The sequence below is a fragment of the Proteus columbae genome (assembly GCF_002777965.1).
In the GTDB taxonomy this organism is placed as follows: domain Bacteria; phylum Pseudomonadota; class Gammaproteobacteria; order Enterobacterales; family Enterobacteriaceae; genus Proteus; species Proteus columbae.
On the sequence record NZ_NGVR01000023.1, the window covers coordinates 57,672 to 173,014 of the forward strand.

The 115,343-nt window shown below is 38.2% G+C and carries 99 protein-coding genes, 11 tRNA genes, 4 pseudogenes and 1 riboswitch (1 of these 115 only partly in view); of the genes and pseudogenes, 69 read left to right on the forward strand and 45 right to left on the reverse strand.

Features of this window, described 5'->3' with window-relative positions; genetic code table 11:
• Window positions 1-94: 94 nt before the first annotated feature.
• A complete protein-coding gene (ubiF, locus tag CBE70_RS11290) occupies window positions 95-1,282 on the forward strand; it encodes a 3-demethoxyubiquinol 3-hydroxylase (protein ID WP_100159429.1) in 1,188 nt (395 codons plus the stop codon).
• A gap of 54 nt (window positions 1,283-1,336) precedes the next feature.
• On the opposite strand, the gene fghA is transcribed toward ubiF, so the two are convergent.
• The 11 genes from fghA to CBE70_RS11345 form a co-directional block, all read right to left on the reverse strand.
• Window positions 1,337-2,167, reverse strand: coding sequence for an S-formylglutathione hydrolase (gene fghA, locus CBE70_RS11295; protein WP_100159430.1), 831 nt, complete (start codon window positions 2,165-2,167; stop codon window positions 1,337-1,339).
• A 53-nt stretch (window positions 2,168-2,220) separates the two neighbouring features.
• The gene (locus CBE70_RS11300; protein WP_100159431.1) at window positions 2,221-3,333 is read right to left on the reverse strand and encodes an S-(hydroxymethyl)glutathione dehydrogenase/class III alcohol dehydrogenase; all 1,113 of its coding nucleotides are present in this window, start codon (window positions 3,331-3,333) and stop codon (window positions 2,221-2,223) included.
• 19 nt (window positions 3,334-3,352) lie between these two features.
• The gene (locus CBE70_RS11305) at window positions 3,353-3,628 is read right to left on the reverse strand and encodes a metal-sensing transcriptional repressor (protein ID WP_100159432.1); all 276 of its coding nucleotides are present in this window, start codon (window positions 3,626-3,628) and stop codon (window positions 3,353-3,355) included.
• A gap of 267 nt (window positions 3,629-3,895) precedes the next feature.
• A tRNA-Leu gene (locus CBE70_RS11310) sits at window positions 3,896-3,980 on the reverse strand.
• A gap of 50 nt (window positions 3,981-4,030) precedes the next feature.
• Window positions 4,031-4,105 (reverse strand) — tRNA-Gln (locus CBE70_RS11315).
• Window positions 4,106-4,110: 5 nt separating this feature from the next.
• A tRNA-Met gene (locus CBE70_RS11320) sits at window positions 4,111-4,187 on the reverse strand.
• A gap of 32 nt (window positions 4,188-4,219) precedes the next feature.
• A tRNA-Gln gene (locus CBE70_RS11325) sits at window positions 4,220-4,294 on the reverse strand.
• 41 nt (window positions 4,295-4,335) lie between these two features.
• A tRNA-Gln gene (locus CBE70_RS11330) sits at window positions 4,336-4,410 on the reverse strand.
• Window positions 4,411-4,451: 41 nt separating this feature from the next.
• Window positions 4,452-4,526, reverse strand: a tRNA-Gln gene (locus CBE70_RS11335).
• 27 nt (window positions 4,527-4,553) lie between these two features.
• A tRNA-Leu gene (locus tag CBE70_RS11340) sits at window positions 4,554-4,638 on the reverse strand.
• 7 nt (window positions 4,639-4,645) lie between these two features.
• Window positions 4,646-4,722 (reverse strand) — tRNA-Met (locus tag CBE70_RS11345).
• 194 nt (window positions 4,723-4,916) lie between these two features.
• Between CBE70_RS11345 and CBE70_RS18375 the strand changes: the two genes are divergently transcribed.
• Entirely contained in the window at window positions 4,917-5,057 is a 141-nt protein-coding gene (locus CBE70_RS18375; protein WP_198585717.1) for a hypothetical protein, read from the forward strand.
• A gap of 75 nt (window positions 5,058-5,132) precedes the next feature.
• Here CBE70_RS18375 and nagC read toward each other — a convergent pair whose 3' ends face one another.
• The 3 genes from nagC to nagB form a co-directional block, all read right to left on the reverse strand.
• Window positions 5,133-6,365 (reverse strand): DNA-binding transcriptional regulator NagC, encoded by a 1,233-nt coding sequence (nagC, locus tag CBE70_RS11350; protein WP_088493435.1) that lies wholly within the window; start codon window positions 6,363-6,365, stop codon window positions 5,133-5,135.
• Window positions 6,366-6,378: 13 nt separating this feature from the next.
• Window positions 6,379-7,539: an N-acetylglucosamine-6-phosphate deacetylase gene (nagA, locus tag CBE70_RS11355; protein WP_100159433.1), complete on the reverse strand. Its 1,161-nt coding sequence runs from the start codon at window positions 7,537-7,539 to the stop codon at window positions 6,379-6,381.
• A 124-nt stretch (window positions 7,540-7,663) separates the two neighbouring features.
• The gene (gene nagB / locus CBE70_RS11360; protein ID WP_100159434.1) at window positions 7,664-8,470 is read right to left on the reverse strand and encodes a glucosamine-6-phosphate deaminase; all 807 of its coding nucleotides are present in this window, start codon (window positions 8,468-8,470) and stop codon (window positions 7,664-7,666) included.
• A gap of 355 nt (window positions 8,471-8,825) precedes the next feature.
• Between nagB and nagE the strand changes: the two genes are divergently transcribed.
• The 6 genes and pseudogenes from nagE to CBE70_RS11390 all read left to right on the forward strand — a co-directional run bounded on the left by nagE (window position 8,826) and on the right by CBE70_RS11390 (window position 16,883).
• The gene (gene nagE, locus CBE70_RS11365; RefSeq protein WP_100159435.1) at window positions 8,826-10,868 is read left to right on the forward strand and encodes an N-acetylglucosamine-specific PTS transporter subunit IIBC; all 2,043 of its coding nucleotides are present in this window, start codon (window positions 8,826-8,828) and stop codon (window positions 10,866-10,868) included.
• A 197-nt stretch (window positions 10,869-11,065) separates the two neighbouring features.
• The gene (gene glnS, locus CBE70_RS11370; protein WP_036912065.1) at window positions 11,066-12,733 is read left to right on the forward strand and encodes a glutamine--tRNA ligase; all 1,668 of its coding nucleotides are present in this window, start codon (window positions 11,066-11,068) and stop codon (window positions 12,731-12,733) included.
• A 654-nt stretch (window positions 12,734-13,387) separates the two neighbouring features.
• Entirely contained in the window at window positions 13,388-14,782 is a 1,395-nt protein-coding gene (gene chiP / locus CBE70_RS11375) for a chitoporin ChiP (RefSeq protein ID WP_100159436.1), read from the forward strand.
• Window positions 14,783-15,323: 541 nt separating this feature from the next.
• The gene (locus tag CBE70_RS11380) at window positions 15,324-16,163 is read left to right on the forward strand and encodes a DUF817 domain-containing protein (protein ID WP_100159437.1); all 840 of its coding nucleotides are present in this window, start codon (window positions 15,324-15,326) and stop codon (window positions 16,161-16,163) included.
• Window positions 16,164-16,259: 96 nt separating this feature from the next.
• Window positions 16,260-16,537: pseudogene (locus CBE70_RS18525) on the forward strand (type II toxin-antitoxin system HicA family toxin).
• The gene (locus CBE70_RS11390) at window positions 16,530-16,883 is read left to right on the forward strand and encodes a type II toxin-antitoxin system HicB family antitoxin (protein ID WP_100159438.1); all 354 of its coding nucleotides are present in this window, start codon (window positions 16,530-16,532) and stop codon (window positions 16,881-16,883) included. Before CBE70_RS18525 ends, CBE70_RS11390 begins: the two are co-directional and overlap by 8 nt.
• 80 nt (window positions 16,884-16,963) lie before the next feature.
• On the opposite strand, the gene fur is transcribed toward CBE70_RS11390, so the two are convergent.
• The 4 genes from fur to ybfF form a co-directional block, all read right to left on the reverse strand.
• A complete protein-coding gene (fur, locus tag CBE70_RS11395; RefSeq protein ID WP_023581171.1) occupies window positions 16,964-17,410 on the reverse strand; it encodes a ferric iron uptake transcriptional regulator in 447 nt (148 codons plus the stop codon).
• A 189-nt stretch (window positions 17,411-17,599) separates the two neighbouring features.
• The gene (gene fldA, locus CBE70_RS11400; RefSeq protein ID WP_004244384.1) at window positions 17,600-18,127 is read right to left on the reverse strand and encodes a flavodoxin FldA; all 528 of its coding nucleotides are present in this window, start codon (window positions 18,125-18,127) and stop codon (window positions 17,600-17,602) included.
• A gap of 273 nt (window positions 18,128-18,400) precedes the next feature.
• Window positions 18,401-18,709, reverse strand: coding sequence for a LexA regulated protein (ybfE, locus tag CBE70_RS11405; protein ID WP_036912278.1), 309 nt, complete (start codon window positions 18,707-18,709; stop codon window positions 18,401-18,403).
• Window positions 18,710-18,920: 211 nt separating this feature from the next.
• Window positions 18,921-19,703 carry an esterase gene (ybfF, locus tag CBE70_RS11410; RefSeq protein ID WP_100159439.1) on the reverse strand — a complete coding sequence of 261 codons (783 nt, stop codon included), beginning with the start codon at window positions 19,701-19,703 and terminating at the stop codon, window positions 18,921-18,923.
• 460 nt (window positions 19,704-20,163) lie between these two features.
• Here ybfF and seqA point away from each other — a divergent pair, with 460 nt between their 5' ends.
• From seqA to CBE70_RS11445, 7 genes and pseudogenes are all read left to right on the forward strand, one after another.
• A complete protein-coding gene (gene seqA / locus CBE70_RS11415; protein ID WP_023581173.1) occupies window positions 20,164-20,715 on the forward strand; it encodes a replication initiation negative regulator SeqA in 552 nt (183 codons plus the stop codon).
• A gap of 74 nt (window positions 20,716-20,789) precedes the next feature.
• Window positions 20,790-22,430: a phosphoglucomutase (alpha-D-glucose-1,6-bisphosphate-dependent) gene (gene pgm / locus CBE70_RS11420; protein ID WP_100159440.1), complete on the forward strand. Its 1,641-nt coding sequence runs from the start codon at window positions 20,790-20,792 to the stop codon at window positions 22,428-22,430.
• Between the two features lie 270 nt (window positions 22,431-22,700).
• Entirely contained in the window at window positions 22,701-23,183 is a 483-nt protein-coding gene (locus CBE70_RS11425) for a YehS family protein (protein WP_098943871.1), read from the forward strand.
• Between the two features lie 149 nt (window positions 23,184-23,332).
• Window positions 23,333-23,666: pseudogene (locus CBE70_RS11430) on the forward strand (type II toxin-antitoxin system RelE/ParE family toxin).
• 1 nt (window position 23,667) lies between these two features.
• Window positions 23,668-23,952: a NadS family protein gene (gene nadS / locus CBE70_RS11435; RefSeq protein WP_099075905.1), complete on the forward strand. Its 285-nt coding sequence runs from the start codon at window positions 23,668-23,670 to the stop codon at window positions 23,950-23,952.
• Between the two features lie 465 nt (window positions 23,953-24,417).
• On the forward strand, window positions 24,418-24,624 hold the full coding sequence (locus CBE70_RS11440; RefSeq protein ID WP_100159441.1) for a YbfA family protein: 207 nt from the start codon (window positions 24,418-24,420) through the stop codon (window positions 24,622-24,624).
• Window positions 24,625-24,846: 222 nt separating this feature from the next.
• Entirely contained in the window at window positions 24,847-25,590 is a 744-nt protein-coding gene (locus CBE70_RS11445) for a type 2 GTP cyclohydrolase I (protein ID WP_100159442.1), read from the forward strand.
• 79 nt (window positions 25,591-25,669) lie between these two features.
• On the opposite strand, the gene CBE70_RS11450 is transcribed toward CBE70_RS11445, so the two are convergent.
• The 6 genes from CBE70_RS11450 to CBE70_RS11475 all read right to left on the reverse strand — a co-directional run bounded on the left by CBE70_RS11450 (window position 25,670) and on the right by CBE70_RS11475 (window position 37,933).
• Window positions 25,670-27,742, reverse strand: coding sequence for an SWIM zinc finger family protein (locus tag CBE70_RS11450; RefSeq protein ID WP_100159443.1), 2,073 nt, complete (start codon window positions 27,740-27,742; stop codon window positions 25,670-25,672).
• Window positions 27,739-28,893, reverse strand: coding sequence for a VWA domain-containing protein (locus CBE70_RS11455; protein ID WP_100159444.1), 1,155 nt, complete (start codon window positions 28,891-28,893; stop codon window positions 27,739-27,741). Before CBE70_RS11455 ends, CBE70_RS11450 begins: the two co-directional genes overlap by 4 nt.
• Complete coding sequence (locus CBE70_RS11460) at window positions 28,880-31,462, reverse strand: DUF5682 family protein (RefSeq protein ID WP_100159445.1); 2,583 nt, start codon at window positions 31,460-31,462, stop codon at window positions 28,880-28,882. The genes CBE70_RS11455 and CBE70_RS11460 overlap by 14 nt, the downstream gene beginning before the upstream one ends.
• A 99-nt stretch (window positions 31,463-31,561) precedes the next feature.
• Window positions 31,562-32,671, reverse strand: coding sequence for an ATP-binding protein (locus CBE70_RS11465; RefSeq protein ID WP_100159446.1), 1,110 nt, complete (start codon window positions 32,669-32,671; stop codon window positions 31,562-31,564).
• A gap of 25 nt (window positions 32,672-32,696) precedes the next feature.
• On the reverse strand, window positions 32,697-36,425 hold the full coding sequence (locus CBE70_RS11470; RefSeq protein WP_100159447.1) for a DUF4132 domain-containing protein: 3,729 nt from the start codon (window positions 36,423-36,425) through the stop codon (window positions 32,697-32,699).
• Window positions 36,426-36,802: 377 nt separating this feature from the next.
• Window positions 36,803-37,933, reverse strand: a complete 1,131-nt coding sequence (locus CBE70_RS11475; protein ID WP_100159448.1) for a multidrug effflux MFS transporter — start codon at window positions 37,931-37,933, stop codon at window positions 36,803-36,805.
• Between the two features lie 102 nt (window positions 37,934-38,035).
• Between CBE70_RS11475 and CBE70_RS11480 the strand changes: the two genes are divergently transcribed.
• Window positions 38,036-38,797 carry an AraC family transcriptional regulator gene (locus CBE70_RS11480; RefSeq protein ID WP_100159449.1) on the forward strand — a complete coding sequence of 254 codons (762 nt, stop codon included), beginning with the start codon at window positions 38,036-38,038 and terminating at the stop codon, window positions 38,795-38,797.
• A gap of 80 nt (window positions 38,798-38,877) precedes the next feature.
• On the opposite strand, the gene CBE70_RS11485 is transcribed toward CBE70_RS11480, so the two are convergent.
• Window positions 38,878-40,161 (reverse strand): citrate synthase, encoded by a 1,284-nt coding sequence (locus tag CBE70_RS11485; RefSeq protein WP_100159450.1) that lies wholly within the window; start codon window positions 40,159-40,161, stop codon window positions 38,878-38,880.
• A 623-nt stretch (window positions 40,162-40,784) separates the two neighbouring features.
• On the opposite strand from CBE70_RS11485, the gene sdhC reads away from it, so the two are divergent.
• The 12 genes from sdhC (at window position 40,785) to ybgE (ending at window position 55,124) form a co-directional block, all read left to right on the forward strand.
• On the forward strand, window positions 40,785-41,165 hold the full coding sequence (sdhC, locus tag CBE70_RS11490; protein ID WP_129586864.1) for a succinate dehydrogenase cytochrome b556 subunit: 381 nt from the start codon (window positions 40,785-40,787) through the stop codon (window positions 41,163-41,165).
• Window positions 41,159-41,503, forward strand: coding sequence for a succinate dehydrogenase membrane anchor subunit (gene sdhD, locus CBE70_RS11495; RefSeq protein WP_006537664.1), 345 nt, complete (start codon window positions 41,159-41,161; stop codon window positions 41,501-41,503). Before sdhC ends, sdhD begins: the two co-directional genes overlap by 7 nt.
• A complete protein-coding gene (gene sdhA, locus CBE70_RS11500; protein ID WP_023581183.1) occupies window positions 41,503-43,269 on the forward strand; it encodes a succinate dehydrogenase flavoprotein subunit in 1,767 nt (588 codons plus the stop codon). Before sdhD ends, sdhA begins: the two co-directional genes overlap by 1 nt.
• Window positions 43,270-43,303: 34 nt before the next feature.
• The gene (locus tag CBE70_RS11505; protein ID WP_006537662.1) at window positions 43,304-44,020 is read left to right on the forward strand and encodes a succinate dehydrogenase iron-sulfur subunit; all 717 of its coding nucleotides are present in this window, start codon (window positions 43,304-43,306) and stop codon (window positions 44,018-44,020) included.
• Between the two features lie 245 nt (window positions 44,021-44,265).
• Entirely contained in the window at window positions 44,266-47,070 is a 2,805-nt protein-coding gene (gene sucA / locus CBE70_RS11510) for a 2-oxoglutarate dehydrogenase E1 component (RefSeq protein ID WP_100159451.1), read from the forward strand.
• A gap of 13 nt (window positions 47,071-47,083) precedes the next feature.
• On the forward strand, window positions 47,084-48,289 hold the full coding sequence (odhB, locus tag CBE70_RS11515) for a 2-oxoglutarate dehydrogenase complex dihydrolipoyllysine-residue succinyltransferase (protein WP_100159452.1): 1,206 nt from the start codon (window positions 47,084-47,086) through the stop codon (window positions 48,287-48,289).
• A gap of 161 nt (window positions 48,290-48,450) precedes the next feature.
• Complete coding sequence (gene sucC / locus CBE70_RS11520; RefSeq protein ID WP_006537658.1) at window positions 48,451-49,617, forward strand: ADP-forming succinate--CoA ligase subunit beta; 1,167 nt, start codon at window positions 48,451-48,453, stop codon at window positions 49,615-49,617.
• Complete coding sequence (sucD, locus tag CBE70_RS11525) at window positions 49,617-50,486, forward strand: succinate--CoA ligase subunit alpha (protein WP_100159453.1); 870 nt, start codon at window positions 49,617-49,619, stop codon at window positions 50,484-50,486. The genes sucC and sucD overlap by 1 nt, the downstream gene beginning before the upstream one ends.
• A 1,487-nt stretch (window positions 50,487-51,973) precedes the next feature.
• Window positions 51,974-53,542 carry a cytochrome ubiquinol oxidase subunit I gene (gene cydA / locus CBE70_RS11530; protein ID WP_100159454.1) on the forward strand — a complete coding sequence of 523 codons (1,569 nt, stop codon included), beginning with the start codon at window positions 51,974-51,976 and terminating at the stop codon, window positions 53,540-53,542.
• Between the two features lie 14 nt (window positions 53,543-53,556).
• Window positions 53,557-54,714 carry a cytochrome d ubiquinol oxidase subunit II gene (gene cydB / locus CBE70_RS11535; RefSeq protein ID WP_088493410.1) on the forward strand — a complete coding sequence of 386 codons (1,158 nt, stop codon included), beginning with the start codon at window positions 53,557-53,559 and terminating at the stop codon, window positions 54,712-54,714.
• Between the two features lie 12 nt (window positions 54,715-54,726).
• Complete coding sequence (cydX, locus tag CBE70_RS11540; protein WP_069370099.1) at window positions 54,727-54,840, forward strand: cytochrome bd-I oxidase subunit CydX; 114 nt, start codon at window positions 54,727-54,729, stop codon at window positions 54,838-54,840.
• Window positions 54,840-55,124, forward strand: coding sequence for a cyd operon protein YbgE (ybgE, locus tag CBE70_RS11545; RefSeq protein WP_069370100.1), 285 nt, complete (start codon window positions 54,840-54,842; stop codon window positions 55,122-55,124). Before cydX ends, ybgE begins: the two co-directional genes overlap by 1 nt.
• A gap of 91 nt (window positions 55,125-55,215) precedes the next feature.
• Here ybgE and CBE70_RS11550 read toward each other — a convergent pair whose 3' ends face one another.
• Window positions 55,216-56,103 (reverse strand): LysR family transcriptional regulator, encoded by an 888-nt coding sequence (locus CBE70_RS11550; RefSeq protein ID WP_100159455.1) that lies wholly within the window; start codon window positions 56,101-56,103, stop codon window positions 55,216-55,218.
• Window positions 56,104-56,192: 89 nt separating this feature from the next.
• Here CBE70_RS11550 and CBE70_RS11555 point away from each other — a divergent pair, with 89 nt between their 5' ends.
• From CBE70_RS11555 to CBE70_RS11610, 12 genes are all read left to right on the forward strand, one after another.
• Window positions 56,193-57,563, forward strand: a complete 1,371-nt coding sequence (locus tag CBE70_RS11555) for an MFS transporter (RefSeq protein ID WP_100159456.1) — start codon at window positions 56,193-56,195, stop codon at window positions 57,561-57,563.
• Entirely contained in the window at window positions 57,553-57,960 is a 408-nt protein-coding gene (locus CBE70_RS11560) for a hypothetical protein (protein ID WP_100159457.1), read from the forward strand. Before CBE70_RS11555 ends, CBE70_RS11560 begins: the two co-directional genes overlap by 11 nt.
• Before the next feature lie 310 nt (window positions 57,961-58,270).
• A complete protein-coding gene (ybgC, locus tag CBE70_RS11565) occupies window positions 58,271-58,666 on the forward strand; it encodes a tol-pal system-associated acyl-CoA thioesterase (protein WP_006537646.1) in 396 nt (131 codons plus the stop codon).
• On the forward strand, window positions 58,666-59,352 hold the full coding sequence (tolQ, locus tag CBE70_RS11570) for a Tol-Pal system protein TolQ (protein WP_075672726.1): 687 nt from the start codon (window positions 58,666-58,668) through the stop codon (window positions 59,350-59,352). Before ybgC ends, tolQ begins: the two co-directional genes overlap by 1 nt.
• A gap of 22 nt (window positions 59,353-59,374) precedes the next feature.
• Window positions 59,375-59,800 (forward strand): colicin uptake protein TolR, encoded by a 426-nt coding sequence (gene tolR / locus CBE70_RS11575; RefSeq protein ID WP_023581195.1) that lies wholly within the window; start codon window positions 59,375-59,377, stop codon window positions 59,798-59,800.
• A 28-nt stretch (window positions 59,801-59,828) separates the two neighbouring features.
• Window positions 59,829-60,896: a cell envelope integrity protein TolA gene (tolA, locus tag CBE70_RS11580; RefSeq protein WP_100159458.1), complete on the forward strand. Its 1,068-nt coding sequence runs from the start codon at window positions 59,829-59,831 to the stop codon at window positions 60,894-60,896.
• 142 nt (window positions 60,897-61,038) lie between these two features.
• Entirely contained in the window at window positions 61,039-62,334 is a 1,296-nt protein-coding gene (gene tolB, locus CBE70_RS11585; protein ID WP_099075927.1) for a Tol-Pal system beta propeller repeat protein TolB, read from the forward strand.
• 45 nt (window positions 62,335-62,379) lie between these two features.
• Window positions 62,380-62,874 (forward strand): peptidoglycan-associated lipoprotein Pal, encoded by a 495-nt coding sequence (gene pal, locus CBE70_RS11590; protein ID WP_100159459.1) that lies wholly within the window; start codon window positions 62,380-62,382, stop codon window positions 62,872-62,874.
• Window positions 62,875-62,883: 9 nt separating this feature from the next.
• A complete protein-coding gene (gene ybgF / locus CBE70_RS11595) occupies window positions 62,884-63,651 on the forward strand; it encodes a tol-pal system protein YbgF (RefSeq protein WP_100159460.1) in 768 nt (255 codons plus the stop codon).
• Between the two features lie 154 nt (window positions 63,652-63,805).
• Window positions 63,806-63,881: transfer RNA gene (locus CBE70_RS11600), tRNA-Lys, on the forward strand.
• Between the two features lie 31 nt (window positions 63,882-63,912).
• A tRNA-Lys gene (locus tag CBE70_RS11605) sits at window positions 63,913-63,988 on the forward strand.
• A 31-nt stretch (window positions 63,989-64,019) separates the two neighbouring features.
• Window positions 64,020-64,095: transfer RNA gene (locus CBE70_RS11610), tRNA-Lys, on the forward strand.
• Between the two features lie 162 nt (window positions 64,096-64,257).
• Here the strand turns inward: CBE70_RS11610 and CBE70_RS11615 are convergent.
• On the reverse strand, window positions 64,258-65,145 hold the full coding sequence (locus tag CBE70_RS11615; protein ID WP_100159461.1) for an aminoglycoside 6-adenylyltransferase: 888 nt from the start codon (window positions 65,143-65,145) through the stop codon (window positions 64,258-64,260).
• A 253-nt stretch (window positions 65,146-65,398) separates the two neighbouring features.
• Here CBE70_RS11615 and pnuC point away from each other — a divergent pair, with 253 nt between their 5' ends.
• Together pnuC and aroG are read left to right on the forward strand one after the other, a co-directional pair.
• Window positions 65,399-66,127 (forward strand): nicotinamide riboside transporter PnuC, encoded by a 729-nt coding sequence (gene pnuC, locus CBE70_RS11620; RefSeq protein ID WP_100159462.1) that lies wholly within the window; start codon window positions 65,399-65,401, stop codon window positions 66,125-66,127.
• Window positions 66,128-66,370: 243 nt separating this feature from the next.
• Window positions 66,371-67,426 carry a 3-deoxy-7-phosphoheptulonate synthase AroG gene (gene aroG, locus CBE70_RS11625; RefSeq protein WP_100159463.1) on the forward strand — a complete coding sequence of 352 codons (1,056 nt, stop codon included), beginning with the start codon at window positions 66,371-66,373 and terminating at the stop codon, window positions 67,424-67,426.
• 72 nt (window positions 67,427-67,498) lie between these two features.
• On the opposite strand, the gene gpmA is transcribed toward aroG, so the two are convergent.
• Both gpmA and modF read right to left on the reverse strand, forming a co-directional pair.
• Complete coding sequence (gene gpmA, locus CBE70_RS11630) at window positions 67,499-68,251, reverse strand: 2,3-diphosphoglycerate-dependent phosphoglycerate mutase (protein WP_099075932.1); 753 nt, start codon at window positions 68,249-68,251, stop codon at window positions 67,499-67,501.
• A 388-nt stretch (window positions 68,252-68,639) separates the two neighbouring features.
• Window positions 68,640-70,106, reverse strand: coding sequence for a molybdate ABC transporter ATP-binding protein ModF (gene modF, locus CBE70_RS11635; RefSeq protein WP_100159464.1), 1,467 nt, complete (start codon window positions 70,104-70,106; stop codon window positions 68,640-68,642).
• A gap of 181 nt (window positions 70,107-70,287) precedes the next feature.
• On the opposite strand from modF, the gene CBE70_RS11640 reads away from it, so the two are divergent.
• From CBE70_RS11640 to CBE70_RS11665, 8 genes and pseudogenes are all read left to right on the forward strand, one after another.
• Window positions 70,288-71,832, forward strand: a complete 1,545-nt coding sequence (locus CBE70_RS11640; RefSeq protein WP_100159465.1) for a ShlB/FhaC/HecB family hemolysin secretion/activation protein — start codon at window positions 70,288-70,290, stop codon at window positions 71,830-71,832.
• A gap of 15 nt (window positions 71,833-71,847) precedes the next feature.
• Window positions 71,848-77,238, forward strand: a complete 5,391-nt coding sequence (locus CBE70_RS11645; RefSeq protein WP_100159466.1) for a two-partner secretion domain-containing protein — start codon at window positions 71,848-71,850, stop codon at window positions 77,236-77,238.
• Window positions 77,235-77,549 (forward strand): hypothetical protein, encoded by a 315-nt coding sequence (locus CBE70_RS11650; RefSeq protein WP_232797395.1) that lies wholly within the window; start codon window positions 77,235-77,237, stop codon window positions 77,547-77,549. The genes CBE70_RS11645 and CBE70_RS11650 overlap by 4 nt, the downstream gene beginning before the upstream one ends.
• A 39-nt stretch (window positions 77,550-77,588) precedes the next feature.
• Window positions 77,589-77,687, forward strand: a pseudogene (locus tag CBE70_RS18750) (contact-dependent growth inhibition system immunity protein); the annotation flags it as partial.
• Window positions 77,688-77,756: 69 nt separating this feature from the next.
• A complete protein-coding gene (locus CBE70_RS11655; protein WP_100159646.1) occupies window positions 77,757-78,278 on the forward strand; it encodes an SMI1/KNR4 family protein in 522 nt (173 codons plus the stop codon).
• 78 nt (window positions 78,279-78,356) lie between these two features.
• Window positions 78,357-78,455 (forward strand): annotated as a pseudogene (locus CBE70_RS18755) (contact-dependent growth inhibition system immunity protein); the annotation flags it as partial.
• 67 nt (window positions 78,456-78,522) lie between these two features.
• The gene (locus tag CBE70_RS11660; protein WP_100159647.1) at window positions 78,523-79,044 is read left to right on the forward strand and encodes an SMI1/KNR4 family protein; all 522 of its coding nucleotides are present in this window, start codon (window positions 78,523-78,525) and stop codon (window positions 79,042-79,044) included.
• Between the two features lie 294 nt (window positions 79,045-79,338).
• Window positions 79,339-80,751 carry a hypothetical protein gene (locus tag CBE70_RS11665; RefSeq protein WP_100159467.1) on the forward strand — a complete coding sequence of 471 codons (1,413 nt, stop codon included), beginning with the start codon at window positions 79,339-79,341 and terminating at the stop codon, window positions 80,749-80,751.
• A gap of 159 nt (window positions 80,752-80,910) precedes the next feature.
• On the opposite strand, the gene modE is transcribed toward CBE70_RS11665, so the two are convergent.
• Entirely contained in the window at window positions 80,911-81,702 is a 792-nt protein-coding gene (modE, locus tag CBE70_RS11670; RefSeq protein ID WP_100159468.1) for a molybdenum-dependent transcriptional regulator, read from the reverse strand.
• Between the two features lie 159 nt (window positions 81,703-81,861).
• On the opposite strand from modE, the gene CBE70_RS11675 reads away from it, so the two are divergent.
• From CBE70_RS11675 to modC, 4 genes are all read left to right on the forward strand, one after another.
• Complete coding sequence (locus tag CBE70_RS11675) at window positions 81,862-82,005, forward strand: AcrZ family multidrug efflux pump-associated protein (protein WP_100159469.1); 144 nt, start codon at window positions 81,862-81,864, stop codon at window positions 82,003-82,005.
• Between the two features lie 485 nt (window positions 82,006-82,490).
• Entirely contained in the window at window positions 82,491-83,261 is a 771-nt protein-coding gene (gene modA, locus CBE70_RS11680; RefSeq protein ID WP_100159470.1) for a molybdate ABC transporter substrate-binding protein, read from the forward strand.
• A gap of 17 nt (window positions 83,262-83,278) precedes the next feature.
• Window positions 83,279-83,971: a molybdate ABC transporter permease subunit gene (gene modB, locus CBE70_RS11685; RefSeq protein ID WP_036938363.1), complete on the forward strand. Its 693-nt coding sequence runs from the start codon at window positions 83,279-83,281 to the stop codon at window positions 83,969-83,971.
• Window positions 83,965-85,029, forward strand: coding sequence for a molybdenum ABC transporter ATP-binding protein ModC (gene modC / locus CBE70_RS11690; protein WP_100159471.1), 1,065 nt, complete (start codon window positions 83,965-83,967; stop codon window positions 85,027-85,029). Before modB ends, modC begins: the two co-directional genes overlap by 7 nt.
• A 72-nt stretch (window positions 85,030-85,101) precedes the next feature.
• On the opposite strand, the gene CBE70_RS11695 is transcribed toward modC, so the two are convergent.
• The gene (locus tag CBE70_RS11695; RefSeq protein WP_100159472.1) at window positions 85,102-85,923 is read right to left on the reverse strand and encodes a pyridoxal phosphatase; all 822 of its coding nucleotides are present in this window, start codon (window positions 85,921-85,923) and stop codon (window positions 85,102-85,104) included.
• 149 nt (window positions 85,924-86,072) lie between these two features.
• Between CBE70_RS11695 and pgl the strand changes: the two genes are divergently transcribed.
• Window positions 86,073-87,062: a 6-phosphogluconolactonase gene (gene pgl, locus CBE70_RS11700; protein WP_100159473.1), complete on the forward strand. Its 990-nt coding sequence runs from the start codon at window positions 86,073-86,075 to the stop codon at window positions 87,060-87,062.
• A gap of 62 nt (window positions 87,063-87,124) precedes the next feature.
• On the opposite strand, the gene bioA is transcribed toward pgl, so the two are convergent.
• Entirely contained in the window at window positions 87,125-88,399 is a 1,275-nt protein-coding gene (gene bioA, locus CBE70_RS11705; RefSeq protein ID WP_100159474.1) for an adenosylmethionine--8-amino-7-oxononanoate transaminase, read from the reverse strand.
• Window positions 88,400-88,502: 103 nt separating this feature from the next.
• On the opposite strand from bioA, the gene bioB reads away from it, so the two are divergent.
• From bioB to CBE70_RS11735, 6 genes are all read left to right on the forward strand, one after another.
• A complete protein-coding gene (gene bioB / locus CBE70_RS11710; RefSeq protein WP_100159475.1) occupies window positions 88,503-89,540 on the forward strand; it encodes a biotin synthase BioB in 1,038 nt (345 codons plus the stop codon).
• Window positions 89,540-90,703, forward strand: coding sequence for an 8-amino-7-oxononanoate synthase (gene bioF / locus CBE70_RS11715; RefSeq protein ID WP_100159476.1), 1,164 nt, complete (start codon window positions 89,540-89,542; stop codon window positions 90,701-90,703). The genes bioB and bioF overlap by 1 nt, the downstream gene beginning before the upstream one ends.
• The gene (gene bioC / locus CBE70_RS11720) at window positions 90,678-91,442 is read left to right on the forward strand and encodes a malonyl-ACP O-methyltransferase BioC (RefSeq protein WP_100159477.1); all 765 of its coding nucleotides are present in this window, start codon (window positions 90,678-90,680) and stop codon (window positions 91,440-91,442) included. The genes bioF and bioC overlap by 26 nt, the downstream gene beginning before the upstream one ends.
• A complete protein-coding gene (gene bioD, locus CBE70_RS11725) occupies window positions 91,435-92,118 on the forward strand; it encodes a dethiobiotin synthase (RefSeq protein WP_100159478.1) in 684 nt (227 codons plus the stop codon). The genes bioC and bioD overlap by 8 nt, the downstream gene beginning before the upstream one ends.
• A gap of 469 nt (window positions 92,119-92,587) precedes the next feature.
• The gene (uvrB, locus tag CBE70_RS11730) at window positions 92,588-94,597 is read left to right on the forward strand and encodes an excinuclease ABC subunit UvrB (protein ID WP_100159479.1); all 2,010 of its coding nucleotides are present in this window, start codon (window positions 92,588-92,590) and stop codon (window positions 94,595-94,597) included.
• Window positions 94,598-94,786: 189 nt separating this feature from the next.
• On the forward strand, window positions 94,787-95,737 hold the full coding sequence (locus CBE70_RS11735; protein WP_100159480.1) for a DUF1266 domain-containing protein: 951 nt from the start codon (window positions 94,787-94,789) through the stop codon (window positions 95,735-95,737).
• 105 nt (window positions 95,738-95,842) lie between these two features.
• On the opposite strand, the gene yvcK is transcribed toward CBE70_RS11735, so the two are convergent.
• A complete protein-coding gene (yvcK, locus tag CBE70_RS11740; RefSeq protein ID WP_100159481.1) occupies window positions 95,843-96,781 on the reverse strand; it encodes a uridine diphosphate-N-acetylglucosamine-binding protein YvcK in 939 nt (312 codons plus the stop codon).
• A gap of 279 nt (window positions 96,782-97,060) precedes the next feature.
• Window positions 97,061-97,203, forward strand: a riboswitch (molybdenum cofactor riboswitch).
• Here yvcK and moaA point away from each other — a divergent pair.
• From moaA to CBE70_RS11765, 5 genes are all read left to right on the forward strand, one after another.
• A complete protein-coding gene (gene moaA / locus CBE70_RS11745) occupies window positions 97,193-98,173 on the forward strand; it encodes a GTP 3',8-cyclase MoaA (protein ID WP_100159482.1) in 981 nt (326 codons plus the stop codon). (Overlaps the previous riboswitch by 11 nt.)
• Window positions 98,174-98,212: 39 nt before the next feature.
• On the forward strand, window positions 98,213-98,692 hold the full coding sequence (moaC, locus tag CBE70_RS11750; protein ID WP_072062889.1) for a cyclic pyranopterin monophosphate synthase MoaC: 480 nt from the start codon (window positions 98,213-98,215) through the stop codon (window positions 98,690-98,692).
• A complete protein-coding gene (gene moaD, locus CBE70_RS11755) occupies window positions 98,689-98,934 on the forward strand; it encodes a molybdopterin synthase sulfur carrier subunit (RefSeq protein WP_100159483.1) in 246 nt (81 codons plus the stop codon). Before moaC ends, moaD begins: the two co-directional genes overlap by 4 nt.
• A gap of 1 nt (window position 98,935) precedes the next feature.
• Window positions 98,936-99,397, forward strand: a complete 462-nt coding sequence (gene moaE, locus CBE70_RS11760; RefSeq protein WP_098943826.1) for a molybdopterin synthase catalytic subunit MoaE — start codon at window positions 98,936-98,938, stop codon at window positions 99,395-99,397.
• Window positions 99,398-99,591: 194 nt separating this feature from the next.
• Window positions 99,592-100,302, forward strand: coding sequence for a Bax inhibitor-1/YccA family protein (locus CBE70_RS11765; protein ID WP_072070555.1), 711 nt, complete (start codon window positions 99,592-99,594; stop codon window positions 100,300-100,302).
• 139 nt (window positions 100,303-100,441) lie between these two features.
• Here the strand turns inward: CBE70_RS11765 and CBE70_RS11770 are convergent, their stop codons facing one another.
• The 8 genes from CBE70_RS11770 to cecR form a co-directional block, all read right to left on the reverse strand.
• Complete coding sequence (locus CBE70_RS11770) at window positions 100,442-100,882, reverse strand: VOC family protein (protein WP_100159484.1); 441 nt, start codon at window positions 100,880-100,882, stop codon at window positions 100,442-100,444.
• 16 nt (window positions 100,883-100,898) lie between these two features.
• Entirely contained in the window at window positions 100,899-101,534 is a 636-nt protein-coding gene (locus CBE70_RS11775; protein ID WP_100159485.1) for a retron system putative HNH endonuclease, read from the reverse strand.
• A complete protein-coding gene (locus tag CBE70_RS11780; protein WP_100159486.1) occupies window positions 101,509-102,939 on the reverse strand; it encodes an AAA family ATPase in 1,431 nt (476 codons plus the stop codon). The genes CBE70_RS11775 and CBE70_RS11780 overlap by 26 nt, the downstream gene beginning before the upstream one ends.
• A gap of 65 nt (window positions 102,940-103,004) precedes the next feature.
• On the reverse strand, window positions 103,005-104,114 hold the full coding sequence (locus CBE70_RS11785; RefSeq protein ID WP_100159487.1) for an ABC transporter permease: 1,110 nt from the start codon (window positions 104,112-104,114) through the stop codon (window positions 103,005-103,007).
• Between the two features lie 13 nt (window positions 104,115-104,127).
• On the reverse strand, window positions 104,128-105,279 hold the full coding sequence (locus CBE70_RS11790) for an ABC transporter permease (protein ID WP_100159488.1): 1,152 nt from the start codon (window positions 105,277-105,279) through the stop codon (window positions 104,128-104,130).
• Window positions 105,272-107,041 (reverse strand): ATP-binding cassette domain-containing protein, encoded by a 1,770-nt coding sequence (locus tag CBE70_RS11795; protein ID WP_100159489.1) that lies wholly within the window; start codon window positions 107,039-107,041, stop codon window positions 105,272-105,274. The genes CBE70_RS11790 and CBE70_RS11795 overlap by 8 nt, the downstream gene beginning before the upstream one ends.
• Window positions 107,042-107,054: 13 nt before the next feature.
• Window positions 107,055-108,041 (reverse strand): secretion protein HlyD, encoded by a 987-nt coding sequence (gene hlyD, locus CBE70_RS11800; protein WP_100159490.1) that lies wholly within the window; start codon window positions 108,039-108,041, stop codon window positions 107,055-107,057.
• 11 nt (window positions 108,042-108,052) lie between these two features.
• The gene (gene cecR, locus CBE70_RS11805) at window positions 108,053-108,751 is read right to left on the reverse strand and encodes a transcriptional regulator CecR (RefSeq protein ID WP_100159491.1); all 699 of its coding nucleotides are present in this window, start codon (window positions 108,749-108,751) and stop codon (window positions 108,053-108,055) included.
• 373 nt (window positions 108,752-109,124) lie between these two features.
• On the opposite strand from cecR, the gene rhlE reads away from it, so the two are divergent.
• From rhlE to CBE70_RS11820, 3 genes are all read left to right on the forward strand, one after another.
• Window positions 109,125-110,540, forward strand: a complete 1,416-nt coding sequence (gene rhlE / locus CBE70_RS11810; protein WP_100159492.1) for an ATP-dependent RNA helicase RhlE — start codon at window positions 109,125-109,127, stop codon at window positions 110,538-110,540.
• 9 nt (window positions 110,541-110,549) lie between these two features.
• A complete protein-coding gene (dusC, locus tag CBE70_RS11815) occupies window positions 110,550-111,482 on the forward strand; it encodes a tRNA dihydrouridine(16) synthase DusC (protein ID WP_100159493.1) in 933 nt (310 codons plus the stop codon).
• 203 nt (window positions 111,483-111,685) lie between these two features.
• Complete coding sequence (locus CBE70_RS11820) at window positions 111,686-111,934, forward strand: GlsB/YeaQ/YmgE family stress response membrane protein (RefSeq protein WP_100159494.1); 249 nt, start codon at window positions 111,686-111,688, stop codon at window positions 111,932-111,934.
• A 90-nt stretch (window positions 111,935-112,024) separates the two neighbouring features.
• Here the strand turns inward: CBE70_RS11820 and sseA are convergent, their stop codons facing one another.
• The 4 genes from sseA to metC all read right to left on the reverse strand — a co-directional run.
• Window positions 112,025-112,867 carry a 3-mercaptopyruvate sulfurtransferase gene (gene sseA / locus CBE70_RS11825; RefSeq protein WP_100159495.1) on the reverse strand — a complete coding sequence of 281 codons (843 nt, stop codon included), beginning with the start codon at window positions 112,865-112,867 and terminating at the stop codon, window positions 112,025-112,027.
• A gap of 13 nt (window positions 112,868-112,880) precedes the next feature.
• Window positions 112,881-113,066: a hypothetical protein gene (locus CBE70_RS11830; protein ID WP_100159496.1), complete on the reverse strand. Its 186-nt coding sequence runs from the start codon at window positions 113,064-113,066 to the stop codon at window positions 112,881-112,883.
• A 313-nt stretch (window positions 113,067-113,379) separates the two neighbouring features.
• Complete coding sequence (dcuC, locus tag CBE70_RS11835) at window positions 113,380-114,747, reverse strand: C4-dicarboxylate transporter DcuC (RefSeq protein ID WP_100159497.1); 1,368 nt, start codon at window positions 114,745-114,747, stop codon at window positions 113,380-113,382.
• Window positions 114,748-114,783: 36 nt separating this feature from the next.
• On the reverse strand, window positions 114,784-115,343 hold the final stretch of the coding sequence (gene metC / locus CBE70_RS11840; protein WP_100159498.1) for a cystathionine beta-lyase. It continues 616 nt past the right edge of the window; only the last 560 of its 1,176 coding nucleotides appear in the window; its start codon lies beyond the right edge, outside the window — the gene reads right to left on this strand; its stop codon occupies window positions 114,784-114,786.

Sequence of the window (115,343 nt, forward strand, 5' to 3'; positions counted from 1 at the left end):
AAGTCGGCGCTAATTCTCTATGGCGTTTAGTTTAATAGAAATAAACTGAAACAGCGCTTACCTATTATTTAAAGTAATGAGTTATGGCATAACAATGATGAGTAATGTAAAAAACGATTTTGATGCAATCATCGCGGGTGGAGGGATGATTGGCGCTGCTGTTGCAATTGGGCTGGCGCAAGAAGGATTGCGTGTTGCAATGATTGAACGACAGTCTCCAGCACCTTTTGATGCGTCATCTCATCCTGATATCCGTATTTCTGCGATTAGTTGTGCGTCCGTTAGTCTATTAAAACAATTAGGTGCATGGCAACATGTTTTAGCGATGCGTTTTGCGCCTTATCTTACCTTAGAAACATGGGAAGAAGAAAATGCCCATGTGGTTTTTGATGCTAAAAGCTTAGGTTTACCTGAATTAGGCTATATGGTTGAAAACCGAATTTTGCAATTAGCCCTTTGGCAAGAGGCTGAACGTTATAGCAATATCACTTTATTATGTCCAAATAGTCTAAGTAAAATGACTTACTTAGATGATAAATGGAAAGTAACACTTTCTGATGGTAGTGAGGTGACCACTAATTTAGTCGTCGGTGCGGATGGCGCGAATTCTCAAGTCCGCCAATTTGCGGGTATTGGTAGCAATGGTTGGCAATATCGTCAATCTTGTATGCTGATCACCGTGAAAACAGAGTTGCCACCTGAAAAAGGGACATGGCAACGTTTTTACCCTTCAGGGCCTCGTGCTTATTTACCGCTTTTTGATAATTGGGCTTGTTTGGTTTGGTATGACTCACCTGACCGAATTAGAAAACTGCAAAGTATGTCGATGACGCAGTTAGAAAAAGAAATTCAACATGCTTTTCCTGAGCGATTAGGTAAAGCAACACCTATTGCAGCAGGTTCATTCCCATTAACGCGTCAGCATGCAAGTCGTTATGTTGATAAAGGCATTATTCTGTTGGGAGATGCGGCTCATACCATCAATCCTTTAGCGGGACAGGGCGTTAATTTAGGTTACCGTGATGTAGATTGTTTTTTAGACTTAGTGGCTGATGCCAAAAAACATTTTGAGCCTTGGGATTCAATGGCGTTATTGAAGAAATATCAGCGCCGTCGTATGCCTGATAATTTGGTTATGCAAGCAGGCATGGACGTATTTTATCATGCCTTTAGCCACCAATTGCCGGGTTTAAAAGTCGTTAGAAATATCGGTCTTTTAGCAGCTCAACATGCAGGAAAAGCGAAAGAAGCTGCATTACGTTATGCATTAGGTATTAAGTAATTAGAAATGCGATGATCTGAGTTGAAGATCAGCAATAAGATCATCGCATTGTTGTTATGCTTTTAAATGCTTGGCATGAAAAGCAATATGCTCACCAATAAAACTCGCCACAAAATAGTAACTGTGATCGTAGCCTTGATGTAAACCCAAACTATAAGTGAACTGCTTTTCATCACAGACGTTAGCAAATAGCTCAGGTTTTAATTGTTCTTGATAGAAGGGATCATCAAGACCGACATCAACACGCATCGGTAGCGGATTTTTCACTTCATTTAATAATGCAATGGTATCGTATTGTTTCCATAGTGCTGTATCTTCCCCTAAATATGCATTGAAGGCTTTTTTGCCCCAGGGGACTTGTGATGGTGCAACTATCGGTGAAAATGCCGACATACTGCGATAGCGCTCTGAATTTCGCAATCCAATCATTAATGCACCATGACCTCCCATCGAATGCCCACTGATGGCACGTTGATGAGTCACAGGAAAATGCGCTTCTATCAGTGTAGGAAGTTCATCAACAATGTAGTCATACATATTGTAATGAGTATTCCACGGCGATTGTGTCGCATTAAGGTAAAAGCCTGCACCTTGCCCTAAGTCATAAGCACCATCATCGGCCACATTTTCACCGCGAGGGCTGGTATCAGGTACAACTAAAATAATGCCATGTTGTGCCGCAAATTGTTGAGCACCTGATTTAGTAATAAAATTTTGTTCATTGCAGGTTAAGCCTGATAACCAATATAAAACAGGGTATTTTTGCTCTTCTTCCATTGAAGGAAGATAGATGGCAAATTTCATCTCACAATTTAATGTCTTTGATGTATGTTGATAGATTTCTTGCCAACCGCCAAAGCAGGCGTGACGTTCAATCCTTTCCATTTTGACTCCTTTAAAAACAAAGACAAACCTATGAAACATAGGTTTGAGGATGATTAATCGAAATGAATAACGGTTCGGATTGATTTACCTTCGTGCATTAAATCAAAAGCTTCGTTAATTTTTTCTAACGGTAGTTTATGGGTAACAAAAGGCTTAAGTTCGATATTACCTTTCATTGCATCCTCAACCATACCGGGTAATTGGCTACGGCCTTTAACACCACCAAAAGCGGTGCCTTTCCACGAACGACCTGTTACTAGTTGGAATGGACGGGTCGAGATCTCTTGCCCAGCCCCTGCGACACCAATAATAATAGATTGACCCCAGCCACGATGTGCACTTTCTAACGCTGCTCTCATGACATTAACGTTACCAATACATTCAAAAGTATGGTCAACACCCCATTGTGTCATTTCAACAAGGACTTGTTGAATGGGTTTGTCATAGTCATTAGGATTTAAACAATCTGTTGCACCAAATTGACGTGCTAATGCAAATTTTTCAGGATTAGTATCAATCGCAAAAATACGACCTGCTTTGGCTTGTCTTGCACCTTGAAGAACAGCAAGACCAATGCCACCTAAACCAAATACTGCAACAGAGTCACCTTCTTGCACTTTTGCTGTATTGTGAACCGCGCCAATGCCGGTTGTTACGCCACAACCTAATAAGCAAACTTCTTCGTGATTGGCTTCTGGATTGATTTTTGCCAGAGAAACTTCAGCCACCACTGTGTATTCGCTAAAAGTAGAGCATCCCATATAGTGATAAATAGGCTGTCCGTTATAAGAAAAACGTGTTGTTCCATCTGGCATTAAACCTTTACCTTGCGTTGCTCTGACTGCAACACATAAGTTTGTTTTGCCTGATTTACAGAATAGACATTCGCCACATTCGGCTGTGTACAGGGGAATAACGTGATCGCCCGGTTTAACACTGGTGACACCTTCACCAACCTCTACAACCACACCTGCACCTTCATGACCAAGAATAGCAGGGAATACACCTTCAGGATCATCACCAGAGAGTGTAAATGCGTCTGTATGGCAAACGCCAGTGTGGCTAATTTTTATGAGCACTTCACCCGCTTTTGGTGGCATCACATCAACTTCAACGATTTTTAAAGGTTCTCCTGGTCCAAATGCGACCGCAGCACGAGATTTCATTGTGTATCCTTTTTTGTTATTAACGCAGGTAAGTGCGGATAAGGGAAATGGCATCATCAACGGAATTTTTTTGATCTTCAGGAGAAGCGACGGCATCCATAAGACCTTCACGTAAATGACTTTCGAGCACACCGGCCATCAGACCGTTGATAGCACCTCTGATGGCCGCAATTTGTTGTAATACCTGACCGCATTCATTTCCATTTTCAAGTGCAGTTTCTAATGCAAGAAGCTGCCCTTTAATTTTTCTCACGCGAGTTAACGCGGCTTTTTTTTCTGCTGGTGAGTGTGGCATACATAATCCTTATTTATACTATAGGGGAGTATAGTATTTAGAGGGATATATGTACATAGAGATCAATCAATAAAGCGTGGCGTGATGAGAATAAATAAAAAATGATGATGTGGAAAATGTTGATTTTTGAGAGCAGAAGAACAAGAAAAGAAGGGAGGAGAATAATGTTTAGAGAACAGATAGAAAAAAGTTAAGAGACAAAAACAAAAAAGACCCGCTATTGCGAGTCTTATCTGTTGATTTCGTGATAAACACGTTATTAATCAATGGTGCGGGAGGCGAGACTTGAACTCGCACACCTTGCGGCGCCAGAACCTAAATCTGGTGCGTCTACCAATTTCGCCACTCCCGCAACAACTTGGAGAAAAAAAGACTCGCTCAGCGAGTCTCTCTTTCAAAATATGGCTGGGATACCAGGATTCGAACCTGGGAATGCCAGGATCAAAACCTGGTGCCTTACCGCTTGGCGATATCCCAAAAAATGGTGGCTATGACGGGATTCGAACCTGTGACCCCAACATTATGAGTGTTGTGCTCTAACCAGCTGAGCTACATAGCCGTATTGAATCTAGCTTTCTTTCTTTAGAAAGATGGCTGGGGTACCAGGATTCGAACCTGGGAATGCCAGGATCAAAACCTGGTGCCTTACCGCTTGGCGATACCCCATCCGCTAATTCAATTGTCAACGCGCTAATTTATCAGAAATATGGCTGGGATACCAGGATTCGAACCTGGGAATGCCAGGATCAAAACCTGGTGCCTTACCGCTTGGCGATACCCCATCCGCTAATTCAATTGTCAACGCGCTAATTTATCAGAAATATGGCTGGGATACCAGGATTCGAACCTGGGAATGCCAGGATCAAAACCTGGTGCCTTACCGCTTGGCGATATCCCAACTGATAAATTCTTGACGAGGTTAAAATGGTGCGGGAGGCGAGACTTGAACTCGCACACCTTGCGGCGCCAGAACCTAAATCTGGTGCGTCTACCAATTTCGCCACTCCCGCAAAAAGATGGTGGCTATGACGGGATTCGAACCTGTGACCCCAACATTATGAGTGTTGTGCTCTAACCAGCTGAGCTACATAGCCATCTTTTTTTGCATAACCTTCGTCGGCGTTGCGGGGCGCATTATGCGTATTACAGACAAATCCGTCAACTGCTTTTTGCATTAATTTTCGAGAAACGTGTCCGTTTGCTCGATGGTTAATCATTTTGTCGAAAAAAGATCCAAAAAACAACCTTGTTGATGAAAAATATCTCAAAAAATAAGGCGCAATAGTGCGTGAATAAAAAGAAAAAACAAAGCAGTAAGAGAAATGATATTAAGCTAAAAAAGGAAAAGATGAAGAACAATGGGCATAAAAAAAGAAATGAGGTGAAAAATTCACGCTACATTTCTTTTTCTTTGGATATTACTGATTGAATTTTAGACTTATTTCACAATTAAGATCAAAAAAGTATATATTCAACTCGAAAAGTATAATTTATCGACAATAAATTACTTTTCTAATAGCTGTTGGAGCAATTCTCCGTTAAGCATTGCGCGTTTAGTCAAGGCAAAAGCCCCTATGGCAGAACGATGATCAAGCTCTGATGTGACAACTGGAAGCTCTTCTCTGAATTCTTTTAATACTTGCGTATTAATACAACTTTGAATTGAGGGGAGCAAAACTTCAGCTGCTTCAGTTAATTCACCCGCTAAAACCACTTTTTGTGGGTTAAACAGGTTAATAGCGATTGCAATTGCTTTACCTAAGTGTAAACCCACTTGTTTGATGGTTTCGACGGCTAGTGGGTCATTTTTAACCGCAGCACGACAAATATCTTGGATTTGGCACTGTGTTGGCGATAAATATTGGCTTGGGTAGCCTTGCTCTAATTGATAGCGCACTTTGGCTTCGATAGCAGTATTAGATGCAATCGTTTCTAAACAACCAAAATTACCACAATGGCAACGTTCACCTAGAGGATCGATTTGAATATGGCCAATCTCTCCTAAGTTACCACGCTGGTTGAGCAAAATTTTATTATTAATAATAACACCAGCACCTGCACCACGATGTATCCGGACGAGTAGTGAGTCTTCACAATCTCGTGTGGCACCAAAATAGTTTTCAGCGAGTGCAAGGCTTCGAATATCATGCCCAGCATAACATGGCAGACTAAAGCGTTTTTCTAAGCTATTTACCAGAGCCCAATTATCTACTTTCATATGAGGCATATAACGAACAATGCCTTTATTTGGATCAACAAGACCGGGTAAGATCACAGAAATTGAAATAAGCTCACGAATGCGACGTTGGTTTTGTTTAATAAAGTCATCAATTGCATTGATGAGCAGGGCTTCAACTTCATTTTGAGTACTCTGCTCTAAAGGGTAGTGCTGCTCAATGATGACTTTACCGCTCAGATCGTAAAGGGCAACGGTGGCATCATTACGTCCCAATCGCACACTAACTGTATTAAAATTGCGGTGTTCAACAATAATAGAAATTGCGCGACGTCCACCTGTTGATGCCTGTTGATCAACCTCTTTGATTAAGCCTCGTTCAAGCAACTGACGAGTAATTTTAGTCACACTGGCTGGCGCTAGTTGGCTTTGTTCGGCTATTTGGATACGGGAAATTGGCCCGTGTTGATCAATCAGTCGATACACAATCGCACTGTTAAGTTGTTTAACAAGATCGATATTGCCAATTTGCGTTTCAGTGTTGTTATGACTCATCAGCATCTACATCCATTAATTATTCAGTTATTTCGATACCATTGACAAACGTTGTGCAAAGGTTGAAGTCTTTGTCGAAAGAAGCGAGGTTAGCAATTTTACCCGCTTCAATTGTCCCTAATTCTTTTTCCATTCCAATTGCACGAGCAGGATAAAGTGTTGCCATCCGCAACGTTTCATCTAATGGAATGCCTACATGGATCACGCTATTTTTAATTGCATCAATCATGGTCAGTGATGATCCACTTAATGTGCCATCTGCATCGACACAAAGGCCATTGCGATAATATATGGTTTTACCTGCAAAAACGAAGCTATCCATCTCATTTTTACTAGGATCAAGCCCCGCTGGCGCAGTTGCGTCTGTGACTAAAAGTAGTTTTTCACCTTTTAGACGCTTACTGTTACGAATATTTGCCCATGAAACATGTAAACCATCAGCAATGATACCAGCATAAACCTCAGGTGTATCATAAATAGCACCGACAAGCCCCGGGCCTCTGCCTGTAATATAAGGCATTGCATTGTAAAGGTGAGTCGATAATGAGATGCCATTACGGAACCCTTTACGTGCTTCTTCATACGTTGAATTGGAATGACCCGCAGAAACAATAATACCTGCTTTGATTAATTGACGAACATACTTTTCATCAACTATTTCTGGCGCGAGGGTGATTTTAGCGATGACATCAGCATTATCGCACAAATAGCTAATCATCTGAGCACTTGGTTGACGAATAAATTGTGGATCATGAGTCCCTTTTTTAATCACATTGATATAAGGACCTTCTAAATGTAATCCCAACACTTTATTTTCATGTTTCTTCATATAAGCACGAGTTGCTTCAATGCCTATTTTCATCAATTCATCAGAACAGGTAATTAACGTGGGTAAATAGCTCGTGCAACCTAAACGTTCATTTGCTTTTTGCATAATTTCTAACGTTTCAACGGTGACATTTTCAGGCGTGTCATTAAATTGCACACCACCACAGCCATTAACCTGTAAATCGATAAAACCGGGAGAGACAATTGCACCTTTCATATCACGAACAGTGATATTTTTTGGCAGTTGATCCTGTGGGCAAACCTGCTCAATACGGGAGCCGTTAATAATAATGGCGTGGTTTTCTAAACGGTCGTAACCTGTATAAATAACAGCATTTGTTAAGGCAAACATACCTTTGTCTCCTGATAAGGGAAGTCAATCTAAAAATCCGATATCAGCCAGCAAATTCTGGCTGATAAGTAAGAGAGCTTAGCCTTTTCCACTACTTAATCAGTAGGTACTTATTTTACTAAACTTAGTCTTGGTATTTGTGACACTCTTGCGCTTCAATCTGTTGGAAGTAACGCAATGTTTTTACTCGTAATTCCATTGTTGCAGGATCATCACACACTAAAATGGCTTTAGGGTGAAGTTGAACACAGGAAATCGTCCATAAATGGTTAACAGCGCCTTCTGTTGCAGCATGTACGGCTTGCGCTTTATTAAAACCAGTTGCCAAAATCATTAATTCTTCAGCATCTAATAATGTACCTACACCAACTGTCAGTGCATATTTAGGAACATGATTAACATTATTGTCGAAGAAACGTGAATTTGCTAAGCGTGTATCTTCAGTTAGCGTTTTCATACGAGTGCGTGAAGAGAGTGATGACGCAGGTTCATTAAATGCAATGTGACCGTCGTTACCGACACCGCCCATAAACAAATTGATTTTGCCATAAGACTTAATTTTAGCCTCATAACGTTCGCATTCTGCTTGTGGATCTTCTGCATTACCGTTTAATAAATTGATATTTTCATCTTTAATATCAATATGATTAAAGAAGTTTTCATACATAAAAGTACGATAACTTTGTGAATGATCTGATGGAATACCAACATATTCATCCATATTGAACGTTACAACGTGTTGGAAGCTGACTTTTCCTGCACGATGTAATTCAATTAACTCTTTATATGTCGCCAATGGCGTGCCACCAGTCGGTAAACCAAGTACGAAAGGGCGATCTGCAGTTGGATTAAATGCGTTGATCTTTTCAACGATGTAATTTGCAGACCACTTACCAACTTGTTTTGCCGTGGATAGGGGTATTAACCTCATAGTAACCTCATAGAAAAAAGACAAATCTGATAACTCAGTAACGTGTTATTTTATCGTGTGATTATCAGTGGCTCATCTATAACACGAATTTCTTTTCATTTTTAGCTGATGATCGAAATGTCCCGCCAAAAGATATTTTTAATCATAAAATAAGCTTTCTGACTTAGCCAGCATTTCAGCTAAAAAATATACTATAATGGTGACTTAACTCACAAATTATGACTAATTAATTTGCGATACGAAATAAATTTTTTAGACTAAAAATGGAATTAAATAATTAGCTCATCAATTTTCTTATAAAATATGAATGAGTATGAATAAGATCCCAATATAGGGGCTATCCAAGGGGGAGTTTGTGAATATTTTAAGTTATCTGCAGAAGATAGGGCGGGCGCTGATGGTGCCTGTTGCTACACTACCTGCAGCAGCAATTCTGATGGGGATTGGTTACTGGATTGACCCAGTAGGCTGGGGTGGTGATAACGCGCTAGCTGCCTTACTGATTAAATCGGGTTCCGCAATCATTGATAATATGTCAGTCTTGTTTGCTATAGGTGTTGCTTATGGTATGTCAAAAGACAAAGATGGTGCTGCGGCATTAACTGGGTTTGTTGGGTTTTTAGTCGTGACCACGCTTTGTTCGCCGGCTGCTGTTTCCATGATCAAAGGGATCCCGCTAGAAGAAGTGCCTGCCGCATTTGGTAAAATAGAAAACCAATTTGTGGGGATTTTAGTGGGTGTGCTTTCAGCGGAACTTTATAATCGTTTTAGCCAAGTAGAATTGCCTCTCGCGCTTTCTTTCTTTAGTGGCCGACGTTTAGTTCCTATTTTAGCGTCATTCCTCATGATTATCGTTGCCTTTATCTTGATGTATATCTGGCCTGTTATTTATGGCGGATTAGTCAGTTTCGGTGAAAGCATTAAAGATATGGGGGCACTGGGTGCAGGTATTTATGCATTCTTTAACCGTTTATTAATTCCTGTTGGTCTACACCATGCGTTGAACTCTGTATTCTGGTTTGACGTTGCAGGTATTAACGATATTCCTAATTTCCTTGCAGGTCAGAAATCTATCGATGCTGGTTTAGCGACAGTGGGTGTAACAGGTCGTTACCAAGCAGGTTTTTTCCCTGTCATGATGTTCGGTTTACCAGGTGCTGCGCTGGCGATTTATCACTGTGCGCGTAAAGAAAATAAAGCCAAAGTTGCGGGTATTATGGTGGCGGGTGCTTTTGCAGCATTCTTCACAGGTATCACGGAACCGCTTGAATTCTCATTTATGTTTGTTGCACCTGTACTTTATGTTATTCACGCATTCTTAATGGCAATCTCTGTGTATATTGCTGCAAGCATGGAGTGGATTTCAGGGTTCGGCTTTAGTGCGGGCTTAGTGGATATGTTCTTATCCTCACGTAACCCACTTGCTGTTCACTGGTACATGTTGATTGTTCAAGGTATTGTGTTCTTCTTCATTTACTACGGTATTTTCCGTTTCACTATCACTAAATTCAACCTGAAAACACCGGGTCGTGAAGATGAAGTGTCTGGTGATGAAACAGCAGATGGTTATGATGAAGATATCACGACAGCCCCTACAAATAGTAAAGAAAGTATTCAACAAGAAGCACGTCAATATATCGCCGCTATCGGTGGTTCTGATAACTTAACGGGTATTGATGCGTGTATCACTCGTTTACGTTTAAATGTGAAAGATGCCGCTGTGGTTAATGATGCATATGCAAAACGTTTAGGTGCATCAGGTGTTATTCGTTTAAATAAACAAAGTGTTCAAGTGATTGTAGGTACTCGTGCAGAGCTTGTCGCTAACGCAATGCGTGATGTATTGACTCAAGGTCCTGTGCCGGCTTATGAAGCATCTTCTACTTCAACAATTTCTACTGAAAAAGCACCTGTAAAACAAGCCAACACAAATGCAAAAGTATTACTTGAAATGATTGCGCCTTTTGATGGTGAAGTCGTGGCATTGAAAGATGTGCCTGATGAAGCGTTCTCTAGTGGTGTTGTTGGCGATGGTATAGCAATCAAACCAACCTCTAACATCGTGATGGCGCCTGCGACAGGTACTGTTGTTAAGATTTTTGATACAAACCATGCATTTTGTATTGAGACTGACAATGGTGTTGAAATCATCGTGCATATGGGAATTGATACCGTTGCGCTAGGTGGCAAAGGCTTCAAGCGTTTAGTTGAAGAAGGTGCAGACGTTAAAGTTGGCCAACCTATCTTAGAATTAGATCTTGAATATCTAAATGCGAATGCCAAATCAATGATAAGCCCTGTCATTGTTAGCAATATCGATGATTTTGATAAGATTGCTGAACAAGCTGCGGGTATTGTGGTTGGAAATAAAACGGTTATCTACAACGTGTTAAAATAAATTCTATATAGATATTTAATCCTCTATAAAGAGATGGTTAAATAAGACGATAAAACGGGGAGTCTTTCGAACTTCCCGTTTTTTTATCTCTATTTTGATAAATATCTCAGAGGTGTATTTAGCTAAGGTATTTATGAAACCTGCTTATTGGATTATAGTGGGTTAATTATGCGTTTTGCTTTGAGGAAAAAATGACCATGAATGAGGCAGATGCCCGCCCAACGAACTTTATTCGTCAAATTATTGACGAAGATCTGGCTACCGGGAAACATGATAGCGTTCAAACGCGTTTCCCACCTGAACCTAATGGCTATCTTCATATCGGCCATGCGAAATCAATTTGCCTGAATTTTGGTATTGCTAAAGATTATCAGGGAAAATGTAATCTACGTTTTGATGATACCAATCCAGTAAAAGAAGATATTGAGTACATCAACTCAATTCAAAAAGATGTTCAGTGGTTAGGTTTCCAATGGGAAGGTAGCATTCATTACTCCTCAGATTATTTTGATCAACTTTATCAATATGCGATTGAGCTGATTAATAAAGGCTTAGCTTATGTTGATGAGTTAAGTGCTGAAGAAATTCGTGAATACCGCGGTACATTAAAAGAGCCAGGTAAAAACAGCCCTTATCGCTCACGTAGCGTAGAAGAGAACTTAGCACTGTTTGAAAAAATGCGTGCTGGTGGCTTTGAAGAAGGTAAAGCGTGTTTACGTGCGAAAATTGATATGGCATCACCTTTTATTGTAATGCGTGATCCTGTGCTTTATCGTATTAAATTCGCTGAACACCACCAAACTGGAAATAAATGGTGCATCTATCCAATGTATGATTTTACCCATTGTATCTCTGATGCACTGGAAAATATCACTCATTCTTTATGTACTTTAGAATTCCAAGATAACCGCCGTTTATATGATTGGGTGCTGGATAATATCACTATCCCTTGTCATCCTCGTCAATATGAATTCTCACGTCTTAACCTTGAATACACTGTGATGTCAAAACGTAAGCTGAATCAGCTTGTGACAGAAAACATTGTGAATGGTTGGGATGATCCTCGTATGCCAACGATTTCAGGCTTACGTCGTCGTGGTTATACCGCAGAATCTATTCGTGAATTTTGTCTACGTATTGGTGTGACGAAACAAGAAAACAATGTCGAAATGGCAGCGTTGGAATCTTGTATTCGTGATGACTTAAACGAAAATGCACCACGCGCAATGGCGGTTATCGATCCAGTTCGTTTAGTGATTGAAAATATGCCAGAAGGCGAAGAAATTCTTGTTGCACCAAATCACCCGAACAAACCAGAAATGGGGACGCGTGAAGTACCATTTAGCCGTGAGATCTATATTGATCGCGCTGACTTCAAAGAAGAAGCAAATCGTCAATATAAACGTCTGGTGCTAGGTAAAGAAGTACGTTTACGTAATGCTTATGTGATTAAAGCAGAACGTGTCGAAAAAGACGAACAAGGCGAAATTACGACCATTTACTGTACCTATGATGCAGAGACTTTAAATAAAGATCCTGCTGATGGACGTAAAGTAAAAGGTGTTATTCACTGGGTAAGTATTCCACATGCTATTCCTGCTGAAATTCGTCTTTATGATCGTCTATTTAGCGTACCAAACCCAGCAGCAGAAGATGATTTCTTATCAACAATTAACCCTGAGTCATTAGTTATTCGTGAAGGTTTTGTTGAACGCAGCTTAAAAGATGCTGCTATCGAAAAAGCGTATCAATTTGAGCGTGAAGGTTACTTCTGTGCTGATAAGCTTTCAACAGCGGATAAACTTGTGTTTAACCGTACTGTCGGCTTACGTGACACTTGGGCGAAGATTTCTCAGCAAGGTTAATCTGACGTGTTTTGAGTCACATTAGTACTTTAATGAATGAAATGCTCGGTAATTATTTATCGAGCATTTTTTTATCTATTTTACATCTTAGTTCGTATAATTTTTCATCTATTGACATTAAATATTTACTATTCTTAATTTGATTAGTTTCTCATTTTTTCTTTTTAGGTGATAACTTTTCATTTATTTCATTTATTTCATTTATTTCATTTGAAATAGTTTATTCACTATCACTTTATTCTTTTGTTTTTTCATACCATCACGCTAAATAAAACTGTAATAAGAAAAGTGTGATTTACACCATATATTTCACATCGTTAAAAAAGATCATTTATAAATACTGCTTATTATTCCTTTCTGTAAAAACGAAATTTCATATCATTTAAAGATTGTTTTATAAAGTATATTTAAATCAATTAATTACGATTTTTTTTAATCAGTGTGGATAAAAGCAAAAAAATGAAACGATCATTGTGTTATGTGCCCTTGGTCATATTTTGATAAAAATTCTTTTTTTTTGGTTGATAATTCGCGTCGCGAAAAATATGCTGTTTCTAACCTAATTTAGGTTTTTTCCCCACTTGGGGTTTTATATTTGGAAATAGGCATTGTGCTTATTTCTTTTTTAGTCAAAGTCAAAGAGGAAACAATGCTATGGTTATGCAACATGCTAAACCAGGCAGGGTGGCACTTACCGTTATGGGCGCATTGCTTGTAACTGCACTACCTGCAAAAATGTCTCATGCTGAAGGGTTTATTGATGACTCAACCTTAACAGGCGGTCTTTTTTATTGGCAACGTGACCGTGATAGAAAAGAGTTAACACCAAATAGCCCTGATTACGGCAAATACAAAGCTAACTTACACCATTCTACTTTCAACGCTAATCTAGATTTCTCATCAGGTTATCTTGGTGATTTTATTGGTATTGATTTAGCTGCTTTTGGTGCGGCTGAATTGAATAACAGTGGCCCTGCGGCACCTAATGAAATCGGTTTTAGTGATGCTAAAAGTCGCTGGGATGAAAAATGGACTGGCGATCGCAGTGGCATGAGTGTTTATAAAGCGGCTGCGAAATTCAAATTAGGTAATTTCTGGGCTCAAGGCGGGTATATTCAGCCTAAAGGCCAAAGCTTATTGCGTCCACACTGGAGCTTCTTACCGGGAACTTACCGCGGTGCTGAAGCTGGTGCTGTTTTTGACTTCGATAAAAGTGGTGAATTGTCTTTCTCTTATATGTGGACAGACGAATATAAAGCACCATGGTATCGGAATATGTACAACTTCCGTAAAGCTGATCTAGAAACAAACATCAGCTATCTTCATTCTTTTGGCGCCAAATATGATTTTAAAAACAGCCTAGTGTTAGAAGCTGCATTTGGTCAGGCCGATGGTTATATTGATCAGTACTTTGGTAAAGTTTCTTATGATTTCCCAATTGCTGACAATGCATTAAGAACGTCTTACCAATTCTACGGTGCTAAAGATAAAGTTACTGGCGGTGGTGTTAATGACGTTTATGATGGGCTGGCATGGTTACAAGCACTGACTTTTGGTTATACCTACAATGTATTTGACTTCAAAGTAGAAGGAACGTGGGTTAAAGCTGAAGGTAATCAAGGTTATTTCTTACAACGTATGACTCCGGGCTGGGCAACCTCTAATGGTCGTCTTGATGTCTGGTGGGATGGACGTTCTGACTTTAACGCCAATGGCGAAAAAGCACTGTATGCTGGCGTTATGTATGATTTGAAAAACTGGGATCTGTCAGGTTGGGCGGTAGGTACTTCTTATGTTTATGCATGGGATGCTAAGCCAAGTGGTAAAGCCATTTATGATCAAGGTCAGCGTATCAGAGAAAGTGCATGGAATGCGGATATTATGTATACGGTTCAAGAAGGTCGCGCTAAAGGCACCCTCTTTAAGCTTCACTATACCCGTTATGATAATCACTCCGACATCCCAAGTTATGAAGGTGGTTTTGGTAATATTTTCCAAGATGAGAAAGACGTTAAGTTTAACGTGATAATGCCATTTACTATTTTCTAATATCGGCATAAGGATAAAGTGTATTAATTGCACTTTATCCTGAATAAAACTAAAAAGCTAAATACGATTACGAAAGTAAAAATAAGTAGTAGAAAGGTAGGGATGCGTTAATTAAGAAGAACCTTACAAATAAGCCTTGCTAATAAAGTGAAGTTGTCAGTAGTAGTAAGAAGTAGAAGCAAAAGAGTCGAAGTAAAGAGTAGTAAAGAGTCGTTTTACAATCGCAGTATGTAGTAAAAGTAATGAAGTAAAGTCGTCATGTCATGTCGTCTGAGATAAATGTGAGTGGGTTATGTTTATCTCCTGTGCTTCAGTTATTTCGCAGAATTTGCGTAAGGTATTTACCCTAAGTAAAGGCAGTCAGAGTGGGTATCGTAGTGGGGGGTAAATACCTTTATTTTTTCATTCCTTTCTTTTTCGTCCTTTTCATCCTTGTGCGTTTTTTTATTCTATGGCAAATTTCCTGCCATTCATTTTATCTCACCTTATTTATTATTCTGCATTGAAGGCTGTTCGATAATGCGAGTTTTCAGGAAGAAGCATGTTAAAGCGATTGGATGATTTTTTATTAGAACCACCATTGAAGCCCTTTAAAGGTATAAAACGATTTATTGTTGAATTTCTTTTTTTTGGTGTGAAAGAGGCACGTTCTTGTTTATTTGCGGGGTTTTTCTTTTTTATTTTATTTGCAACACCAAGCAAAGGTGTCTTTGGGATACCTCGTTATGATGTACTTCTTATTCTTGCTATCGCTTTTCAATTATGGATGGTGTGGGGAAAGTTAGAAACATGGGATGAATTAAAAGCGATTTGTTTTTTCCACATTGTTGGTTTTGTGATGGAGTTATTTAAAACATCAGCGGCAATTGGTTCATGGAAATATCCTGATTTTGCTTACACGAAATTGTGGGAAGTCCCTTTGTTTACAGGATTTATGTATTCTGCGGTAGGGAGTTATTTAATTCAAGCATGGCGTTTTTTAAAAGTACGAATTGAACACTATCCGCCTTATTGGCTGGCAACATTAGTTGCTCTTGCGATTTATATTAATTTCTTCTCTCATCACTTTATTGGTGATTATCGATGGTACTTAACGGCCTTTATTTTAGGTCTTTATGCCCGTAGTGTGGTTTATTTTACGCCTTATGATAAAGAGCGGAAAATGCCCTTATTACTTGCTTTTGTTCTGATAGGTTTCTTTATTTGGCTTGCTGAGAATTTCGGTACATTTTTTGGTGTTTGGCAATATCCAAACCAAATTGGCGCTTGGTCTGCCGTGCATGCAGGGAAGTGGGGTTCTTGGTCACTCTTAGTGATTGTGACTTTTACGATAGTGGTGCATTTAAAACATATCAAACACAGTATTAGTGTGGTGAAGTAGGGTTAGATATAGTTAGATTTTAAGTGACGTCATTTTTTGACGTTACTATTTTTTGTGTTAAGGTGATGTCATCACATGACGTCAATGGAATGAATAATGATAAAGGCCAATGACCTGAGTTCCAAACACGACAAAACACTATCCGATATACTCACGGTGCCTCCAAAATCAGGAATTAAATGGGATGATGTAAAGAGCCTAATTAATAATCTCGGTGGAAAAGTTAAAATGGTAATGGCTCTAGACGAAAATTTATTTTAATGGGATCTGTTTACCAAACACACCAACCTCATCCTGGAAATATTATGGATAAAGGCGCTGTAAACGGTCTACGAGAATGGTTTGAGAATATGATAGGAGTAAAGCATGATTAAAAGTACGAATATCATGATAATAAGCGGGCATCCTGCATCGGTTGTTTATGAATCTGAAATTAAAGCTTTTCGTGGGCAATTTTTAGATGTAAATGGGTACTGTGATTTTGTTGCTGATAGTATTGATGGATTACAAAAAGAAGGAGCGATTTCTTTAACTGAATTTATTGAAACTTGCACTGAAGAAGGCATCGCTCCTTTTAAGGAAGAAGATAAACTTAAAGCATTTACTTTACGTTACCCTGCTTGGTTAGAGGCTCGTTTAAATGCAACGGTTGCTGCTCATGCCATTTCAAAAAACCAGTTTATTGTTCAGTTATTAGAGCGTGAACTAGTTATACGTTAATACTTTTGTTGTTTTAAAAAGCAATAAAAAAGGAACTGTGAACAGTTCCTTTTTTTTACTGAGATATTATCCAGAATGAATTATTTCTCATCATGTGCGTGGCTATCTTCTTTGCAATTACCTTCAGCACAGTGGCCATATAAATAAAGGCTATGATTGGAAAGCTTGATACCATGGCGTTCAGCGATGTTTCTTTGGCGTAATTCAATTGCATCATCTGTAAACTCGATAACTTTACCACAATCAAGACAAATTAAATGGTCATGATGGTGTTGTTGAGTTAATTCAAATACTGATTTACCACCTTCAAAATTATGTCGGGTAACAATACCAGCATCATCAAATTGGTTTAAGACGCGATACACTGTTGCCAGACCAATCTCTTCACCGATATCGATGAGTTTTTTGTAGAGATCTTCAGCACTGACATGATGGCACTCAGGATCCTGGAGCACTTCCAAGATCTTTAAGCGAGGAAGTGTAACTTTTAACCCAGCATTTTTTAACGCTTTATTATTGTCGGTCATGCGGATTTAATCCTGTTGCTAATGGTGAATTTAATTTTTGTGCTCACAAATGGGCTTTATTCATTAATACTCGGGTGAATAAACAACCTCATTGATTATAGGCATGATATTTAAAAATAAACACCCCACCTATCACACTATCTTAGCACACCATTGAATAATTATCATTCTCAATATTGAGTATTTATGTTATCCCAGAATTTCGTCTAGGCTCATTTCTTCTTTGATTTGAGCAACCCAAGCGTCAACACGCTCTTCGGTTAATTCTGGTTGACGATCTTCATCAATCGCAAGGCCGATAAAATGATTATCATCTGCAAGTCCTTTAGAGGCTTCGAAATGATAACCTTCTGTTGGCCAATGTCCTACGATAACGGCACCACGAGGTTCAATAATATCGCGGATAGTACCCATTGCATCACAGAAATATTCTGCGTAGTCCTCTTGGTCACCACAACCAAACAGTGCAACAAGCTTACCATTGAAATCTATATCTTCTAGTGTTGGGAAAAAGTCGTCCCAATCACATTGTGCTTCACCATAATACCAAGTAGGAATACCTAGTAACAGAATATCGAACGCTTCGATGTCTTCTTGACTGGATTTTGCAATATCATGAACTTCGGCATTATCAGCGCCCAGTCTTTCTTGAAGCATTTTGGCAATATTTTCAGTGTTGCCAGTATCACTGCCGAAGAATATTCCTATGATTGCCATAAAGTGAGATAACCTCTTTTATTCTAAATTCGTTATATTTCAAATTGTAGCGTTATTGACTACGTATATTTTCACAAGTCACATACTTCTTGTATGTTTCTAGTGACTCATTCACTTGTCACCTAGCTACACTTCAAAATATTTAGAGTATATTTGTCTGTGTTTGAACAATTACTAGTGAAAGATAAGCATTGTGTTTTCATAATAGAAAACTAAAAACGTATTTTGACGAAAATAGCAGGCTAATTCTGTCGAATTTGTGTGGTTTATCTGCTAGCTATTCTTGTTTTGATGCATTTTTAAGGCGTGATTTTGCGCCAATTGCTCTAGTAATATTTCTTCAATAAGTTCACTACGACTGACGTTTCTTTCTGTCGCCAACTCATTGAGAGCATTCACAGCATCTTCATTTAATTTTAACTCAACTCGACGTAAGCCATTAACTCTGTCACGTCTTAATTGATTGCGTTTATTAATTCTAAGCTGTTCATCCCGAGAAAGCGGGTTTGTTTTAGGTCGCCCAGGTCTGCGTTCATCTGCGAACAAATCCAGTGTGGTGCGATCAGTTTGTTCTTTTGCCATAAATTTTGCTGTGAAAGGGCGTATACCAATGACTAAATTGCGAAACGCCCAATAATACCCCACATAGTCATGTCTCGCCACTGCTTCCTGAGTTTAACTTATTGTGATTTGGTCTTTTTATCAACAGACGCTATTTTTAAGCACAATAATTATACATTCTACTAAATTATCATTTTTCAGTGGCGTTATTTTAAGCAGTTAAGTTTATTAACTAAGCTTTTTCTAAAAAACGACGAATGGCCTTAATAACGGTATCTGGTTTTTCTGAATGTACCCAATGTCCTGTGTTTGCGACAACAAAGGCGGTCGCGAGGGGAAATTGACGAGCTATGTTTTCACGATACTCATCTAAAATATAAGGTGATAAACCGCCACGAATAAATAATACAGGGTGATGCCAAGCAGGAACCTCTTGCCAGCCAATAATGTCTGAATAAGCATTTTTTATTGCAGGTAAATTAAATAGCCATCCACCATTTTTGAATGATTTGAGTAAAAATTGAATCACACCTTCCTCTTTAATAAAAGGACGCATGATTTCTACAGCATCTTGACGGCGTGTGACTTGAGCTTCTGTTACAGCTTCAAGTGCAGCAAAAATTTTGTCATGACGACGAACGTTATAAGCAACAGGTGACATATCAATCACAACAATATTTGCAATACGTTCGGGGGCTAATGCTGTCATCGCCATCGCAATTTTTCCTCCCATTGAATGCCCAATAATAATGGCTTTTGAGATAGTTAAACTATCAAGCAATGCGAGCACATCTTGCGCCATATCTTGATAATTCATACTTTCGCTGTGAGGAGAGTGTCCATGGTTACGCACATCAATTTGTATTACGGTATTATCTTGACGAAGTGCGCGACCTAAAACACCTAAATTATTGAGATCACCAAAGAGGCCATGGATCAAAACGATAGGTAAATTAGATGCAGGTGTCGTTTCAGGTTGGTGTAATTGATAATTTAATAATGTATTGAGTTTCATATTAATGACCAAGATGATTGCGATTTTCTTCTATGATGACATGCACAAGATGCTAAGCCAACTTATCGCAATAATATGAAAGAGTAATGAAGTTCAGAAATAATTGATAAGAGAAATTTATAAAAAACTATAAAAATGATATTATATAGACATATATTCCAAACTTACTTAAAAAGTTGAAATCTTGACATTGCTCAAAAATAAATAATTAGAATTTTATATTATTTTGGGGCTGGAATGGTGTGATATAGTGGCGTTTAAAACTAACTTTGTGTGAATAAGTTCAAAGAATAGAAGATGATACCAGGATAAACAATAGGATAAATACCGAGCTTAGCCTTTAAAACGGCAGGATCTTGAATAGATCCTCTTTAAGTTATTGAAATTTTACCTATTTTGTTTTTAAAGATTATATCTTATAATCCTAATTACTTTTTTTTGAAAACAGTACTGGGTAGCAATGAAAAAGATAGAAATTGATGACGAACTTTACCGCTATATTGCTAGCGAAACTAGACATATCGGTGAAAGCGCTTCAGATATTTTAAGGCGTCTACTGAAGCTTGATGCCAAACAACCCGTACAACCAGTCGTTGTCACTGAGTCAGTACAAGCATCTGTTATTAAACAGGAAGCTGAACCTAAATCGATTACACCAGCAAAAAATCCGATCCGTGAAATGCGAGAACTGCTGTTATCTGACAGTTACGCAGAAAAAACAAAATCAGTTGATCGCTTTTTACAGATCCTTTCTACGTTATATAGCCTAGATAGCGCTACTTTTACTCAATCTGCTGAAACAGTACATGGACGAACACGCATCTATTTTGCTGGTGATGAACAAACATTACTCGATAGTGGACGTCATACAAAACCGCGCCATATTTCAGGCACGCCGTTTTGGGTTATCACTAACTCGAACACAGAGCGTAAGAGAACGATGGTACAAAGCATCATGCAGGATATGCAATTCCCTGCAAATGAGATTGATAAGGTGTGTGGAACTATCTAACCACTATTGTTAATTGATGCATTGCAAAGGCTTTTGTTTAAAGCGTGATTGTGATGTCAAATAGGAGAAGATTTGTGGCAATTCATCCAAGAGCAGGGCAGCATACTCGTCAAAGTGATCTTATTAATGTGGCGCAATTAACGTCGCAATATTATTCACTTAAACCACAAGCTAGCAATAACGCTCATCGTGTGAAATTTGGTACATCTGGTCATCGTGGAAGTGCAAATCGCCATAGCTTTAATGAAGCACATATTTTGGCAATTGCACAAGCTATCGCTGAAGTACGCGCTAAGAATGGAGTAACAGGACCATGTTACGTGGGTAAAGATACCCATGGACTGTCAGAGCCTGCATTTATTTCTGTTTTAGAAGTACTTGCTGCCAATAAAGTTAAAGTGATTATTCAAGAAAATAATGGCTATACACCAACACCGGCAGTCTCTTTTTCTATTTTGACATACAACGAAGCACATCAAGATATTGCTGATGGTATCGTTATCACTCCATCTCATAATCCACCTGAAGATGGCGGTATTAAATATAATCCATCAAATGGTGGGCCTGCTGATACTGATTTAACTTCAGTTATTGAAAAACGTGCCAATGAACTGCTTGAGAACAATTTAGCTGGGATCAAACGTCTTTCTTATGATGAAGCATTAGCAAGTGGTTATATTCAAGCACAAGACTTAATTATGCCTTATGTCAAAGCGTTAGGTGACGTTGTTGATATGCAAGCCATTAAGAAAGCGGGCTTAAAATTGGGTGTTGACCCATTAGGTGGTTCTGGTATTGAGTACTGGAAACGCATTGGTGAGTATTATGGTCTTGATCTTGAATTAGTTAACGATCAAGTTGATCAGACATTCCGTTTTATGACGCTTGATCACGACGGTGTTATTCGTATGGACTGTTCATCACCATGGGCAATGGAAGGCTTATTACAACTACGTGATAAATTTGATTTAGCCTTTGCTAATGATCCTGATTACGATCGTCATGGTATTGTAACTCCTTCTGGTTTAATGAATCCTAACCACTATCTAGCGGCTGCGATTAACTATCTTTTCCGTCATCGTCCACAATGGGCTAAAGATGTAAAAGTGGGTAAAACATTGGTTTCAAGTGCAATGATTGACCGTGTTGTGGCAGATTTAGGTCGTGAGCTAGTTGAAGTACCTGTTGGCTTTAAATGGTTTGTTCAAGGCTTATTCAGTGGTGAGTTTGGCTTTGGTGGTGAAGAAAGTGCAGGTGCATCTTTCTTACGCTTTAATGGTAAACCATGGTCAACCGATAAAGACGGTATCATTTTATGTCTTCTGGCTGCTGAAATGAAAGCAGTAACAGGTAAAGATCCGCAAGAGCATTATAACGAATTAGCACAACGCTTTGGTTCACCAAGTTATAACCGTATTCAAGCATCAGCAACACATGAACAAAAAGCGCTGTTGTCGCGTTTATCACCTGAAATGGTAACTGCAAGCACATTAGCTGGCGATCCAATTACTGCACGTTTAACGCATGCATCAGGTAATGGCGCATCTATTGGTGGCTTAAAAGTGATGACCGATTACGGTTGGTTCGCGGCTCGTCCTTCTGGTACTGAAGAAGCCTATAAGATTTACTGTGAAAGCTTCCGTGGCCCTGAGCATCGTGAATTAATTGAAAAAGAAGCCATTGAAATAGTAAATAATGTTTTTGCTAACAAATAAGTTAGTGCAATAAACGATTATACTCTAAATCATTCGAGTTGCAGGTAGGTGGCAAGCAAAGATATCCCGATGAGCATACTCATGTATGTGATTCGGGTAGCTGAGCGTAGCCAACACCCCTGCAACTTGAAGGGTGACGAGTATATATAGAATACACTCTACCTAAAGGAAGAGTGTATTTTTTTAATTATTGAATATTTTTAGATCACAGCATTGATATCCATCATTGAGGTTGATTTAGAATTAAAAATAGAGTGGATAATCAATACAATGCAAAATAATTTTGTTTTACGAAGTGTACGTTACATGCTGGATCTAAGTGATGCACATGTTGTTGAAATCATGAAACTGGCTGATTTCACAGTCACAAAAGAGTTAGTAAATAGTTGGCTGAAAAAAGATGATGAGCCTGAATTTGTAGAATGTGATGATAATGCGATGGGGCATTTTTTAAATGGTCTGATTTTTTATCGTCGTGGCAAAGATGAGAATTTTCCAGCACCTGAAGTAGAAAAGCGTATAACAAATAATATTATCTTAAAAAAACTGCGTGTCGCTTTTGAGTTAAAAGATGTTGATATTCTAAAGATTTATGAGCTTGCAGACTTCCGTGTTTCTAAGCCAGAACTCAGTGCAGTATTCCGTAAGCCTGGACATAAAAATTATCGTAACTGTGGCGATCAACTCGTGAGATATTTCCTTAAAGGGTTAACCGAAACCCTACGCGGTAAAGGCAAAACGGTTAAGAAATAAATAGATAAATCTTAATTAAAATGATTTCCCTCTTTGATAGAGGGATTTTTTTCAAAAAAATTCTTTGTAGTATGAGAACTCGTATTTAATCTTGAATCTCTATGGTGTACATTGTACACTTATTAATGACGGATTAGAAAGGGAACTTAATGAGTCATGCCATAGAATTTATTGAAACCTCAATGTTTACTCAGCAAATCAAACTATTGGCTACCGATGAAGAAATTAGAACACTTCAAAATGAACTTATTGGTACGCCTGATAAAGGCGATATAATCCAAGGAACAGGTGGATTACGCAAAATAAGAATGGCGGTAGGTAATAAAGGTAAAAGTGGGAGTACTAGGGTTATTTATTTTTTAGCAACTAAAGAAGTTATTTATTTAGTTATGGCGTATCCAAAAATAATAAAAATGAGTTTAACTAATTCAGAAAAGATTGAGTTAAAAAAAACTAACAAAGCGACTTAAAGGCGAAATGTGATATGAGTTTCTTCAATGATTTAAAAGCCTCTTTAGAAGAAGCCGTAGAAATTAAAAATGGCGATAAAAAGGCATCAAAGGTGACTCGTTTTGAAGTTACTGATGTAAAAGCGATTAGAGAGCAACTTAACGTTTCACAAAGTGAATTTGCACATGCGTTAGGAACAAGTGTAGATACTGTCAAAAGTTGGGAATTGAAAAGACGTAATCCGACAGGCCTTACAGCGAAAGTGCTTATTGCAATTCATAAAAACCCTAATTTATTTAAAGAATTAGCTAATATCTAATCTCACTAACTTTTTCGTTTACTGCTAACCTTATCTGGTTTAGCAGTAAACCTCATTTTCGAATATCTCATATCTCCTCCCTGATTTGATTTTTTTCCTTTCTGATAATATATGACTGAAATTATTTATTGCGAACTTAGTTAAGTAAAAATACCGATCTTATTTTGTTGATAATTGTGTCGTTTATGTTTCATTTTTGTTTCTGTTATGAAATTTAATTACATATCAAGCAAAATAAAGGTGATTTTTCGCACGAATTGAGTGGTCTGATCAGTAGTAAAATTTCATCAAATGAGGTAAAATTTCAGTCATCAAATTAATCTCTATATTCTAAATCATTCGAGTTGCAGGTAGGCGGCAAGCAAAGATATCCCGATGAGCATACTCATGTATGTGATTCGGGTAGCTGAGCGTAGCCAACACCCCTGCAACTTGAAGGATGACGAGTATATACAGGAGAGCACTATGTCAGCGTATAACGAATATACAAAAAAACATGTTTTAGCCCGTCGTACTGGTGCTGTTGCGCTAGGTGTTGTGGCATTTCCTGTTATGATTTTTCATCCTAAACGCGCACTATTTTATAGCTATATACACCGTGTATGGTCTAAAACAAGTGATAAACCAGTTTGGCTGGCAAAATCAGAAGTGGCACTAAATAGTCACAAATAACAGAATATTAAGATAACGCCTACAAAAGTAGGCGTTATTTTTATCTCTCTTTAAGTTCTTTTCTGCTGCTACTTTCTTGTTTTTTCTTATCTTCAAATAATCTTCAATTTTTACGTTACAATAAACAGTAATGAGTCATTTAAACGAAGGCGATTAACCTATTGCTATTTATCTTATTGTTATATAAATAGTGGCATTCGTGATAACAGGGAAATAAATAAAATGAAGAATACTGATCTAGAATTAGTGATTAATGAGAAGTTAAGCATTGAGAACTTTCAAGATTATGCACCTAATGGACTTCAAGTCGAAGGACGCCCTCATATTCAAAAAATAGTAACGGGTGTGACAGCAAGCCAAGCATTACTTGATGAAGCCGTACGATTAAATGCAGATGCAATTTTAGTACACCATGGTTACTTTTGGAAAAATGAGCCTGTTGTTATTCGCTCAATGAAGCGTAACCGCTTAAAGACATTACTTTGTAATGACATTAATCTTTTTGGTTATCACTTGCCGTTAGATGCTCACCCAATCTTAGGTAACAATGCGCAATTAGCGTTAAAAATGGGCGTTAAAGTTGAAGGTGAAATATTACCGTTAGTGCCTAAAGGTGTGTTTGATTTACCTTTAACGCCTCTTGAATTAAAAGCGCGTTTAGAAAAAGCATTACAGCGCAATGTATTGTATTGTGGTGATAATGCACCTGAAACTATTCGTAATATTGCTTGGTGTACAGGCGGCGGACAGGGCTTTATTCAAGATGCAGCAGAGCAGGGTGTGGATGCTTTTGTGACAGGTGAAGTTTCAGAACAGACTATTCATATTGCAAGAGAAATGGGTGTTCATTTTTTTGCAGCGGGACACCATGCGACAGAGCGTTATGGTATTAAAGCATTAGGTGAATGGCTGGCTCAAACACATCACTTTGATGTGACATTTGTCGATATTGATAATCCGGCATAAGCTTATTTATTCTTATCTTATAAGCTATCTCTCTAATTAAAGAGAGATAGCTGTTTATTTATTACTCATTTAACTCAATTTACTCATTAAGCTGAATGGGTAATGGGCTTTGTAATTGTTGCAGATTATCGCATAGCCAAATTACCTGTAATAAAGCCTGAGGATCTCGTGTAGTTAATGCCAGATAACGAGCTAATTGGTTGGCAATTAATGTCATTCCTAAATCGTCAGCAGTATGCTTACTTATTTCTAACTGCTCTTTTTGCATTTCAGAAAGTAATTCTCTCCCGGTACATGCTTGGGCTTCTAGTACTGACAAAATAGGGCGGCAAAATTTTTGTGCTAACGTCGGTTCATTGTGATGCATTGCCGTTTGTTGCTTACGTTTAGCCATATATTCTTGAATACGGCTAATAAACTCTGATTGTTTTTTCTTACGTGGAAATTGGTCAAAATCGAGATAAAACAATTCAATGCCTTTTGTCGTTTTAAGCCAAATAGTTGTTGGCAATAAATCTATATTTAAATCACGTCGAACAGGTTGCACAGTGACTGCAACTATCTCTAATTCTCGCTTAGTGAGATAACGTAATTCTTCCAGATTATTTTGCATTGTTCCTTCCCAATAAAGACGTAAGAAGGCCGAATTGTCATGATTATCTGAAACATCCCAAATAACGCACTGCTCTATTTCATACCAAATTAATGGCTTATAGCTTTTGATATGCAAAACGAGAGGAGAAAGAAATCCTTCAGGTTGATTAGCAAAATAGTCCGGCAACTCTTGCCAATTGTTGATCCCTAATTCGGTTTGTAGATTTTGATAATCCGTAATATCAAGAAAATCAGTTTGGTTTTGTGCAAAGCTTTCGCCAATAGTCGCTAGTTTTCCTTCATCAGAAATACGAGGCTCTTGTAATAAAAAAGGGCGACGCATTAATTTATCGGATGTTTGTTTCCATAACGACAAGCTATTCCAAACACTATAACGGTTAAATAGAGTATCAAGTTGATTAGGGCGTGCTTGTGTCGCTTGTAAAAGTTGTTTCTCTTCTTTATCCCAAAAGGTGAATGTTGCGCCTAATGCACCACTTTGTGCTGTCCACCAGTTTGCACCAACTGGGATAAGAGAGAGGCTCGCTTTTTTATCGTCATATTGACGACGAAGTTGTCCACGTAACACTTTTAACTGTTCAGGTGTCGCATTGGATAATTGAAATAAATACGCTGAAATATGAGCTAATAGGCGTAAGACATTGCTTTCATCCATTGTGAAATGTCTTTCTGCCAACAGTTTTACTTGGGTACTCAATGTCCGTAAATAAGACGCTAAACGAGGTAAACCTTCCGCTCGAGCTGACATATTTAATAAGTGTAACTGTGTGGCACTGCTTAAGCTGATATGTGATAACCCTTGGCGCAACAAATCATAAATAAATTGTTCAACCGTCGTAATTAACGCTGACTCTTCTTCATTGAGAGGACGTTTTGATGATTGCACAATGATTAAATCTTCAGGCCAAACCCACGGTTGAGCATGCTGTTCAAATATTTTAGCCACAATAGCAAGGTGGAATGCTTTTTTCTGTGAGTCAGAAAAAGGCGATAACATGCCATCGTAACCACTACCTTGTAAGAAAATAACAGGTTCATCAACATCAGGGAGTTGAATTTTTAACTGTGTCCCTGTGTCTTCTAAATTTAATATTGTTGTTTCCCACTGCTCAACTAATTTAATCGCCGCACGACAGGCTGGTTTTCCTGCTTTTTTGATTAATGCTTCCGGCTCAAGAGTAAATAGTGTGGGTAACAGAGGGGCGATTTTAACTGGTTCAGAAATAGCTTCTGATGATGTTTCACCACTCTTATCGTCATTTGAATTATCCGCACTATTATTGGCTTGTAGCCATAAAACGGCGGCTAAAATATGTTTACAACAACCTGACGCAGAACAATCACAACTGGCTTGTTGGATCCCCGCTTCGTGTAAAACAACATTTTGTCCGTCACTACTGAACTGCCCTGTATTGGTATCAGTGAGAGACACCTTTTCGTTATCAACATCTTTTCTTGCGCGTCTTAATAATCCTGCATTAGCAAATACAGTGAGCGCATCTTCATCGTAATGAAAGTAAACAGTTTGCCAACTCATTGCATTACCTCTGCCAACCATTGTGCGAAATGTTCAGGTGTTAACGCTGCAACTTGCATGCCTCTATCCGCAAGTTTTTGTGCAATCGCAGAGTCATAAGTAGGTTGAGCCTCATCATCAAGTGCCGCAAGCCCTAATAATTTAACTTGTTGGCTATTAAGGCGTTGTGTGCAATCTAATAAACGGTTTAATGAGCCACCTTCTTCAAAGTCACTGATAAGTGAGATAACCGTTCGTTTAGGGTTTTTGATCAAACTTTCACAGTATTGCATTGCACCTGCAATATCAGTACCACCGCCCAATTGTACCGTCATTAAAACTTCAACGGGATCGTCTGCTAAATGTGACAAATCGACAACTTGGGTATCAAAAACCACTAAAGAGACATTAACAGCAGGTAAAGAGGATAAAATACTGGCGCAAACAGCGGCATACATAATTGAGCTAGACATTGACGCACTTTGGTCAACACAAAGAATAACATCCCACGGAAAATGCTGTTGCATCCGTGAATTAAAATAAGGTGTTTCAATCACTAAACGGCGGTTTTGAGTATCGTAGTGTTTTAAGTTTGCAGCGATGGTTGCGCGCCAATCAAAGTTGCGACTATTAGGTACTAAAGAACGCCTAAAACGGTTACGGCGACCTGTTAATGATTGGCGAAAGTTATTGCGAATTTGACGCAAAATATCATCAACCACTTTACGAATAATGGTTTTAACCGCATCTCGCGTTTCTTCACTCATTCGTCCACGTAAGCTTAATAATGTTTTAGCTAACGCTTTTGTTGGCTCCATCGCTTTTAACGTATTGGGATCTTTAAGAAAACTACTGATTTGGTAACGTTCAATCGCTTGTGATTGCATACGTTCAAATGTGCTATTAGGGAATAGCTTACGTGCTTGATTTAGCCAGTTTACCGCTGTAAGTTGCGATGCATCGAGAGAACCATGACGTCCTCGTTCTTGGCGAAGACCTCGGCGTTGATATTCTCGGCGATAGAGAAAGTCGAGTGTACGTTCAACTTTTAAATCATCAGCATTAAAAGTCGCTTGCCCAAGAGCATCATCAGCATATTGACCTAAAATCAGACGCCAGCGTTTTGCTTGTTTTATTTTATCGTCAGGCATATCGTCATTATTCTGACTCATGAGTCGTATCTCCTTTCTCTATTTTCTTAGCATCAAACCAAGAAATCATGCCTTGTTCCATTATTCGCTGCTGTAATTTTTGATTGAGTTTAGTGGCTTCAAGCATCTGTTTAGCACTAAATTCTGACTGCCACAAAGATAACGCTTGTGTATCTAAACCAATATCATTGGCGATATATTGTGCAAGCTCTGCATTTTGTTTGGGATTAAGTTGGCTAAAGGCAAAACGCAGATCAGGTAAGATCTGAATAAATCGTTCTTCATCCCATTGTTGTAACAAGGTATTTAAGTGATCGACTAATAACGGTAGGCGAATAACTAACTCTGGTGCTGTTCGCATCATACCGACGAAATAACCAATGGCATGTTCGGGAGAGCTGCCTGTACTAAAGGTCGTATTTAGCGCGGAAATCAATGTATTTTCGTCAATATATGAACCTAAATAACGTAATGCATCTACAGCACCTTTTAATAAAGGCACTGTATCTAATTGACCATCAAGACGATTGAGTTGCTGATAGAAATCACATTTATAATCATGCTGATTATTGAGTGATGGCATAAATTCAATCAATTCGCGCAAAGAGAGCAGAGCTTGTAAATTGCTTTCTTGTTGTTGCTCATCACCTTGAGCCAGTTGTTCTAAACAAAAGAAAGCTTGTGGAATAACTTGATGTAGGCGATTTTCAAGTGAAAGCTCATCAGTAATGTCAAGATATTGGCGACCTCGCCATAAATGGATCAGTTTATGCCCACATTGAGTGAGTGACTCAAGACGAAAATCTTGCTGAATATAGCTATCTAACAGTTTAAAGAGTGATGGTATGCGTTGGTGAAGCCCAATTAATGCCACTTGGATTAATAACGTGACCGCACTCTGGCTTGAACGGCTTTGCCCTTGTTCCTCAAGCTGTTTTTCCATAGATAACAGCTTACTTAGGGCGATGGCTTCAAGTTGAGAGCCTTTCTCTGATAATGAAATCAGCTCGCCTTCCACATTGGGTGTCCAAGCGTATTGCCACTCTTCAAATAATAGATCTAATTGATGACCTGAAAGAAAATCAGGGCCATTTACACGGTGTGCAAAATGGATCTCTAAGAAAGCCAATAAATGTAAAAATCGACTTCTTAAGCGGTGTTGCGGGTTACGATAGACATCACACTTCGTTGTTTTTGCTAAAGTATCATCAAGCTTGAAACGAAAAGCTTTAGCTCGCTCATAGGTTTCATTAACTAAAGGAGGCGTTGCTGTGCCTAATGGAATTTTACCTAAGAGATAGCCTGAAAAGCAGGTTTTAATTTCAGTCCATAATTCGCTTTGGCTATCATCCAAACTGCCTTTAATAAAGGCACTTTGTAAACCATCAAGCAAGTCATAGCGACCTGTACCTGCGTGATCTCTTAGTAATGCGAGACGTAAACTCTGTTCAGCCGCGAGTTTTACAGCTAAATAGCTAGGTGGATTATCAAATTGTTTTTCTCTGATCGCCTGAGCCACCGAACTTAGAAAAGCGATCCCCATTTTATTGCGATAAACTTGAGTTGGCTGTTTGGCTGCATCATTATTCTCTAATTTATCATGATGTTGTTGCATCAAACTTTGCCAAGCTTGTTGATAAAATGCTGGGGAAGGCATGCCTGAAGCATAACCATTAAGTGCATCTAATCTGTCAAAACTGTAGCGAATAAGCCAAGCTTGTTCATTTTCGCCCATTTTTTGCATTTTAGTGAATTGCTTTTGTTCTGAGCTAGAAATGGCGAAAGATTGAGATTGTGAATTGGCCAGACCTTCAATTAATGCAAGGGTATGGAATCCCCCTGTGACGATTAAAATTTTGGCATTGGGCTCTTGCTGTTTGATGGTTTGAATATGAGTGAGCATATGTGCTTCACGTTGTGAAGAGCCTTCAGATTCAAGCACTTCAGGTTCATAATCAAGGCGTGCAAGTGCGCACCAAATAAAGGTGTCATTAAACAGTGTTTGCCAATCCGCTAAGGCTTCAATACTACGTAATTCAAAAAGATGCTCCCAAACATCATCATGATCACGACAGTGACATTTTTGGGCTAATTGCGCGATAAACTGGCTATGTGCTAAATAACGTTCTTTTTGTAAGCTACGACTTTGTGAGTCGCTATACTCTTCGTTATTAATTTGTGCAGCCCAAGGTAAATCGATAAAACGTGTTTTGGCATTGATGCGTAAACCACCCCGCAAAGCTTGCCATTCAGGCGAATATTCACAAAATGGAAAATAGGCAGAGTGCAGTGATTTCTCACGCTCTTCTTGGTTGCCATCATTATGCAAATACTCTGCTTGTCCCATAATCGCAACGGGAGGCAGGGTATCTTTATCTGTTAGGCTAGGAATAAGCGAATTAAAGGTATCTGGGCCTTCAATTAAAATATAATCAGGTTTTACAGTATCAATTAATGATAAAACCGCATAAGCACAAGCAGGGCTATGGTGGCGTACAGGGGCAAAATAGAGATGTTGTTGCTGTAACGACGTCCATTTCAGTCGAGCTTGGTCAATTCTTTCTGGCAAAGGTATTGAAGGTAACGTCACCGTGTCGATCCCTTTTCTGGGTGAAAAGGCAGAGTGAGTTAACTCTGCCTTTAATAGATAAATAACGTATTTTAATGTGTAGCCACAAGTCTTAGTGTTTTATTGCCAAAACTCTTTTGATGCATCAAAGAAAGCTTTCCACTCTTTACTGTTTCTTGCTCTCTCTCTAGCTACGTTGTCCATGTAATAACGAATACGTTTGATATCATCAGCATTGTCTTTTAATACAACACCAATTAGTTGGCGGGCAATTGCACCTGCATTCATTACACCATCACCTAAATAATGCGCTTCTAAAGCACAAGCATAAGCAATGTTCACGGCTTCTGCGGTTGACATAACCGCATCAGGCGTTTTGATATTGCCACCATCTTTCGTATTACCTGAACGCAACTCTTGGAACGTTGTAACCAGTAATTCCACAACATCCGCTGGAACAGTGACTTCATTTGCTAAAGAGCCTAATTCATTCTCAAGCTGTGATTGGATCAAGCTAATTTCAAATGCAGGATCACGAATAGGTTTCACAGTTTCAAAGTTAAAACGGCGCTTTAATGCAGCTGACATTTCATGAACACCACGATCACGTAAGTTTGCTGTGCCGATAAGGTTAAATCCCGGTTTTGCACTAATACGTGCACCATCACCCATTTCAGGGATCATCAATTGTTTCTCTGACATCAAGGAAACCAGCACATCCTGAATTTCAGGAGGGCAACGGGTTATCTCTTCAAAGCGAACAATTTTACCTTGCAACATACCTTGATAAAGCGGTGAGCCAACTAAAGCGCGTTCTGTTGGACCTTCCGCTAATAGCAATGCATAGTTCCAAGAATATTTAATATGATCTTCTGTTGTGCCGGCGGTACCTTGGATAGTTAATCCTGAATCACCACTGATGGCGGCAGCAAAAAGCTCTGAAAGCATCGATTTTGCTGTACCGGGTTCACCAACCAGCATCAAACCTTGTTTACCTAATAATGTGACAATTGCACGATCAACCAATGCATCATCGCCGAAAAACTTAGGTGTGATGCCTAATGCATCATCACCTAAAATAAATTGGCGTACAGCACGAGGAGAGCGAAGCCATCCTTGTGGTTTAGGATTATTAGCATCAGCTTTTGTTAAACGCTCTAACTCTTGAGCAAATCGAACCTCAGCGCTTTCCCTAATTGCTTGTTGATCTGCGGGTGCTTTTTTAGCCATATCTTTTCCTAATTATCCCTATTTTTTACCAAGGTGTTTTCTTTTCCCATTCAGGATCAAATCCTGCACAAGCTTCAGCGACTTTTAGATAATCGGCATAACTTTCTGCTAATAGAATAGGTGGTACATCTTTTAGCTCAACATTATTGCGATCCCAATAATCTTGCTGATTTTTTTCGAAACTTAAATCAAATAAAACAGCTGGAATGTTTTCTTCTGGTACATAACTACCACTGAAACCAATATTGACGTAATAGTTTAAACTAGAGAAGAATTTGTAATAGTGAGAGAACGAACCACCATCTTCAGCTGGCCCACGTTGATAGCCCATTTTGGTTAAAATGCCACGTAGCGTGAAGGTATCTGTGATCCAACCTTTTCTATCTTCAATCTCAGTCAGTTTTAGATCTAACTCAGGGATTTTATGTTCCATTTGTGAGAACAAGAATTTCACTTTGTAATCTTTGAAATGAGCCATCCATGCCTTACGTTCATCTTCATTAACCAATGCTGCGTGAGCAAGCTGGATCAACGAATCATTTTGTAAAGTCACTTCATCATCTTCTAGATCAAGCAATGCACCGTCATCAGAAGGGCGGAATGTATTGATAACCTTGCCATCTTTCACTTCTTGCCAAACTAGTTGTTCAATCAGTTTATGCATAATTGGGTGAGCTAAGATATATTCTTGCCAATCCGCACTTAACCACTGACGTTGAGCACACATTGCTTCATATAAGCGCACACTTTGTAGCTCAATAACTTGTTTAAGTTCTTTTTTGCTTGAAGTGAAGAGTTTTTTCGCTTCTTTGATAAGCTCTGCATCGTCATTTTTACGCGCAGCAGGTAAGGCTTTAACTTCTTTACCTTCAGGATTAAACAACACCAGTTTTTGTTTTGCATCCATCTTCGCGGTAAAGATGCGCTCGCCATATTCCAGTACTAATGTACCTGTATCATCAAAGCCAGCAGTTGGAATGGTTCTATCTGCTAATTCATCTGAACTCCAACCATTACGTTCAGCAATTTGCGTGACTAAATTACGCGCTTTTTCTTGAACAGATGCAGTGCGATAACGACGTGATAATGAAAGAAGAAGCTGAATGATAATTGGATCATTGCTTGACGCTACGGCATCAATCATGGCTTCAATTTGCGCACGGCGCTGATAGTGATCACGCATATAGTTACGTAATACAGATACCGCAACGTGGCCTTCTATACCGCAAATCAGGGCAAGCATACCTTTATCACTAATGGCAGAGCCTAAATAACGACGTAGCACCTCGTTTTTAATCTCTTCAATCACTTGCTCTAAAGTATAGGTTTCATATTTAGCATAATATTCAGGATAACGTTTAGCCCAATCTTTGTATTGGGTTAAGCGAGAAGGGGCATGCTTTCGCGCTTCTAGCATCGCTTCTTCAAGTGTCGGTCCTTTAATATCTTGGGCAACAAAGGTATGCAGAATAAAGCTTGAAAGTTTATGTTGGCTATCGGTAGAAAGCAGCCCGATATAACGTTGTAATAACGCGTTTCCTCCTGGCATTTTTAGTTTTACTGCCAGAATAATCCACCAACGAATAATCGCTGGATCAACTGCTTTTTTGTTTTCCCACGTTAGTGCAGGAATAGCATCAAAGTTAAACCAAGCAAGGCTTGCAGGTGCTTTGGCTTTAAGACCTTTTTCAGCTTCAGCTAATAAGGTTTTTGGTGATAAATAACTTGAGATATCTTCACCAAGTTCCTCTAACGCCGTTAATAAAGAGGCACGTACTACTTCGCGTTTCTCTTTTTTCAATAAAGCATTCAATGCAGGTAATGATTCTGGATTTTTTAAACGTGCCAACCACTCAATCGCGGTAATGCGAATTTCTTGTTTTGCAGAAGATAAACCTTCTTGAGCACTTGTATGAATATTTGGCAGTGTCTCAAGTAAATTTTGCGCTGAAACACGGTGCATTTTATTTTCAGCCAATGCCAGTTCCATAATTCGAGGCACGAATTGTGCTGGAATGGTAGGGAAACGACCTAATACTTTAATGCCTTGTGAAATTTCAAACTGGCGATAGCGACGCTCACTTTGACTTGGCATTAAATTCAGGGCTTCAGCGATATAATCTGGATGTTGAGAGAAGAAAGGCCAAATTTGCTCTGGTCTACGGAAGCGTTTTAAACCATCTTCATAAGATTCTAAGCATAATGCAGCAGTCAGGCGAGCCGCATTTTTAAAGTTGCAACGTTGTAGCACATCTTCAAGGTGACGCAATTCAATATCACTAAACAAGCGCTCAGGAATTTCGCCATTAAAATAATGGGAAGAGAAGTGATCGGCATGTTGGCGATTATTAACTATTACACGCACAGCATGGAACAGCGTGTATTCAGGTAAATTAGGAATACGGTTTTTATGTTTAATAATTTGAATTTCATTCGACTGAATACTGCCTTGCCCACTATTCAGTTTATCTACTATTGCACGACACTCTTTTTCATCTATTTTAGATAAATCTTTTAAATGACGTTGTGCCCAATTATAAGTGTGTTTTGATGTTTTGTTTTCTTCAATTTCACGCTCAGCATTTTCTTTGGCTTTGATCAATAGCTCATTGAGGTTATTGACCATCATATCGCGAACGCTATCAGGTAATGGTGTGTCTTCTAATGGAGTAAAATCAGGAGCCTCAATTGCCTCTACGGTATTGGCATCTTCTGCAACATTAAAACGTAGCAGGGCGCTTTCAATACTTTTCATTACCGCTTTTGAGGTTTCATGTTTTAACGCTTCTTCAAGTACATCGCGGTTTTCACCTTGGCGTGCAAATAAATCTGCTGCTTGAGTACGTTGCTTGGGTGTGCCATTCATTAAAACATGGGTAAGGTTTTCTTTAACAATTTCAGGCGGTAAGGTAACTAAAATTGGCTCTGCGGTTTTTTTAACGGTTTTTAAGCTGCTGGTGGCAAGTAACACAATAATATCAGCAAAAGTATCACGTAATACGGTATTTTTATTGAGGTAATTAATTAACTCAACTAAGCCATTTGCTGATAATTTTTCAATTAATTCTGTTCTAACAAACTCTTGATGTGAAAGTAGGTAGTCTTTTAAATCACTTAATTCATAAATACGCTTAAGATTAGTTGCGTAGTATTCAGAAATATCTTTTCTATCAAACACAGCAAATAGGGCATTTTCACCTGCAATATTGGCCTCTTTTTCGACCATATTAGCGATAAATTCCATATTCCAATGTTTACGGTGTTCTAAGTTTAGATTACGCGCATTTTCATAGGTGTTATAAAATACGTCAATAAGCAGATAAAGCACCCAAGATGGCACTTCTTTTGTGGTTATTTTTATATTGATATCTTGGCAAGCAGCCGCCAGCACTTTGCCGTAACGAGCCACTTGTTCTGCTGAAAAGCCATCACCGACTTTAGAATAGAGTTTGTGTCGTGCATTTAGCCCTTGCGTGATAATTTTACTGTATTTTCCTGTGTTTACGCTATGTGCATACCACCACTCTAACGTACCCGGTTTATCAAAGTAAACTGCCGCTTTTGAGGCATCCAGCTTATTTAATTCAAAAAGCACTTCAGGATTTTCACCTGTAAGGACATAATTTAACGCACGTTTAGGTAATCCTTCATCAAATACAGCAAGTAATACGAGGGATTCTTGGAGGTGTTTTTCAGTAATTGCGACGTCTTTTTTCCCAAAAATTGGGAAAATGTCTAAGATTTTTTTTATCACGCCAGTTCCTTAAGCTATGTATGGATAAACAGTTTTTTTTACCATGAAATAGCGATGCGAACAATTTGATTATCACTACCATAAATAAAGACAAGAGGTGTTATTGGTTAAATTAATAGAGATAAACGCTAAAAAAAAACACTATTCTTTATTAATATTCAACTCACCACTATATAAAAGGATATATCAGGAAAAAGTGCTGAAAATGAAGAAATGAGAATAAAGGTGTTTTTTGTGGAATTTAAAAAGTTTAAGAATTGTCTGTTAAGGAAAATAAGCGTTAACACTTAGCTAAATTGATTAAAAAATAACAGCAAAAAATGAGACCAATTGTAAGAGAAAATCCCGTACCTTTTATTCAGTGCGGGATACATTTACTATTTTATCATTTGACGAGAAAAAGAGAGTAACAATGAACCTAGACTACAAATCAGTAAAGTGATCGCTAAACTTTGTCCCCATCCTGCCAGTGCAAGCCCTCCACCAATTAACAGATAGTAGAACAAGCCTAATAATGCTCCCGCAGTGCCTAATCTGTCTTTATATTGTGCTAATGCCGTGGCTAAGATATTTGGAATAGCAATGCCATAAGCAACAACACTCGTCATCATTGGAATAATAAAGCTAATGTGGTTACGTAATAAATAAACACCCACAGCACTGACTAATGCTATAAAACTCGCGAGTAAAACTAATTTTTCACATTGCCAATGGCGGTTTAATAGTGCTTTATTAATATAAGAACCAATACCTACACCAATTGCCAATATAATACCGCTATAACCAAAAGTACTTGCACTATAACCTTGATTATCAAACATAAAAGGAGCCAATTGATAATAAGCAAATAGGCTGATATTAAAAAAGGCAATTAATAATACTGTTTTAGCAATTTGCTTATCTTTAAGCATTTTTATTGCAGTTTCTCCTAACGGCGCTGTTTTCACTGTTTCAGGGCGACTTTCAGGTAAAGAAAAAGTGCTCCATAACAGTAAAATCACAGCAAGAAGGGCAAGGCCACTAAATACACCTTGGTAACCGGCGTAACTCACTAATAATGAACCACTTAGCATTCCAATTGCTGGACTTAGAGCGATAGCTGCCCCCATAACAGAGAAAACTTTAGCCAGTTCATCACCACTATACACATCACGCATAATGGTTTGTGTGCCGACTGAGCCTACCGCAGCACCAAAAGCGGAAAGCATACGCAATCCAAGTAAGACTGAAAAATCTTGTGTTATAAAAACACCAAGACAAGCAACAGCATAAATAAACAATCCAGCTAACATTGTCGGACGACGACCAATGACATCACATAATCGACCCCATATAATGACGCCCAATGCAAACGCAAAGAAATAGAGCGAAAGTGTTTGTCCAGCCTCGTTTGCACTGACATGAAAGCCGTTTGCAATATCAGTAAGTGCTGGGCTATAAATGGTTTCTGCAATTTGTGGAAACATCATTAACGCAATTGCTAACCATAAAGAGAGTTTTTTGTTCATCTTTTTTATCCTACATCCTTAAATCTTGATGAACAGAATACAGAGATAATGAATGTCTTGTTATAAACATAAAGACATATTATTTTTCAAATAGGACAAGTGATGGCTTGGCTTAATCAATACGACCACTTTGTGCCAGAAGAGCATCTTGCATCAGTCGTTGGTATTGCAGCAGAAATGGGAAAACACGACTCAGGATTTCATTCTCATGATAGAGGGCAGTTATTATTTACGCAGTCAGGATGTATGCGCATTACTTTGGCTTCCCGCGTTTCTGTATTACCTCCCATGAGGATTGCGTGGATCCCCCCGAGACTTGAACATCGAGTCGAAATGTATGCCTCTGTTGGATATCGTTCAGTTTATATTAATGAAGAATTTCATGATAATTTTCCAAATGAGAGCGAGATCTTAACGATTTCACCTCTTTTACGAGAAATATTAGAACGAATTTCTATTGCTGATTTTGATACTCAATGGGAAGAAGGGCGCTACGCCAATTTATTAGCTGTTTTCTTTGATGAAATCGCTCAGGCACCGCGGCAACCTAATCATTTATTTATGCCTAAAGATAGGCGGCTAAGTCGTTTATCCTTTGATGATTTACCGCCAGCACTACAAGAAATGGCAAAGTATGTGGGGGCGAGTGAAAAAACGATCACACGCTTATTTTACAAAGAAACAGGACTAAGCTATCAACAATGGCGACAACAATGGCGGTTAATGAAAGCCATTGAATTATTAGCTACCCATCATCGCTATATTGATATTAGCCAGATATTAGGATTTGCCAGTGACAGTGCTTTTATTACTTTTTTCAAAAAAATGACAGGGCAAACACCGCAAGAATATTTGAAAAGCTGATTGGATTTTATTGATAAGTTTAAAACATAAAGCCCCGATTTAAACGGGGCTTAGCAAGATAAATAATTAATAAAACTCAATTATTTCTTTTTAATTTCACTTTTGAAATCGCGCTCATCATAACCAGTATAAAGCTGACGAGGACGCGCAATTTTCAGACCATCTTCGTGCATTTCATTCCAGTGAGCAATCCAACCAATTGTACGTGCAATAGCAAAAATAACCGTAAACATATTGGATGGAATACCTAACGCTTTAAGGATAATACCAGAGTAGAAGTCAACGTTAGGATACAGTTTTTTCTCAATAAAATATGGGTCGTTTAGGGCAATGCGTTCTAATTCCATTGCCACCTCAAGTAAGCTGTCATTGAGGTTCAATTCTTTTAACACTTCATGACAGGTTTCACGCATTACTGTTGCACGAGGATCGTAGTTTTTGTAAACACGGTGACCAAAGCCCATTAAACGGAAGGAATCATTTTTATCTTTTGCACGTTTAATAAATTCAGGAATGTGTTCAACTGTTTTGATCTCTTCTAGCATACGTAGACAAGCTTCGTTAGCACCACCGTGAGCTGGCCCCCAAAGTGACGCGATACCTGCTGCGATACATGCAAATGGATTTGCACCAGAAGAACCCGCAGTACGTACAGTCGAGGTTGATGCATTTTGCTCGTGATCTGCGTGAAGGATGAAAATTCTATCCATTGCACGTTCAAGTACTGGGTTAACAACGTACTCTTCGCATGGTGTTGCAAACATCATATGCAAGAAGTTACCTGCATAGGAGAGGTCATTTTTTGGATAAACAAAAGGTTGACCAATTGAATATTTGTAACACATCGCTGCCACTGTTGGCATTTTTGATAGTAGACGGTAAGCCGTGATATCACGGTGAACTGGATTACTGACATCTAATGCATCGTGATAGAACGCAGCTAAAGCCCCTGTAACACCACACAGTACGGCCATTGGGTGTGAATCACGACGGAAACCATTGAACAGTCGGGTAATTTGTTCGTGGATCATGGTGTGACGAGTTACTGTGGTTTTAAATTTATCGTATTGCTCCTGTGTCGGTGCTTCACCGTACAGCAGGATATAACAGACTTCCAAGTATGTTGATTCAGTCGCTAATTGCCCGATAGGGAAACCACGGTGAAGTAAGATACCGTTATCACCATCGATAAAAGTGATTTTTGACTCACAAGAGGCGGTTGAGGTAAAGCCGGGATCATAGGTGTAATAACCTTTGGAGCCGAGAGTACGAATATCAATAACTTTGGAACCGAGTGTAGGGGATAGAACGTCCAAGTCTACAGATGTTTCAGCAATCGTTAGCTTAGCTTTGTTATCAGCCATTTATAATCTCCTTAGCGCTTATATGTCTCCTAACAATATCGAGGGTATCTTCATAAAGATGCACTTCGATAGTGAAACTATAGTTGATGTAAGGTACCCAGCCGAGTTTTATTTAGTGCCCGTAATGTCTAGGTCTATAGTGTGTCACTTATGTTAAGGAGCTTTTGATGTTATGTTTTTTTAGGTGCTTTTTTATGCAATGCACTTAGAATTAGTACTGCTATCACTTTTACACAAGTTTGAGGTTTCTGGAAGCGTGTTTGCGCACAAAAAAAACATAAACATTAAAATAATGCAGTAAATGTAATAAAAATGTTGTACATGTGTCAAAAATGATAATCATTTTTGCATCAGATGTACTAAATAGTGATCCCTCTCACTGTTCGAGGCAAATGTCGGGCACACAAGTTGTGTGGTAATTGTAATAATTTTGTGAAGCACTTATACTGCGCGCAGGTCTCCGGAACCGTTGTTGTATGGAGAACCAGCGTAACGAATCCACACTTTTTGTAAAATAGACGGATTTAACATTTTACTTAAAATGTGCCTTTGTACCCCATTCGCTGTTTAATTTCCATCCAGGTCCGGAGGAAGGAAAAATTATAAAAGCTGTGTGGGCATAAATTGTGAAAAAACAAAGACCTGTCAATCTGGATTTACAGACGATACAGTTTCCACTCCCTGCTATCGCATCGATCTTGCATCGTGTCTCTGGGGTTATCATGTTAGTCGCAGTTGGCATCTTACTGTGGTTACTTGGCACCTCTCTCTCTTCTCCTGAAGGTTTTCAGCAAGCTGCTGAAATTATGACTGGCTTCTTCGCGAAATTTATTTTGTGGGGCATCCTAACGGCATTGGCATATCACATTTGTGGTGGTATTCGTCATATGTTAATGGACTTCGGCTTTATTGATGAAACCTTGATTGTGGGTCGCAACTCAGCGGCAGCATCAATGGTTATTACAGTTATTTTATCAATATTGGCGGGGGTATTAGTATGGTAAGTAATTCTTCTACTTTAGGCCGTACTGGCATACAGGATTGGTTATTCCTTCGTGCCTCAGCCATTATTATCGTTTTATATGTTCTTTATCTTGTGGGATTTATTGCTACAACAGAAATAACCTATGAGGTATGGCGTGGGTTCTTTAGCTCATCCTTAACCAAAGTGTTCACCATCTTGACCTTGCTTTCTATTCTTATTCACGCGTGGATCGGAATGTGGCAAGTGTTAACGGACTATATTAAACCGCTGGCATTACGCCTGACTTTACAACTGATTATTGTTGTTGCGCTGTTGGTTTATCTTATTTATGGAACAATTGTGGTGTGGGGTGTGTAATGAATCTGCCAGTAAGAGAGTTTGATGCTGTTGTTATTGGTGCGGGTGGTGCTGGTATGCGAGCCGCTTTGCAGATTTCTCAAATGGGTCTGTCTTGTGCACTGATTTCTAAAGTTTTTCCTACTCGTTCTCATACTGTTTCCGCTCAAGGTGGTATTACTGTTGCACTGGGTAATACTCATGAGGATAACTGGGAATGGCACATGTACGATACGGTAAAAGGTTCCGACTATATTGGTGACCAAGACGCTATCGAATATATGTGTAAAACCGGCCCTGAAGCAATTTTAGAGCTAGAACATATGGGACTCCCATTTTCTCGCCTAGATGATGGCCGTATTTATCAGCGTCCATTTGGTGGTCAGTCAAAAAACTTTGGTGGTGAACAAGCTGCACGTACAGCTGCTGCCGCTGACCGTACTGGGCACGCATTGTTGCATACCCTTTATCAGCAAAATTTAAAAAATCACACAACTATCTTTTCAGAGTGGTATTCACTGGATTTAGTGAAAAACCAAGATGGCGATATTGTCGGTTGTACTGCAATTTGCATCGAAACGGGTGAAGTTGTTTATTTCAAAGCAAACGCCACGATTTTAGCTACGGGCGGTGCCGGTCGTATTTACCAATCAACCACAAATGCGCATATCAACACAGGTGATGGTGTGGGTATGGCAGTTCGCGCAGGCGTTCCTCTGCAAGATATGGAAATGTGGCAATTCCACCCAACGGGTATTGCGGGGGCGGGCGTATTAGTGACCGAAGGTTGTCGTGGTGAAGGCGGATATCTGTTAAATAAAGACGGTGAACGCTTTATGGAACGTTATGCACCAAACGCTAAAGACCTTGCTGGTCGTGATGTGGTTGCGCGTTCTATTATGATCGAAATTCGTGAAGGTCGTGGTTGTGATGGTCCTTGGGGTCCTCATGCGAAATTAAAACTCGACCATCTAGGTAAAGAAGTCCTTGAGTCTCGTTTACCTGGTATTCTTGATCTCTCTCGTACTTTCGCACACGTTGACCCTGTTAAAGAACCAATTCCTGTTATACCTACTTGTCACTATATGATGGGCGGTATTCCAACAAAAGTAACTGGTCAAGCTATTCGTGTGAACGAGAAGGGCGAAGACGTTGTTATTCCTGGACTGTTCGCAGTAGGTGAAATTGCTTGTGTATCTGTTCATGGTGCAAACCGCTTAGGTGGTAATTCACTGCTAGACCTTGTTGTATTTGGTCGCTCAGCAGGGGTTCACTTAAAAGAGTCACTGATGGAACAAGGTACAATGCGTGATGCGAGCGATTCTGATGTTGAAGCAGCATTAACTCGCTTAAATCGCTGGGAAAACAACCGTTCTGGTGAAGATCCAGTTGAAATCCGTAAAGCACTGCAATCTTGTATGCAACATAACTTCTCGGTATTCCGTGAAGGTGATGCAATGGCAAAAGGCTTAGAAGAACTGAAAGTTATTCGTGAGCGCTTACAAAATGCACGACTGGATGATAATTCAAGTGAATTTAATACACAGCGTATTGAATGTTTAGAATTAGATAACCTGATGGAAACTGCTTATGCCACTGCGGTATCTGCAAACTTCCGTACAGAAAGCCGTGGAGCTCATAGCCGTTTCGATTTCCCAGAGCGTGATGATGCGAACTGGTTATGTCATACATTATATCAACCGCAAACCGAAACAATGACACGACGTGAAGTCAATATGCAGCCGAAACTGCGTGAAGCCTTCCCACCAAAAGTGCGTACATATTAATTAGCGGTGTTATTGAAGTTGCGGAGACTTAAATATGAAACTTGAATTTTCGATTTATCGTTACAATCCCGACGTTGACAATGCGCCGCATATGCAAGATTACACCCTCGAAGTTCCTGAAGGGCGTGACATGATGCTGTTGGATGCATTAATTCAATTAAAGGAAAAAGATCCTACCTTATCGTTCCGTCGCTCTTGTCGTGAAGGTGTTTGCGGCTCTGATGGCGTGAACATGAATGGTAAAAATGGTTTGGCTTGTATCACACCTATTTCATCTTTACAGAAAGGAAGTAAGAAAATTGTGATCAGACCGTTACCCGGTTTACCAGTAATTCGTGATTTAATAGTGGATATGACTCAGTTCTATACACAGTATGAGAAAATTCGTCCGTATTTAATTAATAATGGCAAAAATCCTCCTGCTCGTGAGAACTTACAGTCACCAGAACAGCGTGAAAAGCTTGATGGACTTTACGATTGTATCCTTTGTGCTTGTTGTTCAACCTCTTGCCCGTCATTCTGGTGGAATCCAGATAAATTTATCGGGCCTGCGGGATTGTTAGCGGCTTATCGTTTCTTGATTGATAGTCGTGATACAGAAACTGAATCTCGTCTTGATGATCTTAACGATGCGTTCAGTGTGTTCCGTTGTCATGGCATCATGAACTGTGTCAGCGTATGTCCTAAAGGGCTTAATCCAACAAAAGCGATTGGTCATATTAAGTCAATGTTGTTAAAACGTAGTGCATAAAATAATAACCGCCCTAAAATAGTTAGGGCGGTTAATGGAAAAACTAAATTAGACGTTTGCGGTAAAAATAGTAAGGCACCTTTAAACACTGTAAGACAGTGCTTAAAGGTTCCTTGAGAGCTAAAGCTCCATATTTAAAGAACCTGCGAGATAGCGGGTCATAAGAGAACCTTGCAATCGACACCGTTTAATCACGGTATTAGTTATCCACGGCGAACTAAAGCTGTATAGCTTAAGGGATCATAATGCAGAACGGCGCAATGAAGGACTGGCTAGAATCAACTTTTCTAGCAGGAGAGAATCAGTCTTACATAGAAGATATCTATGAAGATTACCTAACTGACCCAAACTCTGTTGACGAAAGTTGGAGAGAGATTTTTCAACAACTGCCCGCAAGTCAAGGCATAGAACAGTCGCATTCTCAAACCCGCGACTACTTCAGACGCCTCGCAAAAGAATCCACTCGATATCATACCTCGGTAAGTGATCCGGCAATGGACTCAAAACAAGTTAAAGTTTTGCAGCTCATCAATGCCTTCCGCTTTCGTGGTCACCAAAACGCTAATCTCGACCCACTTGGTTTATGGAAACAAGAATCTGTTCCAGATTTAGATCCTGCTTTCCATAATCTAACTAAAGAAGACTTTGAAGAAACCTTCAACGTCGGTTCTTTTGCTATTGGCAAAGAAACGATGAAATTAGGTGATTTATATGAAGCACTGAAACGCATTTACTGTGGTTCAATCGGTGCTGAATATATGCATATCACTAATACTGAAGAAAAACGCTGGCTACAACAACGTTTAGAATCAGTGAATGTTGCAGACCAATTCACTAAAGAAGAAAAGTTACGCTTCCTGACAGAACTAACAGCAGCTGAAGGTTTAGAGCGCTATTTAGGTGCTAAATTCCCAGGTGCAAAACGCTTCTCTTTAGAAGGTGGTGATGCATTAGTTCCGATGTTAAAAGATTTAATTCGCCATGCAGGTAAACAAGACACTCGTGAAGTGGTTCTTGGTATGGCGCACCGTGGACGTTTAAACGTTCTGGTTAATATCCTAGGTAAAAAACCGGCTGATTTATTTGATGAATTTGCGGGTATTCATAAAGAGCATTTGGGAACGGGTGACGTTAAATATCACCAAGGTTTCTCATCTGATTTTGCGACTGAAGGGGCTCAAGTCCACCTCGCATTAGCTTTTAACCCCTCTCACCTAGAGATTGTTAGCCCAGTTGTAATTGGTTCTGTTCGTGCTCGTCGTGATCGCTTAGATGAAGCACGTAGCAATATGGTTCTTCCTATCACTATTCATGGTGATGCTGCTGTAACAGGTCAAGGTGTTGTGCAAGAAACCCTGAACATGTCTCAAGCGCGTGGCTATGAAGTAGGTGGTACAGTTCGTATTGTTATCAATAACCAAGTTGGTTTTACGACTTCAAATCCAAAAGATGCCCGTTCAACACAATACTGTACTGATATTGTGAAAATGGTTCAGGCACCAATTTTCCACGTTAATGCAGATGATCCTGAAGCGGTTGCTTTTGTAACTCGCTTAGCATTGGATTTCCGTAATACCTTTAAACGCGATGTGATGATTGATCTTGTTTGTTACCGTCGTCATGGTCACAACGAAGCGGATGAGCCAAATGCGACTCAGCCTCTGATGTATCAAAAAATCAAAAAACATCCAACTCCACGTAAAATTTATGCGGATAAACTGGTCGCTCAATCATTGCTTGATGCCAATGATGTGACTGAACTGGTTAATCTCTATCGCGATGCGCTGGATCGTGGTGATTGTGTTGTTGAAGAATACCGCCCAATGGGTCTGCATTCTTACACATGGGAACCGTATTTAAATCACGAATGGAATGAAGAGTATCCACATAAAGTAGAGAAAACGCGTTTACAAGATTTAGCGCGTCGTGTGAGTACCGTTCCTTCAGAAATCGTGATGCAGTCTCGTGTTGAGAAAATTTATGCTGACCGTGCTGTTATGGCAGAAGGTGAGAAATTACTCGACTGGGGTGCAGCAGAAACATTAGCGTATGCGACTTTAGTTGACCAAGGTATCACCATTCGCCTTTCTGGTGAAGATGCGGGACGTGGTACATTCTTCCATCGTCATGCCGTTATTCATAACCAAACAAATGGCTCTGTTTATGTACCATTAGCCAATGTTCATAATGCTCAAGGACAATTTAATGTCTGGGACTCTGTATTAACAGAAGAAGCCGTACTTGCATTTGAATATGGTTATGCCACAACAGAACCTCGTGGTTTAACGATTTGGGAAGCACAATTTGGTGACTTCGCAAACGTTGCTCAAGTGGTTATCGACCAATTTATTAGCTCTGGTGAGCAAAAATGGGGTCGTATGTGTGGTTTAGTTATGTTGTTACCACACGGTTATGAAGGTCAAGGACCAGAGCACTCCTCTGCACGTTTAGAGCGTTATCTGCAACTGTGTGCAGAACAAAATATGCAGGTTTGTGTGCCATCAACTCCGGCTCAGGTTTACCATATGTTACGCCGCCAAGCGTTACGTGGTATGCGTCGCCCACTTATCGTAATGTCACCAAAATCATTGTTACGTCATCCATTAGCGGTTTCTGAGTTGGATGAATTAGCAAATGGTAAATTCTTACCTGTCATTGGTGAAATGGATGATTTAAAACCTGCTGATGTGAAACGTGTTGTGATGTGTTCCGGTAAGGTTTACTACGATTTATTAGAACAGCGTCGTGCTAATGAGCAAAACAACGTTGCCATTATTCGTATTGAACAACTGTATCCATTCCCACACGAAGATATTGCGCAAATTCTCGCACCTTATGCTCATGTAAAAGAGTTTATTTGGTGTCAAGAAGAGCCTCTGAATCAAGGTGCTTGGTACTGTAGTCAGCATAACTTCCGTGATGCTATTCCAGTAGGCGCAACATTACGTTATGCAGGACGTCCTGCATCAGCCTCTCCAGCAGTTGGTTACACCTCTGTTCATCAGGAGCAACAAAAAGCTCTGGTTGAAGACGCACTGAAAGTTGAATAAATAAGGATAGAAAATGAGTAGTGTAGATATTCTAGTACCGGATCTCCCTGAATCAGTTGCTGACGCATCGGTCGCAACTTGGCATAAAAAACCTGGTGATAGCATTCAACGCGATGAAGTGCTGGTTGAAATCGAAACAGATAAAGTTGTTTTAGAAGTGCCTGCAAGTGAAGCAGGTGTTTTAGAAAGTATTCTTGAAGAAGAAGGCGCTACCGTTGGTTCACGCCAATTACTCGGTCGTATTCGTTTAGGTGATAGCACTGGCATCCCTGCTGATGTGAAACCGGCTCAAGATAGTACTCCAGCACAGCGTCAAAGTGCTGATATTGCTGAAAAAGGCAATAATGATGCATTAAGTCCAACAGCACGTCGCTTAGTGGCTGAACACGATATTAACCCTGCGGATGTGAAAGGTAGTGGTGTGGGTGGACGTTTAACTCGCCAAGATATCGAAGGTCATGTTGCTAATAAATCAACTACCCAACCAGTAGCAGACGTTCCTCAAGCACTGCTATCTCACCGTAGCGAAAAACGTGTACCAATGACACGTTTACGTAAACGTGTAGCAGAGCGCTTATTAGAAGCGAAAAACACCACTGCAATGTTGACAACGTTTAACGAAATCAACATGCAACCAATTAAAGACTTACGTGCTCAATATGGTGAAGCATTTGAAAAACGTCACGGTGTACGTTTAGGCTTTATGTCTTTCTATATTAAAGCGGTTGTTGAAGCTCTGAAACGTTATCCAGAAGTCAATGCTTCTATCGATGGTACTGATGTGGTTTATCACAACTACTTCGATATCAGTATTGCAGTATCAACACCACGTGGTCTGGTAACACCAGTATTACGCGATGCGGATGCAATGAGCATGGCAGATATTGAGAAAAACATTAAAGCGTTAGCGGTAAAAGGCCGTGACGGTAAGTTAACTGTTGAAGACTTAACAGGTGGTAACTTCACTATCACAAACGGCGGTGTTTTCGGTTCATTAATGTCAACTCCGATTATCAACCCACCACAAAGTGCCATTTTAGGGATGCATGCAATTAAAGATCGCCCAATGGCAGTAGATGGTCAGGTTGTTATTCTACCAATGATGTATCTGGCTCTGTCTTATGACCACCGTTTAATTGATGGTCGTGAGTCTGTCGGTTTCTTAGTAACCGTTAAAGAGATGCTAGAAGATCCAGCTCGTTTATTACTTGATGTATAGGTAATAAATATCGCTTTTAGGCAGGAGATGCTCCTCCTGCCTACATAGCAACAGACACAAGCATCAAAGAAGTACAGTGTGTTCGTGAAGCCAGATTTCTCTGGCTTATAGTCAAAAAAATAAGAAAGCCCGACTTTCAACAAGATTATGGATAGAACATCATGAATTTACACGAGTATCAGGCAAAACAGCTTTTCACACGGTATGGATTACCAGCACCTGCTGGTTTCGCCTGCACCACACCGCGCGAGGCAGAAGAAGCTGCATCAAAAATCGGTCAAGGCCCTTGGGTCGTGAAATGTCAGGTTCACGCGGGTGGACGTGGTAAAGCCGGCGGCGTAAAAGTCGTTAAATCTAAAGAAGAGATCCGCGCATTTGCTGAACAATGGTTAGGCAAACGTTTAGTCACTTATCAAACAGACGCTAATGGTCAGCCTGTTACACAGATTTTAGTTGAAGCTGCAACTGATATCGCTAAAGAGCTTTATCTTGGTGCAGTTGTTGATCGTGGTACCCGTCGTGTTGTCTTTATGGCCTCTACAGAAGGCGGCGTTGAAATTGAGAAAGTGGCAGAAGAAACGCCAGAACTTATTCATCGCGCCATTATTGATCCACTGACAGGCCCTATGCCTTATCAGGGAAGAGAATTAGCATTTAAACTGGGTTTAAAAGGCAAGCAGGTTAGTCAATTTGCTAAAATCTTTATGGGATTAGCTTCTATTTTCTTAGAACGCGACCTTGCTTTAATCGAAATTAACCCACTAGTTATTACTAAAGAAGACGATCTGATTTGTCTTGATGGTAAATTAGGCGTAGATAGCAACGCGTTGTATCGTCAACCAGAAATGCGTGAAATGCACGATCCTTCACAAGAAGATCCTCGTGAAGCACAAGCTGCGCAATGGGAACTGAACTACGTTGCATTAGATGGCAACATTGGCTGTATGGTCAATGGTGCAGGTTTAGCGATGGGTACAATGGATATTGTTAAACTTCACGGTGGCGAGCCTGCAAACTTCCTTGATGTAGGTGGCGGTGCAACAAAAGAGCGCGTAACTGAAGCATTTAAGATTATTTTGTCAGATGAAAATGTCAGTGCTGTATTAGTCAACATTTTCGGCGGTATTGTTCGTTGTGACTTAATCGCAGACGGTATTATTGGCGCAGTTGAAGAAGTTGGCGTTAATGTTCCTGTGGTTGTTCGTCTTGAAGGAAACAATGCAGAGTTAGGCACCAAGAAATTAGCAGATAGTGGATTAAATATTATCGCTGCTAAAAGCTTAACTGATGCCGCGAAACAAGTTGTTGCAGCAGCGGAGGCAAAATAATGTCTATTTTAATCGATAAGAATACCAAAGTAATTTGCCAAGGCTTCACGGGTAGCCAAGGAACATTCCACTCTGAGCAAGCTATTGCTTATGGTACACAAATGGTCGGTGGTGTTACACCGGGTAAAGGCGGTACTACGCACTTAGGTTTACCTGTATTCAATACGGTACGTGAAGCCGTTGAAGCAACGGGCGCAACTGCGACAGTTATCTATGTACCCGCACCATTTTGTAAAGATTCAATCTTAGAAGCGATTGATGCTGGCATCAAACTAATTATCACTATTACTGAAGGTATTCCTACGTTGGATATGCTGACTGTAAAAGTTAAATTAGATGAAACTGGTGTACGTATGATTGGCCCTAACTGCCCAGGTGTTATCACGCCAGGTGAATGTAAGATTGGTATTATGCCAGGACACATTCACTTACCGGGCAAAGTAGGTATTGTATCTCGTTCAGGTACATTAACTTATGAAGCGGTTAAGCAAACAACGGACGTTGGCTTAGGTCAATCAACTTGTGTTGGTATTGGTGGTGACCCAATTCCGGGTTCTAACTTTATTGATATTCTGAAGCTATTCCAAGAAGATCCACAAACTGAAGCGATTGTGATGATCGGTGAAATTGGTGGTACAGCAGAAGAAGAAGCGGCTGCTTATATCAAAGATCATGTCACTAAGCCTGTTGTTGGTTATATCGCGGGTGTAACAGCGCCTAAAGGTAAACGTATGGGACATGCGGGTGCCATTATTGCTGGTGGTAAAGGTACTGCAGATGAGAAATTTGCAGCTCTTGAAGCTGCTGGTGTTAAAACAGTCCGTAGCTTAGCTGATATCGGCGAAGCAATTAAATCACTGATCAAGTAAGTAACAATTCTGTTAATAATTTCAGATTGATACTATCTTAAATGCCAGTTTCCAAAAAAGAAGCTGGCATTTTTTTATTTCTAGTTTCATTTAATAGTCATATCAATAGCTAATATTGTAATTAATACATCAATATCCCACCTTAATTTACGCTAATAAATTGTTTTATATTATCTTTTTTTAAAATTGATCTGTATGCGAAACATCATTTCTCTATTTATTTACTTTCTTTTAGAGCCTAAAAATAATGATATAAACCATGAATAAGTCTCCTGAATTGTTAAAAATAATATTTTAAATACGTGTTTTGAGTGAAAGAGAGTGTCAGCGAGAAAGAATGAACACTTGTTTCATGTTGCTTTCAATATAGATGCTTCTATAAATATCGTAATAATTAGCGTTAATTTTATACAAGGATCACGCTGTAAGGCTGATTTTTGCTAAGAAAATAGGCTTTTAAACATGTTAATGAATGCATGATGAAGAGGGGAAGTAAGTTTTTGGATAGGAAAAAATATCTTTTTATTATTATAAAACATCAAAATGACGATTAAAGGTGAGTTATGATCTCCTTATCGTTATAAGAATTGATAATAAGAAGTTGGTGAAAATCTCGAAAAGCGCTCTGTTTAAATAAGAAAAAATAATAAAAGGGTTTTTGTGTTTTTTCTCATTTTTTTCAATAAATAGCTTATTGAGATTGTTTATCTAATTGATTTTTATGGTTATTTATTTTTACCTTTAATTACAACTTTGCGTTTTATCAATCAAATACAAATTTATTTCACTTCGTTTATCTAAAATAAAAAAGAAACTAAAAAAGAAATAACATTAGGAATAGATAATCAAGATTAGACTTTTTATATATTTTTATTAGATAAAATAATTAAGAGTGTTTTTTCATATTTACATTTTTGTAAATTTCAACTTATTAATTAATAGATTATTTTTTTAAAATATTTATTATTTACCTGCAAAAAAATGAAATTGATATTAAAATTAATAAAACACAATTAAAAGTGTTTATTTTTAAGTCTTTTATGAAAATAAAAAGTTAATTTTATTATGGAAAATATAAGGAGGTAAATTACACTTAAAAATAAAAACAACATTGCATTAACACAATGGTAACTATTGGGTAATTTATTCGCAACTAGTTAACATTAAAGTGTTTTTTTGATGTGGGTCAAGTTATTAATTGTGGCAAAAATTTCTGAATATGCTTAAATTGGCACACGATCAAATATGCTATAACAAACCTAAAAGTCGTATTGTTGACCTAAGCTCAGAATTCAAATCTGGGTCACGCAAAATATATTTATATTATGTAAATATAAGCGTACTATTTGTAAGGTATTGTGTTTTTGGTCTTTAATATTCGTTGTTGTTTTTAGAGGCATTTATTGCTGGTAGTTATGAGGCTTTATAATTTAATAAAGTCGGGTTGCCGCAAGTCGGTGTCTTCCTGCTAGGAGCAAGGAGTCAAGATGTTTGATATTGTCGAACTGTCACGGTTACAGTTTGCCTTAACAGCAATGTATCACTTCCTGTTTGTCCCGTTAACGCTGGGTATGGCGTTTATGCTGGCAATCATGGAAACGATATATGTTCTGTCGGGTAAACAAGTTTACAAAGATATGACAAAGTTCTGGGGTAAGTTATTTGGTATTAACTTTGCTCTGGGTGTCGCAACTGGGTTGACCATGGAGTTCCAATTTGGTACTAACTGGTCATATTTCTCTCATTACGTCGGTGATATCTTCGGTGCGCCTTTAGCAATCGAAGGTTTGATGGCGTTCTTCTTAGAATCAACTTTCGTCGGATTGTTCTTCTTTGGTTGGGATCGCTTAGGTAAGAAACAGCACTTGATGGTAACTTGGTTAGTTGCTTTCGGTTCTAACTTCTCTGCTTTGTGGATCCTTGTTGCGAATGGTTGGATGCAAAACCCTGTCGCTGCAGACTTCAACTTTGAAACCATGCGAATGGAAATGTTGAGTTTTGCTGATCTGGTCTTAAATCCTGTCGCTCAAGTTAAATTTGTTCACACCGTTGCTGCTGGTTACTGTACTGGTGCATTCTTTGTTCTGGGTATCAGCTCTTACTACCTGCTCAAAGGTCGTGATATCGGTTTTGCAAAACGTTCTTTCGCGGTCGCTGCTACTTTTGGTATCGCAGCTGTATTATCTGTTATCGTACTAGGTGATGAATCTGGTTACGAAATGGGTGACGTACAGAAAACCAAACTGGCTGCAATTGAAGGTGAATGGCATACAGAAGCAGCTCCAGCTGCATTTAATCTGATTGCATTCCCTAATCAAGAAAAAATGGAAAACTCGTTTGCATTACAAATCCCTTATGTTATGGGTATTATCGCAACGCGTTCTTTCGATACACCTGTATTAGGTCTTCACGATCTGATGAGTCAGCATGAAGTTCGTATTCGTAACGGTATGAAAGCTTACGAATTATTAAGCGAACTGCGCGCAGGTAATACAGATCCTGCTATTCGTGCTGCGTTTAATGATACTAAACAGGATTTAGGCTACGGCTTATTACTGAAGCGTTATACTGATAAAGTTGTTGATGCAACAGAAGAGCAAATCAAATCTGCTGCAAAAGACACTATTCCTAATGTCGCACCACTGTTCTGGTCATTCCGTATCATGGTTGCCGCAGGCTTCCTGATGTTACTGGTTGTTGCGATTTCCTTCTGGACAGTTCTGTCTAACCGTATTGGTAACTATAAATGGTTACTGCGTGCTGCTCTGTTTAGTATTCCATTACCATGGATCGCAGTTGAAGCAGGTTGGTTTGTTGCAGAATATGGACGTCAACCATGGGCGATTGGTGAAATCCTGCCTACGGCTGTAGCAACTTCTTCACTGACACAGGCTGATATCCTAGTTTCTATGGGTCTTATCTGTGGTCTGTACACATTATTCCTAGTTGCTGAAATGTTCCTGATGTTCAAATTTGGTCGCCTTGGGCCGAGTAGCCTGAAGACGGGTCGCTATCACTTTGAACAGAAGACAGCTTCTTCTGCACAAAGTAAGTAACACAGGAGTCCACTATGTTTGATTATGAAGTATTGCGATTTGTTTGGTGGCTACTGATTGGTATCTTACTGATTGGCTTTGCAGTCACTGATGGTTTTGATATGGGTGTTGGTGTGTTACTACGCGTTATCGCTAAAGATGACACTGAACGCCGTATTTTGATTAACTCTGTTGCACCTCACTGGGATGGTAACCAAGTTTGGTTAATCACAGCGGGTGGTGCATTATTCGCTGCATGGCCGATGGTTTATGCTGCGGCATTCTCTGGTTTCTATTTCGGTATGATCTTCGTATTGGCGGCATTATTCTTCCGTCCTGTCGGTTTTGATTACCGTTCTAAACTAGAATCTCCTAAATGGCGTGGCATGTGGGATTGGGGTATCTTTATTGGTAGCTTCGTTCCGCCATTAGTTATCGGTGTTGCTTTTGGTAACCTGTTACAAGGTGTTCCATTAGAAGTCGATAGTATGCAACGTGTATCTTATAACGGTACGACTAATGCACTGATTAACCTGTTAAGTCTGTTAAACCCATACGGTTTATTAGCGGGTGTAGTTAGCTTAATGATGATTGTTGCACATGGTGCAAGTTATCTTCAAATGCGTACTACTGGTGAATTACATGAGCGTACTCGTAAAACAACGTACATTACCTCATTAATTACGTTTATCGCATTCGCATTAGCTGGTGTATGGTTAATCTATGGTATCGATGGCTTTATTATTACAAGCGCTATTGATACAGCAGGTCCATCATCTCCACTGCTGAAAACTGTTTCTCATGAAGCGGGTGCTTGGATGACTAATTACAACAACTATCCAGTATTATGGGCACTGCCGGCCTTAGGTCTGTTATCTCCATTACTGGCGATTGTTGCAACTAAAGCAAACAAAGGTGGTTGGGCATTCCTGTTCACGTCACTAACAATTGCTTGTGTTATCCTAACATGCGGTGTGACTATGTTCCCATTTGTGATGCCTTCAAGCACTTTCCCAGATGTGAGCTTAACAATGTGGGATGCAACTTCTAGCCTGTTTACTCTTCAGGTAATGACAGTTGTTGCGATTATCTTTGTACCTATCGTTCTCCTTTACACCATCTGGTGTTATTGGAAAATGCATGGTCGCCTCGATAAGAAATTTATCGAAGGCAATAATCATACTCTGTACTAAGGAGCATAGAGAATGTGGTATTTTGCATGGCTTCTCGGAACGCTCTTCGCTTGTAGTATTGCGGTGATCGCAGGACTGGCTTTCGAGCACGCTGAAGCGAAAAAAGCTTCAGAAAGTGAAGAATAATGTTGGATAAAAGCTACCAACTACTAGACAAGGGCCCTATTAGGGCTCTTGTTTTAATCATGGCGTTGGTAATGGCATTTTGTGTCATGTGGGATCCTAGCCGATTTGCAGCGAACACTAGTTCACTTGCAATTTGGCAAGGTATTCTTCTTATTTGGTCTGTGTGTGCTGGTGCAACTTTTGGCCTAGCATTTCGCCCTAAACATGTTGTTGCAAAATGTTTATTACATCCAATCCCTGCAATTATTATTTTAGTTGTTGGGCTAATTTACTTTTTCTTCTAAGAAAATACCTTATTTCTGCTCAGTATATGAAAAAGAAATAAGGTATTTTATCTCCTAAATACCTCTTATAAATACTCTTACCCTTCTAGCGTTATAACTGGATATTTTCTTTTAAGTAATCAATAAATAAACGTGTTTTTCTTGGAATATATTCACTATAAGGGAAAATAATATTAACGGATTGTGTTAATAAGGAAACTTCAGGAAACAGCGTGACTAGTTTTTCTTCTAATAATTCTTGATGAATATACCAATGTGGCAAAATGGCCATTCCCGCATGCGAAAGTACCATTTTTTTTAATGCCGCAATGGTATTAGTTTCAAAATAAGCATCTTGAGCTAACTGAGAGAGCAGGGTATTAAATTCTGAAGATGGTGAAAGCTTACTTTGACGTAAATTACTATTTGCTAAATAAGGAATAGCGTTTAAGTCGTCGATGGTTTTAATTGAGAATTTCTGCAATAAATCAGGAGAGATAACCAAGTTTATTTCATAATCAGCTAATTTTGTAGATCGGTAATTGCTGTCTTTCAATGTACCAAGCCGAATAGCGAGATCAAGTTTATGGTTTATTAAATCCTCAATAGAAGAATTAAACGCATACTGTACTTTTAGCTTTGGGTGTAACTGCATAAATTGATTAAGTAATGGCAAAATATAGTGTTCACCAAATTCAGCTGTTGAACTTAATCGCAACGATCCCTGCAATTCTTGTTGTCCTAATCGCGCTTTATCTAAAGTTTGTTCTAACTGAATTAAAACGAGACGAAAATCTTGATAAAGCATTTCACCAGTTTCAGTTAGTGAAAATCGTCGCGTATTACGATTGAGTAATGATACATCCAGTTCTGTTTCTAATGCTTTGATATGAATACTTACCATAGACTTACTGAGGCGTAAATATTTTGCCGCTTGAGTAAATGATCCGGTATCAACAACAGCAATAAAAGAGCGAATTCGATCAATTTGATTTTGCATGATTGTTTACTCTGATTAAACAATAAGTTCTATTTTGTCAGATAGACGAAATTCGTCAATCTTCCGTACTCTATGCGCGGAGGATTTTTATGACTTACCGCTATCAAATTGCATCTATATTTCTGCTGGGCTTCTTTATAGATTGTATTAATATTTTTATGTCAGCCATTGCATTACCTGCAATGGCCGATGATATGCAGATTTCTATCGTTTCCGTTACATGGGTTTCAAATAGTTATATTCTGGGATTAACATTAATTATTCCATTGAGTCACTGGTTATCTCAACGTTTTGGAATTAAAGCATTGATGGTAACGTCAATGTTGATGTTTAGTTTATCGGTTGCATTAGTGGGTTATTCTCACTCTTTCAGCGAACTTATTTTTTGGCGTTTTATTCAAGGTGTGAGTGGTGGACTATTAATCCCAATTGGACAAGCATTAACGTTTCAATATTTCCAAGGGCATGAGAGAAGTAAAATCTCAACACTTATTATGGCAATAGCCTTGATAGCACCAGCAATATCGCCAACATTAGGTGGATTTATTGTTGATGTTGTTTCATGGCGTTGGGTTTTTTATAGCAATATTCCATTTTCATTGCTAACGGCGTTTTTAGCCTTTATCTGGGTAAAAGAGCCTTTACCTAAAGAAAGCGCTATACCTGATATTAAAGGTATCATTCTTATTAGTTTGATCATTGTATCTGGATTGTTCGCGTTATCTGCTTATGGTGAATATCACTCAACATTACTTGCCTTAGTGATTGCCGTACTTTCAACAATTTTTGCTGTATTTTATTATTACCATTATCGGCACCATTCATCACCGGTTATTAATTTAGCATTATTAAAAAATAGAAATTTATCACTCTCTATTTTTATTTATTATTGCATTCCAGGTGTTTTTACTGGAGTGAATATTCTCGCTATTTTTTATTTACAACAATATTTAAAATTCACCGGGCAAGGCACGGGTATTTTTATGTTGTTGTATGCATTGGGTGCTTTTATTTCAATGACAATAAGTGGTGTACTTTATAATAAATTAGGTATGAAACGCTTATTTATTATTGCATTACTATTACACAGTATTGGTATTTCTTTATTAACATTTGTAAATAGTAATACAGATATTCCATTACTTATTATTGCATATTTAATTATCGGAGTGGGTGGGGGCATTGGCGCTAACACCGCTCAAGCCACGGCATTGTATGACTTTAGTGCGCAAAAATTAGTTCAAGCAAGTGTTATTTGGAATATTAACAGACAAGTTGTTTTTAGTGTCGGGGCAACCATGGTTGCTATGTTATTTAATATTTTTTCTCTTTTTTGTTTACCACAAACAGCTTATAACATGACTTTTTTAATATGTGCATTGATAGGCATATTACCTCTTACTTTATTATTCACACTAAAGAAAAAAGTGATTACACAGGAAATACAAGATGAATTTTAATAGTGATTTAATTATAGAAAGCATTAAATCTTTGCATGATGAGATTGAAACGGTTTTTACGCAATATCCACTATCAGTTGATGCTATTACAAAAATAGAAAATCTTTTATCTCAAGAGTTTTCAATGGTAGGGATCAGTGGAAAAGCAGTGAGTTATGATGACGTTATCGCTACGTTCAGACAAAATGCAGGAAAAAGAAGCGGTCTGAAAATAAAAACGAACGATTATAAAATAATTTACCAGTCGGATTGTTTGGCGCTTGTCAGATATCAAGAAGCACATAGTGAAAATAAGAAGATTCTTATGCGCGAGTCTGTGGTGTTATTGAGACGCAATTCTCATGATGAGTGTTGGCAATGGCACTATCTTCATGAAACCCCAATCTCAAATAATTAATTGATTTATATGAAAAACCAGGTTTTTAACTGGTTTTTTTCTGTCATTAAAAATAATACTACTAAATTAGACAATCTATGAATTTCTAATTAGCAAGCATTTTTATGCTGTCTTAATAAAAATATTTTTTCTATTCAGAGCACAAAGCATATTGCGTGTTGCAAAGAAGAGTTTATGATTGGCGCCTGAAAACTGCGTTTTCTATTCTTTACGTTACTACGATTCCCTTAGAGCGACCTCTTAAGTATAGTTAGGTAACCTATAGCTACATTATTTATGGACTTAACTCGGGAAATGTAAGGAAGGTAATATGCAGTTTCTTTGGCCTGTTCGTGTTTATTATGAAGATACTGATGCCGGTGGTGTTGTTTATCACGCCAGTTATCTGAAATATTTTGAACGCGCTAGAACTGAACTACTCAGAGAAAAAGGTTTTCATCAGCATGATTTACGGGAGTATGATCATGTTGTATTTGTTGTACGTAAATTATCAATAGAATATATTGCGCCAGCTCGACTTGATAATCTTTTGCAAGTAGAAAGTGAAATTACCACATTGCGTGGTGCATCAATGACATTTTCTCAAAAGATTATTAATGAAGATGGTTGTGTATTGTGTAGCGCAGAAGTGCTCGTTGTCTGCGTAGATTCATCAAAAATGAAGCCAGTAGCGCTTCCTAAGTCCATTATCGCGGAGTTTAAGTAGTGGCTGACATGAATGTTATCGATCTCTTCCTAAAAGCAGGGCTTTTAGTCAAGTTGATCATGTTGCTTTTAATCGGATTTTCTATTGCATCTTGGGCGATTATTATTCAGCGAACTAAAGTTCTGAATGCCGCCGATCGTGAAGCTGCAGATTTTGAAGATAAATTCTGGTCAGGTACTGATTTGGCACGTTTATATAAAGATAGCCAAGCTCGTCGTGATGAATTATCTGGCTCAGAGCAAATTTTTCACTCTGGCTTTAAAGAGTTTGCTCGTTTACATCAAGCAAGCGTTCATGCTCCTGATGCGGTTGTTAATGGTGCATCAAGGGCGATGCGTGTCTCTTTCAATCGTGAATTAGAATCTTTAGAAAATCATATTCCTTTCCTTGGTACTGTTGGTTCTATCAGCCCATATATTGGTCTGTTCGGTACAGTCTGGGGGATCATGCACGCATTTATTGCATTAGGTAGTGTTAAACAAGCAACATTACAAATGGTCGCACCCGGCATTGCTGAAGCTCTGATTGCAACAGCTATCGGTTTATTTGCGGCAATTCCCGCAGTTATGGCTTATAACCGGTTTACGCAGCGTGTAAATAAACTGGAACAAAGTTACGATAACTTTATGGAAGAGTTCCTGACGATTTTACATCGCCAAGCTTTTGCCTCCGCAGAAAAGAAATAGTTAACGCAGAAGGAGAGAGCTGATGGCACGGGGTCGCAGTAGCCGCCGAGGCGTAAAATCAGAGATTAACATTGTTCCTTTGCTCGACGTATTATTAGTGTTGTTACTTATTTTTATGGCAACAGCACCGATTATCTCGCAAAGTGTTGAGGTTGATCTTCCTGAAGCAACAGAGACACAAACTGTTTCAAGTAGCGATAACCCTCCTGTGATTGTTGAAGTTGCAGGTGTTGGACAATACAACATTCGTGTTGATCAGGAAGTATTAGAATTATTACCACAAGAACAGATTATGGCTGAAGCTAAACGACAGCTGGAAAAAAATCCGAAAGTTGTCTTTCTTATTGGCGGTGCTAAAGATGTTCCTTATGATGAGATAATTAAAGCACTCAACATGTTACGTCAAGCAGGTGTTAAATCTGTAGGTTTAATGACTCAGCCTATGTAATTAGGTTGAAATAAGTTTGGATGATAGCGTGGGAAAGAAGACGAAACCAACCCGAAGTAAATTGAGCGGTTCAGTTATCTTGTCTACCGCCTTGCATTTACTTGTTGTCGCATTGCTTATCTGGGGGTCATTAACTCAGAAATGGGATTTAGGTGGCGGCGGTGGATCTGATGGACAAGTTATTGATGCTATTATGGTTGATCCTAATGCGGTAGTACAACAGTATAACCAGCAAAAAGCGCAACAAGCTAACGTCCAAAAAGCCGAGCAAGAGCGTAAAGAGCGTGCTGAGCAACAAGAAGAAGAGCTACGTCAGCAGCAAATGAAAGAACAAGAGCGATTGAAAACGTTAGAAGTTGAACGTTTACAAGCGAAAGAGGCGGCAGAAGCTCAAAAACGTGAAGCTGCATTAGCTGCTGCTAAAGCAAAAGAAGAACAAAAAGTGGCAGAAGAAGCGGCTGCACAAGCGAAAGCTGAACGCGACCGTATCTTAAAAGAACAAGCTGATGCGAAAGCTCAAGCTGAAGCTGAAGCAAAAAAACAAGCAGAATTAGCCGCGAAACAAAAAGCGGAAGAAGCGAAGGCTAAAGCAGAAGCCGATGCTAAAGCCAAGGCTGAAGCGGATGCAAAAGCCAAAGCTGAAGCCGATGCTAAAGCTAAGGCAGCCGCAGAAGCTAAAGCTAAAGCAGCGGCAGAAGCCAAAGCAAAAGCGGCAGCTCAACAGCAAAGTAAAGCAGTAGATAGTTTACTTGATGGTTTAGTGGCTGACGGTAGTAAACAAAGTGGTGCCTCTGCAGCTGGTCAAGGCGGTGGAAATCGTTCTGGTGCGAATGATGCTGGTATTGATCGCTATACAGGGCAAGTAAAAGTTGCTATTGAGCAGAAGTTTTTTGATTCTGATTTGTATAAAGGTCGTAAGTGTGACCTTAAAATAAGTATTGCACCAGACGGAATGTTGATAAGCGCGAAAGCGGTAGGTGGAGATCCAGCTTTATGCCAAGTCGCATTACAAGCGGCGAAAATGGCGACATTACCTAAGCCACCTAAGGATATTTACGAGAAAGTAAAATCACCGACAATTGAGTTTAAGCCATAAAACTGTCTGATAGTAGGAAAACATACACTAATTTATAGCTATTTTAGAATGTTATTGATGTGTTGTATGGTGTTGTTGAAAAGCGTTTGTTACTATTCTGTGCGTTATTGCGTAATAACCGCAATAATAAAAGGGAGACATGATGAAGCAGGCATTAAATGTTATTTTCGGGCTTTTAATTTTATGCGTAACCACTCTGGCTAACGCTGAAGTTCGAATTGAAATTACACAAGGGGTGAATACTGCACGCCCTATCGGTGTTGTTCCTTTTAAATGGGAAGGCACTGGTCAAATGCCAGAAGATGTTGCTGGTATAATTGCGGCTGATTTACGAAATAGCGGAAAATTTAATCCGATTGATGTATCTCGTATACCTCAACAACCTGTTACTGCCTCTGAAGTCCAACCTGCACTTTGGACGGCATTAGGTATTGACTCTGTTGTTGTAGGACGTGTGCAACCATCAGCGGATGGTCAATATTTAGTGAGTTATCAGCTAGTTGATGTTGCTGGCTCACCTGGTGCAGTTTTATCTCAAAGTGAGTTTAAAGTTCCATCTAAATGGTTACGTTACTCTGCACATACCGCTAGTGATGAAGTTTTTGAAAAACTGACGGGTATTCGTGGTGCATTCCGTACACGTATTGCTTATGTTGTTGTGACAAATGGTGGCGCATATCCTTATGAATTGCGTGTTTCAGATTATGATGGATTTAACCAAGATCGTGTTTATCGTTCATCACAGCCATTAATGTCACCAGCATGGTCACCAGATGGTGCTAAACTTGCATATGTCACCTTTGAAAGTGGTCAATCTGCTTTAGTGGTACAAACATTAGCAACAGGTGAAATTCGCCAAATTGCATCATTCCCAAGACATAATGGTGCACCTTCGTTTTCACCTGATGGTTCTAAACTTGCATTTGCTCTTTCTAAGAGCGGTAGCTTAAATCTGTATGTTATGGATTTAGCGAGTGGGAATATGACACAGGTAACCAATGGCAGAAGTAATAATACCGAGCCAAATTGGATGCCAGATGGACAAACCTTAGTCTATACTTCAGATCAAGGTGGACGTCCACAAATTTACAAGGTTAATATTAACGGTGGAACGCCAGAGCGTATTACTTGGGAAGGTAAACAAAACCAAAACCCAGCAGTAAGCCCAGATGGTAGTTTCTTAGTTATGGTGAGTTCTGAAAGCGGTAGGCAACATATCGCTAAGCAGGATCTGGAAACGAATTCCGTACAATATCTAACAGATACGTTTCTGGATGAAACGCCAAGCATCGCTCCTAATGGCACAATGGTTATTTACAGCTCTACACAAGGCTTAGGCACCATTTTGCAGCTAGTATCGACTGATGGCCGTTTCAAAGCGCGTCTTCCGGCGACTGATGGTCAGGTTAAATCACCTGCCTGGTCACCGTTTATGTGATGCATAAAAATTATGTATGGCAAACAAATAAAGGAACAAATAGAGATGCAATTAAACAAAGTGTTTAAAGGGTTGATGTTAGCATTACCACTCGTTGCTGTTGCAGCATGTAGCTCAAACAAAAACGACGATCAAACTGATACAAACAATGTACCAGTTGTTGAGCAAGGTCCTACTGCTGAAGAATTAGCACGTCAGCAATTAGAACAACTGAAACAACAAAACATCGTTTACTTCGGTTTTGACAAATATGACATTAGCTCAGACTACGCTAACCTGTTAGATGCACACGCAGCATTCCTGCGTTCAAATCCATCAGTACGTATCACTGTAGAAGGTCATGCTGACGAACGCGGTACTCCAGAATACAACATCGCTCTGGGCGAACGTCGTGCTAACGCTGTGAAAATGTACCTGCAAGGTAAAGGCGTATCAGCTGATCAACTGTCAATCGTTTCTTACGGTAAAGAAAAACCAGCTGTACTGGGTCATGACGAAGCCGCTTATGCGAAAAACCGTCGTGCAGTACTGGATTACTAAGAGAACGGCATGAACAACAGTAACTTCAGACCTTTCTTGATGAGTCTGTTGTTACTGGTTGGCGTAGCGGCTCCTGTAGCCGCTATTGCCCAAGCGCCAATCAGTAATATCGGTTCAGGTTCGACCGATGAACGACTCGCCCAACTTGAGCGTTTTTCAAATGCTCACAGCCAGCTTTTGACCCAATTACAGCAACAACTCGCTGATTCTCAGCGTGATATTGATATGTTACGTGGTCAAATTCAGGAAAATCAATACCAGTTAAATCAAGTTGTTGAACGCCAACGCAACATCTATCAACAATTAGATAGCCTTGGTGGCGGAGCTTCAACATCAACAGAAGCCACTCAACCTGATAATACTGCTTCTTCAACACCTCCTGCGGCAACTAATTCAGGACAAGGTGATGAGAAGGCCGATTATAATGCAGCAATTGATATCGTATTGAATTCTAAAGATTACGATAAGGCAATTGTTGAATTAAACAACTTTATCAATAACTATCCGAAGTCTAGCTATCAATCAAATGCACAATTTTGGTTGGGTCAGATGTATTATCTAAAAGGTAATAAGGATCAGGCTGCAAGCACATTTGCTATTGTTGTTAAAAACTATCCGAAATCTCAAAAAGCAAGTGAAGCCTTTTATAAAATTGGTTTGATCATGCAAGAGAAAGGGCAAAAGGATAATGCTAAAGCTGTTTACCAACAAGTGATTAAGCAATATCCAAATAGCGCTGGCGCTAAATTAGCGCAAAAGCAGCTAGGAACACTCTAATTATTGACCCCGTAATGCAAAATGTTGCATTTTCGGGGTTAAATGATTGTTTTTTCAACGGTTGAACTTTTTTTTGAAAAAAAGCGTTGCACAAAAACATTAAATCAGTATTATTACCCGCCGTTGCCACAGAGAATGTGGCGAGTTCGAAAAAGGGTCGTTAGCTCAGTCGGTAGAGCAGTTGACTTTTAATCAATTGGTCGGGCGTTCGAATCGCCCACGACCCACCATTTTCGAACACCAATCCGTTTTTATTGGAATGGGTCGTTAGCTCAGTCGGTAGAGCAGTTGACTTTTAATCAATTGGTCGGGCGTTCGAATCGCCCACGACCCACCATTTTCGAACACCAATCCGTTTTTATTGGAATGGGTCGTTAGCTCAGTCGGTAGAGCAGTTGACTTTTAATCAATTGGTCGGGCGTTCGAATCGCCCACGACCCACCATTTCAACCATCCTATCCAAATATTTATCATTCCCTAAATAGCAAACAAACTCTTACTTATCTCTCTATCTTTTATAGTGCAATTTTATCTTTTTATTAAGCAATGAAGATAGTTTTCTAAAAACTGAAAACTACCTTGTCTTAACCTAAAATGGCATTTAAATCAGTAATGACAAATAATTGATGACGTGATTTGGGTGTATTCATTTTCAGTCAAAAATTCATTATCAATTAACCAATTGCTGACCAATTCTTGTGTTTTTATCGCTGTATCAATAGGGTGATTGAGGCGTTTAGATGCATCAATAAAAAATGCCATCATAATTGAAAGTGTTGCTGCTGATTCATAAGGGGTACTCATCGCAAGAGTACTTTCTAATGAACGTAATGAATAAAACTTAGGTAACCATTCTTTCAGGTTTTTGCCTTGATACCATACATCTTGTGTTGGCATATTGTGTAACGCAACTTGTTCAAGTAACGCTATCAGCCATTCACGCATATCATTTATACGATAATTAGCAGACCAAAATTCACGGCGTAGAATAGCTACAGCGACCTGTGTCGCCTCAAACCAGAATTCTTGAGCATTGTTACATGCTTGCTCTTTTGAAAGCGTAGGAGGCGTTATAATGCTAATTTCAGGAAGCCCGTCACATAAACCCGTTTTATCGAGTAATATTTGATATCCACGCTGGTAAACTGGGCTAAGTCCTTCAGTTTTCATGTTAAAAATACGCTCAGGCTCTGCCATCATAATGTCCATTTTGCGACCTTGAGCTAAAACATGTAAATAAATAGGCCAAAACTGACTTTGGGGATCTTCACACTCCAGTTGTAAACTGACAAGAGCATCACCGAATTGTGATAACCAATGTTGGTTTTTTGCGAGTTCTGTCGCACCATAGCCGATAAGCTCTATATCAATATCAGAATAACTGTCTATCTTTCTATTGCGTCCTAACGATCCTGTTAGTACTACTGCTTCAACTCTAGGATCGAGGAGAGCAAAAGATAGTATGCGATCGATTAAACGTGTTGTTGGCTCCATATTTCTCTCTAATAAGTAAAATGTAATAAAGTTATTTGTCGTTTTTATTGTTTAAAAAGTAGAATTAGAATAATTTGTTTAGTATATAAAACATTTTTTTGTTATTTTTATAAATACAAAAAATAATGTTTAATATTAAAAACTAAGTACCATTATAAATATGAATTTATAATATATCTTTACTACTTTGCAAAGATGTCGCAATAACCCATATTTTCTTTGTTTTTTTCTATGATTAAGTCGGGGTTGTAAAATGGATGTGATGAGTTGGTTTAGTATCAATAATATTTTAGTCAATATCCCACTCGGAGAAGGTGGGTATCCACTTTCATGGATTGAAGCCGTTGGCACCATCGCTGGCCTATTGTGTATTTGGCTTGCAGGTCAGGAAAAAATTATCAATTATTTATTTGGACTGATTAATGTCACCTTGTTTGCCATTATTTTTTTCCAAATCCAGCTATACGCAAGTTTGCTCCTTCAAATATTTTTCTTTGCCGCTAATATTTATGGATGGTACGCATGGAGCAGAGTGAATGACTTTGAGCAAGCAGAGTTAAGAATACGTTGGTTAAAATCAAGTCATCGTCTCTTTTTAATCGTTGTTTCAATAGTTGCCATTGCCGCTCTTACTTTCAATATTGATACTGTATTTGGCTATTTAGCCGTTGTTGCTGTTGATATATTAAATGTCTTTGGTGCAAATTTAGCTACACCAGTTCTTGAACCTGATGCTTACCCATTCTGGGACTCTACAATGACGGTTCTTTCCATTGTTGCGATGATCTTAATGACGCGGAAATTAGTTGAAAACTGGCTAGTTTGGTCAGTCATTAACGTGATTAGTATTGTTATATTCTACAAACAAGGTGTTTATGCAATGTCTGTTGAATATATCATCTTACTGGCGATTGCTATTAATGGTTCTCGTTTGTGGATCAAAACAGCAAAACGCTCTAGCAGAAATAATTATCTCTCCTAATAAAAAAGGCTGGTAGAGTTATCTTTCTCTCCAGCCTTACTATTCATTGTTTTTATTCTTATTCTTAACGCAATTTTGAATCATTATTTTGCTTAAATGCGCTATTTCCCTTTATATTGAAATTTTTAGAAAGGTGACTATAGGTGCTTTAGGTTGAAAGGGTGTTTACAGATAGAAAACGAATGGTTAGATTGGAAAAGCAATAATAACATTGACTAGATAACATAGAGTGGATACACGGGAATGAATTATCAAAATGATGACCTTAAAATAACACAAATTAATGAACTTTTACCGCCAGTGGCTTTATTGGAAAAGTTTCCAGCGACTGATAATGCGGCTTTTACAGTTCGTCATGCCCGTGAAGCTATTCATCAAATCCTAGCTGGAAAAGATGATCGTCTATTAGTGGTAATTGGACCTTGTTCTATTCATGATCCGAAAGCTGCGCTGGAGTATGCACAACGTTTAAGCCTTATTAGAGAAGAGTTGAAAGACAAACTTGAAATTGTAATGCGTGTTTATTTTGAAAAACCGCGCACTACTGTAGGTTGGAAAGGCTTAATTAACGATCCTCATATGGATCATACTTTTGATATTAATGAAGGTTTACGTATTGCTCGTAATCTTTTATTAACGATTAATGATAGTGGCTTGCCAACGGCTGGCGAGTTCTTAGATATGATAACGCCGCAATATGTTGCTGATTTAATGAGTTGGGGCGCAATTGGCGCTCGTACTACAGAATCACAAGTTCACCGTGAGCTTTCATCTGGTCTATCTTGCCCTGTTGGTTTTAAAAATGGTACAGATGGCACTATTAAAGTTGCTATTGATGCAATTAATGCGGCTGGTTCGCCACACTGTTTTCTTTCAGTGACTAAATGGGGACATTCTGCGATTGTGCGCACGGCAGGAAATAAGGATTGCCATATTATTTTGCGTGGTGGTAAAGAGCCAAATTACAGTGCTAAGCATGTTGCAGCGGTAAAAGAAGGGCTTAAAAAAGCCGGTTTACCACAAAACGTAATGGTAGATTTTAGTCACGCAAATAGTTGCAAGAAATTTGAGAAACAAATGGAAGTTGGTACTGATATTTGCCAACAAATTAGCGCAGGTGAAAAAGCATTAATCGGCGTTATGATTGAAAGCCATTTAGTAGAAGGTAGTCAATCATTAGAAAGCGGTGAGCCTTTGGTTTATGGTAAAAGCATCACTGATGCATGTATTGGTTGGGATGATACCGAAACGCTGTTACGTCAACTAGCAGATGCGGTTGCGGCGCGTCGTAATAATTAAATTTAGAGTATAAAAAATGCCACGTAAAAGTGGCATTTTTTTATGTAACTCAAAATAAAAATAAAAATAAAATTATTTTGCTTTACCTTGGTTAGCAACAGCGGCTGCTTTTGCTGCGATTTCGTCAGCATTACCTAAGTAGTAACGTTTGATTGGTTTCATGTTTTCATCAAATTCGTAAACTAAAGGTACAGCTGTTGGGATATTCAGCTCAAGAATTTCATCTTCACTCATGTTGTCTAGGTATTTAACCAGAGCACGCAGTGAGTTACCGTGAGCAGCAATAATAACTTTTTCACCAGAAGCAACGCGCGGTTTAATCACTTCTTCCCAGTATGGTGTTACACGGTCGATAGTTAATGCTAGGCTTTCAGTTAATGGCAGTTCTGCCGCAGTTAAAGATGCATAACGTGGATCTTTACCTGGGAAACGTTCATCATCTTTAGTTAATTCTGGTGGAGTGATTGCAAAACCACGACGCCATTGTTTAACTTGCTCGTCACCGTATTTTTCAGCGGTTTCAGCTTTGTTTAAGCCTTGCAGAGCGCCGTAATGACGTTCATTTAATTTCCAGCTTTTTTCAACTGGCAGCCATTGTTGATCAACTTGATCAAGAATGTTCCACAGGGTGTGAATTGCGCGTTTCAGAACAGAAGTATATGCATAGTCAAAAGCAAAACCTTCAGCTTTCAGCAGTTTACCTGCTTCTTGCGCTTCATTACGGCCTTTTTCGGACAACTCAACGTCAGTCCAGCCTGTAAAACGGTTTTCTTTGTTCCATACACTTTCACCGTGTCGAACTAGCACAAGCTTAGTTACTGCCATAGTTTAGACTCCTATAATTACTTTCTTAATATAAGTTTAAAATTAGCACTTCAATCATTATATGGATCATCGACAAGAACGCCAAACATAAGTGACAAAACAAGGGGGATTAAGTCAAAAATGTCGTTTGTTCGATGAATTATTGCACAGTTGTCACGCCTTTTGCTTAATCGTTCAAGCTATTAATCTAGCGGGATCGGCGTAAAAAAACAAAATATCCGTTTTGTATAAAAAATAGACGAAAATAGCGTCCATAAAAACGACACACTTTTTATTTATTATTGTTTAAATAACAAGCAAAAAATGTCGATTTAAATAAAAATTCAGACTTAATTTTAGCGTTGATTTCTAAAATCATTGCCCTGATTATGACAGTAAAAATCCATATTTAACAAATTTCTTGCTGATAGCGATAAATTTCTCCGTCTTTAATAAAAGTCAATCGATGAGTAATACATAATGGTGCGTCTTCTTGATGGTGACTCACAAATAAAAGCTGTGTATTACTATGGCTTATCATGATGTCAATAAAACGCTGTACTAAGAGTCGGTTCGTTGTGTCCAATCCTTGTAGTGGTTCGTCAAGAATAAGCAAGGTAGGGTGCTTAACTAACGCTCTAACAATTAACACTAAACGTTGTTGTCCCCAAGATAAGGTATGGAATGGATGATTAGCGTGTGAGGTTAAACCAATCAATGCTAACCATTCATCAGCGAGTTTAAGCTGTTTATCGGTAATTGCTTGGTAAATTCCAATAGAATCATGAAAACCTGAAATAATGACATTTTTGACCGTTGAAGAAACACGATAACTCTGATGTAAGGCATTACTGACATAACCTATATGGCGTTTAATTTCCCATACTGTTTCGCCACTTCCTCTTTTACGGCCAAATAATGTTAAGTCATTACTGTAACCTTGAGGGTGATCGCCAGTAATTAAGCTTAATAATGTCGATTTTCCTGCACCATTAGGGCCTAAGATTTGCCAATGTTGTTGTGGTTTTACTTCCCAAGTTAAATGATGGAGTACCGGTTTGTCATTGTAACTTACAACGCCATCTTTAAGCATAATAGGGGAAAGTGTTGGAGATAATTGTGGGATCGCATCCGGCGAATCTTGTTCAGGTAGTGTGAGATTTTCAAGGGTTTCACTGTGAGATAATTGCCCTATTATCGAATCAGACAAAATCTGTTCTTTCTTACCGTTGGCTACCAATTCGCAATTAATCAGTAGACCTGCATGCTGAATAAAATCAGGAATATCATTAAAACGATTTAAAATCAGTATTATAGTCAGATTTTGTTGATGTAATAGTGTGAGTAATTCATTTAGTGCACGACGAGAATCAATATCTAAACCATCAAAAGGCTCATCTAAAATTAATAGATCAGGTTCATTCATTAACAGTTGAATAAGCAGTATTTTACGAGATTCACCAGTAGAAAGGTATTTAAAACGTCTTGATAATAAGTATTCAACACCAAACTGTTTTGCTAATAAAAGACACTTATCATTATCTTTTACCTGCATTTGGATAACTTGAGCAACCGTTAAACCTGTGTCGTCTTCACCTTCACTGAGTAAATCTGTGTTATTGCGACGCCACTCTTCTTCGATCATTTTTTGTAATTTTTCAAAAGAGAGGCTTATCGGACGAGTAAAGGTATTAATGAACTCACCTGATAGCAATACACCTTCTTGACATAATACGTTTGCTAATGCGGTTTTCCCGCTTCCATTACTGCCTACAAATGCCCAACTGTCACCTTCATTAATCGTTAAATCATTAATTTGCAAACAGAGGATATCGCTTAATCGAAATTGTGTTTTTTTGAGTTGCAAGTATTTCATTATTTTTATCCGTCGCTTTTTAGAGCAAGTAGAGTACTTACCAATATCGGGTTAACTAAAAATTGTCAATATCTGTTGAATTATTCTTAATTTTAAAATTAAAGGTCTTTTAAAAAATGATAACCATTGAGCTAGATAGTTTATGCAATGATATAAAAAATAATTCAAGGATGATTTTTATATGCATAAATTTAAAAATAAAAAGATTAAATTGTTATTGTTTTTTTTATTAATATTAGTAAGTGAAATGAGTTTTTCTGATGTTAATAAAAATAATTGTTTTATAATTAATGAAATAAAAATAGGAAATTCTGATATATTAAGTGATAAAAGTCAGAATAAACTAATAACAAAATATCTACATCGATGTTTAACATTAAATGATATACAGAGTATCGTTAATCTTATAACAAATGAATATATTGATAAAGGTTATATTACTTCACAGGCATTTATTTCTCATCAAGATCTCTCTAATAATAAACTTACAATTAAAGTCATAGAGGGGAAAATAAAAGATATTTTTATTGATGATGCTCCATCTCGATTAGTCAATATTATCTTCCCATCGTACAAAGAAAAAAGACTTAATTTACGTGATTTAGAGCATGGGCTTGAACAGCTTAATCGATTAGCAACAGCACAATATACATTGGATATTAAACCTAGCGATAGTGTGGGATATTCTTCTATTTTTATTGTTCAAAATAATAAAAAATCTCCGTTTAAAAATCAATTAACCGTTGATAATTCAGGTAATAAAACAACAGGTGAAACTCTATTAGCCAATACCACAACAATAGATTCGTTATTTGGATTAGGTGAACAATGGAGTTTCTCACTGAGTACAAATACAGATTTATCTCGTTCGCACTATTCTCGCTCTTATTCTGCAAGTGTGAATATTCCTTATGGATACTGGTTTTATCAGTATCAATTATCTCATAGTCAATCCTCTTATCCTTTCCTCAATCATAATGTTCAACACGCTTATAAAAACAAAAATAGTGATCAGCAATTTGATATTAGTCGTTTAGTCTATCGTGATAATAAGCAGCGAATAATATTAAAGAGTTCCCTGAAACATAAAAAAGCAAGGACACAATTAGCACAACAAGAACTACGAATAAATAGCCCCACATTAACCTCTTTATCATTTAGCCCTCAATATAGTTTAACTCTCAAACGAGGATATTTAACGATTAATCCAATGGTAGAAATGGGGCTTTCTTTTTTTGGCGCATCATCTGATTATATTGCTGAAAATTCACCTCGTAGTCATTATCGAAAATTAAGCATAAATTTAAGCTATCAATATTTATTTGTTAATAAATTTTTCTATATTACATCATTTTATGGTCAATATACGCCAGATAATCTTTATAGTATAGAAAGAGTAGCAATTGATGGAGTAAAAGCAGTCCGTGGATATAAAGAAACAAAACTGAATGCAAATAGTGGTTTTTATTGGCGTAATGAAATAAATACACCAAAGATAAATTATTTCTTAGGTGATGTTAATTTTATTTTTGCGCTTGATTATGGTGTTGCTCATTCAGATAAATATGAAATAAATAAGAATAAAGTAATTGGAAGTGCAATAGGCGCTTCTTTTTATCATTCCATTTTCTTATCTCAGATATTAATTAATAAGCCGTTAGTTTATCCAAAATCACTAAAACCAGATCACTGGTCTTTATTTTGGTCTATTTCTTTTGCTATTTAAAGTTTGGAGGTTTTTATGCACGAAAAGGATATCTCTCGAAAACAGCGCTTAATTAGCTATAGCATTATTTATTTAACCACTATTTATCCATTACATCCCGCTTGGAGTTCTGTAATTAATCCATCCGATAAAACAATAAAAATAAGTCAGCAAAATACCGTTCCTATTATTAATATTGCAACACCTAATAATGTTGGTATTTCTCATAATAAATTTCACTCTTTTAATGTCGGAAAACAAGGTGTTGTACTTAATAATGCAACAACTCCGGTTAATACACAATTAGCTAAACAAGTGAATACTAATACCAATTTAAAAGGCAATGCAGCACATTTAATTATTAATGAAGTGGTAGGAAATGGACATTCACAGTTATTAGGTAAATTAGAAGTTGCAGGACAACAAGCTGACGTTTTAATTGCGAATCCGAACGGGATTACGTGTGATGGCTGTTCATTTATTAATACCCCAGCAATTACGCTTACGACAGGAAAACCTCAATTTAGCCCTCAAGGTGCCTATTCAGCAATAGAGGTGAAAAAAGGTAGTGTTGTTATTGGTAAACAGGGAATGAATATCGCACTGCAAAATTATGCCGATATTATTAGTCGCAGCATTGAGTTAAATGGAAAAATAAATGCAAAAAACCTTTCTTTAATGCAAGGCAATAATCGTATTGATTTTGAAAAAGGAACAGTAAATAGCCTTAATGGAGAAGGCATAAAACCGACAATATCTATTGATACAAAAGCACTGGGTGGAATGTATGCTAATCAAATACGTCTAGTCAGTACAGAAAAAGGAGTTGGCGTTAATTTAAGTGGTATTCAAACAAATCAAAATAGTGTGAATTTAACGGTTGATGGAAAAATTACCTTTAATGGCAATATTCAATCTGAACAAGATATTAATGTTAGCAGTAAAGAACTACAAATTAATAGTAATGCAAAGTTAAAAGCAAAAAGGGATATTACTTTAGCATCTAATACACTAACTAATCATAGTGAAATTATCTCAGAAAAAGATATGCGTTTATTTGCAGATAAACTCACTAATAAAGGTGAAAAGGCACTTATTCAGGCAAAAGATAATTTATGGATACAAAAAAATGCGCAGGGTGATCCTAGTAGTTTAATTGAAAATCAATCAGCCACAATAAAAACAGAAAATGGTGATTTGATTATTAGAACAAAGAAGTTGGTTAATACATCTTTAAATCAGTTACCTATTATTTCAAAAATTGAAGCAAACTCCATTGCTAGAAAACGTTTTGTTGCATCATATTGGGGAAATAGCCAAGGTGTTGTTTCTATAAATACCTATTATCCAGAATTAGAAAATTTTCCATATAAAAAATGGTTTGGCTATTTAGATTTAACAAGTACGGATGTTATTAATACTGAGAGGTATAAATATAAGTATAGTAATTCTATAGGATATATAGATTCAGGAAAAAACATTTATATTAATGCTAATGAATTAGTTAATAAATTAGGTGTGATACGGGGTAATAAAAATACTATTTTAACAGGAAGTAATGCTGTAATTTCAAATTTAGGTTCTGGAGAATTAAATTTATGGTACAAGTATAAGACTGCATATGATTATCTAGGGGTATATGTAGATGAGGAGGATGATGAAGGTAATTACGATATCCTTTATGTAAGAGAACCATTGAAATTTGTGTTAGTTAATAAATTTTATTCATGGTTACCTGATGGAAATGATTCGTTAACAATATCATCAAAGGGTAATTTAATTTTAGATTTTAAAGATAGTATTAATATAGAAACCAAACCATCATCCAAATACTCACCAACAAAAAGATTGATCAATAAAACACCATCAAGTTATGAAATTTTAGCTAATAATATATTAATTAATTCTAGCTCTATTAATATATCGTCAAATATAAAATCAAATAATGATCTATCTATTATATCTAATAATAATATTACAATAAAAGATGCACAGCTCTCATCTAAAAAATCATTAAGCTTAATTTCAAATAAAGATATAGAACTTAACCAAGTAGATTTAACAGCAAAAGATAGTGTTGTTCTTGCTAAGAATGGAAAAATTGATTATACATTAAATCCTATTTCTGCATTTAATGAAAATAATGTTTTAGCTCCACCAGTTATTAATGTCTCTGATTCTGTTTTATTTCAATCTGGACAAGGTATAACTTTTAATAATATTGAGGTTAATAATGCTAATTCTTTAAGTTTTATTGCACATGGTGATATAAAAATTCAGAGAGATGAATCAGCACTTTTTAATATATTACCGTATTTTCATTTATATACTCAAGAACCTGCATTATCAAAAACGGAAAGCTGGAAAGCGCGAGGTGATATTATATTCACTTCAGGTAAAGATATTATCAGTCAAGGAATAAAATATCATAGTGATAAAGCCATAACTTTCAATGCCGGACAGGATATTTTTCTTGCCTCTAAATCAATAAAAGAAGCCGATCCTTTCTTTAATGACATTTATTATCCTCAATTACAATCTAAATTATTTTCAGACAATAACCTTATTTTAAATGCTGCTCGTGATATTGATTTAAGTTCAACAGTATTAAATTCAAAAGATAAAGTCATTGTATTAGCAGGTAGAAATATAAAGCTGGGTGCAAATGCTTATTCTGCTATTACAGATCCTCACGAAGATGCTCAAGATATTCAGTATGCCACAGCAATGATAACTGGTAATAAAGGTATTTCTATTGCGTCATCGGGCACATTAATCACAGAAGGAAGTTCACTTAAATCAGAGGGTGATGTCACTATTTCAAGTAGTGGCAATATTCAATTGGGATCACTGCAAACACATTTTCGTAAAGAGTCGGGTTCTGAGTTAGAAGATCTTCGCAAACAAATAAGTACTGAAATTAATAGTGGTAATAATCTAACTCTATTATCTGAAGGCAGTATTTTATTTCAAGCATCAAGATTAACTACTAATAAAGAGATGGATATCGCCGCTAAAGGTGGTTTTCTTTACGCGCAAGCAATGGAAGAGTCGAGTTATTACGAAGAGGAAAAGAAAAAATGTAATTGGTTGACATTATGTATAACTAAAAAAACTTACACTAAAACATTTTATAATACCAATAATAAAGTTACCGAGTTTATTGCAAATAGCAATATTAACTTATTTGCTAAAGATGATATTACCTTAGAAGCAAGCAAACTAGAAACAGCTAAGAATGCAAAATTAACCAGTAAAACAGGAAAAGTTAATTTTAAAGCAGTAAAAAATACGGCATTTAAACAAGTTATTACTCATTCAAAAGATATTTATATTACTCAGCGTGATCAGGGATACACCAAAGGAATATGGGTATTACCTGAGCTTTATATTGGTGGAAAGCTCACAATTGATGCCCCTAAAAGCATATCTGCGGATATTAAAGCTAAGAAAAAACAATCACTAGAACAAGCATTAACGGTTTTAAGTAACACACCAGAATATGCTTGGCTAAACACTCTCCAACGTCAAGAAAATATTAATTGGAATTTAGTTAAAGACACTTATTCCAGTTGGAATGATAAAACTCAGCAATTAAATCCGGTTGTTGGTGCCGTTATTGCTATCGCGGTAGGGGTTGCAACTTACGGTACTGCCACGGCGGCAACCATTGGTGGAATGGCAAGTGAAGCTACTATTGCGGCAGGCGCATCAGCCAGTGTGGCTTCAACGGCATCGGTTGCAGCACAAGCAGGTTTTGCTTCTTTAGTTTCGCAAGCGACTGTCTCTTTAGCTGAAAACCGAGGCAATATCTCAAAAACACTTGAATCACTGGGTCGTAGCGACACTGTTAAGTCAGTGGTGGCGAGTATGGTGGTCGCCGGGACATTGCAAGGTCTTGATCAATTTATGGGTTGGGATCAGGCAATCCAAGGGGGAACCTTACCTTCAACAGGCAAGTTATTGCTTACTGATAACGCCACATGGAATCAAGTTGCACAGCGTGTTGCCTCGCATTCAGTTGTTAGCTCTACACTAGGTACGGCAATTCAAGGCGGTAGTTTTATTGATAATTTTAAAACCGCGTTATTAAGCAATATTGGCAGTCAATTTCACGCCGAAGGTGCCAATCTAATTGGTGATAACGGTGCCGTATTAGGGCATGCGGGAAAGGTGTTAAGTCATGGTGTCGTTGCAGGTATTAGTGCAGAAATTGCAGGAGGTAGTGTTACTGGGGCAGTCGCAGGCGCATTAGCGGCAGAGATAGCGGCGATATCGCTACAAAGTAAATTATTTGAGCCTAGTTATTTAAATGAAACTGACAGACAAGTTGCATTAATTCAAGAGGCAATGCATGGCAATGAAGGAAAAACACAGCTCACTAAATTAATTGGTGCACTGACAGGCGCTATTGTAACTCGTAAGCCTGAGGGCGTATTTTCTGCGGCTAATTCTGCGGAATTAGTTTATCGGCATAATTACAGTGAGCATATGCTTTCTAACTTAGCTTTAGAAAATAATAAGGATATGATCGCTGCTTCGAAAGGAGATGTTGCTGCAGCAGAAAGAGTTGTCAATCGACAAAATGCAGGAATGGTTGCAATCGCTCTTGGTTTAGGAGGAAGTGTAAGTTTTATTGCTGGTCATACTGTTATTGCAGCAACACCTGAACTTATCACTATTGCTCAAGTTGCATTTAATACATGTAAAGCTAACTGGGTTTATTGTGCTAATCAGCTAGGTATTAATATTGCTGGGATATCGGCTCCAGAAGCAGCAATAGCAGGCGTCACTTTTGGCAGCGGTTATAAGGTATTAGCAAGTTCAGAAGAAAGTACTAAAGCTTTCTCTAGCATGTTAGCTAATAGCTCAAAGTCTTTAATGACGTCGGGTAAATTAAATATTACTGCTATAAAACCGATAGTAGAACAAGAAAAATTATTAATAGCAGCAAATAAAAAAGCTATTGAAATAATCAACAACAGGGAACTCATAATATATACAGGAGTAACTACGAATGGATATAAAGTATCTAATGGAGCCAAAACAGTAGTTTCTAAAAATGAATTAGACCATCCTATTGTTCAATCTAGGATTAATATTAAAGTGGGAGATTTTGAATCAGGTTGGTTGCATGTACAAAAACGTCATTTTTCAGGAGCGCAAAATGCTAGCCAATTTACGCTTCCTGAACAGGAAATTAAAGATATATTATTAAGTCCTGCTGTCATTAAGATTCCTATTAATAAAACGAGAGAATCATATAATAAAAACACCAATGGTATTGATATTTTGTATGAAAGAGTGATTCGGCTTGATAAAAATATAGGAATTGATAAATTTAGTAAACAGCCAACTAACATAATTACTATGCTCACAGATAAAAATGGAAATTTAATAACTACTACCCCTGGGGAAATAAAATGATGACAAATGAAGCTTTTTTAAAATTTAAGGATTCAGAAAATAAAATTATTATTCCGTACCTCAAAAAAGTATTTCCATCATTGAAATCAGCATATTGTTTATATCATATGATAGAACAATTAGAGGATGTTTATACTTACTTAGTTAATAGCAAGGATGTTATTTTTATTGAAGTGTCGAGGTTAAATAATTCTATTAACCATACGGATATTTTATCAATTAAAGATTATGCTATTATGAAAAAGGGGAAACAATATCATCGTTATATGAAAGAGATTATTGCTTTATCAAATAGTGAGATAATTAAATGATAGTTTATAGATGGAATATTAGATTAATAAATTATATATAACAGTGCAATTATTACATTAAAAACCAATTGTAGTGACGAGGCCTTAGGTGCTTCAATAAAAGAAGTATTTACACGTTGTATTAGTCGTAGAGTTTAAATGGGTTCTAAATAAAATCACCTTATGCTAATGATGTGTAAGGTGATTTTTTATCATATGAATTTATTTATGAAAAATAATCAATTAATAAATGATTTACATTCTATCTATCCAGAACTTCTTATCAATATCCATAAAATAAAGGGGTATTCTGATGATGAGATAAAGAAAATTGAACGTCTTTATGATATTAAAGTAGTAGGTCAGCTATATGATTTTTTAAATTGTATGGGGCGTTGTAGTGGTGGTTTTTTTTGGGATGATCCTCTGATTTTTTACAGAGAATGGTTTATACGAGGACATATTTTATTTCAATATGGTTCAAGGGAAGAGTTATATAATCTTGGTTTATGGGATATATTAGAACAAAAACCATTTTTTATTTCAATTGAATCAGAAACTCAATATTATTTTTTATTGACGAACTCAAAGCAACCTGACTTAGTTCATCATTATGATGAAAATGAAGATAAGGTAAGAGTGTTAGATAAGAATTTTAATGAATATCTAGGGTATATTATTAGTTCATATAATGAGAGTTTTATTGCTCCTATACCTGTTGATTTTTCAGGTGACTTATTGCGATTATAAAAGGTTAGCTTTGATATGGAGTTTAAAATCACAAATGTTTACTTACGATTAAATCATTAAATTGGTAAAAATATATTTAATAATGCAATTATTACATTAAAAACCGATTGTAGTGACGAGGTTTTAGGTGCTTCAATAAAAGAAGCTTTTACACGTTGTATTAGTTGTAAAGTTTAAATGGATACTAAATAAAATCACCTCATGCTAATTATGTAAGGTGATTTTTTATTATATGAGTTTATTTATGAAAAATAATCAATTAATAAATGATTTACATTCTATCCATCCAGAACTTCTTATCAATATCCATAAAATAAAGGGGTATTCTGATGATGAGATAAAGAAAATTGAACGTCTTTATGATATTAAAGTAGCAGATCAGCTATATGATTTTTTGAATTGCATGGGACGTTGTAGTGGCGGTTTTTTTTGTGATGATCCTCTGATTTTTTACAGAGAATGGTTTATACGAGGACATATTTTGTTTCAATATGGTTCAAGGGAAGAGTTATATAATCTTGGTTTATGGGATATGTTAGAACAGAAACCATTTTTTATTTCAATTGAATCGGAAACTCAATATTATTTTTTATTGACAAACTCAAGTCAACCTGACTTAGTTCATCATTATGATGAAAATGAAGCTAAGGTAAGAGTGTTAGATAAGAATTTTAATGAATATCTAGGATATATTATTAGTTCATATAATGAGAGTTTTATTGCTCTTACACCTGTTGATTTTTCAGGTGATTTATTGCGATTATAAAAGATTAGTTTTGATATGGAGTTTAAAACTATAAATGTTTATTTACGATTGAATCATTAAATTGATAAAAACATACCTAATAATACAATTTTTAAATTAAAAATTAATTGTAGTGACGAGGTTTTAGGTGTTTCAATAAAAGAAGTTTTTACGTATTTTATTAGTCGTGAAACTTAAATTTATTATTTAGCTACTAACTGATTTGCTAATAAATAAAATTAATTTGTATTAGTAATATATAGTGCTTTTCTACCATATTATCTATAAAAAGAATCAATTAATGAAGGTAGGTATATGTACAGACTGCGTTTTTTAATTAACTTATTTTTATTTCTTCTTTGTTTTTTATTTTCTTTCACTTATGCAATGGATAAGCCTGTATTGGAAAATAGTGAAATTAATCCATTATCTGTAACTAGAATCGATGACCGCGTGAATTACATGGTGTCATTAACAGATAATAATGGAAAAACAGTTCAGCATTGGCATTTCGTTGATTGTAAGCAGAACAAGGCTCAGCTTCTATATAAGGATATATTGAATGAAGAAGGGCTAACCAAAGCTCGCTATTATGGTAATAATTATCTTCGTTATGCACCAGCTCAAAACAATAAGCTGATGACAACAGAAGATATCCGTATGGCTTGTCAATTTCCAATAAAAGAATCGCGATGGGAAAGATTATCTGATACGTCTATTGGCGGTATGACTAATCTTGTTGATACTAATAGTATTCAGCATATTGGTGACATCTTATCAGTGCGTATAGGATATGACTTTGCAGAAATTATCTGGGAGCCACCTTATGACGCACCTCTTGAGTTAAAGATTGAGCACTATTTATATAATTGTAAAACTCATCAAGGCGATGCTGTTGCCGCAATAAACCTAGATAGTGAGGGGCGCGTTACAGATTCACTGATTACTGCTGATATTATTCGTCGTAAAGATAGCTTCAAAATAGGTTCTCAAATGAGACAACTGTTCGATCAATTATGCCTATTACCAGAAGAAAAAATATTCAAAGCCGAAGGTCACTTTGTACCAGCTACTAACAAGCCTGTATCAACATTGATGGGGCCAACAATGCCTGATTTAAGTAATAATAATCCCCAGTGGTTTAATAAATTTCCACTTTCTATGGCAATTAACAATCAAACGCAATCATTGGTAAAACCATGGGCACTTCCTCGCTTTAAGCAGATCCGCTATACCATAGTAAGCGAATACGGCAAGATCAATGTACAGCTAGATGCGCAATCGGATGGTTATATACGCAAGCTAGAAGATTATGGTATCTGGACTGTACAACGTTTAATGCTGGCTAATCAGTTACAATTAAAATTTGTTATGTCCATCAGTCGTGATACTTCACGACTCAGTAAATTGCAGACAGATCTGAGATTCCCATTAGTAGTTGGTCAACAATATCAAGCACAATGGGAAAGCATTGATTCTGACAAAAAAGTAATGGCTTCATCAGTACGTTGTAATGTGGTGAGTGAAGGAGATGCACACAGAATAGCATCTGAGTTTAGCGGGATATATCTATTAGTTCAGTGCTACGAAATTCATGAAGGACAACAGAAAATCAGTAACAAACTAGCTTGGTTACAAGACCTTAATGTTTTTGTTCCAGTTACTCAGCAATTGGGTGATAAACCTGAAAGTTTAGTCAAGCTGGAAAATGTTAACGTAATACGTTAACAAGAACACTATCAGACCAGATTTGATTTAATGTGAATTATAATAGTTACATTTTAATGAAATTATTATTCTAGATTAGAAACCATCACTTAATATTTTTACTAAAATACTCACTAAGTGATGGTTTTATTTTTTATTGAAAAGCAACCATGCTAATAATTAACACAGCGTGGCGACAATCACCTGATCGGCATTAAATAAAGCCGTTACGCTGTCATTAATATGCAATTTTTGCTCTTTAACATGCTGATTAGAACAGGTGGCACACACTTCTTGTCCACCTTCTAATGTCACCACTAATTCGCTGTTTTCACTGCCCGTTTCAATCTGGGTTAAAGTGCCTGAAAGGGCATTATCATATTGTTGCGCTAAGGATGAGCCTTTTTCAATATTGACCCATGGCGCTTTAATTAAGATCAGTACTTCTTTACCTTTTTTAAGCCCTAGGCGATCTGCACTTTTTTCTGTTAAGGCCGCCCGAATAGTCGTTTTTCTATCTGCAAGTTGCACATTGACATGTTGTTGAACTTGCAGGTTATCACGCTCAATAATAGTACCGAAAAATTGGTTTCTTGCACTGGTTTGTAATGAGAAACGAGAAATAGCTGCTAACAGGCTATCAAGAGGAAGTGAGTCGTCTTTCAATACATCAAAGGCTTTTTGCTGAATTTGACCTAGCAGATCGTAAAGTTGAAGTAAACGCTCACAATAATGTGTCAGTGTTGCACCACCACCGCCTTTACCCCCTGTTGCTCTATCAACAAGAAGTTCGTCTGCGAGTTGATTCATTTCATTGATGGCATCCCAAGCACTTTTATAACTAATGCCCGCCATTTTTGCCCCTTGGCTAATTGAACCTGTCGCTTTGATCTGTTTTAACAATGCAACGCGACGAGGATCGGCAAAGAGCTTATCTTGAAGTTTAAGGGTTAATAATATTTCTGCTTGCATAATGATAGGCTTCTTCTTTTTTTGTGTGTTTATCGCATTTTTTGTGCCGACACAAAGCGATAATTCTCTAGAATATATACAACTATAGCGTTATTATTCGTTATTCGTGAAGAAATGCCAACTCTGGCTTTCCGAATATACCATGATAAAGAGGTTATCATGCTTGAATTATTGAAAAGTTTAGGGTTTGCTCTCTTGATGGTACCTGTTGTAATGGTACTCATTATGGGCATCATTTATGGTTTAGGTGAAGTGTTTAACCTGATTTCACCAAGTCAGCCAAAAGCAGACAGAAAATCATAAAGTCTCCCTCCCTGATTTAGAATAGCCCTTTATCTAGAGGGCTATTTTTTTGTTCGCCATACTCGTCATATTTCAAGCCACGGCGTTGTTGACTGCGTTCATTCACACTAGTCACATACTTATGTATGCTCCTAGCGACTCATTCACTTGTCGCCTAGCTGTACCTTGAATTATTTAGAATATATATACTCGTCATACTTCAAGCCACAGCGTTGTTGACTGCATTCATTCGCACTAGTCACATACTTGTGTATGCTCCTAGCGACTCATTCACTTGTCGCCTAGCTGTACCTTGAATTATTTAGAGTATGTAAATTTTTCTATTTCTATTTCTATTTCTATTTCTACTCTATCTCCAATTTCTGTTTCTTTTTAATGGTTGTATTTATTGATATATAACCTGTTTCTCACATCTAATCCTTTCATTTTACGCTGTATCTTGGTATATACAGCGTGTCATCCTTTAATTTAAGTGGAATTAGAACATGAAAAAATTATCAGGTAAGTTACTTGCTGGTGCAGTTATCTCTTTTGCTTTGGTAAGCCAAAGTTTTGCATCGGAAAAAGTAACGGTATTTGCGGCCGCTTCTCTTACCAATGCTCTCAATGAAATTTCGGCACAATATAAGCAAGAAAAACAAGGTGAGGTTGTTGCATCTTATGCATCTTCTTCAACGCTGGCTCGCCAAATTGAACAAGGCGCACCTGCAAATCTGTTTATTTCAGCAGATCAGCAGTGGATGGACTATGCAATCGATAAAAATTTAATGGTTGCAGATTCACGTCATACACTATTAGGTAATGATTTAGTACTCATTGCCCCTAAAGATAGTAAATTAAATGACGTTGTTATTAATAAGGAAACCAAATGGAAATCCTTACTTAATGGCGGAAAATTAGCTGTTGGCGATCCAGATCATGTGCCTGTTGGTATCTATGCAAAAGAATCATTAGAATATTTAGGTGCATGGGATACAGTAAGCCCAGATATGGCACGTACTAATAACGTACGTAGCGGTATGGCGCTAGTTGAACGTGATGAAGCACCATTAGGTATCGTATACGGTTCTGATGCGGTTGCGAGTGATAAAGTGAAAGTGGTCGGCGTATTCCCAGCTGATAGCCACAAACCTGTTGAGTATCCAATGGCAGTTGTAAAAGGTCAGGACAATAAAGCAGTTCGTGATTTTTATGACTATCTGAAAACACCTCAAGCCGCAGAAATCTTTAAGAAATACGGCTTTAGCCCACTGTAGGAATTATACTTTTGGAGATGTTAAGTGAATACGAATGGCAAGCCATCATACTAAGCCTTAAGGTATCGACTGTCGCAGTTATAATCAGTCTACCTTTTGGTATTTTTATGGCTTGGCTTTTAGTTAGGGTACGTTTTCCTGGTAAATCATTGCTTGATAGCATTATTCATTTACCTTTAGTTCTGCCACCCGTTGTGGTCGGTTATCTTTTACTGATCAGTATGGGGAGACGTGGATTTATTGGTGAATGGTTGTATGACTGGTTTGGTTTTAGCTTTACCTTTAGTTGGCGAGGTGCAGCTCTTGCATCCGCTGTGGTTGCATTTCCACTGATGGTAAGGGCTATCCGATTAGCATTAGAGGCTGTCGATCAGCGTATGGAACAAGCGGCGAGAACCTTAGGGGCATCACCGATACGAGTCTTTTTTACCATAACATTACCTTTGTCTATGCCAGGGATCATCGCAGGAATTGTGTTGGCATTTGCGCGCTCATTGGGAGAATTTGGCGCAACAATCACTTTCGTCTCCAATATTCCGGGGGAAACAAGAACCATTCCTCTGGCAATGTATACCTTGATTGAAACACCGGGAGCGGAAATGGATGCCGCCCGTTTATGTGTTATTGCAATTATTTTGGCGCTCGTCTCTTTAATGGCTTCAGAGTGGCTAACTCGTTGGGGCCGTAAAAGATTGGGGGGCGTATGCTAGAGATGAATTTTAAACAGACGCTAGGGTCACTGCGTCTGGAAGTAAATACTGAACTGCCAACAGAGAGTATTACTGCGGTCTTTGGTTTATCTGGTGCGGGTAAAACTTCACTGATTAATGTGATTGGTGGTTTAACCAAACCTGATTCAGGGCGAATTGTATTAAATAATCACACATTGGTTGATACTGAAAAGAAAATTTATCTGCCACCTGAAAAACGTAAAGTAGGTTATGTATTCCAAGATGCGCGGCTGTTTCCTCATTACACAGTAAAGGGGAATCTGCTCTACGGCATGTCTCCAACAATGAAAGTACAGTTTGATCGTATTATTCATTTATTAGGTATCGAACATTTACTCTCACGTTTTCCGATAACGCTATCAGGTGGTGAGAAACAGCGTGTAGCCATAGGGCGAGCGTTGTTAACCGCACCAGATATTATGCTAATGGATGAGCCTTTAGCATCGCTTGATTTACCTCGTAAACGTGAGTTACTGCCGTATTTAGAAAAGCTCTCACAAGATGTACAAATTCCTATTTTGTACGTGAGCCATAGCCTTGATGAAATTATTCGACTTGCAGATAACGTCATTGTGATGGATGCAGGAAAAATTAAGGCAACAGGTAAACTCGAAGATGTGTGGGCAAGTAGTGCATTACGTCCTTGGCTACAAAAAGAGACGTTAAGCAGTATCGCAAATGTGATGGTGGTGGAACACCATAGCCATTACGATATGACGGCAACGGCTTTTGGTAATCAAGTGCTGTGGTTGCCTCAAATAGAGGCGAAAATCGGCCGTGATGTGCGTGTACGTATTGATGCTTCTGATGTGTCATTAACAACAACTCGTCCATCCAATAGTAGTATTCGTAATATTTTGCATATGAAAGTGGTTGAAACCATTAAAAATGATGGCCAAGTTGATGTGAAACTTGTCAATGATGGCAATTATTTATGGGCTAGGATCACGCCTTGGGCAAAAGATGAATTGAATATTCAAGAAGGGCAATGGCTTTATGCGCAAATAAAGAGTATTTCGCTAAGTCGCCATCTTTGATTTATTAGTTGTTCTTGTTGATATAAAACCTCATCTTAGATGAGGTTTTTGTCTTTTAAAGAGAGTACTTGATCAAGACAGAATATATTTATGAATAGTCTCAGCAATACCTGGTTGTGAATTCACTTTAGTAACCATTTTAGCACGCGCTTTGACTTCATCTGAGGCATTACCCATTGCAACACCTAAACCAACATGTTCTAACATGCTAAGATCATTAAAATTATCACCAAAAGCAATAACATCACTCATATTCATACCATTCGCTTCAACCCAACGTTGTAAACGACGGCCTTTGCTGTTGCCTTTTTTAGCGATATCAACTTGATCAACCCAAGACCATTCACACTCTAAACCGACTTGTTGCTCAATTTTTTCAACTAAAGCACGCAATTCATCGTGATCAGGCGTTGTAGTGGCAATTTTCCAAATGGCATTAACATCATGCATAGCTTTATAAAAATCATCGACTTTAACGAGATTAGGGCGCTGTGTGATGGGGAGGGTATCTGCCCAATTAAGTGTGCGTTGTACTGCTGCGGTGAGTTGGTCATACATCATTGCATCATCAGCATAAACTAAATGGTGTACATCTGTTTGTTTAACGAGATCTAATACTGCTCTGGTTTCTTGCGTAGTTAGTGGATCAGACTCTAATACTTTTTTACCAATATAATCATAAAGGTAAGTACCATTACAGCAAATCGCGGGCGTATCAAGGTTTAGCGCTTGATAGAATGGATGAATAGCAACATGATGACGACCTGTTACAATTAAAACTTTAACACCTGCTTTTCTTGCAAGATTGAGTGCTTCTAAAGATTCTGGCAGGATACGTTTTTGGTCATCAAGCAGTGTGCCATCAAGATCCAAAGCAATAACGCGATATGACATAAATAAGCCCCTTGATAGTATTAAGATGCAATGTTGTTGATGTTACACGTTAACCAATAAAAGATAAACTAGCTTAATCGTTACAATCAAACGTTAGTTGTTCTATTATTCTTTATAAATCAATGGGTAATGGGTTTTAAGGAGAAGGGATGAAACAGGTAGTCTACATAGCAAGTCCAGAGAGTCAGCAAATTCATGTTTATGCGTTAAACACCGAAGGTGAAATGGATTTATTGCAGGTTGTTGAGGTTGCAGGGCAAGTGCAACCAATGATTGCAAGTGCTGATGGAAAATACCTTTATGTGGGTATTCGTCCTCATTTTAGTGTGGTGACATTTGCGATAGCTTCTAATGGTCAGTTAGAACAAAAGGCGATAACGTCAATTCCAAGTACGCCAGTTCATTTATGCTTAGATAAAACAGGGCGCTTTTTATTTGTTCCTTCTTATCATCAAGGTAATTTAGCTGTTTTGCCTATTAATGAGAAAGGGATCCCTCAATCACCTATTCAAATTATTGAAGGCTTAAATAAGCCTCATTCATCTAATATCGATTGGAATAATAAACAACTGATTGTGCCTTGCTTAGGTGAAGATCATATTCGTTTATTTGATTTATCAGAAGACGGTCGCTTAGTAGAAGCGGGTGCCGAAGAGCTGACAACAGCACAAAATGCAGGCCCTCGTCATATGGCATTTCATCCTAATGGTGATGCGTTTTATTGCCTTAATGAATTGGATGCGACAATCAATGTATATCGTCGCATGGGTGATTTATATCGTTTAATGCAAACTATCGATATCGTCCCTGAAACATTTAACAGTACCCGTTGGGCGTCAGATATTCATATTACACCAGATGGACGTTTTCTTTATGCAAGTGAACGCTCTGAAAATTTCATTTGTGCGATGGCAATTTCAGAAGCGGGCGACTATCTGCAACCAGTGGGGTATTACCCAACACAAACACAGCCTCGTGGCTTTAATCTTGATAACACAGGAAATTATTTAATTTCTTGTGGTCAAAAATCAGATTTTGCGTCTGTTTCTCGTATTGATAAACACACTGGCGCATTAACTGAATTAGCATGTTACCCAGTAGGTAAAGGTGCTATGTGGGTTACCGTTGTGACGAAGTAAAGATTACTGTAAACCTCTAGCAAAATATTACCTTGCTAGAGGTTTTATTTTTTATGAAAGCTTTATGAGAGATTAACCACTTTCTCAATAGCTTGAGTGAGTTTAGTGAGGTTTTCTGGTGGCATAATAAATGGTGGCATAATATAAATCAGCTTGCCAAAAGGTCTGATCCAAACCCCTTCATCAACAAAGATTTTTTGTAATTTTGCCATATTGACGGGCTCGTTCATTTCGACCACACCAATCGCACCTAAAACACGCACATCTTTAACACTTTTAGCCTGTTTTAACGGTAATAGCTCACATTTTAGTTGTTTTTCAATTTCTGCAACTTGGTTTACCCAATCGCCTTTTGCTAGTAGAGATAAACTGGCATCAGCAACAGCACAAGCTAAAGGATTTCCCATATAAGTAGGGCCATGCATAAAGCATCCTGCATCGCCTTGACTGATAGTTTCTGCAATATGGCGCGTGGTTAAGGTTGCCGATAACGTCATATATCCACCTGTTAATGCTTTGCCCACGCACATAATATCTGGCGATATTTCAGCATGTTCACAGGCAAACAGCTTACCTGTTCGACCAAATCCAGTGGCAATTTCATCGGCAATTAATAACACATCAAACTCATCACATAACGCTCTCGCCTGTTTTAAATATTCGGGATGATAAATTCGCATTCCACCAGCACCTTGAACAATTGGTTCAAGCATAACAGCAGCAATTGCTTGATGATGTTGCTCTAGCGTTGAGCGTAATGAGTGGATATCAGTTGGATCCCATTCTTCATAAAAACCTGTTTTGGGCGCATCCACAAAGAGATGATTAGGCAAATAACCTTTGTAAAGACTGTGCATGGAGTTATCTGGATCACACACTGACATGGCACCAAATGTATCGCCATGATAGCCCTGTTTTAACGCCACAATACGTTGGCGTTTTTCACCTTTAGCCTGCCAATATTGCAAAGCCATTTTCAGGGCGACTTCAACAGCAACTGAGCCAGAATCTGCTAGAAATATGCATTCAAGAGGCTCTGGTGTTATCGCTAATAATTTTCGACAAAGTGATACTGCTGGTGGATGAGTAATGCCACCAAACATCACATGAGACATATTGCTGAGCTGTGTTGTAACGGCATTATTGAGTATAGGGTGATTATATCCATGAATTGCTGCCCACCATGAAGACATTCCATCAATTAGTTTTCTACCATCAGCCAAGACTAATTCAACGCCTTTTGCACTGACGATAGGGTAAGCAGGTAACGGATTACTCATTGAAGTGTATGGATGCCAAATGTGGCGTAAATCGAAAGCGATATCTTCAGGTGTCATTATATTTTTCACTTAATCATGTAAACCAATGGTGATCAATTTTAGTTGACATGATAACCCTATTATTTAAACTGGCAATCACTTTTAAACAGGAGATTGTATTGTGAGCGCACTAAAACGTTGGACACTAAAAGAAGCCAGAGCACTGTTTGATATGCCATTTTTAGATTTGGTTTTTCAGGCACAACAAGTTCATCGTCAACATTTTGACCCTTCACAAATCCAAGTGAGTACTTTGCTTTCTATTAAAACAGGAGCTTGTCCTGAAGATTGTAAATATTGTGCCCAAAGTGCGCGGTATAAAACGGGATTAGAAAAAGAGCGCTTAATGGAAGTGCAGCAAGTGATTGAATCTGCGAAAAAAGCAAAAGCAGCAGGTTCAACTCGTTTTTGTATGGGCGCGGCATGGAAAAACCCGCATGAACGAGATATGCCTTACCTTGAACAAATGGTAAAAGAAGTTAAAGCGCTGGGTATGGAAACTTGCATGACACTTGGCAAATTAGATGATTCACAAGCTAACCGATTAGCAGATGCAGGACTGGATTTTTATAACCACAACCTTGATACCTCACCTGAATTTTACGGCAGTATCGTGACAACACGTACCTATCAAGATCGCTTAGATACGCTTGATAAAGTACGCAATGCGGGTATTAAAGTGTGTTCTGGGGGAATTTTAGGGTTAGGCGAGGAAGTTAAAGATCGCGCTGCAATGTTAGTGCAATTAGCCAATTTGCCACAGCCACCTGAAAGTGTGCCAATTAATATGCTTGCTAAAATAAAAGGGACACCACTTGCAGATAATGAAGATGTCGATCCTTTTGATTTTATTCGTACTATCGCCGTTGCCCGTATCATGATGCCGCGCTCTTATGTGCGCCTTTCTGCGGGTCGTGAGCAAATGAGTGAACAGACACAAGCATTTTGCTTTATGGCCGGCGCTAACTCAATTTTCTACGGTTGTAAATTATTAACGACAACCAATCCGACTGAAGATAAAGATCACCAGTTATTTCGCAAGTTAGGTTTAAACCCAGAACGGTTAGCGGTATCTATGGGTGACAATCAGCAAGAAGAAGCTTTGATGAAAGCTGTTGCCAATAAAGACACTGAACAATTTTATAACGCGGCACTGTAATGAGCTGGCAAAACTATTTAGATGAAAAACTTAATGCGCGTAGAAATACGCCATTATGGCGAAAACGTAAAGAGATCAAACAAGCGGATGGCCGTTTTTTGATCACAATATCAGGCGAAAAGTACCTTAATTTTTCAGGCAACGATTATTTAGGTATTAGCCAACATACAGACGTAATTAAAGCATGGCAACAAGGCGCAACTGAATATGGTGTGGGAAGTGGTGGATCAGGTCATATCACTGGATTTACTCAAGCCCATGCGCAATTAGAACAGCATCTTGCAGATTGGTTAGGTTACGATAATGCACTGTTATTTTCATCCGGTTATAGTGCTAATCAAGGTGTGATTTCGGCATTACTTGAAAAAGACGATGCCATTATTGCAGATAAACTTTGTCATGCTTCATTAATGGAAGCCGCTGTATTATCACCCGCCACGTTGTGGCGCTTTTTGCATAATTCGCCAGATTCTTTATCTCAACGACTTAATAAAATGTCTGCTAATAAAACCCTTGTGGTAACAGAAGGGGTATTTAGCATGGATGGAGATCAAGCACCATTAAGAGAAATAGCAACAATAAGCCAAAAATATCATGCATGGTTAATGGTCGATGATGCGCATGGTATTGGTGTTTTAGGTAAAGAAGGTAGAGGCAGTTGTGATAAAGCGGGTATTAAACCTGAAATATTGGTCGTAACTTTCGGTAAAGCTTTTGGTGTCAGCGGGGCTGCTGTGCTTTGTAACAAGCCAACAGCAGAGTTTTTTGAACAATATGCTCGCCATCTTATTTACAGTACATCAATGCCGCCGGCACAAGCTATCGCTTTAAATTTTGCTCTGAATGTCATTAAACAAGCAGATAATGAGCGGGAATATCTTCAACAACTCATTAATACTTTTCGCCAAGGTGTCATTTCACTTCCTGTTAAATTATTACCTTCAGAAACGGCTATTCAGCCATTAATTATTGGTGATGAACAATTGTGCCAAACACTTTCAGATTATCTGCAATCTAAAGGACTTTGGGTAAAGGCAATCTTTCCACCAACTGTACCTCCGCAAAGTGCACGTTTACGAATAACGTTAACTACTTGCCACCATCTTTCAGATATTAAGCTGTTAATCGAGACGCTTCATGCTTTCTTCAGTCAAAACAGATAAACAACGTATAGCTCAAACATTTGGTAAAGCTGCTATTCATTATGATAATCACGCTAATATTCAGCGCTATAGCGGCAATAAATTAATGGATTTAGCTCGTCATGATAATGGCAATATTGTGTTAGATGCAGGATGTGGAACTGGATATTTCAGTCAAAAATGGAAGCAACAAGGTAAGTTTGTTATTGCGCTTGATCTGTCACATACCATGCTACAAGTGGCAAAACAACAACAGCGGGCTGATGGTTACTTACAAAGTGATATCGAGCATTGTGCGATTGCACCTCAAAGTGTGGACATTGTATTTAGTAATTTAGCGATGCAATGGTGCGATGATTTATCTGGCGCCATTAAAACATTAATGAATACAGTTGGTGTAAAAGGCGCACTTTATTTCTCAACACTGACTACGTTGACATTGCAAGAAGTCAGAGATGCTTGGCAATCACTTGATAGGCACCCTCATGTAAATCCTTTTTTATCGCTTCACGATATTGAGAAAGCCTGTGCTGGTTTTCATTGCCAATTTTCTACTGAAACTGTTACAGAACAATATGATTCATTACATGCGCTCTTTGCTTCTTTGAAAGGTGTTGGTGCCAACTTTGTGCAAGGTGATCGCCAAAAAGGGTTAATGACACGACAGAAATTTCGTGCACTAGAAAATGTATGGAAAACAGATTCAGGTAAATATTTACTCACTTATCAAATTGTTATAGGAAAGATATCACATGGCTAAAACATGGTTTTTAACAGGCACAGATACAGAAGTGGGTAAAACTGTAGTAAGTAGTGCTCTATTACAATGTGCGGCATATCAAGGGTATCAAACTGCGGGCTATAAGCCTGTTGCATCAGGAAGTGAGTGGCTAAATGAAGGTTTACGTAATTCAGATGCACTTACATTACAAAAATCAAGTACGGTAAAGTTAGATTATCACCGAGTTAATCCTTACTGTTTTGAAACACCCACATCGCCGCATATTGTCAGCCAAGAAATGAGTCAGCCTATTGATTTTGATGTGATGTCAGAAGGCTTGTCTTACTTAAAGCAGCAAGCTGATTGGGTTTTAGTCGAAGGTGCTGGTGGTTGGTTTACACCACTGTCAGAAAATCAATTTTTCTCTGATTGGGTTATTAATGAAAAGCTACCTGTTATTTTGACCGTGGGTGTTAAATTGGGTTGCATTAATCATGCGTTATTAACGCAACAAGCAATTATTCAGTCTGGTTTAACATTGGCAGGTTGGGTTGCAAATGAAGTTGAACCTGCGGGGCGATATCAGAAAGAATATCTGGCAACCTTAAAACAGCATATTAAAGCACCACTCTTAGGCAAAATACCCTATTTAAATGAAGTAAAAGAGCATAATTTTACTCCTTATCTCGATCTTTCCTGTTTAAAGCTAAGTTGATAGACCATTATTAAGTAAATTATAAAAGTCTATTTTTTGTACTAATAAAAAATAAAAAAAATAAATTTTATCAATTTTTAGGGATATTTTAAGGTGGAAAAAAAGACGTAACCTACCGAGAGATAACAACTTTGTGCAGTTATCCACTATTCCTGTGGATAACCTTGTGTATTACCATTATAAAAATACTCTGAATAGAGAGAATACAAGGCATTGCTAAAGATTGGTGTTATTCTCAACTTTTATTTTTAATTCTTATATATCAATTAATTAAATAAAATCAATAGAGCGAATGGTGTTGGCGTGTCTCTTTGAATAATTCATAAAGAAGGGGGTTGCTTTTTGAAAAAATCCCAGTTCCAAAACTGGGGATAACTTATGCTAATTATTCAGACAAATTTTATGAGATAGAGATTGAAGCTGGATTTTTATCCAGTATCATAAGGAGTGTCAGCGAGGAGAAGAAAATATGAGCAAAGATTTCAAACTGCATTCTGAATTTAAACCGGGTGGTGATCAACCTGCCGCTATTGCCTCACTTTGTGAAGGATTAGATGATGGTCTTGCTCATCAAACTCTTTTAGGGGTAACAGGCTCAGGTAAAACCTTTACGATTGCCAATGTGATTGCCAATCTAAATCGTCCGACTATGGTGTTAGCACCAAATAAAACATTGGCAGCACAGCTTTATAGTGAGATGAAAGAATTTTTCCCTGAGAATGCAGTGGAATACTTTGTTTCTTATTATGATTATTATCAGCCTGAAGCGTATGTTCCAAGCTCTGATACCTTTATTGAAAAAGATGCTTCTGTTAACGAACATATCGAGCAAATGCGTCTATCTGCTACTAAAGCCTTGCTAGAACGTAAAGACGTTATTGTCGTGTCATCGGTTTCTGCTATCTATGGTTTAGGTGATCCCGATAGCTATTTAAAAATGATGCTTCATCTGACTAACGGCATGATAATCGACCAACGTGCTATTTTACGTCGCCTTGCTGATTTACAATATACTCGCAATGATCAAGCCTTTCAGCGGGGTACATTTCGTGTCCGTGGTGAAGTGATTGATATTTTTCCTGCTGAATCTGATGATTATGCATTACGTGTTGAGCTATTTGATGAAGAAGTCGAACGCCTCTCACTGTTTGATCCTTTAACGGGGCAAATTCACTACAATGTGCCTCGTTTTACTGTTTATCCTAAAACGCACTATGTCACCCCACGAGAACGCATTCTTGAAGCGATGGAAGAAATCAAAAAAGAACTCGCAGATAGACGTAAAGTACTTTTAGCTAACGATAAGCTCGTTGAAGAGCAACGCGTGACACAGCGTACTCAATTTGATCTCGAAATGATGAATGAGTTGGGTTATTGCTCTGGTATCGAAAACTATTCACGCTATTTATCAGGTAGAGGCCCCGGTGAGCCACCACCAACTTTATTTGATTACCTTCCTGCTAACGGTTTATTAGTGATTGATGAATCACACGTTACTATTCCTCAAATTGGTGGAATGTATAAAGGCGACCGTTCCCGTAAAGAAACCTTAGTTGAATATGGCTTCCGTTTGCCTTCTGCACTTGATAACCGTCCATTACGTTTTGAAGAGTTTGAGGCGTTAGCACCACAAACGATTTATGTTTCAGCAACACCGGGTAAATATGAACTTGAAAAATCGGGTGATGAAATTGTTGAGCAAGTTGTAAGACCAACAGGTTTACTTGATCCCATTGTTGAAGTACGACCTGTGGCGACACAAGTTGATGATTTACTCTCTGAAATTCGTATTCGTGCGGTAAAAAATGAACGTGTACTGGTTACCACACTGACAAAAAGAATGGCTGAAGACTTAACTGAATATCTTGAAGAGCATGGTGAACGTGTTCGCTATTTACACTCTGATATTGATACGGTTGAACGTGTCGAAATTATTCGTGATTTGCGCCTTGGTGAATTTGATGTATTAGTGGGTATCAACCTACTTCGAGAAGGTTTGGATATGCCAGAGGTCTCTTTGGTGGCAATTTTAGATGCTGATAAAGAGGGTTTTTTACGTTCAGAGCGTTCATTGATTCAAACAATTGGTCGTGCGGCTCGTAACCTTGAAGGCAAAGCGATTTTATATGGCGATAAAATTACCGACTCAATGGCGAGAGCGATAAGCGAAACTGAGCGCCGTCGTGAGAAACAGCAACAGTTTAACCTTGAACATGGCATTGTGCCTAAAGGATTAAATAAGAAAGTTGGTGATATTCTTAAAATTGGTCAGCCTTCTCAGGGACGTAACAAGAAAGGGCACAAAGCAACAGATATTCATGAAAATTATCCGTTGTTATCAACGGCTGAATTGGAAAAAGAGATCCAACGTTTAGAAGCCGAAATGTATCAATATGCAAAAGATCTTGAATTTGAGAAAGCGGCGAGTACTCGTGATAAGTTACAAGCGTTACGTGCTCAATTTATTGCTAACTCTTAATTAGATAAATTAAATTCGCAAACTGATAAAGGGATATCCGTATTTTTACTGGGATTATCCCTTTTTTACCTTCTATCTTCCATTTTTTGCCTTGTTTGATATTCCCTTAATGACGTTCAGCTGTTTAAATACCAAAACAAACAAATCGTCAATTATTTACAAAGATAAAAAAGACATTAAGGATAGTGAATGAGTGGTTATGTTTATGCAGGGTTTCCCAGCTCTGCTGGGGTAATTCTTGGTGTTATTCTTCTTATTATGCTTTTTAAATGGCTACGAAAATTTGCTGTACAAGATAGTGAGTTGCAAAAACCATCAACAGCAGGGCAGGAGCCCATTTTATCTGAAGCAGAAAATACGTCAGGTCAGTTGTTACCCAGTGAATGGGGTTTATATGTTGCAGCGCCTTATGCTGCAATGAATGAGTGGGCATATAACGAATATGGTCAAGGTAAAGATGATGGTGGGTTATCAGCAGGTTGGGGAATTAACGACCGTTGGGATTTAGTTTATCAACTATTTTGGTTGCTCACTCAAGGTCACACTAATGATTTTTATCAGCTACGTGACCAAATTTTGGATGGTAAGGAAGACGATGTTCAGTTATTAAAAAATGATATTTTACTTTCTGAGTTAACTGAACACGATAAAAATGAGCGTTTATGGCAAATCGATATGATGAGCACAAATCGCATGAATATCCAAAATGTGAAATACCTTATTTGGGATCTCTGCCGTTTTAACAAGCTCTGTTTAGAAGGTTGTCAGCAAGGTTATATTACTCAACAAGAAGCCCAAACATGGTCATTAATGAGCGCATCAATGTTGCGTCGGATCTATGATGGTTGGGAAGATATGTGGAGAAACTTTATTGCTACTCGTTGGTTTTGGGCAAGTGGCGATCAAGATTGGGTATCTTCTCATCAAGCTTTTACAGATGTTATACAAAATATTCTGAATGCAAAAGATACACTGGCAACGCAAGAGAATTGGATCATGGAGTTACCGCCACTAGATTTAATATCGTTTTCTCGTACTGTAGCGGGTCTTGGTTTGATGAAAAACGATGTACCAATGACACTTGATGAAATTGAAGAAGCGATTAGCCAGCGTATTACATTAAAGCAGCTTAATAGCTAATAACACGTTGAAAACCAATAGTGATATTGTGTTTTTATCGACAAAAAAACCGCACTTGCTGTTTATTGCAGATGCGGTTTTTTTATGAAAGCAGGTAATTAAATACTATTTAACAGCTTGAGGTGATGCATTACGTTGCCCTAATTGTTGCAACGTTAACTCAATAGCTTTGCCTAATAGATGACGGTCGTGACGATAAGGAATATCTTTGGCTTCCAATTGAGCTTGTACAATTAATCGACCTTTCATCGATTCATATTGTGTTTCAGGGCTAATGATCACGGCATCTATTGTTTGTAAACCAATATAATTCTCCATCATGGCGATTTTATCAGACATCGTCATACTGGCAGCCGCAGGGCTTAGCTCTTTGCCTAAATTACCAATATAAATTGTTGTTGCACTGCTACGGCGTAACGCTTGAGCAAGCTCTGGCAGTAATAATAAAGGCATTAAACTGGTAAAAAAGCTACCGGGGCCAATTAAGATCAAATCTGCTTGTTCAATTGCTTCAATGGCTTCTCGTGTAGTAGGTACTTTAGGGTAGAGATCAAGTTTTTGGGGGATCTTAGGTAAAATATCAACATTTACCTCACCATAAATCTCATTTCCTTGGTCATCTATTGCCATAAGATCAACGGCTTGTTCAGACATAGGAATAAGGTGAGCATTCACTCTTAATAATCCACGGATAAGATTAATGGCTTCTAACGGTCGAACACTTAAGTTATCAAGTGCTTTAAGCATGAGATTACCTAAATTATGACCTGCCAGCTCGCCTGTACCCGAAAAACGGTATTCAAACATTGCAGAAGCAACAGAAGGCTCAGTAATTAACTGATTAATACAATTGCGCATATCTCCCCAAGCAATGCCACCTTCTTCTTGGCGAATACGGCCAGTAGAACCGCCATTGTCTGTTGTTGTAACAATACCAGTAAGACGAGAGCCTAAGTAGGAGAGTGCTGAAAGCACACGTCCAAGGCCATGACCACCACCAAGGGCAACAACACGATCTAAATCACTTAGCGTGCGATTTCGCATATTTGTTCTACTCATCTTTAAAAATTTGCCGCTAATTTATCACAATTAAATTTTAAGCCTATGATCACGACGTGATTTCATCACATTCCTAGTTTAATTTTACTTTTAATAGCCTAATATTTAATCAATGAAAGTGTTTTTACTTATGTTATTAGAGTGACTAAAGTGTCGTAAGTCGTTGTATTATAAATTATATAGCGAAAACATTATTCGCTTTTTGAAAAATTAGCAGGTAGAATCCACAATAAATATATTGTTATTAGAAACCTGTGAAAAACAGGTAAAGATTAGCTCCTAGCCTTAACGTCTAAGTCATCTGTTTACAAGATATGATGTTCTGGCCGTGACGAAATAAGTCACCAGGGTGCAAGGTAGAAATGCCAGCATCTCCCGATTTGGAAAGGTGTTACTATGCAACAACTCGTTGATGCGTTTTCCCGCAAATTTTTCTATTTACGTCTTTCAATTACAGACGTGTGTAATTTTCGTTGTACTTATTGCCTACCTAATGGTTATAAGCCTAACGGTCATAAATCATTTCTTTCGTTAGATGAAATCAGCAGACTGACACAATCTTTTGCCGCGTTGGGAACAGAAAAAATTCGCCTAACAGGTGGTGAGCCTACAATGCGTCGTGATTTCACTGATATTATCGCAACCATTAAAGATAATGCGGCTATCAAGAAAATTGCTGTAACAACAAACGGTTATCGATTATCTCGTGATGTCGCTCAATGGCGTGATGCAGGATTAAGTGCAATAAATGTAAGTGTTGATAGCCTCGATCCTCGTCAATTCCATGCTATTACAGGGCAAGATAAATTTAGCCAAGTGATGGAAGGTATTGATGCTGCATTTACCGCGGGTTTTGAAAAAGTCAAAGTCAACGTTGTGCTGATGCGCAATGTGAATGATAAAAATCTCCCTGATTTTCTTCATTGGATCAAAAACCGACCTATCCAACTGCGTTTTATCGAGTTAATGGAAACCGGTGACGGTAGTGATATATTCAACCGCTTTCATTTGTCTGGTGAAGTTATTCGCCAGCGATTACTCAATGAAGGCTGGTTACAAATTCCTCGCGCTCGTAGTGACGGGCCTGCCCAAGTATTTACCCATCCTGATTATCAAGGTGAAATAGGTCTTATCATGCCTTATGAAAAAGACTTTTGTTTAACTTGTAACCGGTTACGTGTTTCCGCTATTGGTAATCTTCATCTTTGCCTATTTGGTGAAAATGGTATTCCTCTACGCGATTTACTTGCTGATGATAGTCAACAAGAAGCATTACAACAGCGTATTCAGGGTGGTCTTCTTCATAAACGAGAAACCCATTTTCTTCATCAAGGCGATAGCGGTATTACACCGAACTTATCTGTGATTGGTGGATAGTTTTTCGCTCTGTTATTTCGTTAATTTCAGGAGTTGTGCATGTCTCAACTAACTCATATTAATGCTGCCGGTGAAGCTCACATGGTGGATGTTAGCGCTAAAGCTGAAACAGTGCGAGAAGCGCGTGCTGAAGCCTTTGTTGAAATGTCAGCAGAAACATTAAGCATGATCACCGAAGGTAAACATCATAAAGGTGATGTATTTGCGACCGCCAGAATTGCAGGTATTCAAGCAGCAAAAAGAACATGGGAGTTAATCCCATTATGTCACCCGCTGTTATTAACTAAAGTCGAAGTGCGTTTAGAGGCACTTACTGAATCTAATCGTGTACGCATTGAATCTGTTTGCCGTTTAACGGGTAAAACAGGGGTTGAGATGGAAGCATTAACGGCGGCATCGGTAGCTGCGTTGACGATTTATGATATGTGTAAAGCCGTTCAAAAAGATATGGTGATAGGGCCTGTACGTTTATTAGAGAAAACAGGTGGTAAATCAGGTCACTTTAAGGTGGAAGCATGATTAAAGTTCTCTTTTTTGCTCAAGTCCGTGAATTAGTGGGGGTTGATTCTCTCGAATTAGATTGCGAATATGCGACAGTTGATGATTTACGTAATGCCTTAATTACTAAAGGTGAACGTTGGTCACTCGCGTTAGAAGATGGCAAGTTGCTTTCTGCGGTAAACCAATCCTTTGTTCAAGGTTCTCACGTTATTAATGATGGTGATGAAATCGCCTTTTTCCCACCTGTTACAGGAGGATAAGATGAGCGCATCAACTCGTATTTCAGTACAAACTGAAAATTTTAGCGTTGGTGATGAATACCAATGGCTTTCAGAGTGTGACAGCGATGGTGCTGTTGTGACGTTTACGGGTAAAGTTCGTAACCATAATCTCGGTGATGAAGTGAGTACGCTCACGCTTGAACACTATCCGGGAATGACTGAAAAAGCACTGACAGATATTGTGAATGAAGCTCGCTCTCGCTGGCCTTTGCAGCGTGTAAGTGTTATTCACCGCGTTGGAACTTTGCATATTGGTGAAGAGATAGTATTTGTCGGTGTTACCAGTTCTCATCGTAATAGTGCGTTTGAATCTGCGGAGTTTATTATGGATTTCTTAAAAACACGCGCCCCATTTTGGAAAAAAGAAGGACTTTCTGAAAATAATGATAGATGGGTTGATGCACGCCAAAGTGATTATGATTCAGCTGAGCGTTGGGAATAAATCACCACGCTCAATTAAACACTACATTACTTTACCTAAATTTATTTTATGGTGACATTTCATACAGTTTATTTCATGGAAATGTAAAATCAGTGTGATAAAATTAAATTCTAATGAGTCCATAATGGACTTTTTACTGAAATAAACGTTATCGTTAAACCTAACGTTATCACTATGATTAAAGGGTAATCATCATGGATCGATTTTCACGTTCAAATGATTCAATCGTACAGCGCACAGGTTCTGGCCTACAAACCTTTATGGCTCAGGTTTATGGTTGGATGACTGTAGGTCTGTTATTAACTGCGTTTGTTGCATTTTATGTTGCATCAAGCGAAGCATTATTATCAATGATTTTCTCAAGCAAGATAGTCTTTTTTGGTCTGATCATTGCTCAATTAGGGTTAGTTTTCGTGTTATCAGGTATGGTTCATAAAATGAGTGGTGCAATGGCAACCTCATTATTTATGCTCTATTCCGTGCTAACAGGTGTGACTATCTCAAGTGTATTACTGCTTTATACTGCATCTTCAATTGCAAGCACTTTCTTTATTTGTGCGGCAATGTTTGGTGCATTAAGTATTTACGGTTATACCACTAAGCGTAGCTTAACGGGTATGGGTAGCTTTCTGTTTATGGGGCTTATCGGTATCATTATTGCATCTATCGTTAATATCTTTATGCAAAGCTCAATGATGAGCATGGTTATCTCTTATGCAGGTGTGTTAATTTTTGCAGGTTTAACTGCTTACGACACTCAAAAATTAAAAGATATGGGTAATGAAATTAATCAAGAAGATAAAGAAAATATGCGCCGTTACTCAATCATGGGGGCATTAACGCTTTATTTAGATTTCATCAACCTGTTCTTAATGTTACTGCGTATTTTAGGCGACCGTCGTTAATTTTAACGATATCTACGGGTAAACGTAGTTTAAAAACAGCATAAAAAAATAAATCCCATAACTTTAATAAGTTGTGGGATTTTTTTGTGCTTTTATTGAGAGACTTTTTCTGTCGTACATAATTGAAATAGAATGAAACCTAGTTATCTCGCAACCAAGGCGTAATAGTTAATCCCACTAAAGTTCCTTCAGGGCTTAATAACCGTGTGACGGTTTGTCCCCAAGGTTCAACTCGATTATCAACCAGCAGTTGATAGCCTTTTTGTTTTAGCGTTTGAGTGGCGATATTAATATCTTCAACCTCAAATTCAACCCAGTATTGTGGCACAGGTAAAGAGTCAGTCCATTTGTTATCACCAAAGCAGGACATAGCCGCTTGCTCTAAAGGCCACAGTGCAAAATGTTTAACGCCTTTTAAGTCACCCTCAGACGTTGATAGGTAATCACTATTACCTTCCTTTGGTTTTAACGGCAGATTAAGCGCATCTTTATAAAAAAGCTGGCTTTGCTCATTATCGTAGGAAATGGGGCCAAAACCGGCAACAAAGAGAATGTTAATATCAGAAATAAAAGGTGCCATAATGTAACCCTTACCGTTAAGTTAACCACTGTTTCAATATATTAATAATAATAGGTGAAAAGCTTTCTAGTTTTCCATCATTATTAGGTTTTGCTAGTTCTATGATTAAATCATTAAGTAAATCATCATCCTCTAGTCCTTCATGAGGTTTAATTCCATTAATAAATAAGATTTGTTCAATAGCGTGTTTTCTTTTGCTGACTAATGAGTCATTAGGAAGAGCGCTAGAGCCTAAATTCAATATTTCAATCGTTTTTTCAGCACGGGAGGTTAGACCATTAACTCGACCACTAATTGAAAACTGTAGCTCAGTTTCACACTCATCCATAAGTGGAGTGAGAGGAAGAGGGTAATGTTGATGAGAATCACCACACTGTTTTTTAGTATTACAACTGGCGATAAGATTAGTGAAATCAAGCGTTTTTTGTTGTGCTAATTGTTGTGGCTCAATATGCTCATTATGGCAATTTTGAATGCTTACAATTTGCTGACAACAGTGCCCACATAAATAGAATTGCTCTTTGAGTAATTCTTCTCTTATATCAGCACGAACACTATAAGTGAGATCCGCATATTTTTTGTTTTTATTCTGTTTTTTCCATTGAGTTAAACTTGTGGGTTCATAATTATTTCTTTTGCTGATTTTTCTCAAGTTGAACTTCCTTTTTCTTTAGCAATAACCGTGCTTTTACGACTTCGATGTTATTGGTAGAAATCTCTTTTTCTAATTCAGTCAGTAAATTTTTTGCTGTTGCAATATCGGCATTTTGAATAGCATCAAGAATATCGCCAATTTGGCTTTGCACTCTTTGATTGATAGAGGCAGTTCCCATAATGTCTGACAGTACGCTATTGATATCTTGCCCATAAAGTGAAGAAACTTCCTCAACCTGACCTTTTTCAATGCCATATACCAGAACACCTTTATGATCACTGATTAATAGTGGAGAGTGCGTTGTTAATACAAATTGGCAGTTAGGAAAGGTTTTATCCAATAAAGCGATTAATCGTCGTTGCCATTTAGGGTGCAAGTGGACATCAGGTTCATCAATTAAAATAATGCCTTTGCCCTTTAAGGGATTATCCAAAGTTGGATTTAAAAGTGTTAAACGGCGTGCAATATCACCAATCATGGCAAGTAATGATTTTTCACCATAAGAGAGTTGCTCAATTGCAAAGTGAGTACCGTCTTTAACCACTTTCATTGAAAGATCAGGCGTTCGTTCAATATAAATATTTTCAATGATTGAATTATCATCAGACAAAAAGATTTTAATGGCTTCACGTACAGCAGTGAGTGCTTTATCTTGTAATTTTTTTTGCTCTGCTAACATACTTTGGTAAATTTCACTATTTACATCAGTATGTTTTTCTAACAATTTCATAATGCTTGTGTGAGGAGCCGTTTCATTCTCTACATCTTCACGATAACGAAACCAAGCAAAAAAGTCGGCATAATCTGTTTTAGCATCAAGGGCATCTTTATAAGCAGATAATATGTCGAATTTATGGTGATTATTGGGCTGAATAGCGTTATTGATGGTCGTGTCATAAGTATGACGTGTTGCACCATAATAGGCTACAATAGGGAAATTTTTATTTTGCTGAAGTGGTGATAATAGATAATTTTGGAGAATAAAGGATTTTAGTTCTGAATCATCACCTTTAGGATATACATTATTGTCTTCCCTTTTTTTACGTACAGAATTTAAACTGAAAGATAAATCATCTTGATATAGAAAAACAAGGGATTTACCAATGTAAAGAACAGGATCATTTCTTGATTCAAAGGAAATTATGCAATGATCAGACAAAACATTAATTTTTGATTCATCTACAAATTTACCTTGCGCCTCTCTATCATTTTTCTCTAATTTTGTTGTAAACCAACTTAAGCCTGTCGCAATCGCATCTAAAATACTACTTTTTCCTGAGCCATTATTACCAATAAACACAGTAATATTTGAGCCATTCTCGTTGCCATCTTTTGTGGCTAACGTGATGTTAGCATCAGTAAAAACACCATAATTTTCAAGCCGTAGTTTGCTGATTTGCATATTGCACGCCTATTAATTTTTTCTTTGGTATCAGTCTATTAGAGTTAGTTATCAAAGTACAGATTTTAAGCTATCTTCCGTTGGAAAAGATAATACGCAATGCTACCAGTTCCTACTGCTATTACTAATAAAGGCCATAAACTGTGCCATATTACAGTGATGTCGGCATTTTTAAGGTAAATCTGTTTTGTGATATCGGTGAAATGGCGAATAGGATTTATCCATGTGGCATGTTGTAGCCAAATGGGCATATTTTCTACGGGGGAAATATAGCCGGATAATAAAACCGCAGGCATCATAAACACAAAGACACCAATAAAAGCCTGTTGCTGTGTTGAACTTAATGCCGATATTAATAAGCCAAAACCCACCAGCGATAAGCCATAAATCAGCATAGTAAAGTAAAACAGTAATAGTGAACCTGAAAAAGGAATTTGATAACCAAATATCCCTATAATCAAAACGATTGTGCCTTGAATAGCAGCAACAACCATTGCAGGAACAGCTTTACCGACAAAGATTTGCCATGTTGAAAGTGGAGAAACTAACAGTTGATCTAACGTGCCTTGCTCGCGTTCTCGGGCGACCGAAAGTGAAGTTACAATCATTACACCAATGGTAATAATTAATGCGACTAAAGAGGGCACAATAAACCATTTGTAATTTAAATTAGGGTTATACCAATTTCGAACAACAAGTTCTGTTTTATTCAGCAAAGAAGGTGTATTGCCTGCTAATTCAGTTTGATAGTTTTGTACTATTTGCTGTACATAATTAGCGGCAATTTGCGCACTATTAGAATTTCGACCATCTAGGATTATTTGTAATTTAACAGGAACACGGCTTTCTAAATCAGCACTAAAATTCTGTGGAAAACGAACTAATAAAAGTGCTTTGCGATTATCAATGGTTTCTTTTATTTCATGTTCATTTTTAAGCAAAAGAGTTTGAGAAAATGCGCTGGCTTTGGCGATACGTTGGGTTAATTCAATAGATTGCTTTCCATTATCTTCATCAAAAATGGCAATAGAGGCATTGGTAACATCTAACGTTGCAGCAAACGGGAATAAGATCATCTGAAAGATAACTGGCAGTATTAAGATCACCCGTGTTTGAGGCTCTTGTAATAATGACTGTAGCTCTTTCATTATCAGGGTGAGAAGACGATAAAACATAAATACTCTCCCTTTAATCCAATCGACGTCGTGTTGCTAACGCCGTTAAGCCAATAAAGAATATGGCAGAAACGATCAGTAACCACATATCTAACATTAATATCAACGGAATATCGCCAGCTAAAAACAGTGTTTGTAGGCTACTCACAAAATAACGAGCAGGAATAAAATAGGTCACCACTTGAATAAAGATGGGCATACTATCAATTTCAAAAACAAAGCCTGATAACATAATTGCGGGCAAAAATGCAGCATTTAATGAAATCATTGCGGCATTAAATTGATTACGCGTTAGCGTGGAAATAAGCAATCCCATACCTAGAGCAGTGGCTAAAAAGAGCGAAGTGATCCCGCCTAAAATCCACAACGATCCTCGATAAGGCACGCCAAGCACAAACACGGTGACTACCATACACAAAATCATGACAAAACTGCCTAATACTTGGTAAGGAATAAGCTTTGAAAGTAATAGTTCTGTGCGTGTGATTTGAGTGGAGAGCAAGGCTTCCATAGTGCCTCTTTCCCATTCGCGAGCAATCACTAACGAGGTAAGAATAGCCCCAACTACTGTAATAATAATAGTGACAGCACCCGGAATAATATAGTGCTGACTAATTGCCGCGGGATTAAACCAATAACGAGGTTCTATTTCAATTAATGGCGTAGTATCAATACCTTTACTGATGGCTTGTTGTTGTAACCAAATTTGCCAAACTCCTTTTGTGTAAGCTTGTACAAAATTTGCCGTATTAGGCTCACTGCCATCGGTGATCACTTGAATCGGAGCTTTAGTATCTTGGCGAGCAAGTAATTCAGCAAAATTAACAGGAATAACTACAATGCCCCGAATTTGCCCCGCCTGCATTTTATCGATTAATAATTGTCGATTATCGCTAATTGTTGCATTGATATACGGTGAATTCGTGAAAGTGTAAACAAGCTCTTGTGCTGGTTGGCTTTGTTGATTAGTTAAAATACCAATATTCAATTTGCTTGAGTCTAAGTTAATGCCATAGCCAAAAATAAACAGCAAAGTAAGTGGGATAACAATAGCAATTAGGGCACTACTGGGATCACGAGTAATTTGCTTTGTTTCTTTTAAACACAGTGCGTATAAACGTCGCCAAGAAAAGCGAGCATGAGATGATTGAGCTGAATTATGCATGTTTTTCGCTCCCTTTATCATTTTCACTTTCAAGTTTTTTATCGTAATCCAGCACTAAACCAATAAAGGCATCTTCCATTGAAGGGGTTGGATTATCTTTGCTGGCAACCATTTTTTTCAGAGAATCAGGCTCGCCAGCCGCAATGATTTTTCCTCGATAAACCAAACCAATGCGATCACAATATTCAGCTTCATCCATAAAGTGAGTGGTAACCATCACGGTCACTCCTTTATCAACCATGCCATTAATATGTAGCCAAAACTCTCTTCGTGTTAATGGGTCAACACCTGATGTGGGTTCATCTAAAAAGAGAATATCAGGCTCGTGCATTAATGAGCACGCAAGGGCAAGGCGTTGTTTATAACCTAAAGGCAAGGTTTCTGTGATTTGATTCACCATCGGCTGTAAACCAAAGGCTGTTATCATATCGCTGATTTTATCGCGTTGTTGCTTACCATGTAGGCCATAAACACCCGAAAAGAATTTCAAGTTTTGCCCCACTTTAAGGTTGCCATAAAGTGAGAATTTTTGTGCCATATAACCTAAATGTTGACGCGCTTTGCCAGAGCTTTCTTTCAAGTCCATACCTAGCACAAGGGCTTTGCCGCTGGTGGGAACTAATAAACCACACATCATTTTAAAGGTTGTCGATTTACCTGCGCCGTTAGGGCCTAATAAACCGAAAATTTCACCACGTTTAACTTGGAAATCGACATGATCTGTCGCTGCAAATTGGCCAAACATTTTGGTTAACTGTTGCGCTTCAATTACGGTTTCATTAGGTGCCGGAGGGATCTGAGGCATAATTTCAGCTAATTCAGATTTATGAGAAGGGCCGCCTCCTAATAAATCTATAAAAGCATCTTCAAAGCGAGGTGTTGCAGGAATAAGCTTCGCATCAGATTTACCCAAAGCGCTTAGTAATTCAGTTTGATTACTCTGTTTTTTCAGGATCAAACGAACGGATTGCCCTTGAATAACGCCATCAGTTACCTGCGGCTGAATAATTGCCTGTTGCAATACTTTTCTACGCTGATGACCTTCAACATTAAGAAGAAAAGAGCGACCTGTCATTTTTGCTGTTAGCTCTTGAGGAATGCCACTATAAAGTAGCTCTCCTTTGTTAAGTAAGAGAATGTTTTTACATTGCTCTGCTTCATCAAGATAAGAGGTACTCCATAATATCAACATGCCATCGCTGGCCAAAGCATGCACCATTTGCCAAAGTTCACGGCGTGCAATAGGATCGACACCCACGCCCGGCTCGTCAAGAAGAAGCACTTTAGGGCTACCTAATAAAGTACAAGCCAGCCCAAGCTTTTGTTTCATCCCTCCTGAAAGATTGCCTGCAAGGCGAGATGTAAAGCGAGTAAGATCGGTGAAGGTGAGTAGTTGGTGATAAACTTTTTCGCGCTCATCACCAATGACATTTTTTAAGTCAGCATAAAGATTGAGGTTTTCTAATACCGTTAAATCTTCATACAGACCAAATTTTTGTGGCATATAGCCAAGAATAGCTCTGACATTGACACTCTGTTTTTGCGGATCCATTCCTAAAATACGAATATCACCGGCATCAGGTTTTAATAAACCGGCAAGCATACGAATTAAAGTTGTTTTGCCTGCACCATCAGGGCCAACTAAACCCGTCACAGAGCCACCTGTAATGGTGGCTGTTAATGACGAAACAGCAGGGTTTTCCAGTCCTTTAAAGCATTTCTCAACACCGTGAAGTTCGATAGTGTAATCAACGAGTTCCATTTTTCCTCCACACTTAATGAGAGGAAGCAAATTTTAAGGTGACAGGCATACCTTGGCGCAATGCATCATCGGCATCCGTCACAACTACTCTGAGGCGATACACTAAATCAGTTCTTAACTCCGGTGTTTCAACACTTTTTGGGGTAAATTCGGCTGTTGGTGAAACAAATCCAATCGTACCATGATAAGGCTTATCTTTACGTCCATCGGTGTATAGATAAACTTCTCGATTAGGAACAGCTTCGCTTAAGTGAGTTTCACTGATATAAGCTCTGACCCAAACAGGGTTAGTTAATGACACCGTAAATACAGGGCTTCCAGCAGATAACATAGTGCCGGGTTCCACAGCTCGAGTTAGCACAGTACCTTGTGATGGAGAAATTAATTGCGTGTCTTGGAGGTTTAATTCAGCTTGTGCAACGGCGGCTTTAGCTTGCATAACTTGTCCTTTCGCCGCATCAATGTCTTCTTTTCTATAACCATTTTGATACTGATTTAGCTTGTCTTGCGCCGCTTTTAAGGCTGCCGCCGCTTGATTGCGATTATTTCTTGCGCTATCTAAATCATTGGCTGAGATTACTTTTCGGTTAGCAAGATCTTGCTGACGTTTATAAAAGTTTTCTGCGTATTGCCAAGCGGCTTGCTTTAATGACACATCAGATTGAGCTTGTGCGATTTCTTCAGTGCGATATCCCGCTTCCATTAAAGCTAGCGAAGCAATTGCACTATCACGCTCACCATAAGCTTTATTTAGTGCATTGCGATAGGGCGCATCATCAAGCTTGCCTAATAATTGCCCTTTTTGGACAGGAGCACCTTCATCAACTTGTAATGTGTCTAATCTTCCAGCAACACGAAAACTAAGGTTGACTGTACGTATATCGACATTGCCATAGAGTACTAATTCAGACTCTTTGTTTTCTTCGTAATAATAGATACCTGCAACAATACCGATAATAATCATTAAGATAATAAACAAACTGACTTTTTTAGTTTTCATAATAACTCTATTTATGCGTGATGAGTGTTAGTGTAAATCTCTCTTAATCCGTTGAGTAATAAAGTAATATGAGTTTTTAAAGTGTTGGAGATAATCTGATACTCATTTTTACCAATTCTATCCCATCCAGTTTGTCTTAGGATAGTTTCCCTGACTAAACGAAATGATAGCACTTCTCCCAATATAGCGTGAGTATGTAGCATGGTTGTAGGCAGAACAGCATCTAAACCAATATAGATAGCTAACAGCTTGTTTACACGCGTTAAAAGAGGCGATAACGCTTGCTGGTGGATCAAGGAATATGCTTCGGTTGGAACAAGCTGTTCCCTTGCCATAATGCGACTTAGATGAATATTTTCTTTATCAAGCACAAGGCGAGCATATTGTAAAAAGCTATCTGTAATAAGTGTTTGCAGTAATGGGAGATGTTCTGCTGGGTTAGGCCGTTCCAGAAATTCATCAAGAATGACCACTGTCGGTTCAAAATCAAGGCGAATAAGATCAGCAATATGTTGTGCAACGGCGAGATATAGCCCTTCTTTGGAACCAAAATAATAAGCGATAGCGGCAATATTTTGTTGAGCAGCTTGTGCAATTTGGCGTGTTGTGGCGGCATCTGGCCCATTTTTACCAAAGATCTCACATGCCGCTTCCAATAATTGTCGTTTTGCTAGTTCACCGCGCGTCGTCTTCTGTTGGATGTCTGACATGATAGAAGATACCTTACTTAAGTAAAATGTAACAAAACCAATGATATTAAAAACAGCGATAACAAGGCGTATTATATTAGATGATATTGAACAATAGGGAAAATTTGTGATAAATAATCGAATAAAGGTAATGTGTAATAAAAAAAGTGTAATCTATTATTGAAAATTATTTTTGTATTCTGAATATAGCAAAAACTGTTAGAATAGGGGTTATTAGGTTAACCTAACAAGGTTCATTCTCTTTCATCACTGTCTATAACTAGAAATGATAGTACCTATAGAGTAATAATACCTATAGATTGACAGTATGAAAGCCCGTCATTTTTAATTTCAATCACCGTGTTATACGTTCTGGTTGTAGGAGACTACTGTTTTGACCGATTTTACATCGCTTGGTTTAAGTGAGGCGCTTCTCCGCGCTATTGATGAACAAGGGTATAAAACCCCAACCCCTATTCAACAGCAGGCGATTGAGCCGATTTTGGCGGGTAAAGACGTATTAGCGAGTGCGCAAACAGGCACAGGTAAAACAGCAGCTTTTACATTACCAATATTGGAAAAGCTATCTCAATCAGCCGTAAAAACAAAAGGTCGTCAACCAGTTAAAGCGCTGATTTTGACACCAACGCGCGAGCTTGCGGCTCAAATTGCTGAAAATGTAAAAGCGTATAGCCGTTATATTCCTATTCGTTCGTTAGTTGTTTTTGGTGGTGTGAGCATTAATCCACAAATGATGAAGTTACGTGGTGGTGTTGATGTACTGATTGCAACACCGGGACGTTTACTCGATCTTGAACATCAAAATGCGGTTGACCTTTCTCGCGTTGAAGTTTTAGTGCTTGATGAAGCTGATCGTATGTTAGATATGGGATTTATCCACGATATTCGTCGAGTCATTAGTAAATTACCGAAGAAACGCCAAAACTTACTGTTTTCAGCGACGTTCTCTAAAGAGATCACGGGTCTTGCCAATTCGCTACTAAATAATCCTGTGAGTATTTCAGTTGCGCCAAAAAACTCGGCTGCTGAATCTGTTGATCAATATGTTCATTTAGTGGATAAAAAACGTAAAACAGAGTTGTTATCACACTTAATTGGTTTAGAAAATTGGCCACAAGTGCTTATTTTTACACGTACTAAACACGGTGCGAATAAACTTGCTGAACATTTAAATGCAGATGGAATTAAATCAGCTGCTATCCACGGTAATAAAAGCCAAGGTGCAAGAACGCGCGCTTTAGCTGATTTTAAAGACGGCAAATTAAAAGCGTTAGTCGCAACAGATATTGCGGCTCGTGGTCTTGATATCGACCAACTGCCTTATGTGGTCAATTTTGAATTACCGCAAGTGGCAGAAGATTATGTTCACCGTATTGGTAGAACGGGTCGTGCAGCTGCAACGGGTAAAGCTATTTCACTTGTTTGTGTTGATGAACATGGTTTATTAGCTGATATTGAACGTTTATTAAAACGCGAAATTCCACGTTTAGCATTAGAAGGTTACGATCCTGATCCTTCAATTAAAGCAGCACCTTTGCATAAAAAACCAAAGAATAATGCACCGCGTAGAAGTGGTGGCCGTGCAGATATTCGTGGCAAAGACAATCGCAACAATAGTCGTAGAGACGGCGATAGCGAAGGTAAAGAGTCTGGACGTAATAAAAATAAAGAAAACTACCGTAATAAAGATGGCTCTCGTACCGGAAAATTAGGGCCTCGCCGTTCACAGAAAAATAATGAAGGTAGTGATAATCAAAGCCCTTGGTCAAAAGCTAGAAAAGAGTTTTGAGGTTAAAAAGTGCGAGTTCTATTAGCGCCAATGGAGGGGGTTTTAGACCCCCTTGTGAGAGAATTACTCACTTCAATTAACGATTACGACCTCTGTATTACAGAGTTTGTACGAGTTGTAGACTCATTACTGCCAACGAAAGCGTTTTATCGCTTATGCCCTGAATTGCAGACAGAAAGCCGCACTAAAAGTGGAACACTGGTGCGAGTGCAATTATTAGGACAACATCCACAATGGTTGGCTGAAAATGCCTTTAGAGCTGTTTCTTTAGGCTCTTGGGGCGTTGATTTAAACTGCGGTTGCCCTTCAAAAACAGTCAATGGTAGTGGCGGTGGAGCTTCACTTCTAAAACAGCCAGAAACGATTTATCAAGCAACAAAAGCAATGCGTGACGCAGTGCCTTTAGAGTTACCTGTATCTGTTAAAGTGAGACTTGGCTGGGATTCTTCAGCGTATAGCCATGAAATTGCTGATGCAGTGGTGCAAGGTGGTGCTACGGAAATCACCATACATGGTAGAACCAAAGAAGATGGTTATAATGCCGAAAAAATTAATTGGCAGGCCATTGGTGATATTCGTCAAAGGCTTTCAATCCCTGTGATTGCTAATGGTGAAATTTGGAACCGTGAAGATGCATTAGCCTGCTTAGCCACAACAGGTTGCGATGCAATAATGATTGGTCGTGGTGCAATGAATACCCCTAACTTAAGCCGTGTTGTAAAAGGCATAGAAGCTAGAATGCCTTGGCAAGAGGTGATTGAATTATTAAAGCGCTATGTTCGTTTAGAAAAGCGCGGTGATACGACGATTTATCATGCATCACGTATTAAGCAGTGGTTTAGCTATTTACGCAAAGAGTATCCAGAGGCAGATGAGTTATTTAGGCAAATTCGAACACTAAAAACCTCACCAGAAATCGCCATCGCAATAGAAGCGTTGTAGTTTAAAAATCATCTTATTCGATAAAAAATAGTGCTAATTAATTAGCGCTATTTTTTTGTTCGTTAAGCAATAACCTCTCTATTTATCTTAAATATAATGTTACTTATCTCCAATAATTGGAAAAAATAACTATTTCGACTTACACTCAATAAGTGACATTTTTAGGTATGTTGTTTATATCATGACTATTTTTAGGGGGAAATATGGGAATTATTGCTTGGATCATCTTTGGTCTGATTGCTGGTGTTTTAGCGAAATTCTTAATGCCGGGTTCTTATGATATTGGTCTGATATGGACTTGTATTCTGGGTATTGTCGGTGCAGTTGTCGGTGGTGCAATTAGCAGTTTCTTTGGTAAAGGAAAAGTAGACGGATTTAATTTTGGTAGCTTTGTAGTTGCTGTTATTGGTGCCATTGTGGTGCTCTATCTTGCAAAGATATTTGCAAGTTAAGACTTTCACACCAAACTTTCATACCAAATAGAAAGTGATAATAAACCCGCATAATGCGGGTTTACTTTTTTAAGGCAAAAGCCGATTAAATTAGCATTCACAAGGGAGGGCACTTTCAGCGCCCCATTGCGCCCAAGAGCCGTCATAAAGTGCAATAGATTGGCAACCTAATACCGTTAACGCTAAAAATAAAATTGCCGCAGTCATACCAGAGCCACAAGTGACAATGATAGGTTGTGATAAATTTACACCCGCGTGTTCAAAAATTTGCTTTAGCTCAGCGTTGCTTTTCAATTGTCCATTAACAACGAGTTCATTCCACGGAACGTTTTTACTACCAGGAATATGTCCACTGCGCAAACCAGGGCGAGGTTCTGGCGCTCTACCATAAAATCTGTCTGCTGAACGAGCATCTATCATCTGTTTTTGCTTGGTATTGAGATTATCAAGAAGCTGTTGTTTATTGGCATAACGTTGAGTATGACGCTCAACCACAAAAGGTGAAGTTGCTGGCGTAGCAATGACTTCACCTTGTTGGGTTTCAAATCCAGCATCTACCCATGCTTGTAAGCCACCAGCTAAAATACGCACATGACGACAACCTAAAGTTGTCAATGTCCACCAGCCTCGTGGCGCTGAGAATAAATTGCCTTGATCATAAATAATAACCGTTGTGGTATTAGAAATACCTAATTGCGTCAGCGTTTTTGAAAATAACGCATCGGATGGCAACATATGTGGCAATGTTGTTGTTTTATCGGCAATCTCATCCAAGTTAAAAAAGTGAGCATGAGGAATATGACGCTCAAGATAATGTTTCAGATAATCAATATCTTGTGTTGGCATCGGTGCGCTAACATCAAGGATCACAAGGTCGCTATCATTTTGATGTTCAAATAGCCATTGGGGCGTGACAAAGTAATCATATTCCATAGTGCAACCTCATTTATTTTGTGGAAGGTGAGCTATCGGGTATTGCTGGAAATTGTTGTGTTGGTGATGTTTCAGGTTGGGCTTGTTTGTTTTCTATTGGCGTCGTTGAACGAGTATAAATATTTAATCCCGCAAGGAAAACGCCACCGATAGAGCCAAAAGCAAGTAGTGCGATAACAACGATAATTATTTTTTTCATAATGTTCATTTGCAGATGAATGTTGCGCAAAAGTATATCGAGATATGAGGTTGAAACAAGCGCTAAGTCTTCAGATTGAGGAAAAATATAGAATAAAGGAGAGACGTTCTATCGCGTTAAATAGGCTAAATAGAGATGTAAAAAAGGCTATTTACTTTCATAAATAGCCTTAATTACAGTACAAGTTGTGTTAATGGTTTCAATCAAAGGTTACAGTCAATGATAAGAAAAAATCCCTTAAACTCAGGAGTAAATGAGTTTAAGGGAAAAGGGTAACGCAACTTAAGACTTCATTTAAAATGCAACTCAATTTTTACGAGTAGAGGAACCAGAATGTCATTGCTAAGTTCACAATGGCTGCCACAGCCATAGGAATAGCAGTTCGTTTAACTATTTGGAATGGTGAAACATTCGCAATACCTGCAATGGCGACAATGGCTGCGGTAATCGGTGAAACAGTACGACCAAAGCTTGTCATAATTTGCATAGGTAAAATTAAGGTAATGACATCCACTTTTAAGAACGCAGCAATTTTCGGTGTTAAGGCCGCAAATGAGAAGAAGGCGGCATTACCAGAACCCATTAAGAATGCAGCTAAGGCAAGAATGGCACTCATAACAAGGATCATGGCGACAACACCGAAACCGGCATCTTGAGCAGAGCTAATAAGTGTATCGACTGCACCACTTTTTAATAAACCATTAGCAAAAAACTCACCCGATACAATTAACGATACCACTAAGACAAATTGCTTACCCATTCCTTCAAAAAACAGCATAAAGCTATTCATTACGGCCTTCGCATCGCGTAAACGAACATATTCAAAAAGAAGTGCAATCACTGTGCTGATAACCATCGCTGTGGTAACTTCTAATTTAATATAAGGGTGTAATAAAGGACTAAAGCCAATAATGAGTACTAAAGGGATCACAGGTAATAAGGCATAAGACAACGGAATTTTATTACCTTCTTCTTTTACGACATCAATTGTTGTTGGGTCAAAAACAAAACCTTCACGTTTATCCCACCAGCGCTGAATAAAGAAATGAGTAATTGCTACAGCGATAATAATAGGAATAGTAATAGGCAACTGATGTTGTACAAAATAAACGGCAGGTTCAATATCCGCAGTTTTTGCTGCCATAATGACGTTACCAGAGCCGGGACCATGGTCAATAAATTGACAACATCCAATAACCGCTAAAGCGGAAAGCGGGCTAATACCAGAACGAATTAAAATCGGATACATGGTGACCATTAATAGCATTCCCAAACCCGCATGGCTTGGAATAAAAATAACCAAGATCTGGGTAACTAAAAATGAAATAACCAAAAGTAAATAAGGCGATTTAATTGCTTTAAGAGGTTTTTCAAAAATGGCAAATAAAGCACGGCTTGCGCCAACGTGTTCCATATAACGAGAGAAACCCGCAATAGCCATTAATGTTAAGCCCAGCCCCGCTAAGCGAGAACTCATAATATCCGTAAAGATTTGGAAAATATCAAAATACTTAAATTGCGTTGATTTATTTTCTGGTAATAACGGATTAAGATCGAGAGAAGCAGTTAGGAGCAATAGCAATAAGCCCCCGAGTAATAATACTGGCTGAGGTTTATAACCTCTAGCCAGTAGATAAACCACCAACGCGGTTACCAGCGCGGCAATGATTAAACCTGTCATAATAAATTCCCTAGTAGTGACGCAATAATATTGTTGTTATTTATTTAATGCTGAGAACGCTTGTGTAATGTCTGCAATTAAATCTTCAGTTGCTTCAAGCCCGATATGTAAACGAACAAAAGGACCGTGGCCTTCATGCCAATCAGAGGCACTTCTTGCACCAGCAACATTGGCAGGTAAAGCAAGGCTTTCAAATCCACCCCAAGATGCACCAATACCAAAAAGCGCAAGAGCATCAATAAATTGTTCTGATTGCTTGGCGGTATAACCTTGTTTAAATTCAATGGTTAATAAACCGTTGCTGCCTTTACAATCACGTTTCCATAAATCATGACGAGGGTGATTAGGTAATTCAGGGAACCACACTTTTTCAACTTCAGGGCGGGTTTCTAGCCATTGCGCAATAGCAAGAGCAGATTTTCCATGGGCTGCAAGACGTTGTCCCAGTGTTCTCATTCCACGAAGCACTAATGCTGCATCATCAGGGCTACTGGCTTGGCCTAATGCTTCAGGCAATGCACCAATTTTTTCCCATGCTTTTTCATTCGCAACCATAATGCCCATCATCACATCAGAGTGGCCGCATAAATATTTAG

Coding starts and splice junctions, on each gene's coding strand:
- CBE70_RS11790 (WP_100159488.1), bottom strand. CDS start 105,279: ATGCATAATTCAGCTCAATCATCTCATGCTCGCTTTTCTTGGCGACGT.
- CBE70_RS11300 (WP_100159431.1), bottom strand. CDS start 3,333: ATGAAATCTCGTGCTGCGGTCGCATTTGGACCAGGAGAACCTTTAAAA.
- tolB (WP_099075927.1), top strand. CDS start 61,039: ATGAAGCAGGCATTAAATGTTATTTTCGGGCTTTTAATTTTATGCGTA.
- yvcK (WP_100159481.1), bottom strand. CDS start 96,781: ATGCGAAATCGCACGCTAAGTGATTTAGATCGTGTTGTTGCCCTTGGT.
- CBE70_RS11305 (WP_100159432.1), bottom strand. CDS start 3,628: ATGCCACACTCACCAGCAGAAAAAAAAGCCGCGTTAACTCGCGTGAGA.
- bioA (WP_100159474.1), bottom strand. CDS start 88,399: ATGACACCTGAAGATATCGCTTTCGATTTACGCCACATTTGGCATCCA.
- ubiF (WP_100159429.1), top strand. CDS start 95: ATGATGAGTAATGTAAAAAACGATTTTGATGCAATCATCGCGGGTGGA.
- CBE70_RS11555 (WP_100159456.1), top strand. CDS start 56,193: ATGACTTACCGCTATCAAATTGCATCTATATTTCTGCTGGGCTTCTTT.
- sucA (WP_100159451.1), top strand. CDS start 44,266: ATGCAGAACGGCGCAATGAAGGACTGGCTAGAATCAACTTTTCTAGCA.
- sucC (WP_006537658.1), top strand. CDS start 48,451: ATGAATTTACACGAGTATCAGGCAAAACAGCTTTTCACACGGTATGGA.
- CBE70_RS11820 (WP_100159494.1), top strand. CDS start 111,686: ATGGGAATTATTGCTTGGATCATCTTTGGTCTGATTGCTGGTGTTTTA.
- cecR (WP_100159491.1), bottom strand. CDS start 108,751: ATGTCAGACATCCAACAGAAGACGACGCGCGGTGAACTAGCAAAACGA.
- CBE70_RS11480 (WP_100159449.1), top strand. CDS start 38,036: ATGGCTTGGCTTAATCAATACGACCACTTTGTGCCAGAAGAGCATCTT.
- seqA (WP_023581173.1), top strand. CDS start 20,164: ATGAAAAAGATAGAAATTGATGACGAACTTTACCGCTATATTGCTAGC.
- CBE70_RS11425 (WP_098943871.1), top strand. CDS start 22,701: ATGCAAAATAATTTTGTTTTACGAAGTGTACGTTACATGCTGGATCTA.
- CBE70_RS11655 (WP_100159646.1), top strand. CDS start 77,757: ATGAAAAATAATCAATTAATAAATGATTTACATTCTATCTATCCAGAA.
- aroG (WP_100159463.1), top strand. CDS start 66,371: ATGAATTATCAAAATGATGACCTTAAAATAACACAAATTAATGAACTT.
- CBE70_RS11615 (WP_100159461.1), bottom strand. CDS start 65,145: ATGGAGCCAACAACACGTTTAATCGATCGCATACTATCTTTTGCTCTC.
- CBE70_RS11780 (WP_100159486.1), bottom strand. CDS start 102,939: ATGCAAATCAGCAAACTACGGCTTGAAAATTATGGTGTTTTTACTGAT.
- CBE70_RS11650 (WP_232797395.1), top strand. CDS start 77,235: ATGATGACAAATGAAGCTTTTTTAAAATTTAAGGATTCAGAAAATAAA.
- ybgE (WP_069370100.1), top strand. CDS start 54,840: ATGTTGGATAAAAGCTACCAACTACTAGACAAGGGCCCTATTAGGGCT.
- cydX (WP_069370099.1), top strand. CDS start 54,727: ATGTGGTATTTTGCATGGCTTCTCGGAACGCTCTTCGCTTGTAGTATT.
- CBE70_RS11765 (WP_072070555.1), top strand. CDS start 99,592: ATGGATCGATTTTCACGTTCAAATGATTCAATCGTACAGCGCACAGGT.
- modE (WP_100159468.1), bottom strand. CDS start 81,702: ATGCAAGCAGAAATATTATTAACCCTTAAACTTCAAGATAAGCTCTTT.
- CBE70_RS11640 (WP_100159465.1), top strand. CDS start 70,288: ATGCATAAATTTAAAAATAAAAAGATTAAATTGTTATTGTTTTTTTTA.
- CBE70_RS11445 (WP_100159442.1), top strand. CDS start 24,847: ATGAAGAATACTGATCTAGAATTAGTGATTAATGAGAAGTTAAGCATT.
- CBE70_RS11455 (WP_100159444.1), bottom strand. CDS start 28,893: ATGAGTCAGAATAATGACGATATGCCTGACGATAAAATAAAACAAGCA.
- CBE70_RS11485 (WP_100159450.1), bottom strand. CDS start 40,161: ATGGCTGATAACAAAGCTAAGCTAACGATTGCTGAAACATCTGTAGAC.
- sseA (WP_100159495.1), bottom strand. CDS start 112,867: ATGGAATATGATTACTTTGTCACGCCCCAATGGCTATTTGAACATCAA.
- dcuC (WP_100159497.1), bottom strand. CDS start 114,747: ATGACAGGTTTAATCATTGCCGCGCTGGTAACCGCGTTGGTGGTTTAT.
- CBE70_RS11380 (WP_100159437.1), top strand. CDS start 15,324: ATGTTAAAGCGATTGGATGATTTTTTATTAGAACCACCATTGAAGCCC.
- CBE70_RS11675 (WP_100159469.1), top strand. CDS start 81,862: ATGCTTGAATTATTGAAAAGTTTAGGGTTTGCTCTCTTGATGGTACCT.
- pnuC (WP_100159462.1), top strand. CDS start 65,399: ATGGATGTGATGAGTTGGTTTAGTATCAATAATATTTTAGTCAATATC.
- fur (WP_023581171.1), bottom strand. CDS start 17,410: ATGACCGACAATAATAAAGCGTTAAAAAATGCTGGGTTAAAAGTTACA.
- gpmA (WP_099075932.1), bottom strand. CDS start 68,251: ATGGCAGTAACTAAGCTTGTGCTAGTTCGACACGGTGAAAGTGTATGG.
- fldA (WP_004244384.1), bottom strand. CDS start 18,127: ATGGCAATCATAGGAATATTCTTCGGCAGTGATACTGGCAACACTGAA.
- CBE70_RS11450 (WP_100159443.1), bottom strand. CDS start 27,742: ATGAGTTGGCAAACTGTTTACTTTCATTACGATGAAGATGCGCTCACT.
- CBE70_RS11465 (WP_100159446.1), bottom strand. CDS start 32,671: ATGGCTAAAAAAGCACCCGCAGATCAACAAGCAATTAGGGAAAGCGCT.
- modF (WP_100159464.1), bottom strand. CDS start 70,106: ATGAAATACTTGCAACTCAAAAAAACACAATTTCGATTAAGCGATATC.
- bioD (WP_100159478.1), top strand. CDS start 91,435: ATGGCTAAAACATGGTTTTTAACAGGCACAGATACAGAAGTGGGTAAA.
- moaD (WP_100159483.1), top strand. CDS start 98,689: ATGATTAAAGTTCTCTTTTTTGCTCAAGTCCGTGAATTAGTGGGGGTT.
- ybgF (WP_100159460.1), top strand. CDS start 62,884: ATGAACAACAGTAACTTCAGACCTTTCTTGATGAGTCTGTTGTTACTG.
- ybgC (WP_006537646.1), top strand. CDS start 58,271: ATGCAGTTTCTTTGGCCTGTTCGTGTTTATTATGAAGATACTGATGCC.
- glnS (WP_036912065.1), top strand. CDS start 11,066: ATGAATGAGGCAGATGCCCGCCCAACGAACTTTATTCGTCAAATTATT.
- uvrB (WP_100159479.1), top strand. CDS start 92,588: ATGAGCAAAGATTTCAAACTGCATTCTGAATTTAAACCGGGTGGTGAT.
- moaE (WP_098943826.1), top strand. CDS start 98,936: ATGAGCGCATCAACTCGTATTTCAGTACAAACTGAAAATTTTAGCGTT.
- CBE70_RS11440 (WP_100159441.1), top strand. CDS start 24,418: ATGTCAGCGTATAACGAATATACAAAAAAACATGTTTTAGCCCGTCGT.
- cydA (WP_100159454.1), top strand. CDS start 51,974: ATGTTTGATATTGTCGAACTGTCACGGTTACAGTTTGCCTTAACAGCA.
- CBE70_RS11785 (WP_100159487.1), bottom strand. CDS start 104,114: ATGTTTTATCGTCTTCTCACCCTGATAATGAAAGAGCTACAGTCATTA.
- moaC (WP_072062889.1), top strand. CDS start 98,213: ATGTCTCAACTAACTCATATTAATGCTGCCGGTGAAGCTCACATGGTG.
- bioC (WP_100159477.1), top strand. CDS start 90,678: ATGCTTTCTTCAGTCAAAACAGATAAACAACGTATAGCTCAAACATTT.
- nagC (WP_088493435.1), bottom strand. CDS start 6,365: ATGCTGATGAGTCATAACAACACTGAAACGCAAATTGGCAATATCGAT.
- CBE70_RS11475 (WP_100159448.1), bottom strand. CDS start 37,933: ATGAACAAAAAACTCTCTTTATGGTTAGCAATTGCGTTAATGATGTTT.
- CBE70_RS11660 (WP_100159647.1), top strand. CDS start 78,523: ATGAAAAATAATCAATTAATAAATGATTTACATTCTATCCATCCAGAA.
- sdhD (WP_006537664.1), top strand. CDS start 41,159: ATGGTAAGTAATTCTTCTACTTTAGGCCGTACTGGCATACAGGATTGG.
- CBE70_RS11770 (WP_100159484.1), bottom strand. CDS start 100,882: ATGGCACCTTTTATTTCTGATATTAACATTCTCTTTGTTGCCGGTTTT.
- pgl (WP_100159473.1), top strand. CDS start 86,073: ATGAAACAGGTAGTCTACATAGCAAGTCCAGAGAGTCAGCAAATTCAT.
- sdhA (WP_023581183.1), top strand. CDS start 41,503: ATGAATCTGCCAGTAAGAGAGTTTGATGCTGTTGTTATTGGTGCGGGT.
- nadS (WP_099075905.1), top strand. CDS start 23,668: ATGAGTTTCTTCAATGATTTAAAAGCCTCTTTAGAAGAAGCCGTAGAA.
- CBE70_RS11560 (WP_100159457.1), top strand. CDS start 57,553: ATGAATTTTAATAGTGATTTAATTATAGAAAGCATTAAATCTTTGCAT.
- pal (WP_100159459.1), top strand. CDS start 62,380: ATGCAATTAAACAAAGTGTTTAAAGGGTTGATGTTAGCATTACCACTC.
- fghA (WP_100159430.1), bottom strand. CDS start 2,167: ATGGAAAGGATTGAACGTCACGCCTGCTTTGGCGGTTGGCAAGAAATC.
- CBE70_RS11665 (WP_100159467.1), top strand. CDS start 79,339: ATGTACAGACTGCGTTTTTTAATTAACTTATTTTTATTTCTTCTTTGT.
- CBE70_RS11645 (WP_100159466.1), top strand. CDS start 71,848: ATGCACGAAAAGGATATCTCTCGAAAACAGCGCTTAATTAGCTATAGC.
- nagA (WP_100159433.1), bottom strand. CDS start 7,539: ATGTTTGCCTTAACAAATGCTGTTATTTATACAGGTTACGACCGTTTA.
- sucD (WP_100159453.1), top strand. CDS start 49,617: ATGTCTATTTTAATCGATAAGAATACCAAAGTAATTTGCCAAGGCTTC.
- ybfF (WP_100159439.1), bottom strand. CDS start 19,703: ATGAAACTCAATACATTATTAAATTATCAATTACACCAACCTGAAACG.
- CBE70_RS11390 (WP_100159438.1), top strand. CDS start 16,530: ATGATTAAAAGTACGAATATCATGATAATAAGCGGGCATCCTGCATCG.
- modB (WP_036938363.1), top strand. CDS start 83,279: ATGTTAAGTGAATACGAATGGCAAGCCATCATACTAAGCCTTAAGGTA.
- tolR (WP_023581195.1), top strand. CDS start 59,375: ATGGCACGGGGTCGCAGTAGCCGCCGAGGCGTAAAATCAGAGATTAAC.
- cydB (WP_088493410.1), top strand. CDS start 53,557: ATGTTTGATTATGAAGTATTGCGATTTGTTTGGTGGCTACTGATTGGT.
- modA (WP_100159470.1), top strand. CDS start 82,491: ATGAAAAAATTATCAGGTAAGTTACTTGCTGGTGCAGTTATCTCTTTT.
- CBE70_RS11795 (WP_100159489.1), bottom strand. CDS start 107,041: ATGGAACTCGTTGATTACACTATCGAACTTCACGGTGTTGAGAAATGC.
- hlyD (WP_100159490.1), bottom strand. CDS start 108,041: ATGAAAACTAAAAAAGTCAGTTTGTTTATTATCTTAATGATTATTATC.
- CBE70_RS11735 (WP_100159480.1), top strand. CDS start 94,787: ATGAGTGGTTATGTTTATGCAGGGTTTCCCAGCTCTGCTGGGGTAATT.
- bioF (WP_100159476.1), top strand. CDS start 89,540: ATGAGCTGGCAAAACTATTTAGATGAAAAACTTAATGCGCGTAGAAAT.
- chiP (WP_100159436.1), top strand. CDS start 13,388: ATGGTTATGCAACATGCTAAACCAGGCAGGGTGGCACTTACCGTTATG.
- CBE70_RS11695 (WP_100159472.1), bottom strand. CDS start 85,923: ATGTCATATCGCGTTATTGCTTTGGATCTTGATGGCACACTGCTTGAT.
- nagB (WP_100159434.1), bottom strand. CDS start 8,470: ATGAGGTTAATACCCCTATCCACGGCAAAACAAGTTGGTAAGTGGTCT.
- modC (WP_100159471.1), top strand. CDS start 83,965: ATGCTAGAGATGAATTTTAAACAGACGCTAGGGTCACTGCGTCTGGAA.
- CBE70_RS11505 (WP_006537662.1), top strand. CDS start 43,304: ATGAAACTTGAATTTTCGATTTATCGTTACAATCCCGACGTTGACAAT.
- CBE70_RS11550 (WP_100159455.1), bottom strand. CDS start 56,103: ATGCAAAATCAAATTGATCGAATTCGCTCTTTTATTGCTGTTGTTGAT.
- CBE70_RS11830 (WP_100159496.1), bottom strand. CDS start 113,066: ATGAAAAAAATAATTATCGTTGTTATCGCACTACTTGCTTTTGGCTCT.
- moaA (WP_100159482.1), top strand. CDS start 97,193: ATGCAACAACTCGTTGATGCGTTTTCCCGCAAATTTTTCTATTTACGT.
- odhB (WP_100159452.1), top strand. CDS start 47,084: ATGAGTAGTGTAGATATTCTAGTACCGGATCTCCCTGAATCAGTTGCT.
- ybfE (WP_036912278.1), bottom strand. CDS start 18,709: ATGGCAAAAGAACAAACTGATCGCACCACACTGGATTTGTTCGCAGAT.